Source organism: Variovorax guangxiensis, from assembly GCF_003952165.1.
Taxonomy (GTDB): domain Bacteria; phylum Pseudomonadota; class Gammaproteobacteria; order Burkholderiales; family Burkholderiaceae_C; genus Variovorax; species Variovorax guangxiensis.
On sequence record NZ_RXFT01000001.1, the window covers coordinates 443,260 to 554,221 of the forward strand.

At 66.5% G+C, this 110,962-nt stretch carries 108 protein-coding genes, 2 tRNA genes and 1 other RNA gene (2 of these 111 running past the window's edge); 71 read left to right on the forward strand and 40 right to left on the reverse strand.

Annotation, left to right across the window (positions count from 1 at the left end; genetic code table 11):
• A protein-coding gene (locus tag EJP67_RS02130; protein ID WP_126018922.1) for a hypothetical protein crosses the window boundary here: on the reverse strand, positions 1-234 show its 5' portion. It extends 72 nt beyond the left edge of the window; the window shows 234 of its 306 coding nt (coding positions 1-234); its start codon is at positions 232-234; its stop codon lies off the left edge, out of view.
• A gap of 142 nt (positions 235-376) precedes the next feature.
• Here EJP67_RS02130 and EJP67_RS02135 point away from each other — a divergent pair, with 142 nt between their 5' ends.
• The 7 genes from EJP67_RS02135 (at position 377) to EJP67_RS02165 (ending at position 6,155) form a co-directional block, all read left to right on the forward strand.
• A complete protein-coding gene (locus EJP67_RS02135; protein ID WP_126018924.1) occupies positions 377-646 on the forward strand; it encodes a hypothetical protein in 270 nt (89 codons plus the stop codon).
• A 184-nt stretch (positions 647-830) separates the two neighbouring features.
• Entirely contained in the window at positions 831-1,091 is a 261-nt protein-coding gene (locus EJP67_RS02140; RefSeq protein WP_126018927.1) for a hypothetical protein, read from the forward strand.
• 419 nt (positions 1,092-1,510) lie between these two features.
• Entirely contained in the window at positions 1,511-1,978 is a 468-nt protein-coding gene (locus tag EJP67_RS02145) for a hypothetical protein (RefSeq protein WP_126018929.1), read from the forward strand.
• A 120-nt stretch (positions 1,979-2,098) separates the two neighbouring features.
• On the forward strand, positions 2,099-3,634 hold the full coding sequence (locus EJP67_RS02150) for a sensor domain-containing diguanylate cyclase (protein ID WP_126018931.1): 1,536 nt from the start codon (positions 2,099-2,101) through the stop codon (positions 3,632-3,634).
• A 120-nt stretch (positions 3,635-3,754) separates the two neighbouring features.
• The gene (locus EJP67_RS02155) at positions 3,755-4,831 is read left to right on the forward strand and encodes a putative FMN-dependent luciferase-like monooxygenase (protein WP_126018934.1); all 1,077 of its coding nucleotides are present in this window, start codon (positions 3,755-3,757) and stop codon (positions 4,829-4,831) included.
• A 27-nt stretch (positions 4,832-4,858) separates the two neighbouring features.
• Positions 4,859-5,515 (forward strand): CMD domain protein, encoded by a 657-nt coding sequence (locus EJP67_RS02160; protein WP_126018936.1) that lies wholly within the window; start codon positions 4,859-4,861, stop codon positions 5,513-5,515.
• A 28-nt stretch (positions 5,516-5,543) separates the two neighbouring features.
• Positions 5,544-6,155, forward strand: coding sequence for an alkylhydroperoxidase domain protein (locus EJP67_RS02165; protein ID WP_126018939.1), 612 nt, complete (start codon positions 5,544-5,546; stop codon positions 6,153-6,155).
• Between the two features lie 374 nt (positions 6,156-6,529).
• Here the strand turns inward: EJP67_RS02165 and EJP67_RS02170 are convergent, their stop codons facing one another.
• Positions 6,530-8,740: a LamG-like jellyroll fold domain-containing protein gene (locus EJP67_RS02170; protein WP_240650470.1), complete on the reverse strand. Its 2,211-nt coding sequence runs from the start codon at positions 8,738-8,740 to the stop codon at positions 6,530-6,532.
• Positions 8,741-9,381: 641 nt separating this feature from the next.
• On the opposite strand from EJP67_RS02170, the gene EJP67_RS02175 reads away from it, so the two are divergent.
• The 6 genes from EJP67_RS02175 to EJP67_RS02200 all read left to right on the forward strand — a co-directional run bounded on the left by EJP67_RS02175 (position 9,382) and on the right by EJP67_RS02200 (position 19,330).
• Positions 9,382-11,841 carry an alkaline phosphatase family protein gene (locus tag EJP67_RS02175; protein ID WP_126018942.1) on the forward strand — a complete coding sequence of 820 codons (2,460 nt, stop codon included), beginning with the start codon at positions 9,382-9,384 and terminating at the stop codon, positions 11,839-11,841.
• A 141-nt stretch (positions 11,842-11,982) separates the two neighbouring features.
• Positions 11,983-13,380, forward strand: a complete 1,398-nt coding sequence (locus EJP67_RS02180; RefSeq protein WP_126018945.1) for a cytochrome-c peroxidase — start codon at positions 11,983-11,985, stop codon at positions 13,378-13,380.
• Entirely contained in the window at positions 13,377-14,024 is a 648-nt protein-coding gene (locus tag EJP67_RS02185) for a PadR family transcriptional regulator (protein WP_240650471.1), read from the forward strand. The genes EJP67_RS02180 and EJP67_RS02185 overlap by 4 nt, the downstream gene beginning before the upstream one ends.
• 46 nt (positions 14,025-14,070) lie before the next feature.
• Positions 14,071-14,742, forward strand: coding sequence for a hypothetical protein (locus EJP67_RS02190; protein WP_126018947.1), 672 nt, complete (start codon positions 14,071-14,073; stop codon positions 14,740-14,742).
• A 29-nt stretch (positions 14,743-14,771) separates the two neighbouring features.
• Positions 14,772-15,659 carry a 2OG-Fe(II) oxygenase gene (locus EJP67_RS02195; RefSeq protein ID WP_126018949.1) on the forward strand — a complete coding sequence of 296 codons (888 nt, stop codon included), beginning with the start codon at positions 14,772-14,774 and terminating at the stop codon, positions 15,657-15,659.
• Between the two features lie 665 nt (positions 15,660-16,324).
• Positions 16,325-19,330: an autotransporter family protein gene (locus EJP67_RS02200; RefSeq protein WP_126018952.1), complete on the forward strand. Its 3,006-nt coding sequence runs from the start codon at positions 16,325-16,327 to the stop codon at positions 19,328-19,330.
• A 721-nt stretch (positions 19,331-20,051) separates the two neighbouring features.
• Here EJP67_RS02200 and EJP67_RS02205 read toward each other — a convergent pair.
• Positions 20,052-20,276: a hypothetical protein gene (locus EJP67_RS02205; RefSeq protein WP_126018954.1), complete on the reverse strand. Its 225-nt coding sequence runs from the start codon at positions 20,274-20,276 to the stop codon at positions 20,052-20,054.
• 202 nt (positions 20,277-20,478) lie between these two features.
• On the opposite strand from EJP67_RS02205, the gene EJP67_RS02210 reads away from it, so the two are divergent.
• Positions 20,479-21,174 carry a hypothetical protein gene (locus tag EJP67_RS02210; RefSeq protein WP_126018956.1) on the forward strand — a complete coding sequence of 232 codons (696 nt, stop codon included), beginning with the start codon at positions 20,479-20,481 and terminating at the stop codon, positions 21,172-21,174.
• Between the two features lie 604 nt (positions 21,175-21,778).
• Complete coding sequence (locus EJP67_RS02215) at positions 21,779-22,126, forward strand: hypothetical protein (protein WP_126018958.1); 348 nt, start codon at positions 21,779-21,781, stop codon at positions 22,124-22,126.
• On the opposite strand, the gene EJP67_RS02220 is transcribed toward EJP67_RS02215, so the two are convergent.
• On the reverse strand, positions 22,123-22,389 hold the full coding sequence (locus tag EJP67_RS02220; RefSeq protein ID WP_165909532.1) for a helix-turn-helix transcriptional regulator: 267 nt from the start codon (positions 22,387-22,389) through the stop codon (positions 22,123-22,125). The genes EJP67_RS02215 and EJP67_RS02220 overlap by 4 nt on opposite strands.
• A gap of 86 nt (positions 22,390-22,475) precedes the next feature.
• On the opposite strand from EJP67_RS02220, the gene EJP67_RS34195 reads away from it, so the two are divergent.
• Both EJP67_RS34195 and EJP67_RS02230 read left to right on the forward strand, forming a co-directional pair.
• Positions 22,476-22,691 (forward strand): NrdR family transcriptional regulator, encoded by a 216-nt coding sequence (locus EJP67_RS34195; protein WP_126018963.1) that lies wholly within the window; start codon positions 22,476-22,478, stop codon positions 22,689-22,691.
• A gap of 59 nt (positions 22,692-22,750) precedes the next feature.
• Positions 22,751-23,038 (forward strand): DUF4224 domain-containing protein, encoded by a 288-nt coding sequence (locus EJP67_RS02230; protein ID WP_126018965.1) that lies wholly within the window; start codon positions 22,751-22,753, stop codon positions 23,036-23,038.
• Positions 23,039-23,433: 395 nt separating this feature from the next.
• On the opposite strand, the gene EJP67_RS02235 is transcribed toward EJP67_RS02230, so the two are convergent.
• Positions 23,434-23,802, reverse strand: coding sequence for a hypothetical protein (locus EJP67_RS02235; protein WP_126018967.1), 369 nt, complete (start codon positions 23,800-23,802; stop codon positions 23,434-23,436).
• Positions 23,803-23,873: 71 nt separating this feature from the next.
• Here EJP67_RS02235 and EJP67_RS02240 point away from each other — a divergent pair, with 71 nt between their 5' ends.
• The 13 genes from EJP67_RS02240 (at position 23,874) to EJP67_RS02300 (ending at position 34,514) form a co-directional block, all read left to right on the forward strand.
• Positions 23,874-24,083, forward strand: a complete 210-nt coding sequence (locus EJP67_RS02240) for an excisionase (RefSeq protein ID WP_126018970.1) — start codon at positions 23,874-23,876, stop codon at positions 24,081-24,083.
• Positions 24,084-24,666: 583 nt separating this feature from the next.
• On the forward strand, positions 24,667-25,020 hold the full coding sequence (locus tag EJP67_RS02245; RefSeq protein WP_126018972.1) for a hypothetical protein: 354 nt from the start codon (positions 24,667-24,669) through the stop codon (positions 25,018-25,020).
• Complete coding sequence (locus tag EJP67_RS02250) at positions 25,013-25,489, forward strand: hypothetical protein (RefSeq protein ID WP_126018974.1); 477 nt, start codon at positions 25,013-25,015, stop codon at positions 25,487-25,489. Before EJP67_RS02245 ends, EJP67_RS02250 begins: the two co-directional genes overlap by 8 nt.
• Complete coding sequence (locus EJP67_RS02255; RefSeq protein WP_126018976.1) at positions 25,482-25,829, forward strand: hypothetical protein; 348 nt, start codon at positions 25,482-25,484, stop codon at positions 25,827-25,829. The genes EJP67_RS02250 and EJP67_RS02255 overlap by 8 nt, the downstream gene beginning before the upstream one ends.
• Positions 25,822-26,370, forward strand: coding sequence for a hypothetical protein (locus tag EJP67_RS02260; RefSeq protein ID WP_126018978.1), 549 nt, complete (start codon positions 25,822-25,824; stop codon positions 26,368-26,370). The genes EJP67_RS02255 and EJP67_RS02260 overlap by 8 nt, the downstream gene beginning before the upstream one ends.
• 189 nt (positions 26,371-26,559) lie before the next feature.
• A complete protein-coding gene (locus EJP67_RS02265; protein WP_126018981.1) occupies positions 26,560-27,264 on the forward strand; it encodes a hypothetical protein in 705 nt (234 codons plus the stop codon).
• A gap of 161 nt (positions 27,265-27,425) precedes the next feature.
• Entirely contained in the window at positions 27,426-27,632 is a 207-nt protein-coding gene (locus EJP67_RS02270) for a helix-turn-helix transcriptional regulator (protein ID WP_126018984.1), read from the forward strand.
• Positions 27,629-27,952, forward strand: a complete 324-nt coding sequence (locus EJP67_RS02275; RefSeq protein WP_126018986.1) for a helix-turn-helix domain-containing protein — start codon at positions 27,629-27,631, stop codon at positions 27,950-27,952. The genes EJP67_RS02270 and EJP67_RS02275 overlap by 4 nt, the downstream gene beginning before the upstream one ends.
• A 3-nt stretch (positions 27,953-27,955) precedes the next feature.
• On the forward strand, positions 27,956-28,405 hold the full coding sequence (locus EJP67_RS02280) for a hypothetical protein (protein WP_126018988.1): 450 nt from the start codon (positions 27,956-27,958) through the stop codon (positions 28,403-28,405).
• A gap of 121 nt (positions 28,406-28,526) precedes the next feature.
• Entirely contained in the window at positions 28,527-29,036 is a 510-nt protein-coding gene (locus tag EJP67_RS02285; protein ID WP_126018990.1) for a hypothetical protein, read from the forward strand.
• Positions 29,037-29,483: 447 nt separating this feature from the next.
• A complete protein-coding gene (locus EJP67_RS02290; RefSeq protein ID WP_126018993.1) occupies positions 29,484-29,801 on the forward strand; it encodes a hypothetical protein in 318 nt (105 codons plus the stop codon).
• Between the two features lie 22 nt (positions 29,802-29,823).
• Positions 29,824-32,184, forward strand: a complete 2,361-nt coding sequence (locus EJP67_RS02295) for a hypothetical protein (protein WP_126018995.1) — start codon at positions 29,824-29,826, stop codon at positions 32,182-32,184.
• Positions 32,184-34,514: a hypothetical protein gene (locus EJP67_RS02300; protein ID WP_126018997.1), complete on the forward strand. Its 2,331-nt coding sequence runs from the start codon at positions 32,184-32,186 to the stop codon at positions 34,512-34,514. Before EJP67_RS02295 ends, EJP67_RS02300 begins: the two co-directional genes overlap by 1 nt.
• Before the next feature lie 9 nt (positions 34,515-34,523).
• On the opposite strand, the gene EJP67_RS02305 is transcribed toward EJP67_RS02300, so the two are convergent.
• From EJP67_RS02305 to EJP67_RS02315, 3 genes are read right to left on the reverse strand one after another with little or no spacing between them, the layout of a single operon-like run.
• Entirely contained in the window at positions 34,524-34,703 is a 180-nt protein-coding gene (locus EJP67_RS02305) for a hypothetical protein (protein ID WP_126018999.1), read from the reverse strand.
• A gap of 12 nt (positions 34,704-34,715) precedes the next feature.
• The gene (locus tag EJP67_RS02310; protein WP_126019001.1) at positions 34,716-35,222 is read right to left on the reverse strand and encodes a hypothetical protein; all 507 of its coding nucleotides are present in this window, start codon (positions 35,220-35,222) and stop codon (positions 34,716-34,718) included.
• A complete protein-coding gene (locus EJP67_RS02315; RefSeq protein WP_126019003.1) occupies positions 35,219-35,497 on the reverse strand; it encodes a hypothetical protein in 279 nt (92 codons plus the stop codon). The genes EJP67_RS02310 and EJP67_RS02315 overlap by 4 nt, the downstream gene beginning before the upstream one ends.
• Positions 35,498-35,659: 162 nt before the next feature.
• On the opposite strand from EJP67_RS02315, the gene EJP67_RS02320 reads away from it, so the two are divergent.
• From EJP67_RS02320 to EJP67_RS02340, 5 genes are all read left to right on the forward strand, one after another.
• Entirely contained in the window at positions 35,660-35,863 is a 204-nt protein-coding gene (locus EJP67_RS02320; protein WP_126019005.1) for a DNA-binding protein, read from the forward strand.
• 75 nt (positions 35,864-35,938) lie between these two features.
• Positions 35,939-36,202 (forward strand): hypothetical protein, encoded by a 264-nt coding sequence (locus EJP67_RS02325; RefSeq protein WP_126019007.1) that lies wholly within the window; start codon positions 35,939-35,941, stop codon positions 36,200-36,202.
• 193 nt (positions 36,203-36,395) lie between these two features.
• A complete protein-coding gene (locus tag EJP67_RS02330; protein WP_126019010.1) occupies positions 36,396-36,893 on the forward strand; it encodes a hypothetical protein in 498 nt (165 codons plus the stop codon).
• 281 nt (positions 36,894-37,174) lie between these two features.
• On the forward strand, positions 37,175-37,753 hold the full coding sequence (locus EJP67_RS02335) for a hypothetical protein (RefSeq protein WP_126019013.1): 579 nt from the start codon (positions 37,175-37,177) through the stop codon (positions 37,751-37,753).
• A 320-nt stretch (positions 37,754-38,073) separates the two neighbouring features.
• Entirely contained in the window at positions 38,074-38,280 is a 207-nt protein-coding gene (locus tag EJP67_RS02340; RefSeq protein ID WP_126019015.1) for a hypothetical protein, read from the forward strand.
• A 34-nt stretch (positions 38,281-38,314) separates the two neighbouring features.
• On the opposite strand, the gene EJP67_RS02345 is transcribed toward EJP67_RS02340, so the two are convergent.
• From EJP67_RS02345 to EJP67_RS02380, 7 genes are all read right to left on the reverse strand, one after another.
• Positions 38,315-38,815: a hypothetical protein gene (locus EJP67_RS02345; protein WP_126019017.1), complete on the reverse strand. Its 501-nt coding sequence runs from the start codon at positions 38,813-38,815 to the stop codon at positions 38,315-38,317.
• 218 nt (positions 38,816-39,033) lie between these two features.
• Positions 39,034-40,275, reverse strand: a complete 1,242-nt coding sequence (locus tag EJP67_RS02355) for a tyrosine-type recombinase/integrase (protein ID WP_126020376.1) — start codon at positions 40,273-40,275, stop codon at positions 39,034-39,036.
• Positions 40,276-40,452: 177 nt separating this feature from the next.
• Positions 40,453-40,529: transfer RNA gene (locus tag EJP67_RS02360), tRNA-Arg, on the reverse strand.
• A 183-nt stretch (positions 40,530-40,712) separates the two neighbouring features.
• Positions 40,713-40,789: transfer RNA gene (locus EJP67_RS02365), tRNA-Pro, on the reverse strand.
• Positions 40,790-40,823: 34 nt separating this feature from the next.
• Positions 40,824-41,528: a glutathione binding-like protein gene (locus tag EJP67_RS02370; RefSeq protein WP_126019020.1), complete on the reverse strand. Its 705-nt coding sequence runs from the start codon at positions 41,526-41,528 to the stop codon at positions 40,824-40,826.
• A gap of 119 nt (positions 41,529-41,647) precedes the next feature.
• Positions 41,648-41,917 carry a UBP-type zinc finger domain-containing protein gene (locus EJP67_RS02375; RefSeq protein ID WP_126019022.1) on the reverse strand — a complete coding sequence of 90 codons (270 nt, stop codon included), beginning with the start codon at positions 41,915-41,917 and terminating at the stop codon, positions 41,648-41,650.
• A gap of 35 nt (positions 41,918-41,952) precedes the next feature.
• On the reverse strand, positions 41,953-43,635 hold the full coding sequence (locus tag EJP67_RS02380; protein WP_206169438.1) for an FAD-dependent oxidoreductase: 1,683 nt from the start codon (positions 43,633-43,635) through the stop codon (positions 41,953-41,955).
• A 172-nt stretch (positions 43,636-43,807) separates the two neighbouring features.
• On the opposite strand from EJP67_RS02380, the gene EJP67_RS02385 reads away from it, so the two are divergent.
• From EJP67_RS02385 to EJP67_RS02395, 3 genes are read left to right on the forward strand one after another with little or no spacing between them, the layout of a single operon-like run.
• Positions 43,808-44,689, forward strand: coding sequence for a GNAT family N-acetyltransferase (locus tag EJP67_RS02385; RefSeq protein ID WP_126019026.1), 882 nt, complete (start codon positions 43,808-43,810; stop codon positions 44,687-44,689).
• Positions 44,686-47,007, forward strand: coding sequence for a polyphosphate kinase 1 (gene ppk1 / locus EJP67_RS02390; protein ID WP_126019028.1), 2,322 nt, complete (start codon positions 44,686-44,688; stop codon positions 47,005-47,007). The genes EJP67_RS02385 and ppk1 overlap by 4 nt, the downstream gene beginning before the upstream one ends.
• Positions 47,008-47,026: 19 nt before the next feature.
• Positions 47,027-47,488, forward strand: a complete 462-nt coding sequence (locus tag EJP67_RS02395; protein ID WP_171022539.1) for a SixA phosphatase family protein — start codon at positions 47,027-47,029, stop codon at positions 47,486-47,488.
• Positions 47,489-47,521: 33 nt separating this feature from the next.
• On the opposite strand, the gene EJP67_RS02400 is transcribed toward EJP67_RS02395, so the two are convergent.
• On the reverse strand, positions 47,522-49,042 hold the full coding sequence (locus EJP67_RS02400; protein ID WP_126019030.1) for a Ppx/GppA phosphatase family protein: 1,521 nt from the start codon (positions 49,040-49,042) through the stop codon (positions 47,522-47,524).
• Positions 49,043-49,302: 260 nt separating this feature from the next.
• On the opposite strand from EJP67_RS02400, the gene pstS reads away from it, so the two are divergent.
• The 7 genes from pstS to phoR are packed head-to-tail and all read left to right on the forward strand — an operon-like array spanning position 49,303 to position 55,954.
• Positions 49,303-50,337, forward strand: coding sequence for a phosphate ABC transporter substrate-binding protein PstS (pstS, locus tag EJP67_RS02405; protein WP_126019032.1), 1,035 nt, complete (start codon positions 49,303-49,305; stop codon positions 50,335-50,337).
• A 30-nt stretch (positions 50,338-50,367) separates the two neighbouring features.
• Entirely contained in the window at positions 50,368-51,450 is a 1,083-nt protein-coding gene (pstC, locus tag EJP67_RS02410) for a phosphate ABC transporter permease subunit PstC (RefSeq protein WP_126019034.1), read from the forward strand.
• On the forward strand, positions 51,447-52,331 hold the full coding sequence (gene pstA, locus EJP67_RS02415; RefSeq protein WP_126019036.1) for a phosphate ABC transporter permease PstA: 885 nt from the start codon (positions 51,447-51,449) through the stop codon (positions 52,329-52,331). Before pstC ends, pstA begins: the two co-directional genes overlap by 4 nt.
• A 20-nt stretch (positions 52,332-52,351) precedes the next feature.
• The gene (pstB, locus tag EJP67_RS02420) at positions 52,352-53,131 is read left to right on the forward strand and encodes a phosphate ABC transporter ATP-binding protein PstB (RefSeq protein ID WP_021007056.1); all 780 of its coding nucleotides are present in this window, start codon (positions 52,352-52,354) and stop codon (positions 53,129-53,131) included.
• A 19-nt stretch (positions 53,132-53,150) separates the two neighbouring features.
• Positions 53,151-53,852 carry a phosphate signaling complex protein PhoU gene (gene phoU, locus EJP67_RS02425; RefSeq protein ID WP_126019038.1) on the forward strand — a complete coding sequence of 234 codons (702 nt, stop codon included), beginning with the start codon at positions 53,151-53,153 and terminating at the stop codon, positions 53,850-53,852.
• Positions 53,853-53,879: 27 nt separating this feature from the next.
• Complete coding sequence (gene phoB, locus EJP67_RS02430) at positions 53,880-54,572, forward strand: phosphate regulon transcriptional regulator PhoB (protein ID WP_007836652.1); 693 nt, start codon at positions 53,880-53,882, stop codon at positions 54,570-54,572.
• Positions 54,573-54,616: 44 nt separating this feature from the next.
• Complete coding sequence (gene phoR / locus EJP67_RS02435; RefSeq protein ID WP_126019041.1) at positions 54,617-55,954, forward strand: phosphate regulon sensor histidine kinase PhoR; 1,338 nt, start codon at positions 54,617-54,619, stop codon at positions 55,952-55,954.
• 28 nt (positions 55,955-55,982) lie between these two features.
• Here phoR and EJP67_RS02440 read toward each other — a convergent pair whose 3' ends face one another.
• The 3 genes from EJP67_RS02440 to EJP67_RS02450 form a co-directional block, all read right to left on the reverse strand.
• Complete coding sequence (locus EJP67_RS02440; RefSeq protein WP_126019043.1) at positions 55,983-57,326, reverse strand: MATE family efflux transporter; 1,344 nt, start codon at positions 57,324-57,326, stop codon at positions 55,983-55,985.
• The gene (locus EJP67_RS02445) at positions 57,323-59,062 is read right to left on the reverse strand and encodes a hypothetical protein (protein ID WP_126019045.1); all 1,740 of its coding nucleotides are present in this window, start codon (positions 59,060-59,062) and stop codon (positions 57,323-57,325) included. Before EJP67_RS02445 ends, EJP67_RS02440 begins: the two co-directional genes overlap by 4 nt.
• A gap of 79 nt (positions 59,063-59,141) precedes the next feature.
• Positions 59,142-59,411: a type B 50S ribosomal protein L31 gene (locus EJP67_RS02450; RefSeq protein WP_126019047.1), complete on the reverse strand. Its 270-nt coding sequence runs from the start codon at positions 59,409-59,411 to the stop codon at positions 59,142-59,144.
• Between the two features lie 183 nt (positions 59,412-59,594).
• On the opposite strand from EJP67_RS02450, the gene EJP67_RS02455 reads away from it, so the two are divergent.
• Entirely contained in the window at positions 59,595-60,653 is a 1,059-nt protein-coding gene (locus EJP67_RS02455) for an oxidoreductase (RefSeq protein ID WP_126019049.1), read from the forward strand.
• Between the two features lie 132 nt (positions 60,654-60,785).
• On the opposite strand, the gene rho is transcribed toward EJP67_RS02455, so the two are convergent.
• A complete protein-coding gene (rho, locus tag EJP67_RS02460) occupies positions 60,786-62,051 on the reverse strand; it encodes a transcription termination factor Rho (RefSeq protein WP_126019051.1) in 1,266 nt (421 codons plus the stop codon).
• Between the two features lie 187 nt (positions 62,052-62,238).
• Positions 62,239-62,571 (reverse strand): thioredoxin TrxA, encoded by a 333-nt coding sequence (trxA, locus tag EJP67_RS02465; RefSeq protein WP_093431992.1) that lies wholly within the window; start codon positions 62,569-62,571, stop codon positions 62,239-62,241.
• A gap of 150 nt (positions 62,572-62,721) precedes the next feature.
• On the opposite strand from trxA, the gene EJP67_RS02470 reads away from it, so the two are divergent.
• Genes EJP67_RS02470 through EJP67_RS02480 form a run of 3 tightly spaced genes read left to right on the forward strand, consistent with a single transcriptional unit; the run spans position 62,722 to position 69,814 of the window.
• Positions 62,722-65,319, forward strand: coding sequence for a PD-(D/E)XK nuclease family protein (locus EJP67_RS02470; protein WP_126019053.1), 2,598 nt, complete (start codon positions 62,722-62,724; stop codon positions 65,317-65,319).
• Complete coding sequence (locus EJP67_RS02475; protein ID WP_126019055.1) at positions 65,316-68,579, forward strand: UvrD-helicase domain-containing protein; 3,264 nt, start codon at positions 65,316-65,318, stop codon at positions 68,577-68,579. The genes EJP67_RS02470 and EJP67_RS02475 overlap by 4 nt, the downstream gene beginning before the upstream one ends.
• The gene (locus EJP67_RS02480; protein WP_126019057.1) at positions 68,576-69,814 is read left to right on the forward strand and encodes a TIGR03862 family flavoprotein; all 1,239 of its coding nucleotides are present in this window, start codon (positions 68,576-68,578) and stop codon (positions 69,812-69,814) included. The genes EJP67_RS02475 and EJP67_RS02480 overlap by 4 nt, the downstream gene beginning before the upstream one ends.
• A gap of 90 nt (positions 69,815-69,904) precedes the next feature.
• On the opposite strand, the gene ffs is transcribed toward EJP67_RS02480, so the two are convergent.
• Positions 69,905-70,001: signal recognition particle sRNA small type (gene ffs, locus EJP67_RS02485), an RNA gene on the reverse strand.
• 162 nt (positions 70,002-70,163) lie between these two features.
• Here ffs and dnaX point away from each other — a divergent pair.
• The 8 genes from dnaX (at position 70,164) to EJP67_RS02525 (ending at position 77,622) form a co-directional block, all read left to right on the forward strand.
• Complete coding sequence (gene dnaX, locus EJP67_RS02490) at positions 70,164-72,035, forward strand: DNA polymerase III subunit gamma/tau (RefSeq protein ID WP_126019060.1); 1,872 nt, start codon at positions 70,164-70,166, stop codon at positions 72,033-72,035.
• Positions 72,036-72,091: 56 nt separating this feature from the next.
• Positions 72,092-72,424 carry a YbaB/EbfC family nucleoid-associated protein gene (locus tag EJP67_RS02495; RefSeq protein ID WP_012747441.1) on the forward strand — a complete coding sequence of 111 codons (333 nt, stop codon included), beginning with the start codon at positions 72,092-72,094 and terminating at the stop codon, positions 72,422-72,424.
• Positions 72,425-72,441: 17 nt separating this feature from the next.
• A complete protein-coding gene (recR, locus tag EJP67_RS02500) occupies positions 72,442-73,032 on the forward strand; it encodes a recombination mediator RecR (RefSeq protein WP_126019062.1) in 591 nt (196 codons plus the stop codon).
• 11 nt (positions 73,033-73,043) lie between these two features.
• The gene (locus EJP67_RS02505; RefSeq protein ID WP_126019064.1) at positions 73,044-73,436 is read left to right on the forward strand and encodes an MAPEG family protein; all 393 of its coding nucleotides are present in this window, start codon (positions 73,044-73,046) and stop codon (positions 73,434-73,436) included.
• A gap of 190 nt (positions 73,437-73,626) precedes the next feature.
• Positions 73,627-74,664, forward strand: coding sequence for an ABC transporter substrate-binding protein (locus tag EJP67_RS02510; protein ID WP_126019066.1), 1,038 nt, complete (start codon positions 73,627-73,629; stop codon positions 74,662-74,664).
• A 45-nt stretch (positions 74,665-74,709) separates the two neighbouring features.
• Complete coding sequence (locus EJP67_RS02515) at positions 74,710-75,525, forward strand: ABC transporter ATP-binding protein (RefSeq protein ID WP_126019068.1); 816 nt, start codon at positions 74,710-74,712, stop codon at positions 75,523-75,525.
• The gene (locus tag EJP67_RS02520) at positions 75,525-76,361 is read left to right on the forward strand and encodes an ABC transporter permease (protein WP_126019070.1); all 837 of its coding nucleotides are present in this window, start codon (positions 75,525-75,527) and stop codon (positions 76,359-76,361) included. The genes EJP67_RS02515 and EJP67_RS02520 overlap by 1 nt, the downstream gene beginning before the upstream one ends.
• A 70-nt stretch (positions 76,362-76,431) precedes the next feature.
• Positions 76,432-77,622, forward strand: a complete 1,191-nt coding sequence (locus tag EJP67_RS02525; RefSeq protein ID WP_126019072.1) for a low temperature requirement protein A — start codon at positions 76,432-76,434, stop codon at positions 77,620-77,622.
• A gap of 19 nt (positions 77,623-77,641) precedes the next feature.
• On the opposite strand, the gene EJP67_RS02530 is transcribed toward EJP67_RS02525, so the two are convergent.
• Positions 77,642-79,270 (reverse strand): transglycosylase SLT domain-containing protein, encoded by a 1,629-nt coding sequence (locus EJP67_RS02530; protein WP_126019075.1) that lies wholly within the window; start codon positions 79,268-79,270, stop codon positions 77,642-77,644.
• Positions 79,267-80,055, reverse strand: coding sequence for a hydroxyacylglutathione hydrolase (gene gloB, locus EJP67_RS02535; RefSeq protein ID WP_126019077.1), 789 nt, complete (start codon positions 80,053-80,055; stop codon positions 79,267-79,269). The genes EJP67_RS02530 and gloB overlap by 4 nt, the downstream gene beginning before the upstream one ends.
• A 19-nt stretch (positions 80,056-80,074) precedes the next feature.
• Between gloB and EJP67_RS02540 the strand changes: the two genes are divergently transcribed.
• Positions 80,075-80,833, forward strand: a complete 759-nt coding sequence (locus EJP67_RS02540; protein ID WP_126020378.1) for a class I SAM-dependent methyltransferase — start codon at positions 80,075-80,077, stop codon at positions 80,831-80,833.
• 40 nt (positions 80,834-80,873) lie between these two features.
• Complete coding sequence (gene rnhA, locus EJP67_RS02545; RefSeq protein ID WP_126019079.1) at positions 80,874-81,323, forward strand: ribonuclease HI; 450 nt, start codon at positions 80,874-80,876, stop codon at positions 81,321-81,323.
• Positions 81,324-81,345: 22 nt separating this feature from the next.
• Here the strand turns inward: rnhA and moeA are convergent, their stop codons facing one another.
• From moeA to EJP67_RS02570, 5 genes are all read right to left on the reverse strand, one after another.
• The gene (gene moeA / locus EJP67_RS02550; RefSeq protein WP_126019081.1) at positions 81,346-82,662 is read right to left on the reverse strand and encodes a molybdopterin molybdotransferase MoeA; all 1,317 of its coding nucleotides are present in this window, start codon (positions 82,660-82,662) and stop codon (positions 81,346-81,348) included.
• Between the two features lies 1 nt (position 82,663).
• A complete protein-coding gene (mobA, locus tag EJP67_RS02555; protein WP_126019083.1) occupies positions 82,664-83,305 on the reverse strand; it encodes a molybdenum cofactor guanylyltransferase MobA in 642 nt (213 codons plus the stop codon).
• A 14-nt stretch (positions 83,306-83,319) separates the two neighbouring features.
• A complete protein-coding gene (moaA, locus tag EJP67_RS02560) occupies positions 83,320-84,477 on the reverse strand; it encodes a GTP 3',8-cyclase MoaA (RefSeq protein WP_126019085.1) in 1,158 nt (385 codons plus the stop codon).
• Positions 84,478-84,535: 58 nt separating this feature from the next.
• Complete coding sequence (locus tag EJP67_RS02565; RefSeq protein ID WP_126019087.1) at positions 84,536-85,819, reverse strand: serine hydrolase domain-containing protein; 1,284 nt, start codon at positions 85,817-85,819, stop codon at positions 84,536-84,538.
• A gap of 88 nt (positions 85,820-85,907) precedes the next feature.
• A complete protein-coding gene (locus EJP67_RS02570; protein WP_126019089.1) occupies positions 85,908-86,606 on the reverse strand; it encodes a hypothetical protein in 699 nt (232 codons plus the stop codon).
• A gap of 195 nt (positions 86,607-86,801) precedes the next feature.
• Between EJP67_RS02570 and EJP67_RS02575 the strand changes: the two genes are divergently transcribed.
• Together EJP67_RS02575 and EJP67_RS02580 are read left to right on the forward strand one after the other, a co-directional pair.
• Positions 86,802-87,437, forward strand: coding sequence for a superoxide dismutase (locus EJP67_RS02575; protein ID WP_126019091.1), 636 nt, complete (start codon positions 86,802-86,804; stop codon positions 87,435-87,437).
• A gap of 70 nt (positions 87,438-87,507) precedes the next feature.
• Positions 87,508-88,371, forward strand: a complete 864-nt coding sequence (locus EJP67_RS02580) for a ZIP family metal transporter (protein WP_126020380.1) — start codon at positions 87,508-87,510, stop codon at positions 88,369-88,371.
• Positions 88,372-88,405: 34 nt separating this feature from the next.
• Here EJP67_RS02580 and EJP67_RS02585 read toward each other — a convergent pair whose 3' ends face one another.
• A complete protein-coding gene (locus EJP67_RS02585; RefSeq protein WP_126019093.1) occupies positions 88,406-89,839 on the reverse strand; it encodes an aldehyde dehydrogenase family protein in 1,434 nt (477 codons plus the stop codon).
• Between the two features lie 63 nt (positions 89,840-89,902).
• Complete coding sequence (locus tag EJP67_RS02590) at positions 89,903-90,457, reverse strand: peroxiredoxin (protein WP_126019095.1); 555 nt, start codon at positions 90,455-90,457, stop codon at positions 89,903-89,905.
• A 154-nt stretch (positions 90,458-90,611) separates the two neighbouring features.
• Here EJP67_RS02590 and EJP67_RS02595 point away from each other — a divergent pair, with 154 nt between their 5' ends.
• The 8 genes from EJP67_RS02595 (at position 90,612) to EJP67_RS02630 (ending at position 98,182) form a co-directional block, all read left to right on the forward strand.
• The gene (locus EJP67_RS02595) at positions 90,612-92,189 is read left to right on the forward strand and encodes a phospholipase D family protein (RefSeq protein ID WP_126019097.1); all 1,578 of its coding nucleotides are present in this window, start codon (positions 90,612-90,614) and stop codon (positions 92,187-92,189) included.
• Positions 92,190-92,198: 9 nt separating this feature from the next.
• Positions 92,199-92,972 carry a sterol desaturase family protein gene (locus tag EJP67_RS02600; RefSeq protein WP_126019099.1) on the forward strand — a complete coding sequence of 258 codons (774 nt, stop codon included), beginning with the start codon at positions 92,199-92,201 and terminating at the stop codon, positions 92,970-92,972.
• Positions 92,953-93,903, forward strand: a complete 951-nt coding sequence (locus EJP67_RS02605; protein ID WP_126019102.1) for a fatty acid desaturase family protein — start codon at positions 92,953-92,955, stop codon at positions 93,901-93,903. Before EJP67_RS02600 ends, EJP67_RS02605 begins: the two co-directional genes overlap by 20 nt.
• Before the next feature lie 3 nt (positions 93,904-93,906).
• Complete coding sequence (locus tag EJP67_RS02610) at positions 93,907-95,823, forward strand: iron-containing redox enzyme family protein (RefSeq protein ID WP_126019104.1); 1,917 nt, start codon at positions 93,907-93,909, stop codon at positions 95,821-95,823.
• Positions 95,807-96,739, forward strand: a complete 933-nt coding sequence (locus EJP67_RS02615; protein ID WP_126019106.1) for a DUF6999 family protein — start codon at positions 95,807-95,809, stop codon at positions 96,737-96,739. The genes EJP67_RS02610 and EJP67_RS02615 overlap by 17 nt, the downstream gene beginning before the upstream one ends.
• Before the next feature lie 17 nt (positions 96,740-96,756).
• Positions 96,757-97,128, forward strand: a complete 372-nt coding sequence (locus EJP67_RS02620; protein ID WP_126019109.1) for a hypothetical protein — start codon at positions 96,757-96,759, stop codon at positions 97,126-97,128.
• Positions 97,115-97,345, forward strand: coding sequence for a hypothetical protein (locus EJP67_RS02625; RefSeq protein ID WP_019653008.1), 231 nt, complete (start codon positions 97,115-97,117; stop codon positions 97,343-97,345). Before EJP67_RS02620 ends, EJP67_RS02625 begins: the two co-directional genes overlap by 14 nt.
• Before the next feature lie 249 nt (positions 97,346-97,594).
• The gene (locus tag EJP67_RS02630; RefSeq protein ID WP_126019112.1) at positions 97,595-98,182 is read left to right on the forward strand and encodes a hypothetical protein; all 588 of its coding nucleotides are present in this window, start codon (positions 97,595-97,597) and stop codon (positions 98,180-98,182) included.
• Positions 98,183-98,206: 24 nt separating this feature from the next.
• Here the strand turns inward: EJP67_RS02630 and EJP67_RS02635 are convergent, their stop codons facing one another.
• Positions 98,207-99,049 (reverse strand): metal-dependent hydrolase, encoded by an 843-nt coding sequence (locus tag EJP67_RS02635; protein ID WP_126019114.1) that lies wholly within the window; start codon positions 99,047-99,049, stop codon positions 98,207-98,209.
• A gap of 131 nt (positions 99,050-99,180) precedes the next feature.
• On the opposite strand from EJP67_RS02635, the gene EJP67_RS02640 reads away from it, so the two are divergent.
• Complete coding sequence (locus EJP67_RS02640) at positions 99,181-99,816, forward strand: TetR/AcrR family transcriptional regulator (RefSeq protein ID WP_126019116.1); 636 nt, start codon at positions 99,181-99,183, stop codon at positions 99,814-99,816.
• Here the strand turns inward: EJP67_RS02640 and EJP67_RS02645 are convergent.
• Genes EJP67_RS02645 through EJP67_RS02680 form a run of 8 tightly spaced genes read right to left on the reverse strand, consistent with a single transcriptional unit; the run spans position 99,813 to position 110,184 of the window.
• Positions 99,813-100,952, reverse strand: coding sequence for an ABC transporter permease (locus EJP67_RS02645; protein ID WP_126019118.1), 1,140 nt, complete (start codon positions 100,950-100,952; stop codon positions 99,813-99,815). The two genes, EJP67_RS02640 and EJP67_RS02645, sit on opposite strands and share 4 nt — an antisense overlap.
• Positions 100,952-102,136 (reverse strand): ABC transporter permease, encoded by a 1,185-nt coding sequence (locus EJP67_RS02650; protein ID WP_126019120.1) that lies wholly within the window; start codon positions 102,134-102,136, stop codon positions 100,952-100,954. Before EJP67_RS02650 ends, EJP67_RS02645 begins: the two co-directional genes overlap by 1 nt.
• Before the next feature lie 11 nt (positions 102,137-102,147).
• Positions 102,148-103,134: an HlyD family secretion protein gene (locus tag EJP67_RS02655; RefSeq protein ID WP_126019122.1), complete on the reverse strand. Its 987-nt coding sequence runs from the start codon at positions 103,132-103,134 to the stop codon at positions 102,148-102,150.
• Complete coding sequence (locus EJP67_RS02660; RefSeq protein ID WP_240650473.1) at positions 103,134-104,567, reverse strand: TolC family protein; 1,434 nt, start codon at positions 104,565-104,567, stop codon at positions 103,134-103,136. The genes EJP67_RS02655 and EJP67_RS02660 overlap by 1 nt, the downstream gene beginning before the upstream one ends.
• A gap of 4 nt (positions 104,568-104,571) precedes the next feature.
• Positions 104,572-105,294, reverse strand: coding sequence for a MerR family transcriptional regulator (locus tag EJP67_RS02665; RefSeq protein ID WP_126019124.1), 723 nt, complete (start codon positions 105,292-105,294; stop codon positions 104,572-104,574).
• A gap of 43 nt (positions 105,295-105,337) precedes the next feature.
• A complete protein-coding gene (locus EJP67_RS02670) occupies positions 105,338-107,239 on the reverse strand; it encodes a YhgE/Pip domain-containing protein (RefSeq protein WP_126019127.1) in 1,902 nt (633 codons plus the stop codon).
• 57 nt (positions 107,240-107,296) lie between these two features.
• Entirely contained in the window at positions 107,297-107,665 is a 369-nt protein-coding gene (locus EJP67_RS02675; RefSeq protein WP_126019129.1) for a nuclear transport factor 2 family protein, read from the reverse strand.
• Positions 107,666-107,667: 2 nt separating this feature from the next.
• Positions 107,668-110,184 (reverse strand): sodium-translocating pyrophosphatase, encoded by a 2,517-nt coding sequence (locus EJP67_RS02680; RefSeq protein ID WP_126019132.1) that lies wholly within the window; start codon positions 110,182-110,184, stop codon positions 107,668-107,670.
• Positions 110,185-110,440: 256 nt separating this feature from the next.
• On the opposite strand from EJP67_RS02680, the gene ppa reads away from it, so the two are divergent.
• Positions 110,441-110,962, forward strand: partial view of an inorganic diphosphatase gene (ppa, locus tag EJP67_RS02685; RefSeq protein ID WP_126019134.1) — the 5' portion only. The gene runs 6 nt beyond the window's last position; only the first 522 of its 528 coding nucleotides appear in the window; it begins with the start codon at positions 110,441-110,443; the stop codon falls past the right edge of the window.

Genomic DNA, 110,962 nt, shown 5'->3' on the forward strand with positions numbered 1-110,962 from the left:
CGACCAGCTCGCGGCGAGCATCAGCAGCGCCGTGTCGGCCACCCCGGGCGACAGGCCCAGCGTCAGCAGGCTCAGCGACCAAGGCAGCCCGCCCGCGATGGCGATCAAAAGGCTCACGTCGCTGTCGGGGGCGACGGCGCAGCCCAGAATGCAGACGACGCCGGCGACCGTGTAGATCAGCGCGGCGACGCGCCATCCGGAGCGCGCTGGTGAACGTGAATTTGCGATCGGCATGCCCTGAGCATCGCCGATCCCCCGCCGCCGCGTGAAGGCCTTCCGGACGAAAGGATGTAGTGTTTTCGAGCAGTCGAACACGAAGCCGAACGTTCATGTTTACTTCTTGGGCCTGTCATTCGAGCGCGCCACCATGCGCGGCATGGCTGGCCAACTTATCTCCATCGCCCTGACCGTCGACCAACACGACGAGGGCCACTACTTCTGGGTGCTGCTGGAGTCCTTCGACAACTCCATGGAGTTCGAGCCGCTGATGGAGGCGGCCAAGGGTTTCCACACCTACGCCGAGGCGCTGCAGGCGGGCTACGTCGTCCTGAAGGGGCTCTCGGAAGACCTGAATGTCGGACCTCGGGAGGAGGTCGACGACACCATCGCCGCGGAACAGGAAAACGCCTTCGGCGGCATCCGCTGAGCGGCGTCGGCACACCCGCCGAATGCCCGGCGGCTGTCAGCTGCGAGCGATTTCGACTGACACGCGACCGACACGCCTCCGACGAGATTGAGTCGAACGGTCAACGGCGTTGCGTCTTCCGCTCTTGTCGAGCGGGCTGCGGCGACCTTGATCGAACGATTACAAACAAAGTCAGGGATTTCGCATGGTCGAGTATTTCCGCGTGGGCCTCCCATACATCCGGATGCGCTTCAGGGTGCCCGCACGGCGTGGCGGCAGGGTCGAGCTTCGGGGACGGTTCGGAGCCATCACCGGTGCCAGCGGCGAATATCTGCTGGTGCGCTTCGACGGCGAGCCGGCGGCGTCAATCGTTCATCCGATCGAGCTCAACTATGTCGAGGCAGGGGAGGCGGCGGAGCCGCCCCGTGCATCGCGCAACGGGGCGAGACAGACTTCCGGCGAGTAGGGTGCCGGGCGCCGGGTGCCGGCGAGGGTAAATCCCCGCGATTTTTGTCTTCGGCAGGTCTATCTTGAATTGGTGACCAACTGCTGGAGACGATCATGTTGATGGTTACAAAAGTGGTGGCGGTCAGCGTGACTGCACTCGTCATCGGCGGCACTCCTACGCCGGGCAGCGATCCTGCCGATCTTTCCCTCCTCGCATCATCCGTCGTGGCCGCACAGGCGAACCCTGGCCCGGTGGCGCCCGCGTGTCCGAGCGGATGCAACATGTGGCGAATGATTCACGACCGCCGTTGAGTCGTCGGACGATCGGCAACGCCGAGCCTTCGCAGGCTGGTTAACAGTGGCCAAAGACTGTATATTCATCCAGTCTTTGGCCACGAGCCCGGATCGGCGCGTACCTGCGCGCCGGGGCGATGAACCATGAACCAGTTCGAGCTTTTCTTTCCGCGGGGTGCTGCCGCAGCAGCGGCCTCAGCCTTTCCGGTTGCCTTGTCGCAGCCACAGCCACAGCCGCATGCGCCGGTGCTGTTGCCGGAGCCCTCGTTTTCGCGCGCGCAGCCCGAGGAGCCGTTCCGCTTCGAGGACGTCGAAGTCGAGGAGCGGGTCGCGTACACCGTGAGGCTTGCCGACTATTCGCACCCGGCGGCCGATGCGGTGAAGGTGGCGCAGCAGCGCTTCAGGCGCGAGATCGACCGGCAGCTCGGCGGCGACGTGGTCGAGGCGCTGCGGGCGTTCCAGAACGCGAGCGAATCGAGCGAGAGCGATCTTTCGAAGGCGGAGATCGCCCTGGCCAAGCGATGGGCCAAGGCCTACGACGCGGCGCGCACGGCGGGCTTTCGCGACCTGGGCGACACGGACGAGGCGTTCTTCGACGTTCGGCCGGTCTGAGCCGGCCGGGCCCTCCTTCGGGGCCGGCAGCAGGCGGCCGCACCGGGTTGCTGCATATCCGGCCGCAGATGTGTCAAAGTCGGCGAGGCGCTTCAGACATCGTTGCCTCGAAAGCAGATCTTGTTTCGTCGACCTTCCATCATCTTCCGGACCACGGCCTTCGTCGCCGTCGTCTGTCTCGCCCTTGTCGCGCTCGACTGCTGGAACAGCTGGCAGTCGCGCACGGTCCAGCTCAAGCAGATGAGCGTTGCCACGGCGAACCTGGCTCGTGCAATGGCGCAGCAGGCGGACGACACGATCAAGGAGACCGACACCGCCCTGATCGGCGTCGTCGAGCGCGTCGAGTACGACGGCACCGGGCCCGCGGCCCTCGAGAGGCTCCACAAGGTGCTCGCGATGCGGGTGGCCGAGCTCCCGCAGCTCGACGCGATCCACGTCTACGACAAGGAGGGCAACTGGGTCGTGAACTCGCGGAAGGTGCAGCCGCAGAACCTGAACAACGCCGAGCGCGAATACTTCATCTTCCATCGCGACCACGAGGACCGCGGACCGCACATCGGCATACCGGTGAAGAGCCGCACCAACGGCAAGCTGCTCGTGCCCGTCTCACGGCGCATCGACAACCCCGACGGCAGCTTCGGCGGCGTGGCGCTCGCGACCATCGACGTCGAGTTCTTCACCAGGTTCTATGACAGCCTGGACATCGGCCAGGCCGGCGCCGTCGCGCTCATCCTCGACACCGGCACCATGATGACCCGCCGCCCGTTCAGCCCCGAGATGGTCGGACGAAACATGCTGGACACCTCGCTCTACCGCGCCTACAGGACCCTGGGGCCGGTCGGAACGGCCGAGATCAAGTCGGCGCAGGACGGCGTCACGCGGCTGAACAGCTTCAGGCGCCTTTCCAACTATCCGCTCTTCGTCGGGGCGGCTCTCTCCAAGGACGAGATCCTGGCCGAATGGTGGAGCGAAACGCTCTGGCACACAGGCGGTGTCGTCCTGCTGGTCTTGATCGTGGGCTTCGTGGGCTGGCGGCTGGTCAGGCAGATGGAGCTGCAGAACAAGACCGAGGCCGAGCTGCGGGGCGCGCGCGACGCGCTGGAAAAGCTCAACAAGACGCTGAACACGCTCGCCATGGAAGACGGCCTCACCGGCCTGGCGAACCGCCGGCAGTTCGACGTGACGCTCGACACCGAATTCAGCCGCGCCATGCGCGACGCGAGCACGCTGGCGCTGATCCTGCTCGATGTGGACTGCTTCAAGCAGTACAACGACATCTACGGCCACACGGCCGGAGACGAGTGCCTGCAGACGATCGGCCGCACCATCTCGAACCTCGCGGCCCGGCGCCCGGGTGACCTCGCCGCCCGCTACGGCGGGGAGGAACTCGCCGTGCTGCTGCCGAATACCGACGTGGCGGCCGCGGCGGTGCTCGCGGAAAAGATCCGCAGTGCGGTGCGCGACCTGGAGATCGTGCACGCCGGTGCGCCGGACGGCTTCGTCACGTTGAGCGCCGGGGTGGATGCGTTGAGCCCTGCCGGCACCCGGCAGCCGCCGAAGGAACTGATCCAGGCTGCGGACAGGGCGCTGTACGCGGCCAAGATGAATGGGCGCAACCGCGTCTGCACCGCCGCAGACCGGCCAACGACCGAATGAACGGCCGAATGAACGGGCGATACGCGCAAAGCGCATAAGCAAGCGCGATAACCGGATTTCCCTCGGGCGGCATCCCGCGCAAGACTCGAAGGCCAGTCACAACGCAGCCTTCTCTTCCGGATGTCCGGCCTTCCCCACAAACCACCGCGCCCGCTTCGTCTCGGCTTCTTCAGCCGCCTGCTCGACGACGTGCCAGCCGCGGAACGCTACCGCTTCGTCGCGGCGCAGATCGCCCACGCCGAGGCCGCGGGCTTCGATTCGGCCTGGGTGGCGCAGCATCACTTCCACGAGCACGAGGGCGGCCTGCCGTCGCCATTCGTCTTCCTGGCCTACGTGGCGTCGCGCACGCGGCGCATCCGCCTGGGCACCGGCATCGTCACGCTGCCGCTGGAGAACGCCGTGCGCGTCGCCGAAGACGCGATCGTGCTCGACCTTCTCTCGGGCGGCCGGCTCGAGGTGGGTGTGGGAACCGGCGGCACGCCAGAGTCCTTCGCTGCCTTCGGGCTGGACGGCAACGACCGCTCGGCCATCTTCGCGAAGCAGCTGGCCGCGGTGCGCTCGGCCTGGGCTGGCCGGCCGCTGGCGGGCGGCGACGCGCTGTACCCCTCGGGCGAGCAGCTGCTCGGGCGCATCTGGCAGGCCACGTTCTCGGTGAGCGGCGGTACGCGGGCAGGGGAGGCCGGCGACGGATTGATGCTTTCGCGCACGCAGCCTCGCCCGGAGCATGCGCCGCATGCATCGCTCGCCGAGATCCAGAACCCGATCGTCGATGCCTATCTGGCCGCATTGCCGGCGGGCCGCACGCCGCGCATCGTGGGTTCACGAAGCGTCTTCGTGGCGGATACGCGCAAGGAAGCGCTGCGCCTGGCCGACATCGGCCTGCGCCGCTCGGCCGCGCGCTTCGCCGCTTCAGGGCAGGCCGGCCTCGCCGGTCGGGCCGGGCCCGATGCGCCGCTCGAAGAGCTGATTGCCGCCTACGACGTGCACGTCGGCTCGCCCGACGACGTGATCGCCTCGCTGCGTGCCGACAGCACGCTCGCGCGCGTGACCGATCTCGTGTGCCAGGTGCACTCCGTCGATCCGCCGCACGAGGCGATCCTGCGCTCCATCGAACTGACCGCCACCGCAGTCGCGCCTGCCCTTGGCTGGACGAGCGGAGCGAGCGCGTCCGACCTGCGATCGCTTGCGCTTCTCTAGGTGCGCTCTTTTTTCCCCTTTTTTGTCATGAACGCCATCGTCGCTTCTCCCATCGCACCCGTGGTGCCCGATGTCATCGACCGACTCGTCGGCATCGAGCCCGGCAGCCATCTCGATCGCATCCGTGCGCATCGTGAACAGTCACGCACCCATGCGCAGCAGAGCTATCTCGCGCTGTTTGCGCCGGCGTCGCCCGTGTTCGGGAATTTCGGGACCGCGGACAGGTTCGCCGTCGCGGCCTTCGTCACGGGGCTGCACGGGCAGGCCGACGTGGCGCGCTTCTATGCCGATGCGCTGGCGGGACAAGGCGCTCGCGCCGGCGTGGCGGATGCGATCGCCATCGAAACGCGGCGAGGCGCCGCGCAAGGCCCCGATGGACCCTATGGCCGCTATCCCCCGGGGCCGCTCAGCGCGGAGGATGCAAGCGGGCCTTCATACGAGGTGAGCGAAGCCGGGCGCGCAGTGCTGGGCGAGAAGCTCTCCGCCGCGCTGGCGCATGCGCACCTGCTCGTCTTCCATCCGCGCGACGCGAGCGCCGCGGCGCTGCAATCGCTGCTTGATGCGGGATGGACCGGCACCGAGGCCGTGACGCTGTCGCAGCTCGTGGCTTTCCTTGCTTTCCAGATCCGCGTCGTCGCCGGCCTGCGGGCACTGGCACAGCGGCCCGTCACCCTTGTCGATTGAGCAGAGAAAGACAGCGAGAAACACAGCCATGAGCGCCGAATCCGTGCTGAGCCACCCCGAGAACCGCCATCCGAACGCCTTCACGCAGGCGCAGCTCGAGTGGCTGCCCTGGCTGGAGCCTTTGCCCGAGGCCGAACTGACAGCGCGGCATTTCGAAGGCCTGGTCGATGCAGCGCGCGCCAAGTCGCCGTACTTCCGCCTGCTGGCGCGCGACCCGGACATCCTCGGGGCGCGCACGCGCACCGACAAGGACATCTTCTACAACCCCGAAGCCGGCCTGCCGCGCGCCGAGCGCGAGCTCTCGGCCGCGGCGGCTTCGCGCTACAACGGCTGCATCTACTGCGCGTCGGTGCACGCGCGCTTCGCCTCGCATTTCTCGCAGCGCACGCAGGACGTGCAGAGGCTGCTCGACGAAGGCGTGAAGGCCGACCTGGGCGAGCGCTGGAACGCGATCGTGGCGGCTTCGGTCGCGCTGTCGTCCACGCCCTCGGCGTTCGGGGCGGAGCATGTGGCACAGCTGCGGGCACAGGGGCTGGACGACCTCGCGATTGCCGATGTCGTGCATGGCGCGGCGTTCTTCAACTGGGCGAATCGGCTGATGTTGTCGCTGGGGGAGCCGCAGCAGCCTTCGGGCGGCTGAGCCTCCACGCTCAGGACAGCAGCGTCAGCAGCCAGGCCAGCAAGTGGCCGATGGCAACCAGTGCGGCCCACAAGGCCCGTAGTGCGTCGAGCAAATTCGGTGTCCTGCCGGAAAGGCCGTTCGTTTTTTCGGGTCAGCGAAGGCCGAAGCCCGGCCCCGGCTCTCCATGGCCGCAGTGGCTGAAGAAGGCGCCGGGTACGCACGACAGGGCGACGAGGGTGGCAGTGGTGAGTTTCCGGGTGGGGTATCGCATTCGGGGCGGCTTCCCTCGACGTTGAAGAAGCCCAGCCTAAGGCGCGACCTGGGGAGAAATTGGGAGGGCGGGAAAGGACCGGCGGCGACGGGCCCGTCGTCGCCGGTCTCCTCGTTTCAGCTCAGCTCGCCCGGGCCGTCAGCCACTTGTCGGAAGTCAGGGGCACGCCGACGATGCGGATTTCGCCGATGCTTCCAAGGAAGCCCGTGGACATGTTCCCGGCCCATTGCCCGCAGCCGATGGCGAGTTGCTGCGTCGGGGCGACGTACTGGATGCCCTGCATGTTCGTGTTGTTGCGCAGCACGGGCGCTCCCTCCACGTACATGGTGGTCGCATACGAAGCCGCGGGATCGTTGACGATGGCAACGTGCAGCCATTGGCCGGCCGATACGCCGCCCGACCAGCAGGTGAGGTTGGTTGCCTGGTTCACGGGAGCGACCTCCCATTGGAATTCCATCAGGTTCGAGAAGGCGAACATCAGGGCGCAGTCGCCATCGTCCGAGGCGAAGCCGGGCAGGTTCGAGCGTGCCCCCAGGCGATACAGGATGCCCATCCATCCATTCTTCGTCGCGTCGAAGCCGGCGTCGATGTACACGAACGCTTCGATGGTGTAGCCCTTGGCGAAGGTCTCCACGTTCAGTGCCGAATTCGCGTCGGTCGTGAAGTAGGAGAACCTGGTCTTGGTGGCGTTCAGGAAGCGCAGGCTGCCGGGCGCGGCCGACAGCGGGTGATGGCTCTTCGACCAGACCAGGTCGCCGGACTGCCCCGCCCACGTGTTCACCGAGACGGGGTTCTTGCCTCCCGGGGAAACGTCCTGGATCTGCTGCCCAGGCTGATAGGGAAAGAGATCTCCCTCGGCCGCCGCCGCATTGAAGAAGCGCCAGTGGGCGAGCGTGTTGTCGACCTTCGGATAGTCGTCGGGGCCGGAAGGAAGCGCGGCCGCCTTCTGCGGGGGCTGGCTGTAGTTCGTCAGGATGAGCTTCTTCGCCACGTCCGTCAGGCTGCTGTCCGACGAACCGTCGGGCACCGAGAAATCCGGATTGAAGGAGGCGAATCTCTTGACGAAGTCCATGTCCAGCGCGAAGGACTGGTTCGAATCCGATAGCCATGCGGCGTCGAACTCGTTGAGCGTTGCGGCTGGCTTCAGGGGCACCCACGGGGAGAACGAGCTGGCGATGATCTTCCTGTTGGTCAGGTCGAACTCGAACATGCGCATGAGGCCGTTGCCGCCCATGTAGGCCATCTGGTAGTCCACCACCATCAGGTGCACGTCGTTGCCGCGGGAGTTCTTCTTCGTGCTGGTGCACGAGCCGTGGTAGTGGCCGCTGACGGCCATGAAGATCTGGTCGTTGTCCTTGATCAGCTTGTCCCACATGTAGTTCGAGTAGGCGGTGTCCGCGGCGGTCTTGCCGTCGCTGCCGATGCCGACCAGCTGGTGATTGACGAGGATGACCGGGGTCGTCTTGTTGGACTGGATGACCTGGTTGGCCCAGCCGATCGCGTCGTCCGACGCCCGCCACGACATCGACAGCACCAGGAACCTGTTTCCCTCGGCTTCGAAGACGTGGTACTCGTGAAAGCCCGATGAGTGCCTTCCTCCGAAGGTGGCCTGCCGCTTCGCGCGCTCCGGGGGAAACACCTGCAGGTAGGGCTCGAACAGGCCGACGCGGTGGCTGCCTCCGTCCTGGTAGCCGTCGTTGTTGGCGAAACCGGTGACCCCCACGCCCCAGTCGGGACCCCACTGCATGTCGGAATCGATGGCTCCCACGTCGTGGTTGCCCGCGCAGATGGAGTAAGGGCACCTGGCCGCCTCCAGCACCTGCATCGCCTGGCTCGCGAGTTCCCATTCCTTCGTGACCTGTCCGTTGCCGATCTGGCCGTTGCCCACGAGATCGGTGGAGGCGCTCCAGGGCGACGAGCCTTCCGATGTGTAGTACCACGACTGATCGACGATATCGCCCAGATGCATGGTGAACGGCATCTTCAGCAGCCTGGCGTTCTGGGCAATCCACTGCGTCTGGGTCTTGAAGGGGTTGTCGTATTTCGGGTCGATGCCCGAGTAAAGCTTCTGGTAGAGCTCGCCCATCTTTTCCGATGCATAGCGCGGATAGAACTGGGTATCGGGAAGCACCGAGATCGTGAAGCTCGAAATCTTTTGGGCAGTGACGCCCTGGCTCGCCGGCGGCGGCGCGCCGGTGGGCGATCCGGCTGTCGAAGGCCCGTTCGTCCCTGCCACCGGGAACGCCCCGGCACCGGCGCCACTGCCGCCGCCGCACCCGGGCAGCGCGACCGCGAGTCCCGTGACCGAGCCCGCCAGCATCAGCTTCAGCAATTCCCGGCGCCTGTTCTCCGGAACGGAAGCCAATTGAGCCAAGTCGATTTTTTCTTCATTGGAAAGAGTCTGCTTTTTCATGGTATTTAAATTCGTAGTGCATCAAATTCTTTTCTGAAATTGCCGGCAACTTCGGAAAGCGCAGACTCTATGCATTGAATATGATGTTCTCGTGAATTTATTGCCGCGAAAAATGCAGGTATTCCTTCCTCATTGCATCGATAAACAAGGCAATCAATTTTCCGGGTGGCCTGGAAATTTCAATGGGACGTCGATTTGCCGGAATTGCATCGATGTGTCCGGCCGCTGGGCGCCGTGCCTCGTCGACTTGGGCTCGCACGGAGCGCCGTCACGGACGCCCGGGCTGTTGTCGCCGGGGTTTGCTTTCAAAACTCTTTCAACGGGTATTGCTAATTTTCTTCTAATTCTGAAGTCAGTCTGTGGTCAGGTTTATTTGAGCGGGAATTCGATTGATCTGTTTTTCGAGGTATTGGCGGTGCACTGGCGGAAATTGACACATAAATGTCACCGGCCATTTCTACATTCCTCCCTGATCCGCGCTTTCTTAATGGGAAAGCAGCATCTCCCAAGTTTTCTCTCGCAGCTTGCTCAAAACCATCAATAACTCACTGCCCCACGATATGACGATATTCGACAAGAAAATCCTGCTTTCGTCCTTGACGACGGTCGCGGCCTGCGTGCTCGCCGCCTGCGGAGGAGGTGGCGGCGGAAGCAGCGGCTTCTTCCCGATCGCCACCCCGCCCACCAGCACGACGGGCGCCACTCCCACGACCTTCAGCGGCGTGGTCGCGGCCAGCGGCTATGTGCCGGGCAGCAGCACGGGCAATCCGACGCTCAAGGCCGGCTACTACCAGAAGGCAACGGTCTTCGTCGATGCCAACGGCAACGGCGTGCTCGACAGCGGCGAAGCCTCGACCGTCACCGACGCGAGCGGCAAGTTCACGCTGACGACCACCCAGACCGGGCAGCTGGTGGCCGACATCGGCGCCTCCGCGATCAACACCGCGACCGGCGCGGCCGCGGGCAGCCACCTGATCCTGCGCGCTTCGGCTGCCCAGGTCGCCGACCAGGGCACGGACAAGATCGTCATCAGCCCGATGTCGAGCGAGGCCCAGCGCCTCGTGGAAGCCAACGGCAGCAGCTACGCGGCCGAGAAGGCCAACCTCGTCGCCCGTCTCAACGGGCCGGCCTTCAACCTCGGTACGGCCGCTTTCACCGATCCGCTGGCGGACGTCAACACGCTGAGCGGCGCCACCCAGTACGCGGCGCTGTATGAGGACAACCAGCTGACCAACCGCTACACCTACGCGACGGCCAAGCTCGACCGCAAGGACCTGTTCCCCGACAACCTGGCCGTCGCGGGCGGCGACCCGCGCCTCGTCGGCCTGTCGGGCGTGACGCTCACCAACAGGGACGGCAGCCAGGCCACTCCCACGTTGCCCTCGCAGAAGCAGGCGCCCATCACCTTCGCGCAGGCGCAGCAGGCGGCCTTCAATGTGGAAGGCGTTCCGGCCTACGACAACATCTTCATCATCGTCGAGGAGAACAAGTCGACCGACGTGATCGTCGGCAATCCGCGCGCGGCGAACATCAACTACATCCTGAACAACTACAACCAGCTCAAGACGTACTACTCGACCGGCAATCCGTCCGAGCCCAACTACACCGCGCTGGGCGGCGGCGACGACTTCGGCATCCACGACGACAACTGGTTCGGCTGTGGCGCCGCCGCCCCCTACGACATCAAGGACGTTGCATTCGCCGGCGGAACGGCCTCCGACGGCCAGGTCATGCCCATGCAGGGCGCACTCCCGCCGGCGACCCCACAAGCTCGCTCCCAGTACGTCCCGGCGGACACGACCTGCGGCGACCACCCGACCGGGGGCACCGTGCACAACGTCCCGGGCAGCAATCTGTTCACGGCGATGTCCAAGGCGGGCCTCACCATCCGCACCTACAGCGAGTCGATGAACCCCGGCCAGGACGTGCGCGCCGACAGCATCCTGGACAACTCCGTCACCGCCACCTACGACTCCAGCAAGCTCAAGGGCGCCACCAACCTCGACGGCTCGGCACCGCCAACCCTGGTCGGCTCGCCCAGTTTCCCCGCGCAAGGCGGCCTCTACAAGGTCAAGCACGGTCCCTCGATCGCCTTCCAGGGCGCGCGCAGCCTGCCCGATTTCGTGGCCAACAACCGCACCATCTTCGGCACGCAGTACCAGGAAGCGGACTGGCTCAATTCGTCGATCTACCCGGTTCCGAAAGGCTGGATCTACGACCAGTTCGGCAAGGACCTGGACGTCGGTGACGTGGGCAACATCAACTTCATCGTTCCGGACCAGTGCGACGACATGCATGGCGTTGGCAAGGACACCAGCTGCGCGAACACCAACAACGACGGCCAGGCCGCCGGCACCACGCGCGCCGACATCTACCTGGGCATGGTGATCAACAAGATCCGGAGTTCGGCGCTGTGGAAGAACCCGCAGAAGCGCGTCGCGATCGTCGTGATGTACGACGAAGGCGAAGGCGGCAGCAATGGCTCCTGCTGCGGCTGGAACGCGGGTGGCCCGAACTCGGGCGCGGCGCCGGTGACCGTGGATGCAAGCGGCAAGGCGACGGCCACCACGCCGCCGCCCAACTATGCGGGGGGCAACTTCGGCCACGGCAACTCGATCTTCGGCATCATGACCAACCAGCAGGACGTCGGCACGGCGAAGAAGCAGGTGGCGGACAGCGACTCGTACAGCCACTTCTCGTTCCTGCGCACCCTGCAGGACATGTTCCAGATCGCCGACCCGGCCGTGGATGCGTCGTACCTGAACCGCACCAAATACACGGAAGCGTTCATCACGGCCAACATCCTTGCATTGCCGGAATACCAGGGCAGCGCGGACACGCACTTCGACTCGGTGCGGCCGATCAACCATGCCTACGTGATCCCGGCCAACTACACCCAGAAGCTGTACGCGAACGACATCGTAGGTGTGCAGGACCCCGTCACAGGCAAGCTGGAAGGCCAGATCACTCCTCAGGTCGGTCCTGATACGAGCCAGAACAACGTCTGGGCAACCAGGTAGCCGGATTGCGGCAGCAAGCCCGGGGGGACGGTTGGAAGAGGTTTCTTCCGCCGTCCCGCAGGCTCCTCGAATCCCGCAAGGTGAGCAGGTCCGGCGCGACTTGCCGCTCTTGGGGAACAACAGCGAATGATGAATCCGGCAATGGAAAAAGTGGTCCCGCTCGCCATGGCGCTCTCGGTTGCGCTGTGGTGTCTCGTGGCCTGTGATGACAAGGGCGCGGCGATGGCGGGCAACACCGTCCCGCGCGCGGCTGCACTGAGCCCGGCGGCCCAGGTGGGGCAACTGGCCTTTTTCGACAAGAACCTGTCGGGTGGCCGGAACATGTCGTGCGCAAGCTGCCACGACCCGCAATACGCCTATGGCCCGCCGAACAGCATTTCAGTGCAGCTGGGCTCCGACGTCACAAAAATCGGCGCACGTGCCGTGCCTTCGCTGCGCTACAGCTCGGCGACGCCGCCCTACAGCGACGACGCACCCAACCCCGACGGAGTGACATCCAGCTCGCCGGGCGGCGGCCTCATGTGGGACGGCCGTGCGGCAACACTGGCGATACAGGCCGGCATGCCGCTGCTCAACCCGGTCGAGATGAACAACACCTCGAAGGAAGCTGTCGTGAAGGTGGTTCAGGCCAGCACCTATGCGGGCTTGTTCAAGCAGGCTTTCGGTGCCGATGTGTTCAACGACACCGATGCAGCCTTCAACGCCCTGGGCGCCGCGATACAGGCGCTCGAGACGGAAGACCTGAGCTTCCACCCGTACAGCAGCAAGTACGACCTGTATGTCTTCAACAAGGCCGGCGGCACGCTGACGCCGGCCGAGCGGCGTGGCGAAGTGCTGTTCCACAGCAGCGCCGTCGCCAATTGTTCGGGCTGCCACTACACCGGCGCCAACTTCAACGGCAACACGGGCCTGATGACGGACTTCACCTACCAGGCCCTGGGTGCACCGCGCAACGACAGGTCGATTCCCAACAACCCGGATCCCATTCCGGCCAACGACGATCCGAAGTACTTCGACATGGGACTGTGCGGCCCCTTCCGCACCGACCACATGCCCGCCACGCCGGATACGGCGAACCCTTACTGCGGCATGTTCAAGGTGCCGGTACTGCGCAACGTGGCGTCGCGAGGCGTTTTCTTCCACAACGGCGTGTTCCACTCGCTGGAGCAGGTCGTCAATTTCTACAACACGCGGGACACAAACCCGGAGTACTGGTATCCCGCCATCAACGACGGCAGCGGCGCGCCGCAGGCCAACCCGGCCTGGGCGCTGCAGCCCACGCACGCGCCGGGTGCGACGCTCGACAAGTACAACGACCTGCCGCAATCGCAGCACGGCAGCCTCGACGAGGAAGTGCCGCTGGGCACCGGCGAGGGCGGCGAAAAGACCCTTGCCAGCGGCACGCGCCCGCGCCAGCCTGGCTCCGCCCCGGCGATGACGCAGCAGCAGATCGCCGACCTGGTCTGCTTCCTGGGCACGCTGAGCGATGGCTATCAGCCGTCCGCCAGGGCATCGGCCGCCGACAGGTGCACGAAATGAAGGCCGATCGTCGAGCGATGCGCCGCCTCGGCGGCATCCAGGTCCTGCTGGCGATGCTGCTCGCGGTCTTCCTGGCCGGTTGCGACAACGAAGAGGCGCGCTTTCCGAGCCGAGACAACTTCACCGCGACAGCCAACGACTACCTCGCGCAGCGCGGCCATGTGTGCCTGGCCAAGTACGCCTGGCCGATCACCGTGGCTGCCGGATCGCACGAGCCCGATGCGCAGCAGATGCCGGTGCTGGAGAAGCTGGGATTGGTAAGCGGCAAGGATGTCGTCGCCGCTCAGCCCCCGGCCCGCGAATACGCGCTGACCGAGGCGGGGCGCAAGTACTACCTGCAGGTGCCCGTGGTGATACGCACGACGACGCAGACGATCACGCACCCGGCCGACTTCTGCGTGGCCACCCTGAGCCTGGATCGTCTGATCGGCTGGGATCCGCCGCAAACGCGCGATGGCCGCACCGCGACCTCGCTGCTGTTCACCTACCGCATCGCGCCCGAGCCGTGGGCCTCGACGCCCGAAGTGCTGCAAGCCTTCCCGCTGCTGGCGCGTGCCATCCAGCGCGAGGGAACGATGCAGGTGCGCCTCGGCGTACACCTGACGCGCCACGGCTGGGTTGCCGACGAACTCGACGAGCACTGAGCCGGCGATTCGCCGCTGACATTCAAGAAAGCCAACCAGAAATCCCATGAATCTCCGTTTCATCGAACCGAGCCTGCGCATCCTGAATTCGCTCAAGACCCTGGCGGGCCTCGCCGTCATCTGTGCACTGGCCGCGTGCAGTGCCGGCCGTGACGCCAATGCGCCCACCGCCGAGAATCTCGCCGCCCCGCTGGATGACTACCTCGCCCGGCGCGGCGACATCTGCCTTGCCATGTTCGACTGGCCGATCGACCTGACCGAAGCCGAAGCCGGCTCCGGTGCGCGCCACGCGGTCCAGTTTCCGGTGATGGAACAACTGGGGCTGGTGCAGAGCACCATCGTCGCTGCACCGAAGAGCAAGGAAAATCCCGACGGTGCGATCAAGCGATTCGATCTGACCGAAGCCGGCCGCCAGTTCTACAAGCCGCATCCACACGCGAGCCATGGCACCGAACACGCCAGCGACTTCTGCGTGGCGCATCTCAGGCGCGAGAAGATCGTCGACGTCAAGGTCGACGCCTCCGACGCACGGCATCCACTGGCGGTGGTCAGCTACACCTACCAGGTCGATACGGCGCCGTGGATGCGCAACGCCGACGCGCAGCGCGTGTTTCCGATGATCACGCGCATCATGAACGGCGCGGGTGGCCCGCTGCAGCTGCGCCAGGGCTTCCGGCGCGACGACAGGGGCTGGGTCGCACAGATGGGGCCGGTCTGAGGCGCGGTACGGCGAACACACGGGTTCCCATGAGCACCATCGTCCGCTTCTCGCCCGATCTGGGCCGCTGGCTCACGCACAACCTGGATGCGGGTCTTGCGCCGCAGGCGGTGTTGGCCACGATGCTGAAGCAGGGAATGAGCGAGCGGGCCGCGCACGCCATCGTCGCGGCGTTTGTCGATGCGCGGCGGCAGGGCGGGGCGATGCCGGACGGCGCCGTCGAACTTCCGGACGAAGCGTCGTCCAGGCCGGTGGCGCGGCTCGCGCCGGGCACTCGGATACTGGCCGCCGATCGCGAGATCGTCGTGCATTCGCGCGGCGAAGATCCGGTCTTTGCCGTGCTGGGCAACGTGGTCGACGCCGAGGAGTGCAAGGCCGTCATCGAGATGGCGCGACCGCGGCTGAAGCCCTCCACCCTGGTCGACCCGATGAGCGGCCGCGACGTGGTGAGCGACAAGCGCGCAAGCTGGGGCATGTTCTTCCGTCCGGGCGAGAACGACCTGGTCGCCCGTCTCGACCGGCGGCTCTCGGCGCTGATGAACCTTCCGCTGGAAAACGGCGAGGGACTGCAGGTGCTGCACTATCCGACCGGCGCCGGCAGCGAGCCTCATTACGACTACCTGGCACCCACCAACGCCGCCAATCGCGAATCCGTCGCGCGAAGCGGCCAGCGCGTGAGCACGCTGGTGACCTATCTCGACGACGTGCCCGAAGGCGGCCAGACCGTCTTTCCGCAGCTCGGCCTCGCGGTATCGCCGATTCGCGGGAATGCCTGCTACTTCGAATATTGCGACGACCGCGGCCGCGTCGATGCGCGGTCTCTGCATGCGAGCGCGGCGGTGACCCGGGGGGACAAGTGGGTCATGACGAAATGGATGCGGGAGCGGCGGTTCGTGGCTGCAGGAGAGGGCGCTTGATGGCTCCGGGTGGGCTTCGGTCGACCAATAGCGCTCAGGGCGCTGGCGCCGCGAGCCCGTCGCATCAAAAAGAAAACCCGCCGAAGCGGGCTAAATGAGCAGCCATAGGAGGAGGGTAGAGGGAGAGATTGGCTGCCCGGGTGCAGTGTAGCCCTTTTGTTTTCATTATTGGGAGGCCAAAAAGTGACAGCATGTTGCGGCGCTGATGATCAACCCGCAACAGGCGCTGGCCAGGGCTCCGATCGCCTTGGGCTCGGCATCCTTTGCTCGACCGGGATCGAGTGCCGTTGCGCGAAAGCTGCGGGTTGTGCTCAGTCTTCAACATGCGGTCAGAGCCGTCTGCCTGGAAGCATCTGAAGTGCAAATGCCTTGAGTGGCGAGCCCGGACATGCAGGGTGGTGGCGTCGAGGCCAGCAAATCAGCTTGACGCATCCGTCGGATCTCGACTGCCTGATGGGTCCCTTCGTCCCCGAGGTGCGCTGTCGCAGCTTGGGCGCTCCCAGACGCTGCGTCCTTGTCAAGTGGAAAAACCAACCTGCCCTCCCGGAAACAGCAGTACCACCTCATTGCATTTTGTTTCATATGTAATATGAAAAGTAATACAAGAGAGCGGCAGCCGAGCACTCTTCATTGGGAGAAATTGGTTTTACAACGAGGATGATTGGATGAATTTTTGTTACAGAACGGTGTGGAACGCGGCGTTGGGCGCCTACGTGGCTGCAGCTGAAAACGTGCGAGCGTCACATGGCGGCGCGGGGAACTCGCGAAGCGCGGTACGCGTCGGCACCGTGCTTGCCAGCGCCGCGCTGTTCGTGAGCGCAGCGGCGCAGGCGGCAACCTTCACTGCAGGCAGCGAGGCCGAACTGGTCAGCGCCGTCGCGGGAGCCAACGCCAGTCCGGATGCGAGTTCCACGATCACCCTGACCGCCGACTTCGCATACACCCAGCCGCTTCTGACAATCACGAAGAACGTGACGGTTGTTCCTGACGGCCATGTGATCACGGCCAGTGGCCAGCCGTTCGACGTGGCGGCGGGCGCCTCACTTGTTTTTCAAGGCGCGGTCACCGGTACGGCGGGACTCGTCAAGAACGGTGACGGCGCGCTGGTTCTATCCGGGGTCACCTCGAATGGGGGCGGCAATGTCACGGTCAACGGGGGCGAACTGCGTATACAGGGTGGCGGGTCGCTCACGACCGGCGCCACGCGCCTTGTCAACGCGACAGGCGACAACTCGCGCATCGTGGTGACGGGAGCTGGCTCAAAGCTGACGCTCGGCGGCGGAACCGTCACGATCGGATCGAACGCGGGCTCGTCGCTGGATGTGCTGGATGGCGGCGTCATGGCGCCGCCGACTGGGATCGCCAATATCCTCTTGATAGGCGATGCAGCGGGAACGACCGGCAACCTCACGATTCAAGGCAGCGGCTCGCTGGTGACCGTCTCCGGTACCAATTCGGGCGCCGGACTGAGCAATATCCGCGTGCTGGATGGCGGCCGGCTCAATAGTTCCAGCGTGCAACTTGGCGGGTCGGGCGGGGCCTTCACGGGCGGCACCTCGCACGTGCTGGTCAATGGCAAGAATTCGATCGTTTTCGGGGCGAACCTCACCCACTACAACGGCACTGTCGAGGTGTCGGATGGCGGCATCATCCAGGGAGTCTCGGGACTTTTTCTGGGCAGAGGTGCCGGGGGTGTCACTACGGGCGTCGTGAAGGGCGCGGGCTCGTCGATGCTGACCACTGGGGGCAATATCTCCTTGGGATTGGAAGGCGAAGCGATCCTCACGGTTTCAGAGGGCGGCGCTGTCTCGGCGAGAAGCGGCGCCGGCAATATCGGCATGGGACAGAACGCTTCGGGCTCGGCCACGCTGAACATCGGTGCAGCCGTGGGCGACGCCCCCGCTGCGCCGGGGACGGTGCGCGCCGCGCGCATCCTCGGCGGCGCGGGCACGGCGGTGGTGAACTTCAACCACAACGCCAGCGCCTACGATTTCGCCACGCCGATCGAGGGCAGTACGAACGTCAACCACATCGGCAGCGGCACCACCACGCTCACGGGCGCCAACATCTACACCGGCGCCACCAACGTGGCAGCAGGCACTTTGCGTGCCGGGGCGGCGAGCGCGCTCAGCAGCGCCAGCAACTACACGGTGACCGCCGGCGGTACGCTGGATCTGAATGGCCACGACCAGACCATCGCCTCGATGGCCAACGGCGGCACCGTCTCGCTCGTCGGCTCCGCGCCGGGCACCACGCTGACCGTGACGGGCCCGTGGGCCGGCAACGGCGGCACCTTGCGCCTGGGCACCGCGCTGGGCGACAGCAGCAGCGCGAGCGACCGGCTGGTGCTCAGCGGCGCGACCGCCATCGCCAGCGGCACGACCAACGTGCAGATCACCAACCTCGGCGGACTCGGCGCGCTGACCACCGGCAATGGCATCGAGGTCGTCAGCGCGATCAACGGCGCCACCACCACCGCGCAGACCACGAAGAACGCCTTTGCGCTGGCGGGCGGCCACGTCGATGCCGGCGCCTACGAGTACCGGCTGTATGCCGCCGATGCGAGCGGCGCGGGCGAGAACTGGTACCTGCGCTCCAGCGCCGTGGTCACGCCTCCCGCCAACGGCGGCGGAGGCGGAAGCACCGGCGGCACCGGTAGCGGCGGCAGCACCGGCGGGGGCGTGAGCGTGCCCACCTACCGCACCGAAGTGCCGCTGTACGCCGCGCTGCCCGAGCAGTTCCGCCAGGCCAACCTGTCGATGCTCGGCAGCCTGCACATGCGCATGGGGGATAACGTCCGCCCCGCCGCCAACGACGCAGGCCCTGCCGTCGCCGGCCAGAGCTACCGCCAGGCGTGGGGCCGACTCATCAGCACCGACCGCACCACCAGCCAGACCGGTACCGTGAGCCCTACCAGCAGGGGCCGCCTCACCGGCGTCCAGGCCGGCACCGACCTCTGGGCCGATACCCACTGGCGCGCCGGCGTCTATGTCGGTCAGCTCGACGGTGACATGCGCGTCAACGGTTTCGCCAGCGGCCTGCTCGATCTCGGCGTCGGCATCAACGACCTCAAGAATCAATACTTCGGCGTCTACGGCACCTGGAAGAACGACAGCGGCCTCTACATCGACGGTGTGCTGCAGGGCGGCCGCCACCGCTACACGGCATCGCCGGTGCTGGGCCTGGGCAGCGGTGGCAAGGGCAGCAGCCTGCTGGCCTCCGTCGAAGTAGGCCAGTCCTTCGGCATCGCTGCCGGCTGGACCATCGAACCACAGCTGCAGTTGGTGCACCAGCGCGTGAACCTGGACGACACCGGCATCGTCGGTGCGCTGATTGGTCAGGACAGCCACGACGGCTGGCTTGTGCGCGCCGGCGTGCGGGTCAAGGGCGAGATCGACACCAGCGCGGGCCTGCTTCAGCCCTATGCGCGGCTGAACCTCTACCACTCGGGCGGCGGCACCGATGTGGCGCGCTTCATCGGTCCGGCTGGCTTCGCCGACATCGGCACGCGCACGGGTGGCAGCAGCGGCGAGCTGGCGCTGGGAACTTCCTGGCAACTGAGCCGCAGCACCAGCCTATACGGCGAGCTGGGCAAGCTGTGGGACATGAGTGGCGATGCGCGCAACAGCAGCGGCGTCAACGCCAGCGTAGGTGTGAAGGTGCTCTGGTAAGGCCCATCCGAGGCAGACGATCAGGCAGTGCCTGGTCGTCCGCATCAATTACCTTGTTTGGGGCCTCGCCGTTAGAGAAAAACGCAACAGTTAGAGACGCGATTGGCCCCCGGAGGGGATCGAAATTCAGGCTGAATGCCGTATGGATGCTCAGTTCTTCGAGTTTGATTTTTGAAGATACCGGCAAAAGTACCGACAAATCGCGAAGCGTCCTACCTGCTGCAGAGATCCTGTGCCCAATTCACCAGCATGGCCAGACGGTCACTGGCGTGCGCATGAGCATGGGCAACTACTGTACATCCATCAAGGCTGTATGTATTATCAGCATCGCCAGCGTACCGGCCAGTCGTCAGGCACCACTTTCAAAGAGCCCTTGCTCATGCGTTTCCTGCCCTTCGGGGCGCCCTGGCCGGTACGGGGAACGCAGCAGCAAGGGCTCTTTCGTTTCCAGACCGCACTCCGCGCGACAGCAGGGGCCGCACGTGGGGCCGCTCGGAAGGAAACCGCTCAATCAGACGCCGCCGCAAGGCACCGGGGCAGTTCCGCATGCGATCTGGTCGGCTGGTATGCACGTCGAAGCCGGGGGATGCTGGAGGGGAACAACGGCCAGCACATCGACGAACCCGCAAGGGTGGTGATGCCTACTTCTTCCGCTTCACAGCTGCTGTGGGGTAGGGGGAGGTATTCGGGTGATTTCCTGCATTTCTGCCCTCGGTGCTTTTCAGGCAAAAACAGGGGCAAAAAGAGAAAAAAAGAGCAGGCGGTCCAAAAAACGCGCCCAAAACCCCCGGTTTGGAAAATTTTTCGCGCTCCGCGCGAAAGGCCGCTGACGATTACGGGGGAGCGTCGTGTTTCTGTCGCTGTCGTGGTGGATCTTGCGTGCCGCTGGTAGACGATGCAGCACCAGAGGAACACGACGCGCCAGAAGCCGAGGCTTGGCAGACATGGCAAGCCTCAAAAGCCTGAGGCTTTCATGCCATCCCATGCGGTTAAAGCCTGGGCAATTCCGAGGCGACTGGCCGATGCAGACGTGCGCGGGTTGACGACGCTTCAGCAGCCGTCTTCGCGGCCAGGAGGCGGACGTGCACCGAGGCGGTGTTGTCGGTACCGGCCTCAGCGGCGACGACGGGCCCAGTTGGACCGTGCCCGTGGTCAGCGACCGGGACACCCATCGCGCCGACATCGCGCGCATCATCCGCACGCTGCAGGCGCAGTTCGACTTGGACGAGGGAGGCCAGCGATACTCCTGCTCCCAGGCTATGGAGGCGGGAATGGCATACGAGATTGGGCAAACCTGCATGCTCGTCAGCATGGGGCTAACGAGAGGCGAGTGCGCATCGTGGGTTCAAGCATGGGGCGCCGTCGTGGCGCTCGCGGTAGCAGGTGCGATCGCGGTGGGCCAAATCAGGGCGACACGGACTCACGCTGCGACTGTCGAGCGAAACAAGCGACGTGCGCTCATCGAGGTGATCGGTCACTTGGCTCGGCTTCTTGAGCTGGAGATCGAGTCCCGTAGTTCACTGCTGAAAGCCCAGATCGATGAGCATTCGCGACGCACGGGGTTTTCTTCTGGCCCTCCATTTGCAGACGTCTATGACGCAGCCAAAGCAATTCCGATTCATGAGTTGCCTGATGTCGAAGTAGTCCGGCTCGCCTTCGATCTTCGCAGGCTCACCGCCTTGGCAATAAGCAAGGCGCAGCGCCTAGTCGCAGAGTGGGACACCACAGCCGGAGTTTTCCTAAGGGCGCGAGCACCCCTAAGTGACGTCCTGATGGGGCTGCAGGAACTTCGGGAGCGATGTACTGTGGCAGCGTCCCATGCCGATCAGCACGCCCAGCACTGACGATTCATCGTGACAGGCGGGCGTGGATCTGGTGACCGAAACGCCCCGGATCGTCCGCAAACCCTCATGGATGCTGGATACGTGCTGCTGGCCGAGGCGGGCGGCGACGGAACCACCGGTCGGGCCGAAGGTGGCCTGCTATCGGACCTGAATCGTCTCGGAACCCGCATGGATACAGGGTCCTGGGCGGCCTGCTCGGCATGGCCGGTGGCAGTCACCTCGCTCGCGTGCCGCACCAGAGCGGCACTACCCTCGCGCTGGCGGTGCTGGGGAGCGAGGCGAATTTCCCGTGGTTTTTGCCCAAGTGGCTAATAGTTGCTAAGTATTCTGGTAACAACTTCCAGAATCTCCGTTTTCTGTCCGTGCGCCCAATTGCTAGTAGCCATGGCAAGCAGCAATCGCTCGGCAAAAATGGATGTTCTGCGCCCGCGTGCCCGTGCCTCACCGCTCCACAGCCGCGCTGCCGAGTGATTGCAAGTGATGTGCGCTCTACAGTAGCTGTCAAACGGCTGGACTATTGCACCGTTGCCACGTCGCTTACCTGGCTGACCAGGGGAGCGGCCCGCCACCCAATCCGGATACCTCTGCGCGAAGGAGCCTTCGAATGCCAAGAGCCAAGGGCAATGAGATCGAGCTGTTCGCCGCAGCCCTGCTGCGCTCCGTCGAGGAGATGAGGCGCGGCGACCAAGTGGCGATACGCGCGCCTGAGCGGCTTTCACGCAATAAGGCAGAGGTGCTGAATGTGGGCGAGTCAGGCTACCGTTGGGTCAAGCTGGCCAAGCACTGCGAAGTCACCGGCGACACGCCCAATGCCGTGCACGCCCGCCGACGCAAACGGATCTGGACAGACGGCGTGCAGTGCCGCAAAGGACCGGACGGCAATCTCTACATCAACCCGGAGGCCTACAACCGATGGATTGAAGGCGAGGATCCGGAGTCGACCCCGAACTAGGCATCGCCTTTGCCGCGACGGCCATATCCGCTGTTTACAGGCGGCAGCAGGTCGGACTCCGGCCGGTTGCGTCCCCAGGCTTCCAGATCTTCGACCAGCCATGCCACGCGCCCGGCACTGATCTTGCGCGGCTTTGGTGCCAGACCCCTGGCCACCAGCTCGTCGAGCGTGCTCTCGCCAATGGTCAGAAATGCCGCAGCGTCGGCGCGTGCCAAGAACATTGGCTTGAGGAAGACGATGGGGGAGCGTTCTTTCTTGGGCATAGTCCACTCGAGTATCCCTGAGGCCGCTGCGACGAGAGGCTGGCTGTCTGGTGATGCCGCTGCCGCGCTGACATGATCCTGGTGCCATGAAATGTCCATCCTGTAGCAGCTCTGAGCAACGTGTCTTGCACACGCGGACCGGTGACGCGAAGATCACGCGCCTTCGCGGCTGCGCCGTCTGCGCGCACCGGTGGACCACGGTCGAGATCGACGCGGGGATGCTGAGTCGCATGGAAAAGGCTGCTGCCGCGCTACACGCTTTCGCCGCGGCATGCCGAGATTTCGATGACCCCGCTACGTAGTGGCGAGGAGGAAGGGTAGGTCTGAAATCTGCCTCCTCATCGGCGTCATACTCCGGCGCATGACGTTGCCGCTATTCCTCACAGATGCCGAGATCGCGGAGATCTGTGATCCCTTGAAGTCGCCCGCTGCGCAAAAGCGTTTCCTGCGCGCCTTCGGCATGGTCGTGAACGAGAAGCCCAATGGAAAGCCACTGGTGGTGCGCTCGCACGCGGAATGGGTGCTGAGCGGACGGATCGGTCCGAGTGCTGGACCCGCCGCGTTCGACCCTCGCACGCAGCCCAACGTCGAAGGGCTGCTCGAGCACCTGAGCAAGCGAAAGCTGAGGCGGCCGAAAAAGGAGGATTGAGGTGACAACGGCATGCCGGGCAGCGCTGTAAGCTTTTGCGATGGCGATTCCCTCCCTCCGCTCCTCGTCTGTTGTCACGCATGAGCACCGCGGCTGGACGCTGCACGTTCGTTGGTACGCGTCGTTCTGGGGCGCTGCGGAAGGTTGGATATGCAAGGCCATTGCGCCGGGAGGCACAGTACGTGACGCGCTCAGCATTGGTCGACATCGAACAAGCGCGCAGGCAATCTCCGCCGGTAAGGCTTGGCTCGATCGCAGGCTTGACGCGCCGGCCAAGAAGGCGTCGCGATCACCTCTCAAATAGATGGGTACTCCGAGGGGTGCTTTCCAAAGGTGTCTCCGCTCTGGAGCCTTGCAAAGGTGCTTTTTCAAAAAGCACCTTCACTGCCCGCGCTTCAAACGCGACCGGTCTGGACACTGAGCCCCTTTGCCAGCGTAGCGGCGTAGTAGCTCAGCTCGTCGGCCAGTTCGTGGACAGAACTGCGCCAACTACTGTTCCAGGGGCTAGCGTTTGTGGGGGCACGCATGCCGATGTGTGCCGCCCTGAGTGCTGCGGCGAAGGTTGAGATCACCCAGTCTTCGGCGCCCGCTGGAGGTCTGCGCTCGAATTCCTTCAGCCTCGCTGCGATACCGTCCTTCAGCGCCTTGTATTCGGCTTTTCCGCGGTCTTCTTCAACCAGCTTGTTCTCCACGTCTACATCCAATGCGAGCAGGGCGTTCGCACGCTTCTCGAGCGTTCGTAGCTCATCGAGCAATGCCTCCATGTCAGTCCTTTCATTAGTGTCGCCTGCGTGCAGCACCGGCATCCCCGCGTCGAAACGGTGGGCTGTGGGGAATGAAGCCGAAGATTCGCCTCACCGCCTGGGCAGCGCTACATTTTGATCCTCCTCCAGCTGAGCGCACTTTACGACTTTGGGGCCGTGAGGGGCGGGTCATTCCGCCGCCGCTCAAGATCGGGCGCACCTACTACATCGACCAAGACGCGCAACACGTTGCAGAGATCGCAGCAGTCGGTCGGCTTGTGAATCGGCTCAGACGAACGTAGCCGTCAGCGTAAGCAAGGCAGGGGCCGTGCACCTCTCTTCGTTGGCGGCCCGCGGTCATTCGAGAGCGGGTCACATCCGACTGCTTATGAGCGGGTTTGTCCCAATAAAAGAGTTACCTTTATTCATTGCACTGAAGGAATAAAAGAGTCACACTTAATGCTATGACGAAGCAAGAGCGAGAAGAACTGGTACGAGGTCGTGGTCGGCCTGCATTGCCAGCCGATCAGAAAGCGGTGACCGGAACGATACGGCTAACCCCCGCGCGTTGGGAGAAGCTGCGCAGGCTCGGCGCTGCCTGGTTGAGCAAGACGATTGATCGCGCGAAGGAGCCATCGCCGAAGGACTAACCGCTGTGCCTCAGATCAGCCGACGAAGATTTTCGCTGGCTGATCTGAGGCACTGATGGCGGCAGCCGATGGTGGTGGAACACCGGAGGTTGTCGGACCGCCGCGTCTCGGGGCGCGCCAACTGCTTTTTCAAACTGCAGTTGGTGACCGAGGCAATCCAGGCGGCCGGAGAGGTGGTGGAACACCCGACCGGCCTAACCACAACGTGCATCACGTCTTGGAGGACACGCACATCATGGCTACCCAGAAGTCTACTCAAACGACAACCGTAGCGGGGCGAAACACCCCCACGTCGTCGACCCGCAACGCCACTCGGGAGGCGAATTCCAAACAATCCCTCAACGCCTCGCAGTTGCGATTGGTGTTGCAGACGGTCGCCCTTCGGGCAGATACTGCGAGGAAGGTCCTTGCATATTCGGGCAGTGAACGCGAGTCGCGCAACGCTGCCATCGATGCGGTGGACGCCATCCTCGCCGGCATTGGCGCGATCACGGATGGTCATTCGGGAACGAATGTCGTCGGCGACGCTGATCGCTGGAACTTCGGTCCCCACTTCGCTTGCGCTGGCAAGGAGGTCGACCATGAATGAGCGCACCCGTCTCTACGCCGGTGTTAGCTTCATGACGCATGCCACGGACTTTGCCGACGCAAACCTGTTTGATGTTCCGGATGAGGAGTACTTCGAAGGATCGCTGACGGGCATCAAAGCAGCGTGGGAACTGCTACACGCTGCCTCGAAGGGGGACTTTGACGAGGACGGTGCAACCGCCGTTGTTCGAAATGCCTTGCAAGAGGCTGCTGATGTGCTGGCCAACACCAACAAGGGCCGTGAACCGAACCGCTGCGGGGCTGCCGTAGGTTTCCTCGACGCAATGGCCGGTGTGCTGGCTGACGCGGTGAAGTCCTGGAATTTCAGACCAACTCTGACCCGTGACATCCGCGGATACGAGCAGTGCGCCGCTAGCCTGGTCGACGACATGAAGACTGCCAATGCAGCATTCATCGAGAGCATGGGCGGTAAGCCCACGGCAAAGCGGAAGGCGGTGGCACATGTCTAAGGCAGTACCGTCCGCGTCGGGCGCCACGCTGGCGCTTGTGACCTCGAAGACGCAATTTTCAAAGGGTGGTGAAAAAGCCGCCTGCATGGCGCGTGAATGCACCTTCAACATCGACCCGTTGGCCGACATGCTGATCCAGCTTGCGGACAATCAGCAGATGGCGCAGGACCTTCAGGCGGCTCCGTCGCCGGCCGTGCTGCGCATGCTGGGCTGTCGCATCAAGGAGCTGAATTCGGTCCTCATGAGCTACTTGTGCGACGACGGGATCTCGATGGACGATGCACACACGAAGATCTACAGCGACGCGATTCCGTTCGAAGGTGAGGCCGACCATGGCTAAAGCCCAGATCGCGCCATCAAGGACAGCGAGTGCAACGGTGGTGGCCCCTGCCAGCCTCGCGGCGCTGATGCGCCTCGTTGCCAACGCTGAGGCCGCCGATTGCCACGTCCGCGCGGGCAGCGAAGACACTCTCATCTCGGGCTCGGCCGCACAGCTCGCGGCCGCTGGGTACCGCGGCACCTTCCCCAAGGAACGCGGCGGCTGGCACCCGACGGGGTATGCCAGTACGCGGGGCGAGACGATCCGTCACGAGTGGCACAACCTCTTCAATTGGCGCATCCCGCTGCTTGAGCATGAGCGCGGGCCGCAGCTCGCTGCGATGCGTGCTGCCGAAGGGCCCGAGGATCCCAGCATGCTCATTCCAGGGTGGCTGCGTGAGGATCGCCGGCGGCTGGCATGCCAGATGGCTGCGAAGCTGGCCGAGCGACGCGGCGACAAGCTTGCGCGTGCCCTTTGGATGCTGCTTTCGACGCAAGACTACTCGGTCAGCGCTGGGCAGGTGGCGCTGGAGGAGAGCAAGCGCCGCAGCCGCGCGCATTGACCGATTGGCGTCACTTCCGGCTCGGAGCGCTATCCATCTGGTGGGGCAATTCGGCCGCGGCGTGGCACCATTCATTGCGGCGTCGACGGGCGCCACGGTTTTGCCTCGGCTAGGTCGACGGGCCGAAGAGTGGGATTCCTTCACCCGCCTGCCGAGGCTCCCCATGAAGGGCGCCTGAAGGGGTGTGCGATGACCGACCAATCGAACCGGAAAATTGTCCGGATGTCCACGTTGCTATCGAGTGGCGCTTGCGCGGAAGACGACCTTCGTGCGGCGATTTTGTGCGACAAGGTCCGGCCCATCCTCTTTATCGAAGAGTCGCACCGCCCCTTCAAGAAGTGGGCCGAGGACGGCAGCCATTCATATGACCCGATTGAAGACAGCGACGATGGAGACAGCTATGAGTTGTTCAATGGAGAAATCTACCTAGCCAAAGGCACCTGGACTGATCTGTTCGAGGCCGACTTCCATTTGTTCACCAAGGTACAAGACGAGGAAGCTGGCATCACGCCGCTGCCGATCTATTCCTTGGATGCACCTGTCTCGTTGAGTTATCTGCTCGGCAAGGGCGGCCTCATGGCATCGGATGTGCGCCTCATCGCCGCATGGGACAAGAAAGACGCGGTTGTGCCGGCAGTGAAACCGTTAGCGCCGGGCGATTCGGTGTCGTCTTACTGGCCCTGGGGCAGCCATACCACCGCTGCGCTCGGCCATCTCGATGCTGCCGCGCGGCGTTGGTGGGCTCTTTACGATAGGGATGATCCAACCACCGCCCCGACCAACGAAGAGGTATCGAACTGGCTTCAAACAGAGCGGAGCGTTTCGAAAGCCCGAGCAGATGCTATAGCCTCAATGCTGCGTCCAGACGACTTGCGGACCGGCCCACGTCGCTAGTTGTCTTACCCCTTCGGAACCTAGTGTTGACGCGGGTTTTGAGGGATTTTCGGGTTGCCCGTCCTCTAGTTCTCTCAGTGAATTGACCCTATTTTCAGGGCCTGAAGTTTCGGACATTCACCTCACGCCGTGCCGTGCCATGGCGGTTCAACGAGGTACGAATGTCACAGAGGATTATCCGAGTCGCGGATCTTGCGACGACCAAGGGCAAAGCCGGGATGCTGCCGGTCAGCCCTCAAACCATCTGGCGCTGGGTCCGCGAGGGCAAATTCCCGAAGCCGTTCAAGCTCGGTGATTCCGTCACCGTGTGGAACGCTTCCGAGGTCGAGGCCTTTATCGCGAAGCGTGCGGGAGGTGCCCCGCAATGACGTCCAAGAAGAAAACCCCGCCGGTTGCAGCCGTCGGGGTCCTCAAGAAAACGCAGTCGAGCCTGAAGTTTAGCGAGGAGAGCACGCGCACGGAAGCCCAACAGCGCCGGATCATCGCGGCCCTTCGCCGCGGCCCGAAGACAACGGATGACCTCCGCGCCCTGGGCTGCTACCAGGTCAGCGCCCGCATCCATGCGTTACGGCATCGCCTAGGCTACGAGATCACCACGGACCTGTTCGACGGCTACGCGGCCGACGGCTACTCGCATGCCCGCATGGCCCGCTACACGCTCATCAGCGAGCCGGAAGGGGCGGCGTGATGCATGGCCTCCAAGTACAAGAAGGACCGGCGCGACGCCGGGCGCTTCATCCTTGTGCCGGTCTCGGTGATGGAGAGCGCGGTCTACAAGGCCTTGGGCTCCTCTGCTCGAGCGCTGCTATGGGACGTCGCCAGTCAGTACAAGGGCGACAACAACGGCAAGCTGCTCGCGGGCTGGACGTTTATGTCCGAGGAGCGCGGATGGCGGGGGCCGCACACGCTGCAGCGCGCGAAGGCGGAACTGCTTTTGTCCGAGGCTCTGGTGGTCGAGACCCGCATGGGCCAACGGCCGAATCGGAGTGCTTGGTTCGCGTGCACCTGGTGGCCGCTGGACTGGGCGCCGGAGATGGAAATGGCCGAGCAAGCCTTTCCGCGGGGCTCGTACAAGAACGCGAAGCCTTGTACCGATTCGGCAAATTGCCCGCCCTCCATAGATACCGAAACGGCAAATTGAAGCGGGGCATTTTGCCGAAACGGTATCTATCTCGCGCCCTTTTTTGGGTTTCCCTTATGCCGAATCGGTACAGCTATCTAGAGAAGCCATGTACCCAAACTGTATTGACCGAGGTGCCAGCATGATGACCGGAATCACCACAGGCTGGGCCGAAGAGATGCCGGCGCTGAAGATCGAGTTGATGGCGAACGGTTCACTTCGGCTTGAGGCGACCGATCCATACGACAACGGCGACGACGTCGTAGAGGTGCACCCGCTGCAGTTGCGCCTCGCGGCCGAGAAGCTGGGGCTCGTGCCGCAGCTGTCCGCTTCGGAGGCGGAGAACCTGCGCACGATCAACAAGCTGGCCCGCCGGCTGCGCGTGCTGCACGAGCGCATCAAGCAAGTACATGAGTGGATGTGGGAGAACAAGAGCTTCGACCAGTGCGACATCAACATCGAGGCCTGGTACATCGACGCGACCCTAGACCTGTCGGCTGAGTTTCAGGCAGAGATCGAAGAGTCTCGAGTGGTGGTCACGCCGCGCAACGCTGAGTCGCGCCCTCCGCGTGCGGTTCGCGATCAGGTGGCGCCAGGTGCTCGCCTGGCCGCGCCGGCGGCGCAGCTCGACTTGGGAGTCGACCATGACTGAAGCACCAAAGCCCCACTTGGGTGAAGGCTTGAGTGAAGGGTTCGGTGAAGGCTTCCCGAAAGCCTTTGGGGAAGGTCAAGGGGGGTTCTTAACCCCCCCTTCGCTGACGCCAGAACCCCCTTTCAACCCGTGCGCCAGGACTACAAACCAGTCGCCCTGGGCTACTACTTCGTCGACCAGGGAGGGTGCGGCACTCAGACGAGGTAGCCGTTTTCTAACGGTTGTCGAACCGGTGTGCAACGGTTGTCTATCGGTTGGCCAGCCGCGCGGACACGTCGCATCAGCCCCGCATGTCAAGCCTCGTCGGCTATGGCGCCGGCGACCGGACGCATTGGCCGTCGGGCGCGACCTGTTGCGCGCGCTGCTCGGGCTGGACGGGTGTCGCGATTGCCGCCGCGCGCGCCTGGATCGCAAAGCAGCGGTCGAGCGAGACGCCAGGGAGCGCCTGTGACGCCGCGCGAGTCGATCGACATCACCACCGCCGCGCTGCGTTGGAGCACGGCCCACGCTCGCCGGCGCGCCCTCGGCGCCGAGAAACGCCTCGCGGAGCAGGCCTACAAGGCCGCCGTCATGCCCGTCACCTCCGGCGCGCTGACGCGGTCTGTCGAGGCCTCGCGCCGTGTCACCGAGGCCAAACGGCTGGAGCGGGCCGCGCTGCGCGCGTTGGCCAAGCTCTGTGCGACCACCCGCGATGGGCTCGCTGACGCCGAGGTCATCGAAGCCGAGCCTTTTTCCCAACACCGCCCGGCCATCGGCCAGGCCTGATTTCAACCAACCGAGGAAACTCATGAACGCAACGCGATCTCCCGCCGAGCAGCGCACGCCGCGCACCGGCGCCGCCCTGATCCTTGGCACCATGCCGCGATCGCATGCCAAGGCGAAGGCCATGGAGCACGGCGGTGCGATCCACGGGCCCGGCACGCCGACCAGCGACTCGGTGCCCATCTGGGCCTCGAAGGACGAATTCATGCTGCCGGCCGACACCACCGCCGCCGTCGGCAAACACAACTTGCAGGCGCTGGTCGACGCGACGCATACCCCGACCAACAAGGCCGCCCAGAAGATGGGGCGGCTGGCGCGTGCTGACGGCGGGCTGATCGATCAGCAGCCCGGCGCCGTGACGCGAGTCGGCAATTCGTACTCGGGCGGCAACGTGACCGGCGGCGTCACCATCAACGGCCTGGCGCCCGGCGGTACCGTCAGCACGGTGGACGCCTTTCGGGCACCTCCGCCGCCGGCGCAGGCACCAGTACTCGGGACACCTGCAGCAGTAACGCCGATCGCGCCGAAGCCGGTTGCACCGCCGATGTCTGCGCTGCCGGCTGCTGGTGCTGCCACGCCGCCGGCGGTGCCCGCTGTAGCGCCTCCTCCTCCTCCTCCGGCAGCAGCCCCGGCACCGCTGGACTATGCCAATCGCAACGCGGCCTTCAACGCTGGCGCGATGTCGCGTACTGCGGACCTGCAATCCGGGCGGGCGCGCATCTCTGGTTCGGCCAGTGCCGCGCCGCCTGCTGGGTCGGCCGCTGCCACCCTCGCGGCACGACCGGTACAGAGCATCGTGGGCTATGCGGATGGTGGCGAGATCGAGGACCCCCGCAAGCAAGTCCTCATGAACGACCCCGGTGTCCAGCTCGCGGCCCTGACGCCCCGGCAGACGATGGCCACGACGTCTGATGCTGCAGGGGGCGCGATGCCCGCGCCACCCGAGCCGGAAATGAAGCCTTTGCCGGCCGGGCCCAGGCCCTACGTCGCAGAGATTCCCTACCGACGCGACGAAAGACTTGCGCAAGTCGCTGCGCCGGCGCCTGCACCCGTGGCTGCTTCAGCTGAGCAAGCACAGGTTCGACGTGTCGACAACGCGATGGCAGTCGAAACGCCAGCTCCGGCCTCCGCACCGGCCCCGACGGCCGCTGTGCCCGAGTCCTACCAGCCTGCGGGCTCCGTGGGTGGGGTGTCTGGTGGGGTATCCGCTGCCGAACGACTCGCGCAGTTGAGCCGGGATGTTGCCTTCGAAAAGGACAAGCAGACTTGGCGCGATCCCAATGCACCGACGCCCGGGCTGGCCGTCATCGACAACGCCGCCTCGGAAGCCGATCGCCGCGCGCAATTCAACGAGCAGGCCAATCTCGGCAACGCTCTGGCGCGCACGACGTGGTCGCCGCGCCGTGGCACCCAGGTGAACGATGCAGCTGTGGCTGCTGCCATGGCACCGATCGATGCGCGCGCACGGATGGCGCAGTTGACGGTGAAGGAGGCCGGCGACACCCAGCGCGCGCAACTCGCCGAACGTGGTAACGATGCCCGAGCCCGCATGGTGGATCTGCGCCAGCAACAGGAGCTTGGCATCAACCAGCAGCGTCTCGCGCTCGAAAGCAAGAGGGTCATGCTCGATGCGAATCGCGACGACCGTGCGGCTGCCGCCGCCGTACCGAAGCTAGCCGCCGAAGCGCGTGAAGCCAGGCTGCAGGAGTTGCTGCTCACAGGCACGCCGGAAGAGCGCAAGGTTGCTGCGGCGTCTCTCGCCGCGGTGAAGGGCCGAGGGCTCAAGGGCGAGGAAGAGACCGGCAAGGCCCTGCCATCTAGCGCCGCGCAGGGCTTCATTACGAACCAGTCCAACCTTCGCACGGCTCAGAATGCCCTGGCCCTGCTCAATGGGCAGACGGCCGGCGGCTTGGCGGGGGACACGGCTGCAACTGGCGCCAAGGGGTACGCCCCCAATGGCCTTCTCAACCGGCTTGATCCCAAGGGCGTCGACACGCGCGCTGCCATTGCGAACATCGGCAGCATGCTGGTGCACGACCGCGCTGGCGCAGCAGTGACCGCATCGGAGACCCCACGCCTGATGCCGTTCATCCCTGCAGTGACCGACGATGCAGCAACAGCGAGGAAGAAGCTGGGGCAGTTCATCACGAACTACCAGGCCATGAACGACGACATGGCCACCGTCTACAAGGAGTCGGGCTACAAGATTCCGACGAGCCCGCTCAGGCAGGGCGGGGCAGATGTGCCGCAGGGAGCCGCTGCCGCCCCGCCAGGGGCGCAACCGATCCAACCCCCGGCGCAGATCGCATCTGACGCCGACTTTCATCGCCTTCCATCGGGGACCGTGTTCCTCGACCCGAACGGCAACAAGCGGAGGAAGCAGTAATGGCCGATTGGGAAAATGCACCGCTCGTCGAGGACGAGCACACCGCCGCGCCGGTCGTGCCCGCAGCACTCGCCGGCTCTGCGGCGCCTGCGATGACGGTAAATTCCGGCTCCGCCGCTGTCACGCCGCTGTCGCCCGTGCCAAATAGCGCTCTCGCCGCTCCCCCCGCGCCTGCCGGACAACCCGCATGGGCCTCGGCGCCGCTGGTCGACGATGAGCCGGTGGCTGCCGTCGAGCCTCCCAAGCCCGAGCGCACGGTGCTCGGCGAGTTGGGCCATCAAGCCGGCTTGGCGGGCCGGGCCGCGGTGCAAGGCGTGCTGTCGCTGCCCGGGATGGTGTCGGACGCCGCAACCGGGCTTGTGAACGCCGGCCTTGATGCCTACACCGACGCGCGAGCCCCGACGACTTCGGAGCTGGTGACCGGGCAGAAGGAAAAGGGATTTCGGTTCCAGCGGGTGGCCAGCGCTGCGGGCAATCTCATGAACCAGGCTGGTGTGGCCCAACCCGAGGGCAAGCTCGAGCGCGTGGTGCAGGATGCCGCGACCGGCGCGGCCACCGCGCTCACTGGCATCGGCGCTGGGCAGGCAGTGGCGAATGCCGCTGCGGGTCCCATCACGAAGGCGCTGGGGTCTGCGCTGGCCGCCGCCCCCGGTATGCAGGCCGTAAGCGGCGCCACCGGTGCCGGCGCGGCAGGGATCACGCGCGAAAGCGGCGGCGGCGCTGTGGCGCAGGGTGTTGCTGGCATCGCCGGGGCGCTTGCGCCTACGGCGGTACCTTTTGCTGCCCAGGCCGGTGTCCGCGGCGTGCTGCGTGGCGGCGAGGCCGGCCGGCAGCGCGTCGCCGACAACATTGCCACCTTCAAGGAGGCTGCGGGCACGACGCCAACCCTTGGCCAGGCCACCCAGAGCCGCGCGTTGCAAGGCGCGGAGACCGGCCTGACCAATGTCGTGGGCAGCCACGGAATCATGGTTGCCAAGGCCGAGCGGCAGGCCAAGGCCCTGCAGGAGAGCGTGCAGGACCTCAGCGCGCAGCTCGCGCCCGGCGCCAACCCCACCAACGCCGGTGAGGCCATCGCCCGTGGTGTGGCTACTTTTCGGGACAACGTGCGCGATACCCAGCAACGCCTGTACAACACACTGGACCGCTTCGTCGCCCCTGATGCACCAACCACGGTGGGCAACACACTGGCGGCGATGAAGCAACTGAATGCAGGCATTGACGGCGCGCCAGAGATCTCGAAGTGGTTCGTGAACGGCCAGCTGTCCGCGCTGGAAAAGTCTCTCGTGTCGGACCTTGAGACCGCACTGGCCAAGGCAGCGCCTCCTGGCTCGCGCAGCAGCTTGATGAACCCGGCACCGCCAAACCTCGATGCCGCCGCGCTGCCGTACCAGGCGGTCAAGCAACTGCGCAGCTTGGTCGGTCGCACGATGAGTGAGACGAACATGCTGTCACCCATCGGTCGAAACAAATGGGCGCCGGTCTACGCCGCGTTGAGCGAGGACCTGGGCAATGCCGCAAGGGCCGCAGGTCCGCAGGCAGAGCAGGCCTGGAATCGCGCGAACACCTTCACGCGACTGGCCAATGAGCGCATGGAGCAGATCTCCAGCATCATCAACAAGGACGCGCCGGAGCACATTTTCCAAGCGGCCACCAGCAACCTCGCCAGCGGCGGCACGCAGATTCGCCGGCTGATGAAGTCGATGCCGGCGGAAAACAGGCAGGAGGTAGCCGCGGCAGTGCTGCAGCGGCTCGGCCGGGCCAAGAACAGCGCCCAGGACGAATTGGGCAGCCAGTTCTCGAGTGAGACGTTTTTGACGAACCTGGCGGCGATAAGCCCCGCCGCGCGCAGCGCCTTGTTCAACACTAGCGGCTTCCCTGGCCTGCAGCAGCGCGTCAACCAAATGGGCCGCATGGCTGCCGTGCGGCGCGAAGGGGCCTCGGTGTTCGCCAACCCGAGCGGTACGGCGCGCCAGGTGGGGCTCGGTGCCTGGTGGTACGAGTTTGCCAAGGCCATCGGTACGGGCAACCCAGCCTCAATTGCCAAGGTCATTGCTGTGCCAACGGTTGGCAGGGCTGCGGCAAAGTTCGTGACTTCGCCGACGGTCGTCAATTTTGCTGCTGGTGAAACCCGTGCTTCTGCTGCAGCGGTTCCCAGTGCGCTCGCGGCGACCTCCCGGGTGGAACCTACAGACAACGGGCGCGGGGCGATCCTCGACGGCACTCAGCCTTTTCGCAACCGCATCAAGGCGGGCGACGTCGCGCGACAGATGGGTGGGAGAGTGGTCTCCCATCCGGCTGGAGGCTTTGCGGTGCTCCGGCCGGCCGGGTAGTCGCCTGATTCAGCGGAAGAGGTCCGCTAAGAGCGAAAGAATCAGGAAAGCCAGAATCACGAGGCAGAGCAAGCCCCACCAGGACAGAAGCATGCCCTTCCAATCCTCGATCTCTCGGCGACGGTCGTCCTCGCGCTTGAGCAGCGCTGGCACGTCCTCACCGGTGAAGTTCTTCGGGTCTTTGACCATGGCCGGACTGTATCAGGGGCGCCTGTTGGCCGGCGCAGCAGCTGGCGGCGGTGCTGGAGGGGCTGGTGCGGCCTGCACCTGATTCCCGTTGTCGCGGAGCTTCTCGAGGATGAGTGGCTTGGTCACGTCCCAGACCTCTTTCCCCAGCCAACCGAGGCCGCCGAGCACAGCTAGGGCAATTGCCCCAATTACATAGAGGACGGCCTTGGTCGAATGAATCGTGATCTTGACCTGCTGGGCTTGATCTTCGAGGCCTTTCAGCCGTCCTTCCAGGCGCGACTCCAGTTTCCCGAGGCTTTCATCGACTCGATCGCCAATCTTGCCGATGCGCTGTTCGATTGCAGTCAGCGTCGCTTGGTTGTTTCTGCCGGCTTCCTTCAGCTCGCCGACGGACTGCTTGAGGTCCATGACGGCCTGAAGGGTGAAGTCGTGGCCGCCCTGGGTGTGGCCACCACCCATCGGGGTCCCGTACCGATCGGGTTCCGTATTGGTCTGGGCTCGGCTGCGCGGCGCGGTCATTTCTGATTCAGGTCGATCCACTCCCAGGCATCCTTCGGGGCATGTCCCCAGTAGGTGCTGAAGTGCATCACTATGCCCATGGGCGCTGCAGGTGGGCGCGGCTCGACGGCGGTGGTGATCCCGACCTTCTCCGCCAGCTGGGCGCTAGTGCCCTCAAATTTGACCAGCCACTCTCCGCGCGGAAGGCGATAGGCAGGTATGCCAAGCCCGCGAACGGCTTGATCTACCGCGGCGACCGATGGGTCCGTGGTTGGGACAATGGCGAAAGTTGGCATGGGCGCAGTCTATTCGATGAATCAGACAACAGAGGTAGCAGGGCCGACGTGTGCTCCATGTAGGAGCATGGGGCAAAGATGCGTCGCCCCCAGTAGAGATTTGGGAAACGCTGGCAATTCGAAGAATGACAAGCCTTATTCAAGCATTCGAAGGCCCGCACCATGACTGCAAAGACCATCGTTCCCCTGGAGCAGGAGACCCGCTCGGCCATCCCGACTTCGGAGGCGGCCCACCACCTCAGCCGGTCCACTGCCACCCTGCAGCTCTGGGCGTGCAAGGGTGGCCCGGTAAAGCCGCTGCGCGTCGGTGGCCGGCTTGCCTGGCCTGTCTCCGACATCAAGCGGTTGCTGGGCGTCACTGCCTGAGTCGTTCTCACACAACGATGGCGGGATTTCACCCGGCCCGCCGTCCTCATTCCGGGTGCTTTCAAGGATCACACCATGACTAACGACCCTTCGCAGCCGACCAGCGACCAAGGCCTCCCGCTCTCTCTGAAGGGGGCAGCTTTCGAGCGTCACGACGCAATTCGCTCCGGCATCGCCAGGATGATCGCGGAACACCGCCGCGGCAACTTCTCGGAGGATGGCTCCATCAACGTCGGCCGGCTGATCGCGAACATCGGCTTTCAGGTCTACGACCGTGAGGTGAGGGCCATCCTGACGGAGATTCGCGCTGAAACGTCGAAGGTGTGTAGCCCTTCGTAAGGCCATCGACAGGCCTGGGGCTCGGTGAGCGCCCGCCGACGGTATGCAGGCGCTCGGGTATCCGCGCCGGTATCCATGGTTTCCAGGACTGAGGTTTCCAAGGCGGTTACCACCGTTTGAGGACTGGGGCTGCAAGGCGATCGGGAGTTGGCGATTTCACGCGCCATGCCAGCGCCAGGAAAGCCTGTATCCAATGAGCAGCATCCCAATGTCCTTTGACGGCACCGAGCAAATGGCGCATCGTCCTGCGCACCACCGCACTGAGCAATATCCAGGAATGATCGTGACCACCGTTGCACAGCCGCTTCAGATCACCGGGCCCGCGCAGGCCAGCAGCAAGCCTCTTGTTCGCCGCGGCAACGGAGCGCTGATCTATCGGACCATCCTCGACTTGGCCGAGGCCAACAAGGTGGCGACGCGCCAAGTCCTGATGGAAACGCTAGGCCTGCCCTATTCCATCGTCGACGACCACGTGAAACGGATGATCGAGGACGGCCGCTTGCGTCGGGTGATGCCTGGCGTGTTCGAGCCGGTGCTCGAGGCTGCGGAGGACCGTGCGATCTCGGTAACCCATCTGCCGGGAGGCGGTGCCAAGCTGGAGATCGGGGACCTCTGCGCCGATCTCACCCTCCGTGAACTGCGAATGCTGGCGATGGCCAGCGGTGGGGTCTTGTTCGCGTTCGGGCGGTAGGGCGGGCGCGGGTGATAGAGATGGTGGACGCCGCCGGTGGCCCATCGAGATAGAGATAGTGTCGTGCGCCTCCGCTCAGCAAGAGGTGAGCTGTCATTGGAAGCTTGATTGTTGCAAGTTGTAGACTTGTGGAATGGCCACTAAACCTCCTTCTCCACCACCGCCCCCTCCTTCACGCCCTCCGGGAAATCCTTCGCAGGAAAGCTATGGGGAGCGCAAGAGCGACACCACGATTCAGCGGACGCGACCGCCGCCGCCTCCTCCTCCTAGCAAGAAGTGAAGTGACTCAAGAAACACAAGGGTCCTCAGGCTACTCACCTGAGGCTTGGGCGCTGCATTGGGACATCATGGTGTCTGCGCTCTACCACCAGAAACGAGAGCGCTTTCTTGATGGAATCGACCGCTTCGCGCAGTGCGTCGGCGTGCTTGGTGGTGCGGCCGCTTTCTCGCAGATCCTGGGCAATGTCCGTTTCGGATGGATTCCGGCAGGGATCGTTGCGATCGTCAGTTCGCTGACGCTTTGCTATGGCCCAGGTGCAAAGGCCAGAAAGCACTCAGAACTTGCTAGGGACTTCAAGCGCCTGCATGCAGACATCACGTTGGCCGGTAAGTTGATTCCTGGCGACACGCTCAACAAGTTCAAAGCTGCTTACCTACATCTCGAGGCTCAAGAACCTGCGGCTCTTCGTTGTCTCGTTAGGCAATGCGAGAACGAATTGTCGGAAGCCTTCGGGCATCACGGGGATATCAAGCTCCTGAGCTTCTGGGACCGACTCTGGATGAACGTGGTGGACCTAGACCCATCTCGAAAGGGCAAGAAAAAAGCGGTGGCAGCCAAGACGGAGGAGGTTGCCGGCTGAGCTTCGTCGTTGTGGGCTGCTGCCCGCCTCCAAGAGCGATCCGCAGCCCAAGCGTGTCGCCAGCCCGAGCGATCTTGGGTACGTCAATCTCCTGAGGCTGATGTCCGCCGTAGGGCCTGCGGCGTGGGCTGCGGGCATTCCCATCGCTCTACACCGCTGTTGTTGAGGCATGTTGAGGTTTCCCGACCCCCGGGATGCTGAAACATGCTGAAGTTCGCGAGGTGGCGCAACGGTGGGCAAGCAACGTCGATTTGGGAAAAACGGGGTCCGTTGCCACTGAGCCGGTCGGAACAATGATCGCTCCACAACTAAGGAACATCATGGTTTCTGACCTGACCCCTGACCAGCGCGCCTGGTACGACCGCGTGGTGGCGAGCCACTATCAACCCAGCGCCTTCGCTGTTGCCGGGCCGCTCGGCAGTACCTGCTGGGCGCCGAGCGCGCCGCCGCATCCCGGTTTGGTCTTCTCCCAGTACCCGATGCCGGACGGGTGGAAGAAGCCCGTCGACGACGATCAGGTCGACTGACAGACCTGGAGTGCTGAGTCCGTGGGCTGGCGTTTCACCTACGCTGCGGCCGTGGGTAGCGGGTGACGACTTCCACGTCGCCTAGCTTGGTTGGGTCCAGCACGTACTCCTCCTCGCCGAGCCAGCGGCTGTGCGCATCGGGAGCGGCGAGGATGGCGTCGGGAGGGGCAAGGCACTGCAGCAGACACCCTCCGCCCGGATAGTCCGCTTGTAGCCCGGAAGCGAACATCTCTGCGGTCTCGCGATTGGGGGTCCAGCAGAAGCCGAGACGCCCGGCTTGATAGCGTTCGATGCTCTCGCCTCTGAGCAGCGTCATCTCGGGCCCGCGGTACATTGGCAGCCAAGCGCGCAGCGCGCGCACCAGCAGTGCATCGTCGCCGGTGTCAACGCGGATGCGACCACCGTACTCGGTCCAGCGACTGCGGAGCAGGTCCGCCAATTCCCTGGTCGGCGCTTCGCTGCACATCTGAGAGCAGATCGTGGGCCAGTGGGCGGCTCGCAACGTGTCGAACAGGTCGCGATCGCCTTGAAGCATGGCGCGTTTGAGTGTCTGGAGAGGCATCATTGGAAGATACCGGATGTGCTCGGCGTAGCCGCTCCCAAATTTTCGGGAACGGTGCAACGCCCACAGCCGACCGGCGGCTTCCGCGACTACCCCTGCTATCGCTTCCCCAAACGCGAAGCCTGCTTGATGGCCATGAGCTACAGCTACGACCTCCAAGTAGCAGCTTAGACAGCACCAAGTCTAGATCGTCATGCCGCCTTGAACTGGATGATCTCGGCGCCCGCGGCCAGCTTGTCGAGATAGTCGGCCCAGCGTTGCATCATGGCTTTGCGCTTGTCCATAAATTCGGCACGATCGTATGCAGCGCCAAGCGGGCCGCTCTTCCCGTGGGCCAGTTGGGCCTCGATCACATCCGCTTCGATGCCGTGCAACTGTTCCGCCATGACGGTACGAGCCATGGCTCGAAAGCCATGAGCGGTCATCTCGTCCGTGGTGAAGCCCAGCCGGCGCAGTGCTGCATTCACCGTGTTCTCGCTCATTGGGCGCTCGCCGGTGCGGATGCTCGGAAACACGTAGCGGCCGTGGCCAGTGAGGGGCCGCACCTGCCCTAAAGCTTCAAGCGCTTGCGCGGCGAGCGGCACGAAATGCGGCCGGCCGTTCAACTTTTCTTGCAGCTTGCGCTTCATGTCCCGCGCGGGGATTGTGAGCATCGAATGGTCCAAGTCGACCCATGCCCATTCCATCGCGCGAATGTTGCCTGGGCGCTGGAAGAGCAGAGCGGAGAGGAGGAGGGCGGCGCGCGTGATCGGCTGCCCGGCGTACCCGTTGATGGCACGCATCAGCTCGCCCACCTTCTTGGGCTCCAACACGGCGGCCATGCTCTGGGTGACGACCGGCCGCAGCGCGCCGTGCAGATCGGGTGCTGGGTTGCTCTCGCATCGACTGGTCTGGACTGCGAACCGAAACACCTGGCCGGCGCACTGGCGCAGGGTGTGGGCCGTCTCAATGACACCGCGATCCTCTACCCGCTTGAGCGCATGCAGCAGGTCCCTGGCCTTGATCGATGCAATCGGATGCTTCCCAAGGTAGGGGAACAGATCCTTTTCCATGATGCGCAGCCAACGCTCGGCATAGCTGGCGCTCCAGCCGCTGGCCTTGTTGGCATGAAATTCTCGCGCCACCGCCTCGAAGGTATTCGCCGCCTCGGCTGCATTCGTGAGTTTTTCCGTGCGCTTGGCGACACTGGGGTCTGTGCCTTCCGCCAGCAGCTCTCGCGCCTTGTCGCGTCGCTGCCGTGCCTTCGCAAGGGACACCGCCGGGTAGACGCCCAGGGCCAATGTTTTGGCTTTCCCGTTGAAGCGGTAATCCATCCGCCAGTACTTGCCGGGCGCCTTGACTCGCAGGTACATGCCGCCGCCATCAGCGTAGCGCTCGCCGATCGCCGCGCCTTTGTGCTTCACCTGTTTCACGAACGTATCTGTCAGCGGCATTTCCATCCTCGGGTGTAGGTATCTCAGTCAGGGCTCTCCGCAGGTACCTCCAAAAGTACCGGCAAAGTACCGACATGGGATGCTATGCGGTGACACAGCTTAAGGCAAAGAAAAACCCGCTACGCTGGGGAAACGTGCGGGTTCTGATGCTTGGTAAGACGCTGTGATGTGAGATTTTGGCCTGCCCGGAGGGGATCGAACCCCCGACAACCTGCTTAGAAGGCAGGTGCTCTATCCAACTGAGCTACGGGCAGATTCCAGGCTGAAGAGATGCCTGGAAAATCAATGACTTGAGTGCGATTGCTCTCAAGCGGCAGCGGCGGATTCTACCGAGTTCCGCGTCCTGATCGCGGCGCGGGGCGGCTACATGGCGAGTCCTCGATGCCAAACGAAAAAAGCACACAGCCGGTGAACGACTGTGTGCTTTTCGATTTCTGTGGTCGGGGCGAAAGGATTCGAACCTTCGACCCTCTGGTCCCAAACCAGATGCGCTACCAGGCTGCGCTACACCCCGACAAGCCTTCTATTCTAGCCCGGATAAAAGGGCCTCAGCGTTTCTCGTACTGGGTCTTGCCGAAAAGAATCTCCCGCTCCTTGTCGCCAGTGATCGGCTGGCGCAGATCGGCAAGCACTTTCACGCCGCGCTGTACGGCCGGGCGGGCGGCGATGCCGTCGAACCAGTCCTTCAGATGGGGGAAGTCGGTGAGGGTGATGCCCTGATTTTCCCAGCTGCGCAGCCACGGGAAGATGGCGATGTCGGCGATCGAATAGCTCTTGCCTGCGATGAACCTGTTCTTCGACAGCTGCTTGTCGATCACGCCGTAGAGGCGCTTGGCTTCGTTGCTGTAGCGGTCGATGGCGTAGGCGATCTTCTCGGGCGCGTACAGGCGGAAGTGGTGCGCCTGGCCGAGCATGGGGCCGACGCCACCCATCTGGAACATCAGCCACTGCAGCACGTCGTAGCGCTCGCGGTCGCCGGTGGGCAGGAACTTGCCTGTCTTGCCCGCGAGGTACACGAGGATGGCGCCCGATTCGAAGAGCGAAATCGGCTTGCCGTCCGGACCATCGGGGTCGGTGATGGCCGGGATCTTGTTGTTGGGGCTGATCTGAAGGAAGTCGGGCGCGAACTGGTCACCCTTGCCGATGTTCACGGGGTGCGCGTGGTAGGGCAGCCCGCACTCCTCCAGCATGATGTGAATCTTGTGGCCGTTCGGCGTTGGCCATGAATAGACCTCGATGGGCGATGCGGGCATGTTGTCTGGCACTCCGTTGATGGGATGTGTTTGATGCGAGCCCGGCAGCATATACGTGCGAATTCAAACGCGTGCCGGCGCGGGAATTCGCAGTCTGGTTGGTGAAATTCGGGGAAATATCAACCGACTTGCTTCTCGTGCACGTTGCACCACATCCAGCTTTCACCGGGCTCGAGCGACCGGATGACGGGGTGACCTTCGGCGTGCGAGTGCCGCGTCGCATGACGGTTCTTCGACGAATCGCAGCAGCCGATGTGCCCGCAATGCACGCACAAGCGCAAGTGAACCCAGGTGTCCCCGGTCTTCAGGCAGTCTTCGCAGCCGCGCTGTTGCTGGGCGTGGGGCTGTGCGATCTCGGCGGGCACGTGGTCACAAGGTTTGATTGGCAACTTCGGACTCCTTCTGGTTTGAGCTGATGCGCTGTTCAGGCCACGGCCGAGGCCTGCGACAGGTGCTGGTGAATCAGCGCGACGGCAGCCGCGCCTTCGCCGATGGCGCCGCCCACGCGCTTGACCGAGCCCGAGCGCACGTCGCCCACGGCGAACACACCCGGCACGCTCGATTCGAGCGCCGCGGACGGCCGGGCCGGAAAGCCGCGGCTGGCGGCATCGCCGGTGAGCACGAAGCCATGCTTGTCGACTGCCACGCCACAGCCTTCGAGCCATGAGGTTTCCGGCTCCGCGCCGACGAAGAGGAAGATGTTGCGCGCCGCGCAGTCGTGTTCGTTGCCGGAGGTATGACAGCGCCATGTCGCGCCGGTGAGGCCTTCGTTGGAGCCGCCATGAAGGCGAACGAGCTCGGTGTGCGGCTGCAGCGAGATATTGGGCGTGGCCTCGATGCGGTCGATCAGGTAGCGCGACATGCTGGCGGCGAGCGATGGCCCGCGCACCAGCACGTTCACCTTGGCCGCATGGCGCGACAGGAACACCGCGGCCTGTCCGGCCGAGTTGCCGCCGCCGACCAGCGCCACTTCTTGCTGCGCGCAGATCTTTGCTTCGATGGCAGAGGCCCAGTACCAGACGCCGCGGCCCTCGAATTCTGCAAGCCGCGGAACGTCGGGCCGGCGGTAGCGCGCGCCGCTGGCGATGACCACCGTGCGCGCATGGATCGTGCGGCCGTCCGCCAGCGTGACTGCCAGGCTCTCGAGCGCGTTTTCTCGCGAGCAGTCCAGCGACGCCACCTTGGCCGGAATCAGCATCTCGACGCCGAATTTCTGTGCCTGGACGAACGCTCGGCCCGCCAGCGCCTGCCCCGAGATACCGGTGGGAAAGCCGAGGTAGTTCTCGATGCGCGCACTGGCACCGGCCTGGCCGCCGAATGCCCGGCAGTCGAGCACGATCACGCGCAGGCCTTCGGAAGCCGCGTATACCGCGGTCGCCAGCCCGGCAGGGCCGGCGCCGACGACGGCCACGTCGTACAGCTCGTTGCGCTCCGCCGTATCGACCATGCCGAGGCAGCGCGCCAGCGCATCGTCGCTCGGGTTGACCAGCACCGAGCCGTCCGGGCATACCGCCAGCAGCCTGCAGGTTCCGTACTGGGCGAGCAGGGCGGCGGCGTCGGGGTCCTGGGCAGCGTCGACCAGGTGATATGGATAGCCGTTGCGGCGCAGGAAGTTCTCGAGCCGGGCCATGTCGGGCGACTGCGGCTGGCCGATCAGGACGGGCCCGCTGGCGCCCGATTCGATCAGCGCCACGCGCCGAAGAATCAGCGCGCGGGTGATGCGCTCGCCAAGGTCGGCTTCGGCGACCAGCAGCGCGCGCAGCTGCGCGGGGGACACCAGCAGCGCCTCCACATCCTCGTCGACATGGCCATCGACGAGGGCAGGACGGCCGCTCAACTGGCCGACTTCGGCCAGGAACTCTCCCGGTCCTTGCCGCACGATCGGCACCACATGACCGAGCCCGTCGCGTTGCGTGACAGCCACGACGCCTTTCAGCAGCACGAACATGCCGGGGCCTGTTTCGCCTGCGGTGAACAGCCTGGCGCCGCGGGCGAACTGCTGCACGGTGCCGAAGCGCGCGATGCGCGCAATCTCCGTGTCACTGAGGACGGGGAAGGTTTGATGGAGGCGGCTGCTGTCGGTGCCGTTGGCGGCGGTTGTGGCCATGTGTGGAACTCCGTTTCGCGAATCCATCGCATTAGACGACGAAGCTGGCCCTGTGGGTTGCAGTCGTTCTGCAGGCGGCGTTGGGCTGTAACAGCGTCACGCGCCTGCAATTTTCCTGACATGCCCGCTTCATCGCAGGTGCGGAGACTCCCTCGGCAGAAAGGGTCTCCCCATGAAAGAACTGCCCAACCCGACGTTTCCGCTTTCGCAGATCGGGCTTCGCGCGGCCTTGTGGCCCGCCCCTGCGGCTGGTGCTCCTGCCGCTGCGGCCCGTACGTCGGTGCCTCAGGCCCCCGCAGTCATCCTGCCGCAGGCCGTCGAATCCAAACAAGGTATCACCGTTGGCTGGGCCCGCCATGTCGACGACGTGCGTGCTGCCCAGCGCCTGCGCTACGACGTGTTCGTCGGTGAAATGGGCGCCAGGGTTTCCTCTCCGGTCGCCGGTCACGACATCGACCTGTTCGATGACTTCTGCGAACACCTTCTGGTGCGCGACGAACTGACCCAGCAAGTCATCGGCACCTACCGCGTGCTCACGCCCGCCCAGGCCCGCCGGGTCGGCAGCACCTACAGCGATACTGAATTCGACCTCACCCGCCTGCGCGACCTGCGCGAGCGCATGGTGGAACTGGGCCGCAGCTGCGTGCACCCCGACCATCGCCAGGGCGGCGTGATCCTCGCGCTCTGGGGTGCCCTGGCCGGCTTCATGCACCGCAACAAGCTCGACACGATGATCGGCTGTGCGAGCATCCCGATGTCACATAACGGTGTCACGAACGGTGACGCCGCTGCCAGCATCTGGCGCCAGGTTTCGGCCAAGCACATGGCGCCGATCCAATATCAGGTGCAGCCCCGTCTGCCGCTGCCGGTCGAACGCCTCGACAGCACGCTCGACGTGGAGCCCCCGGCGCTCATCAAGGGCTACCTGCGCCTGGGCGCGAAGGTCCTCGGCGCGCCGGCCTGGGATCCCGATTTCAACGCGGCCGACCTGCCGATGCTGATGCGCATCGACGACCTGCCGGCGCGTTACCGCAAGCACTTCCTGGGCGCATGAAGCCGGCGGCCGACCGGCCCGGAACCGGGCCGCTCGCTTCTCCCCCTGGTGCCCTCGGCCAGCAAACCGCTGGCCTCGACGCGTCACGGAATAGTCATGGAACTGTCACAAGAGAGGCTGACACTGTCATATTTCAGCCTGTGTTCCCTCCTGTGTCGCCTGCCTCAGAATCAGTGTCCATGTCTCCCGCTCCCGCAAACCCGTCCCCTGACGTTGCGGCGCCCGCGTTCACGTTGCTGGACCGCGACCACAGCATTCTTTCGTTCAACGAGCGCGTGCTCGACTGGGCGCATCGCAAGGAAGTGCCGCTGATCGAGCGGCTGCGATATCTGTGCATCGTGTCGTCGAATCTCGACGAGTTCTTCGAAGTCCGTGCCGCGCCTCACCTGATTGCAGGCAGCGCCGGCGACCACAAGGGCACTTACACGGTCGAGTCGTTCCAGCGTCTGGCCGAAGCGGCCCACAAGCTGGTGGCGCGCCAGTACGCGCTTTACAACGACGAGTTGATGCCGACCTTCGCGACGCACGGCATCCGCATCATTTCCCACGGTGAGCGCAATCCGGCGCAGCGCAAATGGGTCAGCGAGTATTTCGAGCGCGAGGTGCGCCCTCTGCTGATTCCGGTCGGCCTCGATCCGGCCCACCCGTTCCCGCAGGTGGCGAACAAGTCGCTCAACTTCATCGTCAGGCTGGGTGGCAAGGATGCTTTCGGGCGTGAAAACCCGATCCAGATCGTCAAGCTGCCTCGCGTGCTGCCGCGGCTGATCAGGATGCCGGCCAAGGTTTCGGAGGGCAAGACGCTTTTCGTGGCGCTTTCCAGCGTGGTGCGTGCACATCTGAGCGGCATGTTCCCGGGGCGCGAGGTGGGCGACTTCTCGCAGTTCCGTGTCACGCGGCATTCCGACCTTGCCGTGGACGAGGAAGACGTCAAGAACCTGCGTACCGCGCTGCGCCAGGGGCTGCAGCACCGGCACTACGGGCAGGCCGTTCGCCTCGAAGTTTCGGCAAGCTGTGCCGAATCGCTCGCGAGCTTCCTTCTGGCGCAGTTCAATCTGCCGCCAGAGGCGCTGTACCGGGTACACGGCCCTGTGAACCTGGCCCGGCTCACGCAGCTGGCTGACCTGCTCGACGAACCGCAACTGCGGTTTCCGCCGTATCGCGCCTCGTACCCCGTCACCTTGTCGTCCGGCCAGTCGTTCTTCGAGCAGTTGCAGCGAGGCGATGTCCTGATCCATCAACCTTTCGAGAGCTTCGACGGGGTGCTGGCATTCCTGCGCGAGGCAGTGCAAGACCCGCAGGTGCTGGCGATCAAGCAGACCATCTACCGCACGGGCGCCGACTCGGAAATGATGGACCTGCTGCGTGAGGCCGTTCGTCGCGGCAAGGAAGTCACGGTGGTCGTGGAGTTGAAGGCCCGCTTCGATGAGGAGGCCAACATCAACTGGGCCGAGATGCTCGAGTCGATCGGTGCGCAGGTGGTGTATGGCGTGGTCGGCCTCAAGACCCACGCCAAGATGCTGCTGGTGACGCGGCGCGAGGGCAAGCAGATGCGCCGCTACGGCCATCTTTCGACGGGCAACTACAACCCGCGCACGGCCAGGCTCTACACCGACATCAGCCACCTCACGGCCGATCCGCTGCTGACGGCCGACATGGAAGCCGTCTTCGTGCATCTGGCGAGCCAGAGCCGCTTGCCGAAGCTCAACCGCATGTGGCTGGCGCCATTCGACCTGCACAAGAACGTCATCGCCCAGATCGATGCGTTGGGCCTGGCAGCCGCAGCTGGCCAGCCGACCCGCATCGTCGCCAAGATGAATGCGCTGACCGACGACGAAATCATCGCCTCGCTGGTTCGCACCGGCCAGAAGGGGGTGAAGATCGACCTGATCGTGCGCGGAGCGTGCACGCTGCCGGCGCAGGTGCCGGGCGTCACCGACAACATCCGGGTGCGCTCGGTCATCGGCCGCTTCCTGGAGCATTCGCGGGTCTTCTACTTCCGCAACGGGGAGGACGAGTCGCTGTACCTGTCGAGTGCCGACTGGATGAACCGCAACATGATGCGGCGCGTCGAGCTCGCATGGCCCGTGACGGACCCCGGGCTGCGCCAGCGGCTGATCGACGAATGCCTGGTGGCCTATCTGCACGACGGCCGCGACGCCTGGGACCTGGGCGCCGACGGCACGTACACGCGCGTCGACCACGATACGCATTCGGGCGAAGCAGGCTCGTCGCCCGTCGTCGAAGCCCATGGCGCGCAGGCGGCGCTCATGAACCGCTACGCATCACGAGGGCATCTCAGAGATGCATCCAGCAACTGAAGATCGAAAGACGATGACCATGGACTTGATCTTCTGGCGTCATGCCGAAGCCGAGGACTGGACCGAGGGTTGCGACGACATGCAGCGCTCGCTCACCGCGCGCGGCGAAAAGCAGGCCAAGCGGATGGCGGCATGGCTGGACCGCCAGTTGCCCGACGGTACGCGCATCATCTGCAGCCCGGCGCGGCGCTGCGAACAGACCGCGCTGGCGCTGGGCCGCAAATACAAGCTGCGCTCGGAACTCGCTCCGGACACCACCGCCGAGGCGCTGCTCGGCGCGGCCGGCTGGCCCAATGGCAAATCTGTGGTGCTGATGATCGGCCACCAGCCATCGGTGGGGCAGGCGATCTCGCTGTTGCTGGGGCTGAAGCAGGACAGCTGCCCGGTGCGCAAGGGCGCGCTGTGGTGGATTCGCACGCGCGAGCGCGACGGCGACGTGCAGACCGTCGTGGTGACGGTGCAATCGCCCGAGTTGCTCTGATCGGGAGCGAGAAAGCCCGGCAGTCGGGAGTGCTCAGCAGCCGCTGAGCTCGACCCGCCAGTTGCTGGTCTTCTGCCAGGCCAGCACTTCCTCGCGCAGCAGGTGCGCCGATTGCGGATAGGCCTCGGCCCAGTCCGGAGCGCAGGCGATGGCGAAGGCCCGTGCGCCCAGTGCTGCCAGGTGGAGCGCCTGCGGGTCGGGATCGCGCCGTGCGTGGCACAGGATCACCGCGAGCCGCAGCGACAGCAACTGCATCACGAAGGTTTCATCGTCCAGCGACGCCTCGAGCTTGCGAAGCTTGCCTCGCTGGCCCAGCACCAGCTGGCCCAGCGCATGCAGTTCGTTGACCGCAAAGCCGGGTGCGTCGGTGTTGTCGAGGATGTAGGCGCCATGCTTGTGGTAATCGCTGTGGGACACCAGCGTGCCGATCTCGTGCAGATGTGCGGCCCACCCGAGCTTGCGAAGCGCGCGGCCAGCCCGGTTGGTGGTGCTGCCGCCGCGCGCGGCGGGCGAGAGCTGCACGAAGAGGGCCGCGGCGGTGTCGCCGACACGGCGAGCCTGCTCCGGATCGACCGCGAACCGGCTGGCCAGCCGCGCGACGGTGGTGGTGCGCATGTCGGCGACGCTCTCGTCGCGCTCGAGCAGCTCATAGAGCACGCCGTGGCGCAGCGCACCCTGGGCGACCTTCATTTCGTCGATGGACAGGAGATCGAACACGGCACGCAGCACGCTCAGGCCGCCGCCGATCACGGCCTTGCGGTCTTCGCGCATGCCATCGATGCGCAGCTTGTCGGCGCTGCCGGCCTTGAGCAGGCGATCGAGCAGCCAGTCGAGGCCCTCGCGAGTGACCAGGCCAGGCTCGCCGCCCGCCGCGGCCAGCACATCGCCGACCGCACCGATGGTGCCCGAGGCGCCATAGGCCACGTCCCACTGGTCACGCGTGTAGCTGCCGAGCGCGTCGTCGAGCACGGCCTTGGCCGCGACTTCGGCGGCGCGGAAGGCGGCCTGGGTGAAAAGACCTTCACCGAAGTGCTTCATCGACCAGGCGACGCTGCCGACGCGGTACGACTCCATGCGGTCGGCCTCCAGGGCGCGGCCGATGATCATTTCGGTGGAGCGCCCCCCGATGTCGACCACCAGCCGACGCTCGCGGTCGGATGCATCGTTGTGCGGCAGCATGTGCGCCACGCCCTGATAGATGAGGCGGGCTTCTTCCCGTCCAGGGATCACGTCGATGCCGAACCCCAGAATGGTGCGCGCGCGCAGCAGGAATTCTTCGCGGTTGCGCGCCTCCCGCAGCGTTTGCGTGGCCACGGCCCGGACCTGCGAGCGCTTGAAGCCTGCCAGGCGCTCGCCGAAGCGGGCGAGGGCGTCCCAGCCGCGCTGCATGGCTTCGGTCGTGAGATTGCGGGCACTGTCCAGGCCGTTGCCCTGGCGCACCGTCTCCTTGAGATATTCGGTGCGGTGGATCTGGCCGTGGTCGACCTGTCCGATTTCGAGCCGGAAACTGTTCGACCCCAGGTCGACTGCTGCGAGGCGGGTGCCGTTTTGCATGTGATTCTGAAAAGGAGGGCGGTGTCTTTGTGTTTGATCGTAGCGCCGTGACAGGGCGTGCCGCCTTCTGATCGCGCGATGGCGAGTTCCGGAAGGCTAGGGGGCTCGCATGACGGTTATGTGACAGCGTCACATGCAAGACCGGCGAAACAAAGGCATTTTCCCTCGGTAGAGGGGTGTCATATTGATGTCACAGAAGCTTTCTAGAGTCCGTCCCAAGCCCGGAAAGGGACTACTTCTTACTTCTAAAAGGAAGCTTCATGAAAACGACGTTCAAATTTGCAACAGCCGGTCTCGTGGCCGCGGTGTTCTCCATTCCCGCCCTCGCGCAAGACGTGACCGGTGCCGGCGCCAGCTTCCCGGCGCCGCTGTACGCCAAGTGGGCTTCCGACTTCAACAAGGCCACCGGCGTCAAGATCAACTACCAGTCGGTCGGCTCGGGTGCCGGCATCAAGCAGATCGAAGCCAAGACCGTCGATTTCGGCGCTTCGGATGCTCCCCTGAAGGACGACGAACTCCAGGCCAAGGGCCTGATGCAGTTCCCCACCGTCATCGGCGGCGTGATTCCCGTGGTCAACATCCAGGGCGTGAAGCCCGGCGAGCTGAAGCTCAACGGCCAGGTCCTGGGCGACATTTACCTGGGCAAGATCACCAAGTGGAACGACCCCGCCATCAAGGCGCTGAACGGTTCGCTGAACCTCCCCGACGCCGCCATCGCCCCGGTTCGCCGCGCCGACGGTTCGGGTACCAGCTTCCTGTTCACCAACTACCTGAGCAAGGTCAACGCCGAGTGGAAGACCAAGGTCGGCGAAGGCACGGCCGTGAACTGGCCTACCGGCGCGGGTGGCAAGGGCAATGAAGGCGTCGCCGCTTTCGTGAACCGCCTGCCGAACTCGATCGGCTACGTCGAATATGCCTACGTCAAGCAGAACAAGATGACGTACGCCCAGATGCAGAACGCCGCCGGCACCTTCGTGTCGCCCGACGACTCGGCATTCAAGGCCGCCGCCGCCGGCGCTGAATGGAACAAGAGCTTCTACCAGGTGCTGACCAACCAGGCTGGCAAGGACGCATGGCCCATCACCGGTGCCACCTTCATCCTGATGCACAAGGTGCAGGACAAGCCCGCCAACGCGACCACTGTGCTCAAGTTCTTCGACTGGGCCTACAAGAGCGGCGACAAGACGGCCGACGAGCTCGACTACGTGCCGATGCCCGAAGCCGTGAAGGCCACCATCGCCAAGGCATGGGGTGAGGTGAAGGACTCGTCGGGCAAGGCCGTCGCGTTCAAGTAAACCCACCCAACAGTCCAGGACGGCGCGCCCATGAGCAACTCTTCGCTCGAGGACGCGCCGCTTTCGTCTTTGCCGGAGCGACCCGTGTCATCCACCTTTCCCGCCGCCACCACCTCTCTCGACCTCGCGGCCGAGCGCGGTCGTGCCACCGCACCTCCGCCGCCTGTGAAGGCGCCGCGTTCCGGCCCCATGGCCGACCGGCTGTTCGGCTGGGCCGCCAAGGGCGCCGCCTTGCTGACGCTGGCGATGCTCATCGGCATCCTGCTGTCCCTGGTTGCCGGCGCCTGGCCCGCCATCTCGAAGTACGGCCTCGGCTTCCTCACGAGCAGCGTGTGGGACCCGGTCAAGGACGAGTACGGCGGCCTGGTCATGATCTACGGCACGCTGGCCACCTCGATCATCGCGCTGGTGATCGCAGTGCCGGTGAGCTTCGGCATCGCGCTCTTCCTCACCGAACTTTCGCCCAGCTGGCTCAAGCGCCCGCTGGGTACGGCCATCGAGCTGCTGGCTGCGGTGCCCTCCATCGTGTACGGCATGTGGGGCCTGCTGGTGTTCGGGCCGATCCTGTCGACCTGGGTGCAGCAGCCGCTGCAGAAGCTGCTCTCCGACGTGCCGTATCTCGGCGCGCTGGTGTCGGGCCCGCCCGTGGGCATCGGCATCCTGTCGGCCGGCATCATCCTCGCGATCATGATCATCCCGTTCATCGCCTCGGTGATGCGCGACGTGTTCGAGGTGACGCCGCCGCTGCTGAAGGAGTCGGCCTACGGCCTCGGCTCCACCACGTGGGAAGTCGTCTCCAAGGTGGTGCTGCCCTATACCAAGGCCGGCGTCATCGGCGGCATCATGCTCGGCCTCGGCCGGGCGCTGGGTGAAACGATGGCGGTCACGTTCGTGATCGGCAACATGAACCAGCTCAACTCCCTTTCCGTGTTCGAGGCTGCGAACAGCATCACCTCGGCACTCGCCAACGAATTCGCCGAAGCCGGCGCGGGCCTGCACCAGGCTGCGCTGATGTACCTCGGCCTCGTGCTGTTCTTCATCACCTTCGTCGTGCTGTCGCTCTCCAAGATGCTGCTGGCCAAGATGAAGAAGAGCGAAGGAACCAAGTCGTGAGCACCGCCCAGAACCTTCTCGTGGCCAAGGCGCTGGCCGAAACGCGCCAGGCCAGGTTTGCCGCGCGCAACCGCGTCAACAAGATCGCGCTCACGCTGTCGCTCGCCGCGATGGCCTTCGGCGTGTTCTGGCTGATCTGGATCCTCTGGGAGACGCTGCGCCAGGGCGTGGGCGGCCTGGCCATCGCCACGTTCACGCAGATGACGCCGCCGCCGAACGAGGCGGGCGGTATCGCGAACGCGATCTTCGGCTCCTTCGTGATGGTGATGCTGGCCACCTTCGTGGGCACGCCGATCGGCATCATGGCCGGCATCTATTTGGCCGAGTACAACCCCAAGGGACTGCTCTCTTCGGTCACGCGCTTCGTCAACGACATCCTGCTGTCCGCGCCGTCGATCGTGATCGGCCTGTTCGTCTATGCCGTGGTGGTGGCCTACTTCAAGACCTTCTCGGGTCTGGCCGGGGCCATCGCGCTGGCGCTGATCGTGATCCCGGTGGTGATTCGCACCACCGAGAACATGCTGCAGCTGGTGCCGCCGGGCCTGCGCGAAGCTGCCTATGCGCTGGGCACGCCGAAGTGGCGCGTCATCACCAACATCACGCTGCGCGCCGCCCGCGCCGGTGTGGTCACCGGTGTGCTGCTGGCCGTGGCGCGTATCGCCGGTGAAACCGCGCCGCTGCTCTTCACCGCGCTGAACAACCAGTTCTGGACCGCCGACGTGAGCCAGCCGATGGCCAGCCTGCCGGTCACGATCTTCAAGTTCGCGATGAGCCCCTACGAGAACTGGCAACAGCTGGCATGGGCCGGCGTGTTCCTGATCACGATTGCCGTGCTCGCCCTCAACATCCTGGCGCGGGTACTGACGCGCAACAAACATTGAATCCGGAAGAAGTCAACAACATGCCAAACACCGTCGCACAACCGTCGCGCTCGAAGATCTCGGTCAAGGACCTGAACTTCTACTACGGCAAGTTCCACGCGCTCAAGGGCATCAATCTCGAAATCCCCGAGAACAAGGTCACGGCCTTCATCGGCCCGTCGGGCTGCGGCAAGTCGACCCTGCTGCGTACCTTCAACCGCATGTTCGAGCTCTATCCGGAGCAGCGCGCCGAAGGCACCATCGCCCTCGACGGCGAGAACCTGCTGACCTCGAAGCAGGACGTGGCGCTGATCCGCGCCAAGGTCGGCATGGTGTTCCAGAAGCCCACGCCGTTCCCGATGTCGATCTACGACAACATCGCTTTCGGCGTGAAGCTGTTCGAGAACCTTTCGGCCAGCGAGATGGACGACCGCGTCGAATGGGCGCTGAAGAAGGCCGCGCTGTGGACCGAAGTGCGCGACAAGCTGCAGCAAAGCGGCTCGGGCCTCTCCGGCGGCCAGCAGCAGCGCCTGTGCATCGCACGCGGCATCGCGATCAAGCCCGAAGTGCTGCTGCTCGACGAGCCCTGCTCGGCGCTCGACCCGATCTCGACCGCGAAGATCGAGGAGCTGATCGCCGAGCTCAAGAACGAATACACGGTGGTCATCGTGACGCACAACATGCAGCAGGCCGCCCGCTGCAGCGACTACACCGCCTACATGTACCTCGGCGACCTGATCGAGTTCGGCGCTACCGAACAGATGTTCTTCAAGCCGCAGCGCAAGGAGACCGAGGACTACATCACCGGCCGTTTCGGTTGAAGTCAAAGGAGACAACAACATGACCGAGAAACACCTCTCCAGCCAGTTCGACAGCGAGCTCAACGGCGTTTCGTCGCGCGTGATGGAACTCGGCGGCATGGTCGAGTCGCAGATCAACCAGGCCGTGTACGCGCTGTTGCAGTTCGACTCCGAAGCGGCCAACCGTGTGATGGAAACCGAGCACCGCGTCAATGCGATGGAGATCGACATCGACCGCGAGCTGTCGTCCATCATCGCGCGCCGCCAGCCGACCGCACGCGACCTGCGCCTGCTGATCGCCATCAGCAAGACCACCGCCAACCTCGAGCGCGTGGGCGACGAAGCCAACAAGATCGCGCGCATGGTCAAGTCGATCATCGAGAGCGGCGCCGCCCGCCAGCTGCCCACGACCGAGCTGCGCATCGCCGCCGACCTCGCCGCGGGCCTGCTGCGCAAGGCGCTCGACGCCTTCGCCCGTCTCGACACCGCCGCGGCGCTGTCGATCTTGAAGGACGACGACCTGATCGACAAGGAGTTCGACGGTTTCGTGCGCAAGCTGGTCACCTACATGATGGAAGACCCGCGCACCATCTCGGCCAGCCTGGACCTGCTGTTCCTGGCCAAGGCCATCGAACGCATCGGCGACCACGCGAAGAACATCGCCGAATTCATCATCTACATCGTCAAGGGTGCCGATGTGCGGCACACTTCGATGCAGGAAATCGAGTCCGCGCTGCAGTAACGGCTGCGGCAAGACTCCCAAGAAAGCATGAAGAAACCCCGAGTCCTGATCGTCGAAGACGAGTCCTCGATCGCCGAGCTGATCGCCGTCAACCTGCGCCACAACGGCTTCGAGCCGATCTGGTCGGAAGATGGCGCCGCGGCCCAGCGAGAGATCGACGCCTTCCTGCCGGATCTGATCCTGCTCGACTGGATGCTGCCCGGCCAGAGCGGCCTGCAGCTCGCGCGCCAGTGGCGCAAGGACCCGCGCACCAAGGCCATCCCGATCCTGATGCTGACCGCGCGCGGCGACGAACCCGACAAGGTCGCCGGCCTCGATGCCGGTGCCGACGACTACATCACCAAGCCGTTCTCCACCCAGGAGATGCTGGCCCGCATCCGCGCCGTGCTGCGCCGCCGGGCGCCGGAAGTGGTCACGGAGCGCGTCGAGATCGGTGAGCTGGCCCTCGACACCTCCACCCATCGCGTGACCTGGCAGGGTGGCGCGCTGAAGGTCGGCCCGACCGAGTTCAAGCTGCTGGCCTACCTGATGCAGCATGCCGAGCGCGTGCACAGCCGCGCGCAGCTGCTCGACAAGGTGTGGGGCGACCACGTCTACATCGAGGAGCGCACGGTCGACGTGCACGTCAAGCGCCTGCGTGAATCGCTGGGCGCGGCGGCGCCGATGGTCGAGACCGTCCGCGGAGCGGGCTATCGCCTGACCGCCCAAGTCACGGTTTGAGCGCCGTGGCTTCCTTTGGCCGCGGGCGCGGATAATCGCCCGCCATGCCTTTCCGCATTGCTACTTTTTTAATAGCGTCCCTTGCAGTAGGAGCGGGCGCTGTTGCCATTTTTGGCTGGAAGTTCGGCTGGCTGGGGGCGTGGCTTGGTTCCGTGCTCTGGCTGGCGCTGGATGCATGGCGCGCCGATCGGCTGCTGCGCATCCTGCGCAACGACGCCGCCGGCCTGCCGTCTCGCTGGCCGGGTGTCTGGGGCGAACTCGCCGAGCGCATCCGCAAGCTGCTGCGCGACCGCGAGCAGCAGACCCGGCAGGCCGAAGACCGCCTGCAGGAGTTCCTCGCAGCCATCCAGGCATCGCCCAACGGCGTGGTGCTGCTCGACGAGCAGGGCCGCATCGAATGGTGCAACCAGACGGCGGCCAGCCAGTTCGGAATCGATGCCGAGCGCGACCTGGCGCAGCATCTGGCGAATCTGGTGCGCGATCCCGCTTTCGTCGCATACCTCGCGTCCTGGAACTACAGCCGCGACGTCGTCATCGACGGCCCGGGGCTGGGGCATGGGCACCAGCGCAGCCATCCGGTCAGGCTCTCCGTGCAGGTGCACCCCTATGCCGGCAATCGCCGCATGCTGCTCACGCGCGACATCACCGCGCTCGAGCAGGCCGAGGCGATGCGCCGCGATTTCGTGGCGAACGTGTCGCACGAGATCCGCACGCCGCTGACGGTGCTGGCGGGCTTCGTCGAGACCCTGCAGAACCTGCCACTCGATGCGGACGAGCGCGCGCGCTATCTGTCGCTGATGGGGCAGCAGTCGCATCGCATGGAGACGCTGGTGAACGACCTGCTGACGCTGTCGCGCCTCGAAGGCAGCGCGCCGCCGTCCGGCAGCCAGTGGATCCGCATCCGCGCGCTGTTCGCGCAGTGCGAGGACGAGGGGCGCGGACTGTCGGAACGGCTGACGCCCAAGGGGCACCAGTTGTCGTTCGTCGTGGATGCCGAGTCGGAAGTGTCGGGCGCGCCGACCGAACTGCAGAGCGCGATGTCGAACCTGCTGAGCAACGCCATCCGCTACACGCCCGGCGGCGGCGAGGTGGCTGTGAGCTGGAAGGTGCTGCCCGACGGGCGCGGCGAATACGCCGTGAAAGACACCGGCCCAGGCATTGCCGCGGAGCACATCCCGCGGCTGACCGAGCGCTTCTATCGCATCGACCGCAGCCGCTCCCGCGAAACCGGCGGCACCGGGCTGGGGCTGGCGATCGTCAAGCACATCGCCCAGCGGCACGGCGCGGAGCTGCGCATCGAAAGTACGGTGGGCAAGGGCTCCCGCTTTGCGCTGGTGTTCCCGGCGGCACGTGTGCGGGAAGCACGCGTGATGGCGAAGTAGGCCTTCGGGCCTCGTCTCCTTAGTCTCTTTATCTTGCGCGCTGACCCATCGTCCAGCGCAGCAGCACGCCGAACAGCAGGGCGGTCAGGGCCAGAGCCGCGGCGCTCATGATCCAGAACGCCAGGGGCGACTGCATGGCTGCCCAAGGCCCAAGGCCGCGGTATGCGAGCAGATAGCTGCCACCCAGGCCCACTCCCCACAGCATCGTGCAGTAGATGACCAGCGGCGCCAGCGTGACCCGGTAGCAGCGCAGCACGAACACGCAGAAGGTCTGTACCGCGTCGGCGACGTGGTATGCAGCCACCGCCAGCAGCAGCGCGCCCGCCATCGCGATCACGGCGGGGTTGTCGGAGTACACATTGGCGAGCTGGTCGCGCAGCAAGGCCATGGCCGCGGCATAGAAGAGCGCGCACAGGGCCGTCAGCTCGAAGCCCAGGCGACAGGCGTGCCGCGCCTTGGCTGCGTCACCGGCACCGAGCCAGAAACTCACGCGGGCGCTGGTCGCGATGCCCAGGGACAGCGGCGTCATGTAGGCCACGGCCAGCAGGTTCGATGCGATCTGGTGCGAGGCCGCAGCGGCGGTGCCGAGGCGGGCGATGAAGAGGGCCATCAGCGTGAACGACGTGACTTCGACCAGCACCGCCAGCCCGCCCGGCACGCCGAGCCGGGCGAACTTGCGGATCTGCTGCCAGTCGGGCGCCTCGATGCGCTTCCAGAGTCCGTAGTCGGCATAGAAAGGCTGCTTGCGCAGCAGCCAGATGGCGCAGCCGAGCATGGTCCAGTTCACGCACAGCGTGGCCCAGCCGCAGCCCACGAGGCCCATGGCCGGCAGGCCCGCGCCGCCGAAGGTGAACCAGATCGACAGGGGCAGCTTCACCAGCAGCGAGCCCAGTTGCAGCCACGTCACGAGCTGGGGCCTGCCCAGGCTCTGGTTCAGCGTGCTGAACAGGCGGAAGAGCAGGGCGGGCGCCAAGGCGAAAGCCAGCACGGCAAGGTAGGCCTCGACCTCGCCGCGCATCTCCGCGGGCACCTGGGTCCACTGCAGGACCGAGCCCGGCAGCAGCAGGATCGTCATGCCGACCACGATGGCGATGGCCGCAAGGTACAGCGATTGCCGCACAGAACGCCCCATCTCGCTGCCGCGCCCGCCGCCGTGCAGCTCGGCCCAGACCGGCAAAAGCGCCTGCAGAACGCCCATCAGCGACACGTAGACGCTCACGAAGACCGCGGCGCCGACCGACAGCGCAGCCAACGCGTGCTCGGAGTAGCGGCCCGCGATGATGGTGTCGGTCACGCCGAAGGCCATCACGGCCAATTGGCCGACGAGTACCGTGCCCGCGTGCCGCGCGATCAGAGCCCGCTCGCTCCTCACTGCGGCGTGATCTTCTGGTAGAGCAGGAGGTCGTCAGCGGCGCTGCTCGGTCGGCGCAGCGTGCCGGCGAAGCGCCACTGGTCGAACGGAATGATGGTGTGCAGGCGCTCGATCGTGTCAGGGCTGACCAGCAGCCACGGGCAGTCGGTGCCCAGCAGCAGCGGCTGCACGTTGAAGTTGCCGTGATGGCGCAGTGCCGCAATGTGCGGACGGCTCAGTGCCAGTTCCGCGATGCAGCGCGGCTGGCCCACGCGTTCGGCTACGGCGCGGATCTGCGGGACGTAGCTGCGCGCATAGTCGATCGGCGGCAGCCACAGGGTCATCAGCAGCATCCAGCACAGGGCCGTGCCGCCGGCCGGCAGCACCAGCGTCTTCCAGAGGGCGGCGCGGTGCCGTCCCGTGCGCCAGCGCACCAGCCAGCACCAGGCAATGGTCGCTGCCACGGCGAGGACCACGGCAATGGGCGAGAACTCGGGCACGAAGCCAGGCACCAGTCGCGCGACGCTGGCTGCGGGCTTGGGCGGCACGCCCGTCTGCATGGCGATCCAGTAGATCCAGCCCAGTACGGCGAGACCGCTGAAGAACAGCACGTTGAACCAGTCGATCAGCGCCGAGGCGCTGCGCCGGAAGGTGGGCAGGGCGAATGCCGCGAGCGTGGCGAAGGCGGGCAGGGCCAGCAGCAGCGAACGGTCGGAGTAGTCGGTGCTCCAGGTGGCGGCCAGCGGCACCAGCGCGAACCAGAAAGGCAGGGCGACATGGCGCGCCGTGAGCTGTCGCCGCCAGCGCCAGAGCGTCCAGATGGCCAGCGGCCAGACCGGCCAGGTGAACCAGACCAGCAGCTTGGCCTGGCTGCGCACGTCGCCCAGCAGGGTGTTGCCGATCACGGTGATCTTCCAGGTCGGCAGCTTCAGGCTGAACACCAGCACCGCCGCCAGCGCGGTGATGCCGATCATCGTGAACAGCGCAGCCCGCGTGTAGCCGGGGCCGCTGCTTTCGTCGTCGACGAAGTCTTCGCTGGCGGATTGCGCGGCGAGCCGGCGTTCGTAGGCGACGTAGAGCACGCTGCCGATGGCCAGTGCGAGCCCGACCGTGGGTGCACCGCTCAACGTGATGCCGATGGTGCCGACCGCCAATGCGATCACCGGGCCGTTGCGGCGATAGGGCAGCGCGGCCACGCCATAGAAAAGATGCGAGGCGAAGAAGAGTTGGGCCAGCGCGGGCGTGGTTTCGTGGCCGAGTTGGGCGAGGCCGAGGCAGGCGATCAGTGCCAGCAGGCCGCCGTCGGCGATGGCGCGCGCGTAATCGGTAGGCCGGGCCTCGCCGCCGAAGGCAAAGGCCACGGGCTGGGCGCGCGCGGTGCGGGCCAGGTAATAGACGGCGTACCAGGTGGCCGTGAAGGTGCCCCAGAGCAGGAATGCGAACGCGACGCGAACGGCCAGGTCCGGGTTGATCCATGCGGGGGCGATCTTGATGGCCAGGGCGCCGATCCAGTACGGAATCAGCGCTGGTGTTTCCGGTCGCAGGCCCAGCAGCATCGGATCGAACCAGCGCGCGATGCCCTCGGTGCTGCGGGCCAGCTCGGCCATGTAGCCGAAGGCCGTGATGTCCGCGCTCTTCCAGGGGCCCCGGCCGACCAGCCCCGGCAGCAAGTAAGCCGCACAGAGCAGCAGCAATGCGATGCGCGGCAGCCGGCGCACGGCGCTCTGGGCAACGATCGCGGGGGTGGGCTGGTTCAAGTGGCGGGAAGAGGCAGGATTGGGAAAGAAAAAGGGCAGCGCGGTAAACCGGGCTGCCCTCGACGCAAAAGCGCGTACCTTACTTCGAGGCGGCGCCGGTGGTCTTGCCGAAGCGGTTGCGGAACTTCTCGACGCGGCCGCCCATGTTGTCGACCGACTTCTGCGTGCCGGTGTAGAACGGGTGCGATTCGCTCGTGGTGTCGAGCTTGAACAGCGGCAGTTCGCGACCGTCGTCGGTCGTGCCCATTTCCTTGGTGTTCGCGCACGAACGGGTCACGAACTTGAAGCCGTTCGACATGTCGACGAACAGGACTTCGCGGTAATTCGGGTGGATGCCTTCTTTTGCCATGGTGTTTCCTTTTGCGCTTTTGGAATCAATGCGCGGTCGATGCGAGAGCCACCAGCGTGCCTAGAGTGGCGCGCTGCCTCGGAGGAAACCCGAGGAGCCAGGCGAAGCTGCCTGACCGCACTTTTCGCGAAGCCAGCGATTATCGCATACTGCCCCATTTTCGAGCAAACCGAAGGCTCCCCAATGACTTCCACACCCTTGCGCGCGGGCCTCGTCGGCTACGGATTTGCCGGCCAGGCCTTCCACGCGCCCGTTCTTTCGGCCGTTCCGGGGCTGGAACTGGCAGCCGTGGCCAGTTCGCAGCCCCACAAGGTACATGCCGACTGGCCCGGCGTGGCGGTGGTGCCGGACGTGGCCGCCCTCGTGGCCCGTTCGGACATCGACCTGATCGTGGTCGCCACGCCCAACGCCCAGCACCATCCGGTCGCCAAGGCGGCGCTGGAGGCCGGCAAGCACGTGGTGGTCGACAAGCCCTTCACACTCGACGTGGTCGAGGCGAGGGAGCTCGAGCTGTTGTCAAAGCGCAACGATCGGCTTCTCGCGGTCTACCAGAACCGTCGCTTCGACTCCGATTACCTGACTCTCAAGGATGTCCTTGCGTCCGGCGAACTGGGCCGCCCCGTGTACCTGGAGTCCCATTTCGACCGCTTCCGTCCCGAAGTGAAGGAGCGCTGGCGCGAACAGGCAGTGCCCGGCTCCGGCCTCTGGGTCGACCTGGGCTCCCATCTGGTCGATCAGGCGGTGCAGCTTTTCGGCCGTCCCGACACGATCCAGCTCGACACTGCCGTGCTGCGCGACGGCGCCGTGGTCGAGGACTACTTCCATGCCGTGCTGCGATACGAGTCCGGGCCGCACGCACCGCTGCGCGTGGTGCTTCATTCGACGTCGCTGGCGGCTCATGCGGCGCCGCGCTACATCGTCCACGGCACGCTCGGAAGCTACGTCAAGCATGGCGTCGATACCCAGGAAGACGCGCTGCGCGCCGGACAGCGGCCGCCCGCCGTAGGGTGGGGCGACGATCCGCTGGACGGACAGCTTTCGCTGGCCGGACCCGGTGGGATCTTCACCAAGCGGAGCATTCCCACGCGGGCCGGCAACTACGTCGACTACTACGCCGCGGTTCGCGATGCCATCCTGGGTCACGGACCCAATCCGGTACCACCCGATCAGGCTGTCGCACTGATGGAGCTGCTCGACCTCGGCCGCCAAAGCGCCTTGGAGGGCCGAGCGATTCGCACATGAAAAATGCCCGCACAAGGCGGGCATTCATTCGTGGGGTGCCACTGATCCGGCTTTGCCGGTCAGTAGGCACCGCCCCCGGTAGGGGGTAGGCGTAGCGACACGAAGTGCGCGCAGCCTGGGGGCAAGCAACAGCTACCCGCCGCGACGCATCATGTCGAAGAACTCGACATTGGTCTTCGTCGCCTTCATGTTCTTGAGCATCAGCTCCATCGACTCGATCTCGTCCATGTTGTACATGAGCTGGCGCAGGATGCGGGTCTTCTGCAGGATCTCAGGGGCCAGCAGCAGTTCTTCGCGACGGGTGCCGCTGCGGTTGAGCTGGATCGAGGGGAACACGCGCTTTTCGTACAGGCGGCGGTCGAGGTGGATTTCGGAGTTGCCGGTGCCCTTGAACTCTTCGAAGATCACTTCGTCCATGCGGCTGCCGGTGTCGATCAGCGCGGTGCCGATGATGGTCAGCGAGCCGCCTTCCTCGACGTTGCGCGCGGCGCCCAGGAAGCGCTTGGGGCGCTGCAGCGCGTTGGAGTCGACACCGCCGGTCAGCACCTTGCCCGACGAGGGCACGACGTTGTTGTAGGCGCGGGCGAGGCGGGTGATGGAGTCGAGCAGGATCACCACGTCCTTCTTGAGCTCGACCAGGCGCTTGGCGCGCTCGATCACCATTTCAGCCACATGCACGTGGCGCGCGGCAGGCTCGTCGAAGGTCGAGGCAATGACCTCGCCCTTCACCGTGCGCTGCATTTCGGTCACTTCTTCAGGGCGCTCGTCGACGAGCAGCACCATCATGTGGACGTCGGGGTAGTTGGCGCTGATGGCGTGGGCGATGTGCTGCATCATCACCGTCTTGCCGCTCTTGGGCGGCGCCACGAGCAGGGCGCGCTGGCCTTTGCCGATGGGGGCGATGATGTCGATGATGCGGCCCGTGATGTTCTCGTCGCCCTTGATGCCGTCGCGCTCGAGCTTCATCTGCTCCTTGGGGAACAGCGGCGTCAGGTTTTCGAACATCACCTTGTGCTTGTTCTGCTCCGGCGGGCCGTTGTTGACCTTGTCGAGCTTGGTCAGCGCGAAATAGCGCTCGCCGTCCTTGGGCGTGCGCACCTCGCCTTCGATCATGTCGCCGGTGTGCAGGTTGAAGCGGCGCACCTGGCTGGGCGAGATGTAGATGTCGTCCGTGCTGGCCGTGAAGCTGGTGTCGGGGCTGCGCAGGAAGCCGAAGCCGTCGGGCAGTATTTCGAGCACGCCATCGGCGAAGACCTGTTCGCCGGCCTTGGCGCGCTTCTTGATGATCGCGAACATCAGCTCCTGCTTGCGCATGCGGCCGACGTTTTCGATCTCAAGCGCTTCAGCCTGCTTGAGGACTTCAGACACGTGGAGTGCCTTGAGTTCGTTTAAGTGCATGGAATGACCCCTCGCGGGGTAATCGAACTGGAAACGGGGGGAGGTTGAACGTGAAGCGAGAAGTGCTTCACCAACCGGGGAACTCGAACCGGTTGCCTCTATGCAGAAGGACCGGTGAACTGAAGGAGATTATGACAGGAAAAACGAGCCGGCCAACGCATTGCGCGCTGGCCGGTTGAAATGTCGCTCAGGCGAGTTGCTGGTCGATGAAGGCCGTGAGTTGAGCCTTGCTCATCGCGCCGACCTTGGTGGCGGCCAACTGGCCGTCCTTGAACAGCATCAGGGTGGGGATGCCGCGGATGCCGAACTTGGCGGGGATGTCGCGGTTCTCGTCCACGTTCAGCTTGGCGATCTGCAGCTTGCCTTCATATGCAGCCGACACTTCGTCCAGGATGGGGGCGATCATCTTGCAGGGGCCGCACCATTCGGCCCAGTAGTCGACCAGAACGGGCTGGCTGGACTTGAGCACGTCGGCCTCGAAGGAGGAATCGGAGATGTGTTTGATGAGTTCGCTGGCCATGTGTGAATCCTTGTGCGCAGAGAGTTTCGGTGCAGCTAAAGTGCTGGTCATTGTGACAGAAACCAAGGGGTGGCGTTCCGCGCGGAGACGCTATGGCGGCGATAGCCAAAGCCCTTGCGCGATGCGCTCTCCAACCCCTCGATGGAACCAATGAACGAAGGCCACCCCGTGCAGGCCCTGTGGTGCGATCCAGCCGACGGCATCGTCGCGCGGATCGTCCGCGCGCTCGCTGAACGCCAGTTGCACGCCGCCCGCACCGTGGTGCTGGTGCCCTATGCGCAGCTGATGGGCGTGGCGCGCGCCATGTGGGCGCGCTGCGGCAGCCCCGGCTTCGTGCCGCGCTTCGAAACCACCCACAACTGGGCCCGAAGCGCTGGCGGCTTCGTGCCCACGGGCTACGACATCGCCCACGACATGGCGCGCGATCTGGTCACTGCCCAGGCGCTGCTGTCGCAGGCGGGCTTCCATGCCGAGCGCTTCGCCCTGGCCGGCCGCGTCGTCGAGCTCGCCTATCAACTCGGTCCTCTTGCGGCTGCAGTGACGCCCGAAGAGCGGGGAGGCGAGTGGGCGCAGCGTGCCGCGAGCGTGGCCGATGCAGGCAGCGAGTCGGAGTGGTTCCGCATCGAAAGCGCGCTGATCCGCATCGCCGTCGCGTGGACCTCCACTTCTGGCTACGCCACCGACGTACTGCAGCGCGAATCCACGCGCGCCCAGGTCGATGCGCTGATCGTTCTGGAAGGCTTCCAGTCCGATCCGCTCACGCAGTCGCTGTGCAAGCTCTGGGGCGACCGCGCCCTTCATCTTTCGCTCGTGCCTTCGGGCGAAGCCACCCGGATCTGCGCCTCCCACGTCGCTCTCGACCCCGAGGATGAGGCCGAGCTTGCCGCCGCCTGCGTGCTGCGCCATCTCGCCGAAGGCCGCGCTCCCGTCGCGCTGGTGGCGACCGACCGCGCGCTCACCCGCCGCATCAGCGCCCAGCTGAGCGCGCAGGGCGTCATCACGCACGACGAAACCGGCTGGAAGCTCTCGACCACCCGCGCCGCCGCCACGCTGATGAGCGCGTTGCGCGCCTGCGCCCACGACGCCACCAGCGACCAGGTGCTCGAATGGCTCAAGAGCAGTGTCGATGGAGATTCGCCGATCGTCCATTCGCTCGAGGCCCGCCTGCGCAAGGAGGCCATGCGCGACTGGTCGACCTGGTGCGCCTTGATGGCCCGCAGCGAGAAGTCGAAAGACACCGCGCTGCTCGTCTTCACCGAGGCCATCGAGGCCCGCCGTGCGCCCATGGCCCGCGCGCGCCCGCTGGCCGAATGGCTGCGCGCGCTGCGCGAGCTGCTGGAAGCCAGCGGCCAATGGAGCCTGCTCGAGGAAGACCTGGCCGGCGGCAAGGTGATCGGCGCGCTGTGGCTCGACGCGGGCGCCCATGGCGACGACGAGGACGAATTCCCCGGCGGCCGCCACACCCTGGCCGAGTTCACCGCCTGGGTCCGCGACGTTCTGGAGGACGCGAGCTTCGTACCACCCGCAGGCGACCAGGCCCCGCGAGTCGTCGTGCTGCCGCTCTACCAGCTGCTGGGCCGCTCTTTCGGCGCCGTGGTCGTGCCGGGCTGCGACGACCGCCGCCTGCCCGCATCGCCCGAGCCTCCCGGCAACTGGAGCGCCGCCCAGCGCCTCGAACTGGGCCTGCCTTCGCGCGAAGCGCTCGAAGCCGCCCAGCGCGCGGCCTGGGCCGCGGCCCTGCACAACCCCTCGTGCGAGCTGATCTGGCGCCATTCCGACGCCAGCGGCGAGCCCGTGCGGCCCAGCCCGCTGGTGCAGGCCCTGCAGCTCGACCACGCGCTGCAGCCCTCGGCCGACCCGCGTACGCCACGCGAGGTGGCCCTCAGGCCGACCGGATACCCGACGCCCTCCGGCGCGCTCCTGCCGCTGCAGAACATCTCCACCAGCGTGTACGAGGACCTGCGCCGCTGTCCCTATCGCTTCTTCGCATTGCGCCAGCTGGGCCTGCGCAGCGCCGACGAGCTCGATGCAGAAGTTGACAAACGCGACTTCGGCAACTGGCTGCATGCCGTGCTCGGCCACTTTCACGAGGCGCTGGCCGAGGCGCCGACGCAGGATTCGCGGGAGCGCATCGACCTCATCGAAGAGGCGGCCCGCCGCTCGACGCAGGAACTCGGGCTCTCGGATTCGGAGTTCCTGCCTTTCGCCGCCGCATGGCCCGCCGTGCGCGACGGCTACCTGGCCTGGCTCACGGGGCATGAGGCGGCCGGCGCCGTCTTCGCCGAATCCGAGCCCTGGAAGGAGCAGGCGCTGGGCGACCTGCGCCTGATCGGCCGGCTCGACCGCATCGACCGCATGCCCGACGGCCAGGCCTTCGTGATCGACTACAAGACCGAGTCCGCCACCGTCAGCAAGGAGCGCGTGAAGGACCCCACCGAAGATACCCAGCTGGCCTTCTACGCCGCGCTGGTGGCCGACGACACGCTGCGCGCGGCCTACGTGAACGTGGGCGAGAAGGCCGCCGGCACGCAGACCGTCGAGCAGCCTGCCGTGGTCGAGGCGCGCGATGCGCTGGTGGCCGGCATCATCGAGGACTTCAGGCGCATCGGGCAGGGCGCGGCACTGCCGCCGCTGGGCGAGGGCGCCGTCTGCGACTACTGCGCCGCGCGCGGCCTGTGCCGCAAGGACTTCTGGGACGAGGCCGCACCGCCGCCGGGCGTCGAAGCCACCGGAGGCGACACGCAATGAACGGCGCAGCCTACGAACACAACGGCCGGCACGTCGCGCGCGAGGCCTTCTACACGGTCGCCTGCGATCCGCGCCGATCGGTGGCGGTGGAGGCATGCGCCGGCGCGGGCAAGACCTGGATGCTGGTTTCGCGCATCCTGCGCGCGCTGCTCGAGGAGGGCGATGCCGCCTGCGAGCCGCACGAGATTCTGGCCATCACCTTCACGAAGAAGGCGGCCGGCGAGATGCGCGAGCGCCTCGACCAGTGGCTGGAGGACTTCGCCGAACGCCCGCAGGAAGAGCTGGTCGCCCAGCTGGTGATGCGCGGCATGGCGCCGGCGGCGGCATCGGCTGCGGTGCCGCGCCTCAAGGGCCTCTACCGGCGCCTGCTCGAAGGCGGCCGGCCGGTGCAGTTCCGCACCTTCCACGCCTGGTTCGCGGGCCTTCTGCGCAATGCGCCGCTCGCGGTGCTGCGCGAGCTGGGCCTGCCGTCGAACTACGAGCTGCTCGAAGACGACGCCGAGGCACGCAGCCGAACGTGGCGTCCCTTCTTCGAGGCCGTGACCGCCGACAGGCAGGCGCTGGCCGACTATTACGCCGTCGTCGCCACGCACGGCCGCTCGCAGACGGCCAAGGCGCTGGGCGAGGCATTGTCGAAGCGCGTCGAGTTCTCGCTGGCCGATGCGGAGAACGCCGTACAGCACTTCAGCGCGATGTACCCGGCGCTCGAAGGATTGGACGAGCCGACCGAGGCCCTGCGCGGCGAACAGGTCCGCCGCCGCTGGCTCGACCGCGCCGCGGCGCTGGGCCGCGAGAGCAACAAGACGCCGCAGAAGGCCGCCGAAGCCATCATCGACGTGTTCGGCACTGGCGAGCCGGCCGGCGATGCGCTGGTGGCCGCCCTTGCCCATCTGCGCAAGAACTTCTTCGTGGCGACGGAAGACCGTCTCAACAAGAACCTGCAGAAATTCCCCGCCGCGCAGGAGGCCGAGGCCGAGCTGCAGGTGCTGTGCGCCGCGCAGGCCCAGCACGCCGCCTGGCTCTACCAGCAGCGCATGACGCGCCTCACGCGCCTGCTGATAGCCGCCTTCGCCGACGTGAAGCGAGCCCACGGCTGGGTCGACATGAACGACGTCGAGCAGGCTGCCCAGCTGCTGCTCGGCCAGTCGGCCCTCTCGGGCTGGGTGCAGGAGCGGCTCGACGCGCGCATCGCGCACCTGCTGATCGACGAATTCCAGGACACCAACCCGCTGCAGTGGCAGGCGCTCTACGGCTGGCTCAGCGCCTACACCGGCGCGCAGGGCCGCGCGCCGCGGGTGTTCATCGTGGGCGATCCGAAGCAGAGCATCTACCGCTTCCGCCGCGCCGAGCCGCAGGTGTTCATCGCCGCGAAGAAGTTCGTGCGCGAGGGGCTCGACGGCGAGCTGCTGAACTGCGACCACACGCACCGCAACGCGCAGTCGGTGGTCGGGCTGGTCAACGCGGCAATGCTGGCGGCGCAGGAGGCCGGCGAGTTCGACGGTTATCGCGCCCACACCACCGAGCGCCGCGACGACGGCGAGCTGCTGTGCCTTCCGGCCATCGACCGCGACGCGGTCGGCGGCGACGCATCCGAAGCCGCTCCCGCCGACGACGGCATGCTGCATTGGCGCGACAGCCTCATCACCCCGCGCGTGCTGCCCGAGGAGCAGCTGCTGCAGAAGGAATGCGAGCAGGCCGCACGCTGGGTGGCGCAGCGCATCGCCGATGGCACGCAGCCCAGCCGCATCATGGTGCTGGCGCGCAGGCGCAGCCGGCTCTCGGCCATGCAGGAGGCGCTGCGCCAGCGCCACATTCCCGTGCAGCAGCCCGAGAAGAACGATCTGTACGACGCACCCGAGGTGCAGGACGTGGTCGCGCTGATCGACGCGCTGGTATCGCCCGCGCACGATCTGTCTCTGGCCAGGGCGCTCAAGTCGCCGGTGTTCGGCATCGGCGACGAGGCCCTGGTGCAGCTCGCGCTGCGCCAGCGCGAGCGCGGCCCCGTGAGCTGGTTCTCGCTGATCCAGAAGGACGAGAGCCTGCCGCCGGTGCTCGTCGAGGCGGGCCTCCAGCTCAAGCGGTGGCAGCGCTGGCTGATGACGCTGCCTCCCCACGACGCACTCGACGCGATCTTCCACGATGGCGACCTGCTCGCGAAGTTCGGCGCCGCCGTGCCGGCCGCGATGCGGCAGGGCGCGCTGGCCAACCTGCGCGGCGTGCTGTCGGCCTCGCTGGACATCGATGGCGCACGTTTCGCAACGCCCTATGCGCTGGTGCGTGCGTTGCGCGCAGGCGGCGTGCGGGCGCCGACCGTGACCGCGCCCGAGGCCGTGCAGCTGCTGACCGTGCACGGCGCCAAGGGCCTGGAGGCCGACACCGTGCTCATGCTCGACTGCGACGCTCCGCCGCCGCGCGCCCAGACCATGGGCGTGCTGGTCGAGTGGAAGGGCAGCGACAGCGCACCGACGCGCTTCATCTTTCTCGCGAGCGAGAAGACGCCGCCGGCGTGCGCCGTCACGCTGCTCGAGGAAGAGCAGCGCGCGCGCCATCGCGAGGAGCTCAACGGCCTCTACGTCGCCGTCACGCGGGCGCGCGAGCGGCTGGTGCTCTCGTCGGTGAAGCCGGCACGCGCCAACGAAGGCAGCTGGTGGTCGCGCCTGCAGCCGCTGTGCGAGCCCACCGAGGCCGACGAGCCGCTGGTCGCGCTGCCGACCGAAACCGGGTCGGGCAGCTTTGCAATGAAGCGCATGCCGCAGGCGCCGGAGCCTGCCGAGCAGCCGTCCGCGAAAAAGGCTGTCACCACCACGGTCGACGCGCGCGCCGCCGCCTTCGGGCAGGCCATGCACCGGCTGCTCGAATGGGCCGTGCCGGGCGAGCCACTGGCGGCCGCCCATGTACGAGCCGCCGCCCGCGAATTCCTGCTCGATGCGCAGCAGGCGCGCGGCGCCGCGGCGCTCGCCCACCGCATCCGCGCGGGCGAGGGTGCCTGGGTGTGGGACGATCGCAAGGTCGACTGGCATGGCAATGAGGTCACGCTGGTGCACGAAGGCGAGACCCTGCGCATCGACCGGCTGGTGCGCGAGCGCGGCAGCGGTGTCTGGTGGGTGCTCGACTACAAATCCGCGGCACGCCCCGAACGGGACGCCGCGCTGATCGCACAGATGCAGCGCTATCGCGCGGCAGTGCAACATGCCTATCCCGGTGCCACCGTGCGTGTCGCGTTCCTCACCGGGCAGGGCGAACTGGTGAATCTCGAATGACTGTTTCCCCGACCGTCGCCGTCATCGGCGGCGGACCCGCCGGCCTGATGGCGGCTGAAATACTGAGCGCGTCCGGCGCGCAAGTGCACGTCTACGACGCGATGCCCTCGGTGGGCCGCAAGTTTTTGCTGGCCGGCCGTGGTGGACTGAACCTCACGCACTCCGAGCCTTTCGACGCGTTCGTGAGCCGATTCGGCGAGCGCCGTGCGCAACTGGAGCCGATGCTCGCGCAGTTCGGGCCGCAGCAGGTGCGTGAATGGGCGAGCGGCCTGGGCATCGAGACTTTCGTAGGCACTTCGGGGCGCGTGTTTCCGACCGACATGAAGGCCGCGCCGCTGCTGCGTGCGTGGCTGCATCGGCTGCGCGCGGCTGGCGTGCAGTTCCACATGCGGCATCGGTGGGTGGGAGAGGGGGCTTTCGATCCGGCGTCGCTGCGATTCACCACACCGGCCGGCGAAGTCATTGCCAGCGCCGATGCCGTCGTGCTGGCGCTGGGTGGAGCGAGCTGGGCGCGGCTCGGGTCTGACGGTGCATGGGTGCCATGGTTGCAGGCGAAGGGCGTGGACGTGGCTCCGCTCGAGCCGGCCAACTGCGGCTTCGATGGCTCGGGCTGGAGCGAGCATTTCTCCAGCCGCTTCGCAGGCCAGCCATTCAAGTCGGTCGCGATCTCGTTCACCGACAGCCACGGCCGGCAGTTCGCGCGCAAGGGCGAATTCGTCGCGACTGCCACCGGCATCGAGGGCAGCCTGATCTATGCGGCCTCGGCCCTGCTGCGCGACGAGATCGCCGAAAAAGGGAGCGCCACGCTGCTGCTCGACCTGTTGCCCGATCGCAGTGCCGAGCAGGTGCTGGCTGCCGTCAAGCATCCGCGCGGTGCGCGTTCGCTCAGCAGCCACCTCAAGAGCAGGCTCGGTCTGGAGGGCATCAAGGCCGGCGTGCTGCACGAGGCGCTGAGCCGCGAGGCGATGCACGACCCGCAGCAGCTTGCGGCGACCATCAAGGCAGTGCCGCTGAAGCTCGTGGCGGCGCGGCCGATCGACGAGGCCATCAGCACGGCAGGTGGCGTGCGCTTCGACGCGCTGGATGCCCAGCTCATGTCGAAGGCGCTGCCGGGCGTGTTCGCGGCTGGGGAAATGCTCGATTGGGAAGCGCCTACCGGTGGCTATCTGCTGACGGCATCGATGGCCAGCGGCGCGATGGCGGCGCGCGGCGCGATCCAGCGGCTCGGCCTTTGAGGGCCTGGCATCGCTGAAACTTTTTCGCTGGAGATTGTTTGTGCGGGCCTCGTTTCATTTCGCATGGAATGAAACGAAACCGCTGAAGAGGTTGACGAGCCTTACCCCTGGCACTGACTACGCAGTTAGGGCTGCTTGGTTCCCCACCTGACCCGGTTGGCCACTTCACCATGCAGGGAGGCCCGTCAGGGCGTATTGTAACCCCCCAGGCTGCGCGCACTTCGTGTCGCTTCGCCAACCCCCTGCTGGGGGCGACACAGGAGGCCCGGCAAAGCCGGTTCCTCGGTGTCCCACGAAAGCCCTGCCCCAGTATCGGGATGGGGGCTCCGCGCCTTTTAGAATGCCCGCAATGTCTTATCTCGTGCTCGCCCGCAAGTTCCGTCCGAAAACCTTCGGTGAGATGGTCGGCCAGGGGCATGTGGTTCAGGCGCTCGAGAACGCGCTGACGACGCAGCGCCTGCACCACGCCTATCTCTTCACCGGCACCCGGGGTGTCGGCAAGACCACGGTTTCGCGGATTCTGGCGAAGTCGTTGAACTGCCAGGGGCCGGACGGGCAGGGCGGCATCACGGCCACGCCGTGCGGCGTCTGCCAGGCCTGCCGCGACATCGATGCGGGGCGCTTCGTCGACTACACCGAGCTCGACGCGGCCTCCAACCGGGGCGTGGACGAGGTGCAGTCGCTGCTCGAACAGGCGGTCTACAAGCCGGTGCAGGGGCGCTTCAAGGTCTTCATGATCGACGAAGTGCACATGCTCACGAACACCGCGTTCAACGCGATGCTCAAGACGCTCGAGGAGCCGCCCGAGTACCTCAAGTTCGTGCTGGCCACGACCGATCCGCAGAAGGTGCCGGTGACGGTGCTTTCGCGCTGCCTGCAGTTCAACCTGCGGCCGATGGCGCCCGAGACGGTGCTCGAGCACCTCACCGCCGTGCTGCAGACCGAAAGCGTGCCGGCCGAGCCGCAGGCGCTGCGCCTGCTGGCGCGCGCGGCGCGCGGCTCGATGCGAGATGCGCTCTCGCTCACCGACCAGGCCATCGCGTTCGGCAACGGCGAGCTGGTGGAAGCCGGCGTGCGCCAGATGCTCGGCAGCGTCGATCGCGGCCACGTGTTCCGCCTGATCGAGGCGTTGGCTCAGGGCGACGGCAAGACGGTGGTCGAAACTTCCGAGGCATTGCGCGTCGACGGCATGTCCGCCGCCTCCACGCTGGAAGAAATGACGGCCGTGCTGCAGGCCATGGCGGTGCTGCAGGCCGTGCCCTCGCGCGCTGAAGCGGCCGACGCCGCCACCGACCCCGACGCGGCCGACACTGCGCGCCTCGCCGCGCTGATGCCCGCAGACGAAACCCAGCTGCTCTACAGCCTGTGCCTGCACGGGCGTGGCGAGCTGGGGCTGGCTCCCGACGAGTACGCCGCGCTGACCATGGTGCTGCTGCGGCTGCTGGCCTTCAAGCCTTCCAGCGCGGCCGCATCGACGGCTACCCCGGAAAAAAAAACTCTGAATGAAGCCGAGGCCGCGGCGACGCAGGCTCCGGTGCGTGCGGTTCCGCCTGCTCAGGCTCCCGCCCCAGTGGCTCGCCCGCCAGTCGAAGCGCCCGCGGCGGCCGTGCAGGCCCCGGTCCCGGCACCTGCGGTCCAGGCCGCCACTCCGGTTCCCGCAGGCCACCGCCTCGCAGTGGTCGACGAGCCCCGGCAGGCCGAGCCTCGTTCCGGCGGCGCCAACGGCGATGCTCCCGCCAAGGTCGTCGGCGTGCCTATCCGAGTGCAGCCGCCTCCGAGCGCCCGCGACACCCCGCGCCCCGACGAACCGCGCAGCGCTTTCACGCCGATTCCAACCAGCGAGGACGGCGACTTCTGGTACGCCACTGTCACCCAGCTGGTCGCTGCCGAGGCCATCACCGCGCTGGCGCGAGAGCTCGCCCTGCAGTCGCAGCTTGTCGGCCGCGACACCGACCAGTGGCTGCTGCGCATCGAGCGCGAAACGCTCAACCAGCCGTCCGCCCGCGAGAAGCTCACCGCGGCGCTGAACGGCGCCGGCCACAACGTCAAGCTCGCCATCGAGGTCGGCGGCGTGATCGACAGCCCCGCGCGCCGCAACAAGCAGGCGGCCGACGAGCGCCAGCGCCTGGCCGAGGAAGCCATCATGAGCGACCCCGAGGTCCAGGCGCTGATGCGCGATTTCGACGCGAAGATCGTCCCCGGCACGCTCAAGCCGGCCTGAACTCGCGTCTCCCGTATCCTTCACCCACTTTCCAACCCGACAGATCAGGACCAACGATGTTCAACAAAGGACAACTGGCCGGCCTCATGAAGCAGGCGCAGGCAATGCAGGACAACCTCAAGAAGGCACAGGAAGAACTGGCCACCATCGAGGTCGAAGGCGAATCCGGCGCAGGCCTCGTCAAGGTCGTCATGACCTGCAAGCACGACGTCAAGCGCATCACCATCGACCCCAGCCTGCTGGCGGACGACAAGGACATGCTCGAAGACCTCGTGGCCGCCGCCTTCAACGCCGCCGTGCGCAAGGCGGAGGAAACCAGCGAGCAGAAGATGGGCAAGCTCACGGCCGGCATGCCCGGTCTTCCCCCCGGCATGAAGCTGCCGTTCTGAGCCGGCGGCCGGAATAGATGGCAGACGCCAGTTCGCTCGACGCCTTGGTCGAAGCGCTGCGCCGCCTGCCCGGTGTCGGCGTCAAGTCGGCCTCGCGCATGGCGTTCCACCTGCTGCAGCACGACCGCGACGGAGCGCAACTGCTCGCGCGCGCCCTGCAGCAGGCAGCGGGACAGGTGCGGCATTGCGAGCGCTGCAACACCTTCACGGAAGCGCCGATCTGCAGTGTCTGCCTCGACACGCGGCGCGACCCGACGAAGCTCTGCGTGGTCGAGACGCCGGCCGACCAGGCCGCGCTCGAACGCACCGGCGCCTTCCGCGGCTATTACTTCGTGCTGATGGGCAAGCTCAGTCCGCTCGACGGCGTCGGGCCGAAGGACATCGGGCTGCAGAAACTCTTCGACCGCGCGCGCGACGGCACGGTGAGCGAGGTCATCCTCGCCACCAACTTCACGGCCGAAGGCGAGGCCACCGCGCATGTGATCGGTGAAGGGCTGAAGCAGCGCGGCCTGAAGGTGACGCGCCTCGCGCGCGGCGTGCCGGCCGGCAGCGAGCTCGAGTACGTCGATCTCGGCACCATCGCGCACGCGCTGGTGGATCGCAGGTAGGGCAACCGCACATGACTTTCTCGCTGCTCACGGTCGCCTACTGGTGCGTGCTCGTCGCTTGCGTGTTGCCGTATGTCGCGGCATGGATCGCCAAGGCCGGCAGCTTTGCACCGCGCGACAACCAGCATCCGCGCGAATGGGCCGCGAAGCAGAGCGGCTGGCGCGCTCGCGCCAACAGCGCGCAGGCCAACAGCTTCGAGGGCCTGCCGTTCTTCATCGGCGCGGTGATCATCGCGCACCAGCTCGGCGCGGCGCAGGCGCGCCTCGACATGCTCGCGATGGCCTACGTGGTGCTGCGCGTGATCTATCTCGCGCTCTACATCAGGGGCATCGGAAGCCTGCGCAGCGCTGTCTGGGCGCTCGCGTTTCTGGTCAATATCGCGATACTTTTTTTGGCTCGCTGAAGCCTCGGCGAAGGCTTCTCTGCGAGGCCTTCATGCTTACGTGGAAACCCGCACGGGATGACCCCGATGCAGTTGCCTGTTGCGGCCCCTAAGCTCGATTCAGTTTCTTACGAATCACAGAGCCCAGAAGCAACAGTTCAGGCAACAGCTTCAGGCAACAGCTTCAGGCAACAGTTCCAGGCCAGTTTTCATGCTTCATCGCCGTACCCTCATTTCTGCTTCCGCCATCGCCGCCGCAACCATCGCGTTGCCGCGTGTCTTTGCGCAGCAGGCCAAACTGGAGAAGACGAAGATCTCCATCGCGGTGGGTGGCAAGGCGGCGTTCTACTATCTGCCGCTCACCATCTCCGAGCAGCTCGGCTACTTCAAGGCCGAAGGGCTCGACGTTGAGATTTCCGATTTCGCCGGCGGCGCGCGCGCGCTGCAGGCAGTGGTGGGCGGATCGGCCGACGTGTGCTCGGGCGCCTACGAGCACACCATCAACCTGCAGGCCAAGAACCAGTTCTTCCAGGCCTTCGTGCTGCAGGGGCGCGCACCGCAGATCGCGGTGGGCGTGTCGACCAAGAACATGGCCGGCTACACCGGCATCCAGGATCTCAAGGGGAAGAAGATCGGCGTCTCGGCACCGGGCTCGTCGACCAACATGGTGGCCAACCTCGTGCTGTCGCGCGGCGGGCTCAAGGCCAGCGACGTGAGCTACATCGGCGTGGGCGTGGCGGCCGGCGCGCTCACCGCGCTGCGCTCGGGCCAGATCGACGCCATCAGCAACACCGACCCGGTGATGACCATGCTCGAGCAGAAGGGCGACGTGAAGATCATCAGCGACACGCGCACGCTCAAGGGCACGCAGCAGGTGTTCGGCGGCACGATGCCGGCGGCCTGCCTCTATGCGTCGTCCGACTTCGTCCAGAAGAATCCCAACACCTGCCAGGCGCTGGCGAACGCGATCGTGCATGGGCTCAAGTGGCTGCAGACGGCAGGGCCGGGCGACATCATCAAGACGGTGCCCGAGACCTACCTGCTCGGTGATCGCGCGCTGTACCTGGCTTCTTTCGACAAGGTGCGCGAGTCGATCGCCACCGACGGCCTCGTGCCCACCGACGGCCCCAAGACCGCGCTGAACGCGATCGCCAGCTTCGACACCACCGTGAAGGCCGACAAGATCGACCTCGCCAGGACCTACACCAACGATTTTGCAAGGCGCGCCAAGGACAGGTTCAAAGCCTGACCCCCGCATGTCCCGCGACCCGGCTCAGGCCGGGTTTTTTCTGCCATGTCCGAACACGCACTCGAACTCCTCTCCATCAGCTGCACCTTTCTGTCGAAGGACGATCCTGACCAGCGCTACACGGCGGTAGCCGACACCACGCTGCGCGTGAAGGCCGGGGAGTTCGTCTCGGTGGTCGGTCCCACGGGCTGCGGCAAGTCGACGCTGCTGAACGTGGGCGCCGGGCTGCTGCAGCCTTCCTCGGGCACGGTGAAAGTCTTCGGCCAGACGCTCTCGGGCATCAACGCGCGCGCGGGCTACATGTTCCAGTCGGAGGCGCTGATGCCATGGCGCAGCGCCATCGACAACGTGATGGTGGGCCTGCAATACCGCGGCGTGCCCGAGGCGCAGGCGCGCGAGCAGGCCGGGGCATGGCTCTCGCGCGTGGGCCTCTCGGGCTTCGGCGACCGATACCCGCACCAGCTCTCCGGCGGCATGCGCAAGCGCGTGGCGCTGGCGCAGACGCTGGTGCTCGACCCCGACATCATCCTCATGGACGAGCCCTTCAGCGCGCTCGACATCCAGACGCGCCAACTCATGGAGAACGAGGTGCTCGAGCTCTGGAGCGCGAAGAAGAAGGCGGTGCTCTTCATCACACACGACCTCGACGAGGCCATCGCGATGAGCGATCGCGTGGTGGTGCTGTCGGCCGGCCCGGCCACGCATCCCATCGGCGAATTCGCCATCGATCTTCCGCGTCCGCGCGACGTGGCGGAGGTGCGAACGCAGCCGCGCTTCGTCGAGCTGCACACCCAGATCTGGGAGGTGCTGCGCGACGAGGTGCTCAAGGGCTATGCGCAGCAGCTCAGGAAGGCCGCGTGATGGCACGGCCCGGTCTGAACGAACGCAATGCGCGCTTCTGGCAGCTGGCGTTGCTGGCGCTGATCCTGGTGGCGTGGCATGTCGCCTCGCGCAATCAGCAGATCGCCTTCTTCCTCGGCGAGCCTATCCAGGTTGCGGGGCGCATCTGGAGCTGGTTCCTGCCGTTCGAGGTTCCGGCCAACGCACTCTTTCCCGAAGGACTGAAGGGCAACGCCGACATCTACCAGCACCTGGGCACCACGCTGCTGGAGACGGTGCTGGCCTTCGGCATCGGCACCGTGCTCGGGCTGGCCTGCGGGCTGTGGCTGGCGCTCGCGCCCACGGCGAGCCTGATTCTCGATCCGTACATCAAGGCCGCCAACTCGATGCCGCGCTTGATCCTCGCGCCCATCTTCGCGCTGTGGTTCGGCCTTGGCATCTGGAGCAAGGTGGCGCTGGCGGTGACGCTGGTGTTCTTCATCGTGTTCTTCAACGTCTACCAGGGCGTGCGCGAGGTGAGCCCGGTGGTGCTGGCCAACGCGAAGATGCTGGGCGCCAACCAGCGGCAACTGCTGCGCACCGTGTACCTGCCGAGCGCGACCAGCTGGGTGTTCTCCAGCCTGCACACCTCGGTGGGGCTGGCCTTCGTGGGCGCGGTAGTGGGCGAGTACCTGGGCTCGGCGCGCGGCGTGGGCTACCTGATCCTGCAGGCCGAGGGCACCTTCGACGTCAACACCGTGTTCGCCGGCATCGTGGTGCTCACGGCCTTCGCGCTGGCGCTGGACGGGATCGTCGGGGTCATCGAAAGGCGCCTGATGAAGTGGCAGCCGAAGACGGGCGAGACCGAGAAGCTCTAGTTCGGCCCCGTGCGATGATCGCGCGCGGCAGCCTCAGGGCGCCGCAACGATTCATGGGGGTAAACGAACAATGAGCCACGACAACAACCACAAGCGGGCCACGACCCTGCGCTCGCGCAGCGAGGCGGCACGGGTCTCCAACGAAGAGCTGTTCTTCGACCTGGTCTACGCCTTCTCCGTCACGCAGCTTTCCCACTACCTGCTCGACCACCTCACGCTGATGGGGGCGCTGCAGACGCTGGTCATGTGGTTCGCCGTCTGGCTGGGCTGGCAGTACACGGCCTGGACCACCAACTGGTTCAACCCTGGCACGCTGCGCATCCGCGGCGTGCTCTTCGCGATCATGCTGCTGGCGATGGTGATGGCCTCGGCGCTGCCAGGCGCCTTCTCCGAGCGCGGACTGGTGTTCGCGCTGTGCTTCGTGGGCATCCAGGCGGGGCGCACCTTCTGCATGCTGATCGCCATCGGCCCGAACGATCCGCTCACGCCCAACTTCCGCCGCCTGCTGGCCTGGAACTGCGTGGCCGGCGTGTTCTGGATCGCCGGCGGCTTCGCCGAAGGGCAGGCGCGCCTTGCGTTGTGGTTCGGCGGAGTGCTGTGCGAGTACATCGCTCCGATGATCGGCCTGCGCTTTCCGGGCCTGGGCCGTTCGCTGACCAGCGACTGGACCATCGACGGCGGCCACCTCGCCGAGCGCTGCCAGCTCTTCGTGATCGTCGCGCTGGGCGAGTCGGTGCTGGCCACCGGCATCGCCTTCGGGCACCACGTCGAATGGCATGGCGTCGACCTGTTCGCGCTGCTCGTGGGCTTCGCGGGCAGCCTGGCGATGTGGTGGATGTACTTCGACACCAGCGCCAGGGAAGCCACGCACGTCATCGAGCATGCGCAGGACCCGGGCGCCATCGGCGCGAAGTTCCACTACACGCACGTGATCCTGGTGGCCGGCATCATCGTGTGCGCCGTGGCGGACGAGCTGACGATCGGCGAGGGCTCGCACCACGCCGAGCTCAAGTACCTGGGCGCGCTGATCGGCGGCCCGGCGATCTACCTGTTCGGCAATGCGCTCTTCAAGCGCGTGGTGCGCGGCTTCCTGCCGCAGTCGCATCTCTTCGGGCTGGGCTTCCTGGCGGTGCTCGCGGTGTTCGCCTCGCACCTGACGGTGCTGGTGGTGGGAACGCTCACCACCGCCATCATGATCGGGGTCGCCGCGATGGAGGCTATCGTGCGACGCAGGGCACAGCAGGCCGCAAAGGCCCACTGAGCCTCCGTCAGCCTGCTTCTCAGCGCTTCTTCTTGGAGGGCGTGCCGCCGCGCTTCTCGCGCACGACCTGCTGCTTGCTGCTCGCAGGCACCTTGACCACGCTGCCGGCGCCACGCGGGGCTGCAGACTTGGAAGGCGCGCCGCCGCGGCGGGCCGGGGCGGGCGCTGCTGCATGCGAGGTTGCGCGGATGCCGGTGCCGGCGCGGGCAGCCACCGTTGCGCGAACGGGCAGGTACACCACCACGCTGTAGCCGCGCTTGAACGCGTGGTTCGGCTTCACGTCGTTCCACTCGGCCACGCTGGCGGGCTTGAGGTTGTAGCGGCGCGCGATGCTCGCGACGTTGTCGGCGCGTCCGGCCTTTACCGTCGTGCGGCGCGTGACGATCTCGGGCTGGAAGCTCAGGTGGCCGCCATCGGCGACCACCGCCGCCACGTCTTCCTTCACACGGGCGCCGCGCGGCACGATCAGCGTCGAGCCGGCCTTGATGAGCATCCGCGGCGGGATGTTGTTGATGGAGCGCAGGTCGTTCTCGCTCATGCCCGAGCGCTGGGCGGCGTCGGCCACCGTCATGGTGTTGGGCACGACCCAGGCGGTCCAGCTGGCGTACTGGCCTTGCGAGTAGGCGTCGAAGTTGCGCTGGAACACGGCGGCGTTGTCCCAGGGCAGCAGGATCTGCGGCGTGCCGGCGGCGATCAGCACCGGCTTGTGGGCTGCGGGGTTCAACGCGCGGAAGTCTTCGAGCCGCACGTCGGCCAGCTTGGCGGCGAGCTCGACGTCGAGGTCGCGCGTGAGCGTGACGGTCTGGAAGTAGGGGTGGTTGGCGATCAGCGGCAGCTCGGTGTTGAAGGCCTGCGGATTCGCCACGATGTTCTTCACCGCCTGCAGCTTGGGCACGTACATGCGCGTCTCGGCGGGCATGGTGAGGTCGCTGTAGGTGGTGGGCAGGCCCAGGCGCTGGTTCTTGGCGATGGCGCGGCTCACGCTGCCTTCACCCCAGTTGTAGGCGGCCAGCGCGAGCTGCCAGTCGCCGAACATGCCGTAGAGCTTCTGCAGGTAGTCGAGCGCTGCGCGGGTGGAGGCCACCACGTCGCGGCGGTCGTCGCGGAAGATGTTCTGCTTCAGGTCGAAGTCGTTGCCGGTGGCCGGCATGAACTGCCACATGCCCGCGGCGCGGGCGCTGGAGATGGCCTGCGGGTTGAACGCGCTCTCGATATAGGGCAGCAGCGCCAGCTCGGTCGGCATGTTGCGGCGCTCGAGCTCCTCGACGATGTGGAAGATGTACTTGTTCGAGCGCTCCGTCATGCGCTGGATGTAGTCGGGCCTGCTGGCATACCACTGCTCGCGGTCGCGCACGAGGTCGTTGTCGAGGTCCGGCATCTTGAAGCCGCGGCGGATGCGGTCCCACATGTCGACCGGCGGTGCGAGCGTGACGACGCTCTGTGAATGGGCCTGGCCGCTGGTCAGCGGGGAGAGCGCGTCGCGCGGATAGACGGGGGCCGCGCTGCCGGCGACCTTGGAGCCGGTGCCGCCGGCACGCGCCGACGAGGAGGGGGAAGAGGAGGAGGAAGAGGTGCTGTTGTCGTTCGTGTTCGCGCAGCCGGCGAGCACCAGTGAACCTGCAAGGCAGGTGGCAGCGATCAGTTTCATCGGAAGTCGTTTTTCCATTGGCGCAGTGCCGCGAACACGTCGGCCTCGGCTGCATCGGCAGCCAGCTCGGCGTGGGCACGCACCGCTCTAAGGACAGTGGCTTCGCGGCTGCGAAGAAAGGGGTTGACCTGGCGTTCGACCGCCAGTTGCGACGGCAGCGTGGGCTGCCCCTTCGCGCGCAGGCTCTCGCAGCGCGCGTTGTAGTGAGTCAGCTCGGCGTTGGCCGGTTCCACCGCCTGCGCGAAACGCAGGTTAGAAAGTGTGTACTCGTGGGCGCAGCACACGCGCGTGTCGCCGGGCAAGGCGGCGAGCGCGTCGAGCGAGGCCAGCATCTGCGAGGGCGTGCCCTCGAAGAGGCGCCCGCAGCCGCCGGAGAAGAGCGTGTCGCCGCAGAAGAGCAGCGGCGCGTCTTCGCGCGAGGCCTGCCCGGCGGGCAGGAAGTAGGCGATGTGCCCGGCTGTATGGCCCGGCACGTCGATGACCTCGAAGCGCAGCCCGAGGGCATCGGCAATGTCGCCTTGCGCCAGCGGCGCGAAGGGCTCGGGAATGCGCTCGCGCGCGGGGCCCCATACCTTTGCCCCGGTGGCTGCATGCAATGCGGCCACGCCGCCCGTGTGATCGGGATGGTGGTGCGTGACTAGAATCGCGGCCAGCCGCAGCTTGTCGCGCGCCAGCGCGTCGAACACCGGTTGGGCATCGCCCGGATCCACCACGATGGCGTGGGACCCGTCGTGCAGCATCCAGATGTAGTTGTCGGCGAAAGCGGGCAGCGGAACAAGGGTCATGAGCGGTCAAATTATAGGTTTGCAGGATTGGTTCGCGACCCCCCCGGGGCGGTACCTGCTGGCTTGGGAGCAGGCCCAGTTCGATCAGGCGGTGGCCGATGTATTCGGCTATCACGCGCTCCAGCTGGGCGCCGCCGAGGTCGATGGCCTGCGCGCCAACCGCATGCCGCACCGCTGGCTGGCTCTCGACGACCCGGCCCGCGGCGGCAAGGCGACGCTGCTCACGGACTTCGCTGCCTTGCCTTTCGCGGCCAACAGCCTCGACCTGGTGGTGCTGCCGCACGCGCTCGAGCTGAGCCCCGACCCGCACGCCACGCTGCGCGAGGTCGAGCGGGTGCTGGTGCCCGAGGGCCGCGTGGTCATCTGCGGGCTCAATCCGACCAGCCTCTGGGGCATGCGGCAGCGCCGCGCACATGTCTACCGCAGGCTGGGCATCGGCGATCTCTACCTGCCCGAGGGCGGCGAGTTCATCGGCTACTGGCGCATGCGCGACTGGCTGCGCCTGCTGAGCTTCGAGGTGGAGTCGGGTCGCTTCGGCATCTACCGGCCGGCGGTGCGCAGCGAGGCGTGGCTGGAGCGCCTGCGCTGGGTGGACTCCGTCGGCGAGCGCTGGTGGCCGATCTTCGGCGCGGCCTACTTCCTGGTCGCGGTGAAGCGGGTGCGCGGCATGCGCCTGCTGAGCGCCGACTGGCGCCGCGCCGGTGCCCGCGCCACGGCGCCGGTGCCCATCGCCGGCAAGGTGCATCGCGACGGGCCAGGCAAGAATTGGAAGAAATGAAGATCGATTGGAATCGAATGAAGAAGAAGGAAACGTCAGCTTGAACGAAGTCGTGATCTATACCGATGGCGCATGCAAGGGTAATCCCGGGCCCGGCGGCTGGGGCGCGTGGCTCAAGTCCGGCACCAGCGAGAAGGACCTGTTCGGCGGCGAACTCAACACCACCAACAACCGCATGGAGCTGACCGCCGTCATCGAAGGCCTGGCCGCGCTCAAGCGGCCCTGCAAGGTGCTGCTCTACCTCGACAGCCAATACGTGCGCAAGGGCATCACCGAATGGATCCGCGGCTGGAAGGCCAAGGGCTGGGTCACCGCGAGCAAGGAGCCGGTGAAGAACGTCGAGCTCTGGAAGCGGCTCGACGCGCTGGTGAACGAAGGCGGCCACCAGATCGAGTGGCGCTGGGTCAAGGGCCACTCGGGCGATCCGGGCAACGAGCGCGCGGACATGCTGGCCAACAAGGGCGTGGACAAGGCGCTGGGGCGGATCTGACCCCGGGCCCGCTCTCCGGCGGTTAGATCACTCCGTCGAACATCATCACGTCGACTTCCTCGCCGGGCGCTACGCTGCCTTGGTCGTGGCGCAGCACCACGAGCCCGTTGGCCTCCAGCATCGAACTCAGCACGCCCGAACCCTGGTTGGCCGCCACGCACACCTCGGGCAGCGCGCCGGGCACGGCCTTCACGAAACCGCGTTGATATTCGGTGCGGCCCGGCTTCTTTCGGATCGAGCCCGTGCTGCGCGCGCGCAGCAGCGGCGGCGGCGCGGCTGCCGCTTCGTGGCAGCCCATCATGCGCAGCAGCGCAGGCCGCACGAAGGCCAGGAAGGTCACCATCACTGCCACCGGATTGCCCGGCAGCCCGAACAGCACGGCCGGCGGCTTCGATGCGCTTTCCTCCGTGGGAATCAGTCCCACCGCCAGCGGCCGGCCCGGCCGCATCGCCACGCGCCAGAATGCCATGTCGCCCAGCTGCTGCATCACGGCGCGCGTGTGGTCGGCCGCGCCCGCGCTCACGCCGCCGCTGGTGACGATGGCGTCGGCCTCGCGCGCTGCGCGCCGCAGCGTGGCGGCGAGCGTGGCCGGGTCGTCGCGCACGAGGCCGAGGTCGAGCACCTCGCAGCCCAGCCGCGTGAGCAGGCCGATCACGGTGTAGCGGTTGCTGTCGTACACGGCGCCCTCGCGCGGCGCGTCGCCCAGGCTCAGGATTTCGTCGCCGGTCGAGAAGCAGGCCACCCGCAGCCGCCGCAGCGCGGGTACGCCCGGCAGGCCCAGGCTCGCGACCATGCCCAGCGCGGCGGGCGAAAGGCGCTCGCCCTTGCGCAGCGCGGGCTGGCCCTTCATGAGGTCTTCTCCGGCGAACCGGCGGTTGTCGCCGCGGCGCAGCACCCGGGCGGGGAAGCAGACGCGATCGCCATCGACCTTGCAGAACTCCTGCGGAATGACGGTGTCGAGGCCCGTCGGCATCATCGCGCCGGTCATGATGCGCACCGCATCGCCGGGCCCCAGCGCGCCGCGCCATGCGGCTCCGGCGAGCGCCGTGCCCACCACGCGCAGCGTGATGGATGCGTCGCTGGGCGCCTTGTCGGGCAGCACGGCGCCGTCGAAGGCGTAGCCGTCCATGGCGGAGTTGTCGTGCGGAGGCACGCTGACGGGCGAGACGATGTCCTCGGCCAGCACGCGGCCGAGCGCTTCAGAGAGCGAGACGCTCTCGCGCCCGGTGACGACGGCCGTGGCCATCAGCTGGGAAAGAAAGGCGTGGACGGCCTCGACGCTCAGGTCGGCGTCGTCATGGCCCGCGAGGGCGGAAGCGAGTTCTGCGATGCGGCTCATCTCATCGGTTTTCGAGGGCGTGCAGTTCGGCCAGGGTGTTGGCGTTGAAGAACGCGTCGGGCGCGTCACCGGGCCGGTCGAAGGGCACTTGCACGGCGCGGTGCTGCGCGATCCAGGCGTGGACCTTGCGGCCGCCGGCGGCGGTGTAGCGAAGCAGGCTTTCGCGAAGGCTGGCGCGCAGCAGGCAGAAGACGGGCTGGGGGCGCAGTTCCACCGTGCCGCCGCCATCGGCGGGCTCGGGCGCCACCACCAGGGCGATGTCGGCCTGGCTGGCCGCCGCCGCTTCGGCGAGGCGGGCGGCGAGGTCCGGCGGGAAGAGGGGCGTGTCGCAGGGCACCGTCAGCAGCCAGGGCGTGGCGCAGTGCTCCAGCCCGGTCAGGAAGCCCGCCAGCGGGCCAGGGTAGTCCGCGAGGCTGTCGGGCCAAACCGGCGCGCCGAAGGCTTCGTACTCGGCGAGATTGCGGTTGGCATTGACCATGAGCGTGCCGACCTGCGGCGCCAGCCGCCGCATCGCATGCAGCGCCAGCGGCTCGCCGTTGAAAGGCTGCAGCCCCTTGTCGACGCCGCCCATGCGCGAGCCGCGGCCGCCGGCCAGCAGCAGACCCGTGATGTCGGCGGACGCGATGCTGGCGTGCGCGGGCATGGCGGGCGCCTGCCTCATCCGCCGATGTAGCTCATCTCGACGCGGCGCGGGCCCTTGGAGCCGGCGTCGCCGTTGCCGTTGTCGCCATCGGGGCCGCGCAGGGCGCGCAGCTCGGAGTAGCGGTCGGCGCGGCCCTGCCAGATGTGGCCGATGGCCGAAGCGATGTCTTCGTCGCTGGCGTTGCCGCGCAGCAGCGGGCGCAGGTCGTGGCCGGCGCTCGCGAAGAGGCACAGGTACAGCTTGCCTTCGGTGGAGAGACGCGCGCGGCTGCAGTCGTGACAGAAGGCCTGGGTGACGCTGCTGATGACGCCGATCTCGCCGCCGCCGTCGGCATAGGCCCAGCGCTTGGCGGTCTCGCCGGGCGTGGTGGCGCCCAGCGGTACGAGCGGGAATTCGGAATGGATGCGCGTGACGACGTCGGCCGACGGCAGTACCTCGTCCATGCGCCAGCCATTGGTGGCGCCAACGTCCATGTACTCGATGAAGCGCAGCACCACCTTGCCGGCGTGATGAGTACGGAAGTAGCGCGCCATCGGCAGGATCTCCTGCTCGTTGGTGCCGCGCTTGACCACCATGTTGACCTTGACCGGGCCCAGGCCCGCGGCCAGCGCCGCGTCGATGCCCGCGAGCACGTCGGCCACCGGGAAGTCGACATCGTTCATCTGGCGGAACACCGCGTCGTCGAGGCTGTCCAGGCTCACGGTCACGCGCTGCAGGCCGGCGGCGCGCAGGCCGGCGGCCTTGCGCGCGAGCAGAGAGCCGTTGGTGGTCAGGGTCAGCGCCAGCGGCTCGCCCGCGGGCGTGCGGATCTCGGCGAGCTGCTCCACCAGGCCCTCGATGTTCTTTCGCAGCAGCGGCTCGCCGCCGGTCAGCCGGATCTTGCGCGTGCCGTGCGCGGCAAAGAGGCGGGCCAGCCGGGTGATTTCCTCGAAGCTCAGCAGGGCGCTGTGCGGCAGGTACTTGTAGTCCTTGTCGAACACGTCCTTGGGCATGCAGTAGCTGCAACGGAAATTGCAGCGGTCGGTCACGCTGATGCGCAGGTCGGTCAGGGGCCGGCCCAGCCGGTCGAGCAGCATGCCGGTGGCGGGCACGGCGACCTCCGGCACGGCCACCGCAGGGCGTGCTCGGCCGATGCTGGAGATCGGAATGACGGTGCTGCTGCTGTTCTTCATGGCTTCGTGAGGTGGGGCCCGATTTTGCGCCAGGCCCCAAGGGCCTGCGGAACACAGGCTACTTGATCACGGCCGCATAAATCATGTCCCGGGTCAATGTTCTGTAATGTGTCCTGAATTTCGGCGACTGCAGCATCAGCACCACGAACATCTCGTTCTTCGGGTCGACCCACATGTAGGTGCCGCCCGCGCCGCCCCAGTTGTATTCACCGCCCGCCGAGGGGTAGGGCGCCTCGCCGTCGTTGCGGCGCACCGCGAAGCCCAGGCCGAAGCCGTAGCCAGGACCCGGCAGGTAGAGCGGGCCGGGCACGATGCCGGATCCCGCGTTGGAGTGGTCGGCGGTCATCAGGGCGATGGTGCGCGGGCCAAGATAGTGCCTGCCGTCGAGCGAGCCGCCATTGATCAGCATCTGCAGGAAGCGGGCGTAGTCGTTCGCGGTCGACACCAACCCGCCGCCGCCCGATTCGTACTTGCGCACGATACGCGGGTCGTTGAATTCGGCGCCCACGCCGAAGCTGCGGTCGTTGGGCAGCGGCTCGGCGATGCGTGACTGGCGGGCCGGCTCGGGCACGTAATAGGTGGTGTCCTTCATGCCCAGCGGATCGAATAGCCGGGCCTTCTCGAACTGGTAGAGCGACTGGCCCGAGACCACCTCGATCACCCGGCCGAGGATGTCGGTCGACTGGCTGTAGTCCCAGGTCGTGCCCGGCTGGTAGGCCAGCGGCAGCTTCGCCAGGCGCTGGGAGAACTCGGCCAGCGTGGGGTCGCCAGCGCCCAGGTTGGCGGCGTTGTAGGCCTGCTTCACGAGGCCAGGGCCGAAGAAACCGTAGGTCAGGCCCGAGGTGTGGCGCATCAGGTCGTGCACGGTGATCGGTCGGCGCGCGGGCACGGTCTCGAGCACCGGCTTGCCGTCGGCGCCGGGCTTCTCGACGCCCACCGTCATGCTCGCGAATTCGGGCAGGTAGGTTGAGATCGGGTCGTCGAGCTTCAGGCGGCCGTCCTCCACCAGCATCATCGCGGCCACCGTGGTGATGGGCTTGCTCATCGAATAGATGCGGAAGATGCCGTCGCGCGGCATCGGCGTGCCGGCGGCGCTGTCGAGCTTGCCGACCGGCTCGAACCACGCCACCTTGCCCTGGCGGGCCACCAGCAGCACCGCGCCCGGGATCTTGCCGGCCGCCACGTCGGCCTTGAGGACCTTGCCGAGCATCTGCAGGCGCTCGCTGGAGAGGCCGACCTGCTCGGGCGTGGCCGTGGGCAGTTGCTGCGCCGCCGCAAGCAGGGGAATGGCCAGGCCCAGGCCGAGCACTGCGGCGCGCAGCTTGCGCTTCAGGAATCTCATGGTGTCGTCTCCGTCTTGTTGTGGTGGATGAAAAAACGAAAACCGTGCGCGGCGGTCCCGGAGCCGCCCTCGCCTGACCAGCCCGGCGCTATCCGCGGCAGAGCTTCAGGTTCGTGCGCGTGGCGCGGACCACGGGCAGGTAGATGTCGGCGTCGGCCGGTGGGTAGTTTTCCTTGATGCCGTCGTCGGTGCGGGCGGCGTCCTCGGCCAGCGGCTGCAGCGTCTTGAGGCAGGCGGCGCGGTCGTCGAGCTTGTACTGCGTGAGCGCGAGGTCGTTGCGCAGCCAGGCCTTGGTGATCCAGTCGAGTGTCCTGTCGCAGTCCGAGAGAACGGGCGCGAGGGTGGTCTGCGCGGCGGCGTAGTCCTTGGCGTCGTACTGCCGCTTGAAGGTTTTGCGCGTGCTGCTCACGGCCTTGTCGGTGCAGTAGGGGGCAGGGCGGATGTAGGTGCCTTCGAAGACGGCGCGCATGCCGCAGTAGCCGCGGCACTCGTCCGAGCCATTGGTTGTGACCTGCAGCTTGTCGGCATTGGCCGCGAAGTTCACCACGCACCCCGTGTCGTCGAGCTTGGCCTTGCCCCGCGCGATGGTGCCGTCGAGCGCGCAGGTGTGGACGTTGGCGCCGATGGTGGTGATGTCGAAGTGGCCGTTGGGCTTGATGCGCAGCGAGCCGCTGCCGCCCTCGTAGATGTAGTCGCCGGTGGGCGGCGTGGCGCCGTTCTGCGCGGCGGCGAGGGCGCAGCCAAGGAGCAATGCGAGGGGAAGAAAGATGGATCGTGCGAGCTTCATCGTTGGAGATCTCCCGGAAAACATGCCGTAGGGCAGTGTATCGATCGTTGCCGAAAGCTTCCGGGATTGGCGGGTTTGCGTCATTCGATATCTCTATGTCTTGACGTAGACAATGAGAATTCCTATCATTTGGGCGCCTGAGTACGCACATGTCGACAACGCAAAGGGCTCTTTCAACCAAGGAGCTTCCCGACCGTGCCGTACACCCTGCCAGCCTTGTCCTATGCCTTCGACGCGCTCGAACCCCACATCGACGCGCTGACGATGGAAATCCACCACGGCAAGCACCACCAGACCTATGTGAACAACCTCAACGCGGCGTTGAAAGACACGCCGCACGAGGGAACGCCGGTCGAAGAGCTCATCGCCGGTGTCGAGCAATTGCCCGAAGCGCTGCGCGCGCCGGTGCGCAACAACGGCGGCGGGCACGCCAACCACACCCTGTTCTGGACCGTGATGGCGCCCGTCGGCCAGGGCGGCGGCGGGGTACCCACCGGAGCGCTTGCCAAGGCCATCGACGCCGACCTGGGCGGCTTCGATGCCTTCAAGGACGCATTCACCAAGGCCGCCCTCACGCGCTTCGGCAGCGGCTGGGCGTGGCTCTGCGTCGGTGTCGGCGGCAAGCTCGCGGTGGAAAGCAGCGGCAACCAGGACAGCCCGCTGATGCGCGGCATCGGTTCGGGCAACACGCCGATCCTCGGGCTCGACGTGTGGGAGCACGCCTACTACCTCAAGTACCAGAACCGCCGCCCCGAGTACATCGCGGCCTTCTACAACGTCGTGAACTGGGCCGAAGTGGCCCGGCGCCACGCTGCCGCTACCGGCGGTTGAGGAGCAACCCATGAACGAGCCGCGACAGGGCGCCATCGCGCAAGGCAGGCAGTCGAGGCCCGCCAGGCCGATGCGCGAACGGATCGGCTTCGCCATCGTCGCGGCCGGCGTGCTGATCGGCGCCTTGCAGTTCTGGCAGTTCGTGCGATCCGACCCGCTGGTGTGGAACGCCTTGCTTGGCGGCTCGGTCGCGGCGCTGGCGACCGCGCTCGGCACGCTGCCGGTGCTGTTCTCGCAGAAGCTGCCCGAGCGGCTGCAGGACACCCTCTTCGGTTTCGGCGCCGGCGTGATGCTGGCGGCCAGCGCCTTCTCGCTGATCATCCCGGGCCTGGAGGCCGCGAAGAACGCGGGCACCTTCGGCGGCGGAAGCTGGGCGGCGGGCGGGGTGATCGGCTGCGCCATCCTGCTGGGCGGCATCGCGCTGATGCTGATGGACCGCGTGCTGCCGCACGAGCATTTCATCAAGGGCCGCGAAGGCAATGCCGCCAAGCAGCTGCGCCGCACCTGGCTCTTCGTCTTCGCGATCGCGCTGCACAACGTGCCCGAGGGCCTGGCCATCGGCGTGGGATATGCCGCCAACAACGGGCTGCGCGCCGATGCGCTGGCCACCGGTATCGCGATCCAGGACGTGCCCGAGGGGCTGGTCGTCGCGGTGGCGTTGCTGGCCGCGGGCTACAGCCGTGGGTTCGCCGTGCTGATCGGCATGCTCTCCGGGATGGTCGAGCCGCTGGGTGCCGTGCTGGGCGCGGCCGTGGTCGGCCACTCGGCGATGCTTCTGCCCTGGGGGCTGGGCTTCGCGGCGGGCGCGATGCTCTTCGTGATCAGCCACGAGATCATTCCCGAGTCGCACCGCAAGGGGCACGAAGCCTTCGCCACCAGCGGGCTGATGATCGGCTTCGTGCTCATGATGCTGCTCGACACAGCGCTGGGCTGACGCACCCGCCCGCGCGGCGCGCCAACCAAGGCCCTTAGCCGTGCTTGACGGCGACGGTCTTCAGAGTGGTGAATCCGTACAGCGCCTCGAAGCCCTTCTCGCGGCCATAGCCCGACGACTTCACGCCGCCAAAGGGCAGTTCGACGCCGCCGCCGGCGCCGTAGTTGTTGATGAACACCTGGCCGCTCTTCACGCGCTTGGCCATGCGGAACTGGCGCGCGCCGTCGGTCGTCCATACGCCGGCGACCAGGCCGAAATGCGTTGCGTTGGCCAGTGCGACAGCCTCGTCCTCGTCGGCGAACTGCATCGCGGCCAGCACCGGGCCGAACACTTCTTCCTGTGCGAGACGGTGGTTCACCGGCACGTCGCGCAGCAGGGTGGGGGCCTGGTAGAAGCCGGTTTCGGGCGCTTCCTCGACCACGATGCCCTGCGCCACCATCGGGATGCCGGCGTGCTGCGCGTCGCTCAAAAAGTCCCACACGCGCTGCTGCTGCGTCTGGCGGATCAGCGGGCCCACGTCGAGGTCCATGGCCGCCGGGCCGACGCGCAGCGCCTCGAAGGCGTGGCCCAGGCGCTCCAGGAGCGGCTCGTAGATGTCGCGCTGGATCAGCACCCGCGAGCCGGCCGAGCAGGTCTGGCCGGCGTTCTGCACGATGGCGTTGATGACCACCGGAATGGCCGCGTCCAGGTCGGCGTCCGCGAAGATGATCTGCGGGCTCTTGCCGCCCAGTTCCAGCGTCACGGGGCAATGCCGCTCCGCCGCCACCTGCTGGATCAGCGTGCCGATCTTCGGGCTGCCGGTGAAGCTGATGTGGTCGATGCCCGCGTGCCGCGCGAGCGCGTCGCCCACCTCGTGGCCGTAGCCCGTCACGATGTTGAGCGCGCCGGCCGGGAACCCGACCTCGGCCGCCAGCTGCGCCACGCGGATCAGCGAGAGGCAGGCGTCTTCCGCCGGCTTCACCACGCACACGTTGCCCGCCGCCAGTGCGCCGCCCACGCTGCGCCCGAAGATCTGCATCGGGTAGTTCCAGGGAATGATGTGGCCCGTTACGCCGTGCGGCTCGCGCCAGGTGAAGACGCTGTAGCCGTCCTGGTAGGGGATGGTCTCGCCGTGCAGCTTGTCGCAGGCGCCGGCATAGAACTCGAAGTAGCGCACCAGCGCCACCGCGTCGGCGCGTGCCTGCTTGACGGGCTTGCCGCAGTCGCGCTGCTCGATCAGCGCGAGCTCGTCGACGTGCTCGGCGATCTTCTGCGAGAGCTTGAAGAGCAGGCGGCCGCGGTCGGCGGCGCTGACCTTGTGCCAAACGCCATCGAAGCAGTCGCGCGCGGCGCGTACGGCGGAGTCGATGTCGGCAGCATTGCTGCGCTGGATTTCGTCGAAGGGCTGGCCGTCGGAGGGGTCGATGACCGGCAGGGTGCGGCCGGAGGAGGACGGGACGTCCGCGTTGGCGATGTAGTTGAGCTGCATGGGGCTGGATTTTGCGCGAAGCACTCCAAACCCCGTGGCCCGGCGGGGCTCAGACCCCGGGCGCTACTTGGCCGCGCTCGTCCTCGGCAGCGCCTTCACCGCATTCAGCATCCGCTCCACATGCTTGTCCGGATTCAGGTTCTGGTAGTAGTAGGCGACCTTGCCGTTCGGCGCGATCACGTACGACAGGCGGTTGGCGAAGTCGGGGCGGGTCTGCATCAGGGCGTCGAAGCCCTGGATCACGGTCTTTCCTTCGTCGGAGGCGACCGGGAAGCGGCTCTGGCATGACTTGACCGAAAACTTCGACAGGGTACCTATGTCGTCGGCCGAAACGCCGATGACGCTGGCGCCCAGCGCGGTGAACTGGTCGATGGCCTCGGCGAAGGCGTGGGCTTCGATGGAGCAGTCGCTGGAGTCGGCCGCAGGGAAGAAATACACCACCACCGGGCCCTTGGCCAGCGCTTCGGCCAGCGAGTAGCGGAAGGTCTTGCCGCCGAGGGCGGCGTTGGCGGTGAACTTGGGAACCGGGTCGCCGATGTCGAGGGCGGCCCAGGTGGTATTCGTAAGAGCCGCAAAAAAGGCGAGGCAGGCGATGCGGTGGGGGAGTGAACGGGCCATGATGTAACTCCGCAGCGGTGTGGATCGAATTCTAGGCCGGAGCCTTCCCGGAATGGAGGCGAAAAGCGCCTTGAAACCGGTGCGGACCGGCCGGCGTACTGCAGGAACACAAGGACAGAAAACCACAAGAACACGAACTCATGGAAAGACGATCATGAACGCCTGGCTCCCATCATTTCTGCGCATGGCGCTCGCGGGTGTCCTGATTGCGGCGCTCGGCGCCTGCGGCTCGCTGCCCCCCGCGCGCGAACGGCCCGCCGAATTCGCCGCGTCCGCCGACCCCTCGACCACGCTCGCCAGGATTGCTGCTGCTTCCACGCCCCCCGACGAGCATTCCGGCTTCCGGCTGATGCCGCTGGGCGTGTATTCGCTCGACGCGCGCATCCAGCTTGCCCAGCGGGCCCAGCGTTCGCTGGTGGTGCAGTACTACCAGCTCGAGAACGATCCGGTCGGCCGCCTGCTGCTGCGCACGCTGCGCGAGGCGGCGATGCGCGGCGTGAAGGTGCGGGTGCTGGTGGACGACCTGTACACCGTGAAGAGCCAGCAGCTGCTGCTGGCGCTGTCGGAGACGCCCAACGTGGACGTGCGCCTGTTCAACCCGTTCTGCTGCGGGCGCAACGGCTTCCTGTCGCGCTTCGCGGCCTCGCCGTGGGAGATTTCGCGGCTCAACCACCGCATGCACAACAAGCTCTTCATCGCCGACGGCGTGATGGCGGTGGTGGGCGGGCGCAATATCTCCGAGGAGTATTTCGTGCTGAACGAGGCGCAGAACTTCATCGACATGGACGCGCTGGTGGTCGGCAAGGTGGTGCCGCAGCTCGAGTCGATCTTCGACGCCTACTGGAACAGCGAGCAGGTCTGGCCCATCGCCGACATCGTGACGGGCGAGGGCGGCCGCAAGCCCACCGGCGCCGATTTCGACAGCTGGGTGGGCATGGCCGCGCCGCCGCCGAAGGTGGTGCTGCCGCCGTCGGACATCCTCGGCTACGGCCCTATTTCCGAGGAGCTCGACGCCGGGCGCATGGGGCTGCTGTGGGGCGAGGCCCGCGCGGTCGCCGATCCGCCCACCAAGCCGAAGACGATGACCGCCGAGGAGGCCATCTCCACCAGCGTCACGATGCAGGTCTGGGGCCTGTTGATGGATGCCAGGACGGAGGTCGACCTGACCTCGCCCTACCTCGTACCGGGCGAGCGCGGCATGGAGGCATTCCAGGATCTGGCCCGGCGCAAGGTCAAGCTCACGCTGCTGACCAACTCGCTGGCTGCCAACGACGAGCCGCTGGTGCACACCGGCTACGCGCGCTACCGCGAGAAGCTGTTGAAAAGCGGCGCCGACCTGTACGAACTGAGCCCGCAGCGCACCACCGCGGGCGAGCGTTTCGGCATGTTCGGCAAGTCGCTCGGACGGCTGCATGCGAAGACCGCCGCCATAGACAAGAGGCGCATCTTCATCGGCTCGATGAACCTCGACCCGCGCTCGGCCAGCCAGAACACCGAGATGGGCGTGGTGGTCGACAGCCCGCAACTGGCGCGCGAGATGCTGCGCGTGATCAACATCAGCAAGCTGCAGAACTCCTACCGGCTGCGGCTGGCCAAGGACACCGGCACGCTGGAGTGGCTCACCAATGACGGCGAGAAGGAGATGATCCTGACCACGGAGCCGGAGTCCGGCTTCTTCAAGCGCTTCTACAACATGCTCATCGCGCCGATCGTTCCCGAAATGCTGTTGTAGCCTCGGGGGATGGCGCAGACCTTCACCTCGTTGTCCGCCCCGCAGGTCATGCTGTGGGGCCTGCTTTTCTTCGGCGGCATCTATCTCTGCTTCGGCGCCGCCACCTGGCTGCTGACGACGCGCGTGCTGCCGGCGCTGGGCATCGGGCGGGTGCTCGATCCGCGGCCGCTGCAGCCGGGACAGCTGCGGCGCGAGCTGACGCAGTCGGGCCTGTCGGTGCTGATCTTCGGGCTGGGCATGGTGTTTCCGTGGGGGCTGCTGCAGCTGGGCTGGGCGCGGCTCGATCCCGATGCGGGATGGCGGCAGATCGCGGTGGAAATCGTCGTGCTCGCGATCTGGAACGACGTGCATTTCTGGATCAACCACAGGCTGCTGCACACGCGCTGGCTGCGGCGCTTCCATGGGCCGCACCACCGCTCGTTCGTGACCACGCCCTGGTCGACCTACAGCTTCCACCCGGTCGAGGCGCTGATGCTGGGCAACGTGATCCTGCTGCCGATGGTGGTGCACGACTTCAGCTTCTGGTCGCTGGCGGCGGTGCCGGTGTTCAGCCTGTTCTTCAACTGCGTCGGGCATTCGAACTACGACTTCTTCACCGGCGTCTCGTACAGCCACTGGTTCGCGGCGAGCCGCCGGCACCACCTGCACCACGCGGTGCACAACGGCAACTACGGCTTCCAGTTCACCTTCATGGACCGGCTGTTCGGCACGCGCGTGGCGGCCGATGCGGCCGAACCGGTTCTGCAGGCTTTCCGCAAGAAGCATGGCGCGACCACGGCCTGAGGTGAGCCGCCGCGTGCCGAGATTGCGCCACTGGCGCGACTGGCAGAGCCTCGCCTATCTCGCCGCCTTGCCCGCGCTGGCGGTGTGGCAGTGGGTCCGTGGCTTCGACGTGGTGCTGTACGGGCTGATGCTCTTCCTGACGCTGGGTGTGGGCGTGATCCACCACAACCACGTGCACCTGCGCATGTGGCGCAGCCGGCGCATGAACCGGTTGATGGATTTCTGGATCACGCTGCTGCAGGGCCATCCGACCTTCGTGTTCTGGCCCGCGCATGTGGCCAACCACCACCGCCATCGCCATGGCCCGAAGGACGTGGCGCGCACCTACCGCTTCGGCGGCGACACCAATCACCTGTGGGGCTACCTGCTGCACCCGTTCCAGGCCGTCTGGGTGCTGATGCCGCTTTTCTTCGCATGGCTGGCCCGGCTGCGGCGCCACCGGCGTGGCGCCTGGCGCTACTGCATGGCGCAGTACGCGGTGTGGCTGGCGAGCTGGGCGGTGCTGCTGGCGATCGACTGGCGCAAGGCGCTGCTCTTCGTCATCGTGCCGCAGCTGCACGGCCTGCATTGGCTCTTGGCCACCAACTACCTGCAGCACGCGCACGCCGACGGCCGCAAACCCGTGCGGAGGGAGACGTCGGGGGCACCGCGCGATACCGCGGGTAGCCGCCTGAACTACGCGCGCAATTTCGAAGGGCTGGTGAACCCGTTGCTGTTCAACATCGGCCTGCACACCGCACACCACGAGAACCCGCATGCCCACTGGTCCGAGCTCACCCGCCTGCATCGCACGCGCTACCGCGCGCAGGTGGACCCCGTGCTCAACGAGGGCGGGCTGGTGCCGTACATGGTGCGCGTTTTCGTGCTGGGGGCCGTGTGGCCGCGTTTTCGCAGCCGCCCGCTGATGCCCCGCGATTCATCAACTCTCTGAACCATGCCTGTCTCATTCCAACGCGTGTACCTCGAAAGCGCCGGCTATTTCATGCCGGGCGAGCCCGTTTCCAACGATCACATGGACGCGTACATCGCGCCGCTCAACCGCATGTCGGAGCGCATCAAGCGGCGCATCCTGGCGGAGAACGGCATCCTCACGCGGCACTACGCCATCGACGCCGAGGGCATGACCCGGCATACCAACGCGCAGATGGCGGCCGGCGCGATCCGCGACTGCCTGCAGCGCGGCGGCGCGGAGCTCTCGCGGGTGTCGCTGCTGGCCAGCGGCTCCTCGGGCGGCGATGCGCTGATGCCGGGCTTCGCCAACATGATCCAGGGCGAACTGGCGGCGCAGCCGATGGAGACGCATTCGGTGCACGGCATCTGCGCCGCTGGCGTGTCGGCGATCCAGACGGCCGCGCAGGGCATCGAGCTGGGCGCGCACCGCTCGGCGATGGCGGTGGCCAGCGAGATGCCGTCGCGCCTTTTCAAGCGTTCGCGCTTCGCGGCGCGCGGCTACGAGACCGACTTCGACTCGCACTTCCTGCGCTGGATGCTGTCCGATGGAGCAGGAGCCCTGCTCCTGTCCGACAGCGCATCGGCCCTGGCCGGCTCGCCGGGCCTGCGGCTTAAGCTGAAGTGGGTGCACCAGCGCGCCTTTTCGGGCGATTACCCGGTCTGCATGCAGCTGGGGCTGACCGAGGATCGGGCGCGCGGCCATCTGGACTTCGGCTCCTGGGCCGAGGCCGAGGCGGCGGGTGCGCTGTCGCTGAGGCAGGACATCCGGCTGCTGCCGCACCTGTTCGACATCGGCATCCACGAGTACGCGGGGCTGGTACGCGACGGCTGGGTCGATCCGAAGCGGGTCGACCACTTCCTGTGCCATTACTCGTCGGAGAAGTTCATCCCGGTGGTCGAGGACCTGATGGCCAAGGCCGACCTGTCGATCCCGCGCGAACGCTGGTGGAGCAACCTCGCGTGGCGCGGCAACACAGGGGCGGCGTCGATCCTCGTGATGCTGGCCGAATTCCTGCACACCAAGGCGCTGAAACCGGGCGAGCAGATCTTCTGCTACGTGCCGGAGTCCGGGCGCTTCATGGCGGCGTACATGCTGTGGGAAGTAGAGGCCGTCGATGCGGCGCCCGCCGCGGTGGCGCCACGCGCCGCGGCCGTGCCGGATGACGACCTCCTGATCGCGCCCCCGCACGACCCCGCCGCCGCGCCCGAAGGGCTGGGCGCACTGCTGACCGAGCTGGCCGCCATCTGGCACGACTACCGTTCGCGCGTGTGGCGCACGCCGCTCATCCGCCAGATCCGCGAGCGCCGCTTTGCCGTGCCCGACTACCTGAACTGGATGGAGCAGTGGGTGCCCCAGGTGCGCGAGGGCAGCAAGTGGATGCGCGAAGGCGCAGCCTCTCTGAGCGAGCCCTACCAGATGCTGGCCTCGCTGATCGGCGTGCATGCGGGCGAGGAGCAGAACGACTTCAACATCCTCTTCAGCGACTACCGAAAGGCCGGTGGTACGGTCGAGAACATCGAGGAGCTGCGCCGCAACCCCGGCGGCGAGGCGCTCAACGCCTACCTGCACAGCCTGGCCGCCACGCGCGACCCGATCGGGCTGCTGGGCGCGATCTACATCATCGAGGGCACGGGCCAGCGCATCGTGCCGGCGCTGCTGCCGCTGCTCAAGGCGAGCCTGAAGCTGCCGCCGGATGCCTTCCGCTTCCTGGAGTACCACGGCCACAACGACGAGAACCACCTCAGCCGCTGGCTCACGGCGGTGGAGATGGTGATGGCGGTGGAAGGGCAGCCGCGCGCCGCCAGCCAGATCGTCGAGACGGCGCGCCACACGGCCGCGCTGTACCTGATGCAGTTCCAACACATCACGCAGCGGATGCCCCATGGATCGAACGCCTGAATTCCTGAAACAAGCCCACGACGAGCGCGACCCCAGCCCATGGCTGGCGCTGTACCTCGACCAGAGCACGCCGCTGCCGGACGACGTCAAGTCGGCCTGGCTGGCCGATTCGAGTTCGGGCTCGCGGCAGTACCTGCTGCCGTTCCTGCGGCCGATCGCGCGGCTGACGATCATCCTGATCCAGATCGCGAAGGTGTTCGTGCCGCGCAACTGGTCGCATTCGATCCTGCTGCACCGGCTGCTGGCCTGGGGGCTGAAGCGCTTCGTGTCGCCGGAAGCCAACTGGCTGATCCTGCGGCACTTTCACCTGGGCTCGCAGATCCTGGCCTTCATCGGGCGCAATTCGCCGGCGCCCGTGGCCACCAATCCGCTGGAGCCGGCCGACATCGACGCGCTGAAGGACGAGATGTTCCTGAAGCACGACCTGAACCTCTTCAACTTCGTGATCAGGCTGAACACAGCGCTGCGCGAGAGGGGGCTGGCGCTGTGCAAGGCGGAAAAGGTCGATTTCTCGATGATCAGGGAGCCAGGGCTGCGGCTGGAGGACATGCCGCAGGGCAGGCTCAACTTTCTGGACCTGCAAAGCGCCATCGAGCTTTTCACGCCGCTGTATCAGCTGATGCTCACGGACAACGATTTCTGGCGCGCGGCCAATTCCCTGCAACTGGACGAGACCATCGGCATCTACGCGGCGACGATCCTGAACGCTCCGGAGCACCTGATCCTGGTCAACAACAAGCACCCGCTGGTGCCGCTGTCGACCCTGCGGGCGGGGCACCGGCTGGTGATCCACGGGCTGTCCACCGAAATGCTTCACAGCCTGCTTCAGCGGATGCAGGCGGCTCAGCAGAAGGCCGCAAAGGACGAAACTGCCGGCCAGCCGGAGACAACCCTGTACGAGCAGCCACTTGCATAGGCGTATGCTGCCCCCAGATGCCGATCATGAACACGACCGATAATCCGTCTTCCAAGGCCGATCTGGCGGTGACCCATGTTTTGGCGCAACTGCTGGAAAAGCTCGAGCACAGCCCTGTACCCGTGGGTGCAGAGCAGTACCGCTCCGTGGTCGAACACCTCGTGCACGAGTTCGAGGACATAGGGCAGGGCGCCGAACTCGGTCGCCTGCTCGATGCGTATCCGGCCGCGGCAGAGGTGTACGAGAACCTCAACTACCAGCACGCCGGGCTTTGCCGCTCGGCGTTGGACGCTTCCCTGGCGGCCGAAATCAGCGCCCGGGAAGCCATTGCACGCGCGATGCGCCGTGCAGAACCGAACAGCAAGGATCAAATGCATGGCGAAGGGTGAAGTGAAGACGGCAGTGGTGGCGGATGGCCTGCGCTACAAGTCGAAGGCGCCGGGGTCGCCGTTTCGCGCCTCGGCCTCCTTCAGCGGGGCGACCATGTCGTGCTTCATGTGCGGCAAGCACCGCGTGCGCTCGCAACTGCGCACCCGTCAGGTGCTGGGCAAGTCGCAGACCGTCTGCGCGCCTTCCTGCAAAGCGCTCGACGAAGCCCTGGAGTAAGGGCGTCCTGCCTCTGGGGCGGGCTGGCTGCTACCACATCGGAGAGGCATTTTGGAGACATTTCCTCGTGCATAAGTCACGGATTGGCCTTCCACATTCCCGGTAATCGCTATACAGTTGGACACAAATGATGCATGTAATTGCATGTAATCAAAGGTTCTACTAGTAGCTGATTTCCAATGAATTGCTGCCACGCTGTCCACACCCAATGCGGGACATGGAATTCGACCTTTCCAGAAGGGTTCCGCCATGGCTAAGTCGCGTCACGTGATCATGCAGGTGGTCAAGCGCTCCTCCGGCAGCGCCACGCACCACGTCGAATTCCTGATGGACGACACCTTCGCCGAGCGCCTGCGCCAGCTGCGCTCGCTGGTGCCCCCCCTGGGCAGCCTCAACAAGCAGCGCGACCTGGTCATAGACAAGGTGCGCGTGCGCCTGCCCAACGCCATCTGGCGCTCGGGCAACGAGATCGAGATGGACGGCGGCGTGGACGGCTCCTGCATCGTCATCGCCGCCGAAGGCTCGTTCAACTGCGGCGGCAAGGACCGCAAGACGCGCGAGAAGCTCGTGACGTACAACTTCTCGATCGCCCGCCTGGTCGAACTGCACGCCGAGCGCCCGGAAGGCGAGACCCTCTACATCCGCGACGGCGTGTTCGCCAACGACGAGCCGGCCGACTCCCCGGCCGGCCGCTGGGTCGCGTCGATGCACGAACTGGAAGTGGTGATGCGCGTGCCGGATGCCCCGTCCGACTTCGACACCCTGCACGACCTGCAGATGCGCCCCGAGCACCAGCAGGCCGCTGGCAACACGACGACCCGCGCCACCTTCTTCTGAGCGATTGGGCGCGGTCCGGCGCCGTCAGCGCGCCGCCGCCGCCTCGGGTGCCGCGCCCACCGGCGTGTACTGCGCCCGGTTGTCCGCGAGCCAGCGCGTCGAAAGGCTGCTGTCCTGCTGCATCGGATGGAAATCCGGGCGCAGGTAGCTGCGCCAGCCGGCGAGATTGCCGCGCAGCAGGCCATCACGGCTCAGCAGGATGCGCGCGGCGCTTTTCCAGGTCGACCATTTCCACAGCTGCTTTTCCTGGCGCAGGTTGTCGATGGTCTGGCGCATCAGGTCGCCCAAAAACATCATCGTGACGCGGCGGAACCAGCGCGTGCGCCATTCGTCGGAGCCGCCCGCGGCCCTGTAGATGTCGAAGGCCACGCTCTTGTGTTCGAGTTCCTCGGCGCTGTGCCACAGCCACATGGTGCGCAGCCGGGGTTCGGCACCGTCGAGGACGGCGGGGTGCGCCAGCAGCCACTCGGCGAACATGGCCGTGAAATGCTCGGTGGCCGCAGTCACAGCCAGCGCGTGGCGCGGATCGGCGCCTTCCATCAGCTCCATGCGCTTGCTGGCGCGGGCGGTCCAGCGGTCGACCAGCCCCTGCTTCTCGAGATGGTTGTTGAAGAGCGAATGGATGCGCCGATGCGTGGCTTCCTGCCCGATGAAGCCGCGCACGTCGGCTTTGTGCTGCTCCTGGACCTCGGGCGGCAGCGTGGCGACGGCATCGCGCACCGCGTCGATGAAGAACTGCTCGCCGAAGGGAAAGCTCATCGACAGGGCGTTGAAGAAGGCGGTCGAGAATGCGTCGCCACCGCACCAGTCGCGGGCGAAGGGCGGTTGCAGGTCGATCAGAAGGCGGCGTACGACAAGATCGGTCATGAGAACAAGCCTCGGAAAAAGCACTGATTGCGTGGAGCTGGAATGCTGGTACATCTGCGTACCGCATGCTGCCATGTTGCAATTGTGAATTGGTACTGTCAAGTACCCGTGCGTAGGAAAATGTGTCGTCCATGAGCGAAACCATCGAAAAAGCATCGCCCTCCAAGTCTGGCGACGGCCCCGGAAGCGAGCACTACGCGCGCCTGTTGCAGGGCATGGCCCATGCCGTGGCGGCCAAGGGCTATGCCGAGACCACCATCGCCGACATCGTGCGCGAGGCCGCGGTGTCGCGCCGCACTTTCTACGAGCACTTCAGCACCAAGACCGAATGCCTGATCGCGCTCTATGAAGCCGCCAGCCGGCTCGCGCTGCAGGCAGTGAGCGAGGCCTTCGATCCGGCGCAGCCCTGGCATGCGCAGGTCGAGCACGCCATGACGGCGTATTTCGACTATCTCGCCCAGGACCCGGTACTGCTGCGCACGCTCTTCGTCGAGATCCTCGGGCTCGGTCTTCCCGGTCTCGCGGTGCGCCGCAGGGTGAACGATGAAATCGCCAATTTCATCCAGGCCGCCATCAACAGCAGCGGCAACGGCGATGCGGAAGGCCCCGCCGTGCATCTCACGAACCAGATGGCGATGACGGTGGTGGGGGGCATCAACGAACTGGTGCTGCAGGCCATCGAGCAGAACCGCGCAGGCGACCTGCGCGAGCTGGTGGAGCCCGCCACGCGGCTGGTGCGCGCCGTGGCCGCAGAGAGCCGGCGCTAGGTCGGCTTCGCCGGCACCGTGGCCACGAGGCGGAGCACCAGCAGCCCCGCCAGCGTCAGCGACAGCAGCGCGCCCAGATAGGGCAGCACGTCATGCGGCGGCGCGCCCATCTGGTTGAGCCGCAGCGAGGCCTGGATGCCCGCCGTGCTCGGAAAGAGCCAGCGCAGAGCCTGCAGCGGCTCCGGCAGAGCCTCCACGGTCCACGAGAACCCCGAGAGAAATGCCATCGGCAGCGCGGTGAACAGCAGCACTTGCAGGGCCCGCTCGCGATCACGGAACCAGCAGCCCAGCAGCAGCCCCACCGTGCAGATCGCCGGCACATAGAACGCCAGCAGCACCAGCGCCCCCAGGGGATTGCCGCCGCGCGGGTAGTCCTGGAGGAAGAACACCCAGCCGAAGTAGAAGATCCCGCTCAGGAAGCCGAAGCCCGAGAGCGCCCCCAGCCGCCCCAGCCAGGCGCCCATCGACGCGCGCAGCCGCCCGGCCTCGGCCCAGGTGCCGGCCAGCATCGCCACGCCCATGAGCAGCGTCTGCTGCAATATCAGCAAGGCGACCGCCGGCACCACGTAGCTGCCGTAGCCTTCGGTGGGGTTGAACAGCGCGACCAGCTGTGTGTTGAGCGGACTGCGGCTGCGTGCCGCCTGCACCGCGCTCTGGCCGCCGGCCTGCAGCTTGCGGATCTCCACCCCGGCCGAGACCGTTCCCACGGCCTCCGAGAAGCCGTACAGCACCGCCTTGTTCAGCAGCGCATAGGCGCCGTTGCCCTCGATGGTGACCACCGCCGAGGTCCCGCGCAGCACGTTGCGCTTGAGGTCGGCCGGCAGCAGCGCATAGCCCTCGATCTCGCCGCGCCACAGCGCCTGCTGCGCCTCGCCCACGTCGCCCGTGACCATGCGCACGTCCAGCCTCGGATTGGCCAGCGCAAAGCGCGCGATCTGCCGCGAGAGGCCGGTGTGGTCCTGGTCGACCACCGCCACCGGCACACGCGTCACCGCCTGCGTGCCGTAGGGCCACGGATAGAAGAAACCGTAGATGACGGGCGCGAGCAGCATGATCAGCAGCACACCTTTGTCGCGCAGCACCGCGAGCGCGGTCTCGCGCCATGCGGAGCCGAAGCGGAGGGCTTCGTCAGCCATCAGCGTCCTCCCCAGCTTGCGGGCGCCTTGGCCGCCTTCACCAGCGCTCCGGCGCATGCGGCCATCAGCACGCCCGTGCCCACCACCATCCACAGCGGCGTGGCCACCGAGTACGCCACCGGCGCGCCCATCTGCAGTTGCTCCATCTGCACGCGGATGTAGTGCGTGTAGGGCAGCAGCTTGGCCCAGGCCTGCGCCAGCAGCGGCATCGCGACCAGCGGAAAGCCGACACCGCCGAACGCGAAGGCCGGCGCCGTGATGAAACCCGTGGCCGACAGGGCGGTGCGCAGCGAGCGCGTGAGTGCCGCCACGAAAGCTCCCAGTGCGATCGACAGCGCCAGGAAAACCAGCAGCGCAAAGAGTGTCCACCCGAGCGAGCCGGCCGGATGCCAGCCCCGGCCCGCGGTGATCCACAGCATCGCCGCCAGCGCCACCACCGACAGGCTCGCGAACGCCAGCGCCAGCTTGCCCGCCAGCGCGGCCAGCGCCTCGTGCCAGCGGGGAGAGGCGCCCAGCCATTCGCCGATGCTGCGGTCGCGCAGCTCGCGGCCCACCGCCCAGGCTCCGGCCGTCATCGCGAGGATGTGCAGCAGCGCCGGAATCAGCGCGGCCCCGAGGAACTGCTCGTAGTCGGTCGACGTGTTGAAGAGCGCCACCATGCTCGCCTTGATCGGCTCCATGCTCACGCGCGCCGCCTTCATCGACTCGCCGCGCTTGCTGCGCACCGTGAGCTCGACCCCGCCCGAGACGGTGCCCACAGCGGTGCGCACGTCGCGCTGGATCAGGCTCGAATGCGTGCCGAGCTGCGCGTTGTGCAGCAGCACGATCTGCCCGACGCGGCCCTGCTTCACGTCGCGGCTCAGCTCGCGCGGCAGTTGCACCGCCGCGTCGACGTCGCCGCTTGTGAGCGCGCGCGCCATCTCGGCTTCGTCGCTGTAGCGCTGCGCCACGCGCAGGCCGGGCGTGGCATCGAGAAAGCGCACCACCTGCCGCGAGAACGAGGAGTGGTCCTGGTCGAGCACGCCGATCGGCAGCCGCTCGGGCAGGCCGGCCGAGAAGATCCACCAGATCAGGAACACCGCCAGCAGCGGCACCCACGAGATCATCGCGAGGTCCCACGGTCGCGTGCGCAGCAGCGCGAATTCGCGCCTTGCGCTGGCGGTGGAGAAGCCGCGGAGGCTCATCGCGAACGGACTCAGTCCACCAGCACGCTCATGCCGGGCCGCGCGCCTTCGATTGGCTTGAGCGGACGTGCCCGGACCTCGAATGTGCGCACGTCGAAGCCGGTGCCGCCGCGCGTGGCTCGCCACGTCGCGAAGTCGGGCAGCACGGCGCTGTAGTAGACCTTGAAGCGGGCGGTGCGCTTGCCTTCGGGCAGCGCGGGCAGGTGGGCGTCGAACTCGTTGCCGAGCGCGAAGCGGGAGAGCCGGTCCTCGCGCACGTTCAGCACCACCCACTGGTCGCTCAGGTCGACCACCGTGACCACCGCCACGCCCTGCGGCGAGAGCTCTCCGACCTTCGCCAGCACCTTGGCCACTTCGCCGCCGACCGGGCTGCGCAGCTCGGTCTCGGCCTTGGCGGCTTCGGCCTCGGCCACCACGCCCGCGACCTGGCGGGCCTGTGCGCTGGCCGCGGCCTTGTCCTCGGGGCGGGCGCCCGTGCGGGCCATGTCGTATTGCGCCTTGGCCGCGATGGCGGCGTCGCGCGAGGCCTTCCAGTTGGCTTCTGCTTCGTCGCGCTTCTGGTCGGCCACCAGGCCCTCGCGCGCCAGTCCGTCGACGCGGCGGAACGAGGTCTGCGCGAGCTGGGCCGCGGTTTCGGCGCGCTGCCACTGCATGCGCGCCATTTCCACCTCCTGCGGGCGGGCGCCGTTCTGCGCCTTCTCGGCGACGGCCTGCGCGGCCTGCTCGGCGGCGGTGGCCTGTGCGAGCTTGGCGCGCACCTCGGGGCTGTCCATGCGCACCAGCACCGTGCCGGCCTGGATGCGGTCGCCTTCCTTCACTGGCACCTCGGCGATGCGCGCCGTCACCTTGCCGGCGACGTCGGTCTCGCGCGCCTCCATCTGGCCCTGGAATACCTCGGGCGCCGGGCGCGAGGCGCGCCAGAAGCCCCAGGCGAGCAGCACCAGCACGAGCAGGGCGGCGAATATCGCGATCAGTTTTCGGGTCTTGGCGCTCATCATCAATTCACCTTTACGTCTGCACGCGCGATGTAGTCGGAAAACTTCTCGGAAAGCCCCGCGCTCTCGAGCAGTTGCGCGAGCGCCTGCACGTAGTCGTTGGCGGCCTGCGCGCGTTCGGTCAGCACCTTGGCCTGGTTGGTCTCTGCGTCGATCAGGTCGAGCGTGGTGCTCGTGCCTTCGCGCAGGCCAGCGGTGCGCAGCTTCACGACCTCCTGGGCCAACTCGACCGAGGCCTTCATCTCCAGGTACTGGCGCCGCGCGTTCTCCAGCGCGCGCCAGTTGCGCTCGACCAGCAGCGAGATGTCGCTGCGCGCCTGCGCATCGGTGCGCTCGGCCTGCTCGACCTGCTTGAGCGAGGCGGCCGAGAGCTTGTCGCGGTCGACCGAGTCGTAAAGCGTCCAGCGCACGCCGACGCCGGCCACCCAGTCGGCATTTCCGCTCTTGAGCTCGCGCGTGCCGAAGGCGATCACCTGCGGGCGGCGCAGCGCCTCTTCGCCTTCGTGCAGCTGCTCGGCCTGCGATTTCCTGGCCGCGACCTTGTCCAGGCCCGGGTGCCGCGTGAGCGCCGAATCGATGAAGTAGTTCAGCGGCTCGATCGGCGTGCTGATGAGAAAGAGCGGCGTCTGCGGCGCCACGCTGCCGTCGGCGCGCACCGTGCGCGCCAGCGCCACCGAGGCGAGCGCCGCGTCGTTCTCGGCCTTGCGTGCGTTGCGGCGGGCTTCTTCGTACGCGGCGCTGGCCTGCAGCCGCTCGACGCGCGAGATCACGCCGGCCGCCAGCATCTTCTGCGCCGCCGAGTCGTGCTGCGCGATGGTGCGCTCGGCCTGCAGGCGCAGGGCGGCAGCGCGACGGGCGAGCTGCGCGCCGAAGTAGCGCTGCACGAGCAGGGTGTCGACCTCGTGGCCGGCTTGTTCGGCGTCGGCCTGCGCCTCGCGCGTCTGGGCCGAGACGAAGCCGCGCACCGCGTCGGTCGCGCCGCCCACGTAGAGCGGCCACACGGCCGAGATCGACGCGTTGGCGCCGGTGTCGTGGCGGTTGAGCGTGTAGCTGTTGGGCAGCTGCGGAATCGGCACGCGCGCGATCACGCTCTGGATGGAAGTCGGCAGCGAGGAGCCGAGTTGCCCAAGCCGCTGGTTGAGCGGATCGAGGTCGAGGTTCAGGTTCGCGTTGTAGGCATAGGCCAGCCCGGAGACGCTGATCGACGGGCCGCCCAGTCTCTTGAGGCCCTGGCTCTGCAGTTCCTTGGCGTCGACGGCCGCGCGCGCCGCGGCCAGCTTGTCGGAGCGGTCGAGCATGCGGGCGCGGGCTGCGTCGAAGCTCAGGGAAAGGGTGTCTTCGCCGGTCTGTGCGAAAGCGGCGCCGCACAGCACGAGCAATGCCGGAAACAGGCTCAGCTTGATGGGGCTTGCGGCGTGGCAGGTTCGTGTCGTCATCGTTTCAGGTGGTCTTGCGCAGCAGGACGTCGAGTTCCTGCTGAAGGATCACGGGGAACGCGGCCTGCACCGCGCCGGTGGCGAGCCCTCGGGCCTGTTCGAGCAACTGGGCAGTTCGCCCGGCCTCGATGGCGTCGTCGCTCAGCAGGTTGTCCGCCAGCGCGCGCAGCCAGTGGCGCGCCACGGTGCGCAGCGTGCGGACCATGGTTTCCTGCATGCTGATCGCAGCCTCCAGCGGCAGGCCGAGTGCGGCGAGCTGCTCGGCGATCTGGCCGAGCGCGGGGCTGAGCATCTGCACCTGGCCGTCGGGCAGCTCGCGCATGAGGCCGGCCTTGGTGGCGCGGGCGAGCAGGGCGGGTGTCATCTGGCCCTTCCATTTGGCGGCCAGCGCATCGGCCGAGACCACCACCGGCGTTTCCTCCGCGAAGAGGCTGCCCGAGACGGAGCGGGCCACGGCCACCAGGTCGCGCCAGGCCGAGGCCGGCGCGCGGCCGAAGATGCGGCGGATGGCTTCTATGCCGAAGCCCTGGTCGCGCAGTTCGCGGATCACCGCGAGGCGTTGCGCATGCTCGTCGCCGTACAGGCCGAGGCGGCCGCGCAGCCTGGGCGGCGGCAGCAGGCCGGCGGTGGTGTAGGCGCGGATGTTGCGCACCGTCACGCCGGTGCGCGCTGCCAGCTCCTCGACGGAGAGTTCCCGGGCGGCATCGGTGACGGTTGAGGTGCTCATGTGACGGGCTGAATGTTACATCATTGATGTCACATAGCCCTGCCTAGACCTGGATCGTCGGCTTGTAGTCCGCCGGCAGCACTTCGTTCCACTTGCCGAAGATGGCCATCAGCCCGACGGCCACCGCGCCCGACAGCAGCACCGCGCCGCAGGCATGCGCCCAGCCGTTGTCGAAGGCACCGAACATCACGGCGCGGAAGGCCTGCACCACCCAGCTGAAGGGCAGCCAGCCGTGCACGTCGCGGAAGAAGCCGGCCGAAAGCTCCACCGGCAGCACGCCGCCGCCGGCCGACAGCTGCAGCGTCAGCAGCAGCACGGTGAGGATGCGGCCGAAGTCGCCGAACACGTGCAGGATCGCGAACAGCACCACCAGGAACACCAGCGAGGCCAGCGCCATCGTCAACGCCAGGGCCGGAACGTCGGGGGCCTGCACCCGCAGCACGCCCACCAGCGTGGCCAGCACCAGCGCCACCTGCAGCAGCACGACCAGCGCCGGCATGGTGATCTTGCCAAGCGTCTTCGCGAGCTTCGGGTAGTGGCTGTGCTCCGACAGCACGATGCGGATGTTGAACAGGTAGCCCGCCATCACCGCGCCGATCCACAGCGCCACCGACACCATGTTGGGCACGAAGGCGCTGCCGTTGTTGGCCACCGGCGCCACCACTTCGACCTTGGGCTCGACCGAGTCGGCCAGCCCCGAGGCGCTGCCCTGGATGCGGGTGATCGAGGCGGGCAGGGCGGCCTCGATGGTGCGCACGCCGGTCGACAGGCGCTCCGCGCCCTGGGCGAGCTGCGCGCCGCCCTGCACGAATTCGTCGAGCTTCCGGTCGGGCGGCAGCTTGCCGGACATGGTGTGGATGCCGGCCGCAAGCGCCGTCATGCCGTCTGTGAGCTTGACCACGCCGCCGTCGAGGGCCGTTGCGCCGGTTGCGAGCTTGTGGTTGCCGTCCTGCGCCTTGGTCATGGCCGCCTGCGCCTGTTCGATGCCGCCGCGCAGCTTGTCGGCGCCGGTGGCGAGCTCGCCCGCGCCCTTGGCGATGCGATCGCCCACGAAGGGGATGTCGGCCGTGTCCTTCTGCAGTTTGCGCGCGCCGTCGCCGAGCTGGCCGGCGCCGCCTTCCAGCTGCTCCAGCCCGTCGCCGATCTGCGCGAGCCCGCTGCCGAGTTCGCGCTGGCCCGACGCAAGCTGCTGCGAGCCGGCCTTGAGCGCGCGCAGGTCGGCGTCGGCCGGCAGCTTCGACTCGATGGTGCGGATGCCGCCGTTGACCTGCTTGAACCCGCTGCTCAGCTGCTGAGCCGCCGCGCTGTACTGGGCCGCGCCGCTGGCCAGCGTCTGGCTGCCGTCGCGCAGCTCCAGCAGGGCCTGCTTGAGCTTGTCGAGCCGCGCCTGCGAGCCGGAGGCCGCGCTCAGCACCAGCCCCCAGCGCTGCTCGTTGAGCATCTCGTTGACCTGGTGACCCAGCTCGCCCGCGAAGCGCCGCGCCAGGCCGGCCGAGCTGTAGTTGTTGCCCTCGGAGGTGTAGACCACGATCTGCCCCGCGCCACGCTGCGTGCCGGGCACCGCGTTGGCGCTGAAGTCGGGCGGGATCAGCAGCGCGAAGGCCAGCGTGCCGCGCCGTACCTCGGCGCGCGCGGCTTCGGTGTCGGTCATCGTGCGAAAGCCGAAGGCGCGCTTGTCGAGCAGGGTCTGCGTGAGCTCGTCGCCGACGTTGACCGTGCGCGACATGTAGGTCACGCCCTGGTCCTGGTTGACGATGGCGGCGGGCAGGTCGGCCGTATGGCCGGCCGGGTCCCACACGCTCGACAGATAGATCAGCGCATAGATCGCCGGCACCACGCCGACCGCCACCACGGCCAGCAGGATGCGTGGAAAGCGCCGCACGATCGCCAGCTCGGCCCGGGCAATGGCCCAGGTGCCGGCGAACAGGGCGTGGAGGTATCGCATGGGGCTAGGAGGCTACCAGCAGCGCCATGGCGGTGGGGCGCGCGAGAAAGGCGCTGGTCAGCCCGGCTTTCGTTGCGCGGGGTCGTAGAAGAACTGCTCCTCTGCGATGCGGTCGCCCTCCCAGCGCTGCCAGGCGATCTCTTCCATGCGCATCCTGCCGCCGCCCTTGAACGTGAACTCGAAGATCCAGTGGATCGCCACGTGGTCGCCGTTCACCAGCACCGGCCGCACGCAGGTGGAGGCCACCGACTCGGTGCGATCGAGCACGGCGGTTTCCTGCGCCACCAGCGTGCTGCGCCCGCGCCGGGGCTCGGCCTGGTTCTCTCGCATGGTGGCATCTTCGGTGTAGTAGTCCTCGATGGCCTTGGCATGCGCGCCGCCTTCGACGGCGGCGATGAATGATTCGAGTCGTTCGGGCGTGGGCATTCTCAGGACTTTACTTTGACTTCGACGCGGCGGGCCTCGGCAGGCGGGCCGTCGGCCTGCGACTGCACCGGCTTCGCCAGCTCGATCTTGTCTTCGGGCGCGCCAGCGGCCTTGAGCGCATCGCTCACCGCCATCGCGCGCTGCTTGGCCAGCTCGGCGTTCTTGGCCGGGTCGCCGCTGGCGTCGTGGTAGCCGCTCACGAGCACGGTGCTGCCGCTCTGCACGGCCTTGATGACGTCGGCCAGGGCCTCCTTGGCGTTCGGCGCCACTTCGGAGCTGGCGCTCGCGAAGTAGAACTTCACGACACCGTTCTCCACCTTCACAGCGGCGGCTTCGGCGGCCGATACAGCGCCCGATGCGACCACCGCTGCAGGCGTCGACGGTGCCATGGCTGCCGGTGCCGTGGCGGCGGGCGGAGTCTCCACCTTCGCCGGAGCTGCCGCAGCCGCATCGCCCGCATGGAACTTCACCACCAGCGGCACGATGAGCAGCGCCACGATGTTGATGATCTTGATCAGCGGGTTCACGGCCGGGCCGGCGGTGTCCTTGTAGGGGTCGCCCACGGTGTCGCCGGTGACGGCGGCCTTGTGCGTCTCGCTGCCCTTGCCGCCGAAGTGGCCGTCCTCGATGTACTTCTTGGCGTTGTCCCAGGCGCCGCCGCCCGTGCACATGCTGATGGCGACGAACAGGCCGGTGACGATGGTGCCCATCAGCAGGCCGCCCAGCGCCTTCGGCCCGAGCACCAGGCCGACGATGATCGGCACCAGCACCGGCAGCAGCGACGGGATCATCATTTCCTTGATGGCCGCGCCGGTCAGCATGCCCACGGCCTTGCCGTACTCGGGCTTGCCGGTGCCTTCCATGATGCCGGCGATGTCGCGGAACTGGCGCCGCACTTCCTCCACCACCGCGCCGGCCGCGCGGCCCACGGCCTCCATGGCCATCGCGCCGAACAGGTAGGGAATCAGGCCGCCGATGAAGAGGCCGACGATCACCATCGGGTCGCTCAGATTGAAGCTGATCGCCTGGCCGAAGCTTTCCAGCTTGTGCGTGTAGTCGGCGAAGAGCACCAGCGAGGCCAGGCCCGCCGAGCCGATGGCGTAGCCCTTTGTCACCGCCTTGGTGGTGTTGCCGACCGCGTCGAGCGGGTCGGTCACGGCGCGCACGCTGTCGGGCAGTTCGCTCATCTCGGCGATGCCGCCGGCGTTGTCGGTGATGGGGCCGTAGGCGTCGAGTGCCACCACGATGCCGGCCATGCTCAGCATCGACGTTGCGGCCACCGCGATGCCGTAGAGGCCCGCCAGCGAGTACGCGGCCAGGATCGCGATGCACACGAAGATCACCGGCCAGGCGGTGGAGCGCATCGACACGCCCAGGCCCGCGATGATGTTGGTGCCATGGCCGGTGGTCGAAGCCTGTGCGATGTGCTGCACGGGCTTGTACTGCGTGCCGGTGTAGAACTCAGTGATCCACACCAGCGCGGCCGTGAGTGCCAGGCCGACGAAGCAGGCGCCGAACAGCTTGAGCTGGCTGCCGCTGGCGGCGATGGCGTTGTCGGGAATAAGCCAGCTGGTGACGAACCAGAACGCGATCAGCGACAGGATGCCCGACACGGCCAGCCCCTTGTAGAGCGCCGGCATCACGTTGACCATGCCCGGCGAGGCCTTCACGAAGAAGCAGCCGATGATCGACGCGATGATCGACACCCCGCCCAGCGCGAGCGGGTACAGCACTGCGTTGGTGGGCGCCGCCGCGACCATCAGCGCGCCCAGCACCATGGTGGCGATGAGCGTTACGGCGTAGGTCTCGAACAGGTCGGCCGCCATGCCGGCGCAGTCGCCGACGTTGTCGCCCACGTTGTCGGCGATCACGGCCGGGTTGCGCGGATCGTCCTCGGGAATGCCGGCTTCCACCTTGCCCACCAGGTCGGCGCCGACGTCGGCACCCTTGGTGAAGATGCCGCCGCCCAGCCGCGCGAAGATCGAGATCAGCGAGGAGCCGAACGCGAAGCCGATCAGCGGATTGAGCACCGCCGAGAGGCTGTGCCCCGCGGCCGGCGTGCCGCTGCCGATCAGCACCCAGTAGAAGGCCGACACGCCCAGCAGGCCCAGCCCCACCACCAGCATGCCGGTGATGGCGCCTCCGCGGAAGGCGACGTCGAGCGCCGGGCCGATGCCGTGCGTGGCCGCCTGCGCGGTGCGCACGTTGGCGCGCACCGACACGTTCATGCCGATGAAGCCGCAGGCACCGGAGAGCACCGCGCCCACGATGAAGCCGACGGCGGTGGTGAGGTCGAGGAAGACGGCAATCAGGATCGCGAGCACGATGCCGACGATGGCGATGGTGCTGTACTGCTTGGCGAGATAGGCGGAGGCGCCGGCCTGGATGGCCGCCGCGATCTCCTGCATACGGGCGTTGCCCGCGTCCTTCGAGAGAATCCAACTTCGGGCCCAGAAACCGTAGGCCACGGCGACGAGACCGCAGACGATGGCCAGTATCAGGGGGGTGTTGCCGATCATGCTTTGCTTCTCCATTCGTTCGTTGTGACTAGTGGAGACGGACAGCACGGGCCCTCTGCGTGCAACGCGTACGGGACCGTGATTTCCGCCGCGTTGCTTCCTCGAAGCTCGCTGCACCGGGGGTGCGGAGCCGATTGGCCAACGGTTGCAATTTACAGGCAAAAACAGATGCGTGTGCGACCGGCCGGTGACACGGAAAGTAAACTCAGGGTTTGTCCCCGTCTCTCTCATACTTTTCAACTACTCGAAAAACGTCATGTCCTTCGACAAAGTTTCCCCCGGCAAGAACCTGCCCGATGCCTTCAACGTCGTGATCGAAATCCCGATGAACGCCGATCCGATCAAGTACGAAGTGGACAAGGAATCGGGCGCCATCTTCGTCGACCGCTTCATGACGACGGCCATGTACTACCCCGCCAACTACGGCTACGTGCCGCAGACCCTGTCGGGCGACGGCGACCCGGTCGACGTGCTGGTGATCGCCCCGTACCCGCTGCTGCCGGGCGTGGTGGTGCCCTGCCGCCCCCTGGGCATCCTGATGATGGAAGACGAAGCCGGCGTAGACGGCAAGGTACTGGCCGTGCCCACCGACAAGGTGCTGCCCATCTACAGCCACTGGAAGTCGGTGGACGACGTGAATCCGATGCGCCTGAAGGCCATCAGCCACTTCTTCGAGCACTACAAGGACCTGGAAGCAGGCAAGTGGGTCAAGGTGCTGGGCTGGGAAGGCATCGACTCGGCCAGGAAGGAAATCCTGGACGGCGTGGCCAACTACAAG

Excerpts from the sequence above, each read along its gene's own strand:
- EJP67_RS02135 (WP_126018924.1), top strand. The coding sequence starts at position 377 with ATGGCTGGCCAACTTATCTCCATCGCCCTGACCGTCGACCAACACGAC.
- EJP67_RS02140 (WP_126018927.1), top strand. The coding sequence starts at position 831 with ATGGTCGAGTATTTCCGCGTGGGCCTCCCATACATCCGGATGCGCTTC.
- EJP67_RS02145 (WP_126018929.1), top strand. The coding sequence starts at position 1,511 with ATGAACCAGTTCGAGCTTTTCTTTCCGCGGGGTGCTGCCGCAGCAGCG.
- EJP67_RS02155 (WP_126018934.1), top strand. The coding sequence starts at position 3,755 with ATGTCCGGCCTTCCCCACAAACCACCGCGCCCGCTTCGTCTCGGCTTC.
- EJP67_RS02160 (WP_126018936.1), top strand. The coding sequence starts at position 4,859 with ATGAACGCCATCGTCGCTTCTCCCATCGCACCCGTGGTGCCCGATGTC.
- EJP67_RS02165 (WP_126018939.1), top strand. The coding sequence starts at position 5,544 with ATGAGCGCCGAATCCGTGCTGAGCCACCCCGAGAACCGCCATCCGAAC.
- EJP67_RS02175 (WP_126018942.1), top strand. The coding sequence starts at position 9,382 with ATGACGATATTCGACAAGAAAATCCTGCTTTCGTCCTTGACGACGGTC.
- EJP67_RS02180 (WP_126018945.1), top strand. The coding sequence starts at position 11,983 with ATGGAAAAAGTGGTCCCGCTCGCCATGGCGCTCTCGGTTGCGCTGTGG.
- EJP67_RS02185 (WP_240650471.1), top strand. The coding sequence starts at position 13,377 with ATGAAGGCCGATCGTCGAGCGATGCGCCGCCTCGGCGGCATCCAGGTC.
- EJP67_RS02190 (WP_126018947.1), top strand. The coding sequence starts at position 14,071 with ATGAATCTCCGTTTCATCGAACCGAGCCTGCGCATCCTGAATTCGCTC.
- EJP67_RS02195 (WP_126018949.1), top strand. The coding sequence starts at position 14,772 with ATGAGCACCATCGTCCGCTTCTCGCCCGATCTGGGCCGCTGGCTCACG.
- EJP67_RS02200 (WP_126018952.1), top strand. The coding sequence starts at position 16,325 with ATGAATTTTTGTTACAGAACGGTGTGGAACGCGGCGTTGGGCGCCTAC.
- EJP67_RS02205 (WP_126018954.1), bottom strand. The coding sequence starts at position 20,276 with ATGTCTGCCAAGCCTCGGCTTCTGGCGCGTCGTGTTCCTCTGGTGCTG.
- EJP67_RS02215 (WP_126018958.1), top strand. The coding sequence starts at position 21,779 with ATGCCAAGAGCCAAGGGCAATGAGATCGAGCTGTTCGCCGCAGCCCTG.
- EJP67_RS02220 (WP_165909532.1), bottom strand. The coding sequence starts at position 22,389 with ATGCCCAAGAAAGAACGCTCCCCCATCGTCTTCCTCAAGCCAATGTTC.
- EJP67_RS34195 (WP_126018963.1), top strand. The coding sequence starts at position 22,476 with ATGAAATGTCCATCCTGTAGCAGCTCTGAGCAACGTGTCTTGCACACG.
- EJP67_RS02230 (WP_126018965.1), top strand. The coding sequence starts at position 22,751 with ATGACGTTGCCGCTATTCCTCACAGATGCCGAGATCGCGGAGATCTGT.
- EJP67_RS02235 (WP_126018967.1), bottom strand. The coding sequence starts at position 23,802 with ATGGAGGCATTGCTCGATGAGCTACGAACGCTCGAGAAGCGTGCGAAC.
- EJP67_RS02240 (WP_126018970.1), top strand. The coding sequence starts at position 23,874 with ATGAAGCCGAAGATTCGCCTCACCGCCTGGGCAGCGCTACATTTTGAT.
- EJP67_RS02245 (WP_126018972.1), top strand. The coding sequence starts at position 24,667 with ATGGCTACCCAGAAGTCTACTCAAACGACAACCGTAGCGGGGCGAAAC.
- EJP67_RS02250 (WP_126018974.1), top strand. The coding sequence starts at position 25,013 with ATGAATGAGCGCACCCGTCTCTACGCCGGTGTTAGCTTCATGACGCAT.
- EJP67_RS02255 (WP_126018976.1), top strand. The coding sequence starts at position 25,482 with ATGTCTAAGGCAGTACCGTCCGCGTCGGGCGCCACGCTGGCGCTTGTG.
- EJP67_RS02260 (WP_126018978.1), top strand. The coding sequence starts at position 25,822 with ATGGCTAAAGCCCAGATCGCGCCATCAAGGACAGCGAGTGCAACGGTG.
- EJP67_RS02265 (WP_126018981.1), top strand. The coding sequence starts at position 26,560 with ATGACCGACCAATCGAACCGGAAAATTGTCCGGATGTCCACGTTGCTA.
- EJP67_RS02270 (WP_126018984.1), top strand. The coding sequence starts at position 27,426 with ATGTCACAGAGGATTATCCGAGTCGCGGATCTTGCGACGACCAAGGGC.
- EJP67_RS02275 (WP_126018986.1), top strand. The coding sequence starts at position 27,629 with ATGACGTCCAAGAAGAAAACCCCGCCGGTTGCAGCCGTCGGGGTCCTC.
- EJP67_RS02280 (WP_126018988.1), top strand. The coding sequence starts at position 27,956 with ATGGCCTCCAAGTACAAGAAGGACCGGCGCGACGCCGGGCGCTTCATC.
- EJP67_RS02285 (WP_126018990.1), top strand. The coding sequence starts at position 28,527 with ATGATGACCGGAATCACCACAGGCTGGGCCGAAGAGATGCCGGCGCTG.
- EJP67_RS02295 (WP_126018995.1), top strand. The coding sequence starts at position 29,824 with ATGAACGCAACGCGATCTCCCGCCGAGCAGCGCACGCCGCGCACCGGC.
- EJP67_RS02300 (WP_126018997.1), top strand. The coding sequence starts at position 32,184 with ATGGCCGATTGGGAAAATGCACCGCTCGTCGAGGACGAGCACACCGCC.
- EJP67_RS02305 (WP_126018999.1), bottom strand. The coding sequence starts at position 34,703 with ATGGTCAAAGACCCGAAGAACTTCACCGGTGAGGACGTGCCAGCGCTG.
- EJP67_RS02310 (WP_126019001.1), bottom strand. The coding sequence starts at position 35,222 with ATGACCGCGCCGCGCAGCCGAGCCCAGACCAATACGGAACCCGATCGG.
- EJP67_RS02315 (WP_126019003.1), bottom strand. The coding sequence starts at position 35,497 with ATGCCAACTTTCGCCATTGTCCCAACCACGGACCCATCGGTCGCCGCG.
- EJP67_RS02320 (WP_126019005.1), top strand. The coding sequence starts at position 35,660 with ATGACTGCAAAGACCATCGTTCCCCTGGAGCAGGAGACCCGCTCGGCC.
- EJP67_RS02325 (WP_126019007.1), top strand. The coding sequence starts at position 35,939 with ATGACTAACGACCCTTCGCAGCCGACCAGCGACCAAGGCCTCCCGCTC.
- EJP67_RS02330 (WP_126019010.1), top strand. The coding sequence starts at position 36,396 with ATGAGCAGCATCCCAATGTCCTTTGACGGCACCGAGCAAATGGCGCAT.
- EJP67_RS02340 (WP_126019015.1), top strand. The coding sequence starts at position 38,074 with ATGGTTTCTGACCTGACCCCTGACCAGCGCGCCTGGTACGACCGCGTG.
- EJP67_RS02345 (WP_126019017.1), bottom strand. The coding sequence starts at position 38,815 with ATGCTTCAAGGCGATCGCGACCTGTTCGACACGTTGCGAGCCGCCCAC.
- EJP67_RS02355 (WP_126020376.1), bottom strand. The coding sequence starts at position 40,275 with ATGCCGCTGACAGATACGTTCGTGAAACAGGTGAAGCACAAAGGCGCG.
- EJP67_RS02370 (WP_126019020.1), bottom strand. The coding sequence starts at position 41,528 with ATGCCCGCATCGCCCATCGAGGTCTATTCATGGCCAACGCCGAACGGC.
- EJP67_RS02380 (WP_206169438.1), bottom strand. The coding sequence starts at position 43,635 with ATGGCCACAACCGCCGCCAACGGCACCGACAGCAGCCGCCTCCATCAA.
- EJP67_RS02385 (WP_126019026.1), top strand. The coding sequence starts at position 43,808 with ATGAAAGAACTGCCCAACCCGACGTTTCCGCTTTCGCAGATCGGGCTT.
- ppk1 (WP_126019028.1), top strand. The coding sequence starts at position 44,686 with ATGAAGCCGGCGGCCGACCGGCCCGGAACCGGGCCGCTCGCTTCTCCC.
- EJP67_RS02395 (WP_171022539.1), top strand. The coding sequence starts at position 47,027 with ATGGACTTGATCTTCTGGCGTCATGCCGAAGCCGAGGACTGGACCGAG.
- EJP67_RS02400 (WP_126019030.1), bottom strand. The coding sequence starts at position 49,042 with ATGCAAAACGGCACCCGCCTCGCAGCAGTCGACCTGGGGTCGAACAGT.
- pstS (WP_126019032.1), top strand. The coding sequence starts at position 49,303 with ATGAAAACGACGTTCAAATTTGCAACAGCCGGTCTCGTGGCCGCGGTG.
- pstC (WP_126019034.1), top strand. The coding sequence starts at position 50,368 with ATGAGCAACTCTTCGCTCGAGGACGCGCCGCTTTCGTCTTTGCCGGAG.
- pstB (WP_021007056.1), top strand. The coding sequence starts at position 52,352 with ATGCCAAACACCGTCGCACAACCGTCGCGCTCGAAGATCTCGGTCAAG.
- phoU (WP_126019038.1), top strand. The coding sequence starts at position 53,151 with ATGACCGAGAAACACCTCTCCAGCCAGTTCGACAGCGAGCTCAACGGC.
- phoB (WP_007836652.1), top strand. The coding sequence starts at position 53,880 with ATGAAGAAACCCCGAGTCCTGATCGTCGAAGACGAGTCCTCGATCGCC.
- phoR (WP_126019041.1), top strand. The coding sequence starts at position 54,617 with ATGCCTTTCCGCATTGCTACTTTTTTAATAGCGTCCCTTGCAGTAGGA.
- EJP67_RS02450 (WP_126019047.1), bottom strand. The coding sequence starts at position 59,411 with ATGGCAAAAGAAGGCATCCACCCGAATTACCGCGAAGTCCTGTTCGTC.
- EJP67_RS02455 (WP_126019049.1), top strand. The coding sequence starts at position 59,595 with ATGACTTCCACACCCTTGCGCGCGGGCCTCGTCGGCTACGGATTTGCC.
- rho (WP_126019051.1), bottom strand. The coding sequence starts at position 62,051 with ATGCACTTAAACGAACTCAAGGCACTCCACGTGTCTGAAGTCCTCAAG.
- trxA (WP_093431992.1), bottom strand. The coding sequence starts at position 62,571 with ATGGCCAGCGAACTCATCAAACACATCTCCGATTCCTCCTTCGAGGCC.
- EJP67_RS02470 (WP_126019053.1), top strand. The coding sequence starts at position 62,722 with ATGAACGAAGGCCACCCCGTGCAGGCCCTGTGGTGCGATCCAGCCGAC.
- EJP67_RS02475 (WP_126019055.1), top strand. The coding sequence starts at position 65,316 with ATGAACGGCGCAGCCTACGAACACAACGGCCGGCACGTCGCGCGCGAG.
- EJP67_RS02480 (WP_126019057.1), top strand. The coding sequence starts at position 68,576 with ATGACTGTTTCCCCGACCGTCGCCGTCATCGGCGGCGGACCCGCCGGC.
- dnaX (WP_126019060.1), top strand. The coding sequence starts at position 70,164 with ATGTCTTATCTCGTGCTCGCCCGCAAGTTCCGTCCGAAAACCTTCGGT.
- EJP67_RS02495 (WP_012747441.1), top strand. The coding sequence starts at position 72,092 with ATGTTCAACAAAGGACAACTGGCCGGCCTCATGAAGCAGGCGCAGGCA.
- recR (WP_126019062.1), top strand. The coding sequence starts at position 72,442 with ATGGCAGACGCCAGTTCGCTCGACGCCTTGGTCGAAGCGCTGCGCCGC.
- EJP67_RS02505 (WP_126019064.1), top strand. The coding sequence starts at position 73,044 with ATGACTTTCTCGCTGCTCACGGTCGCCTACTGGTGCGTGCTCGTCGCT.
- EJP67_RS02510 (WP_126019066.1), top strand. The coding sequence starts at position 73,627 with ATGCTTCATCGCCGTACCCTCATTTCTGCTTCCGCCATCGCCGCCGCA.
- EJP67_RS02515 (WP_126019068.1), top strand. The coding sequence starts at position 74,710 with ATGTCCGAACACGCACTCGAACTCCTCTCCATCAGCTGCACCTTTCTG.
- EJP67_RS02520 (WP_126019070.1), top strand. The coding sequence starts at position 75,525 with ATGGCACGGCCCGGTCTGAACGAACGCAATGCGCGCTTCTGGCAGCTG.
- EJP67_RS02525 (WP_126019072.1), top strand. The coding sequence starts at position 76,432 with ATGAGCCACGACAACAACCACAAGCGGGCCACGACCCTGCGCTCGCGC.
- EJP67_RS02530 (WP_126019075.1), bottom strand. The coding sequence starts at position 79,270 with ATGAAACTGATCGCTGCCACCTGCCTTGCAGGTTCACTGGTGCTCGCC.
- gloB (WP_126019077.1), bottom strand. The coding sequence starts at position 80,055 with ATGACCCTTGTTCCGCTGCCCGCTTTCGCCGACAACTACATCTGGATG.
- moeA (WP_126019081.1), bottom strand. The coding sequence starts at position 82,662 with ATGAGCCGCATCGCAGAACTCGCTTCCGCCCTCGCGGGCCATGACGAC.
- mobA (WP_126019083.1), bottom strand. The coding sequence starts at position 83,305 with ATGCCCGCGCACGCCAGCATCGCGTCCGCCGACATCACGGGTCTGCTG.
- moaA (WP_126019085.1), bottom strand. The coding sequence starts at position 84,477 with ATGAAGAACAGCAGCAGCACCGTCATTCCGATCTCCAGCATCGGCCGA.
- EJP67_RS02565 (WP_126019087.1), bottom strand. The coding sequence starts at position 85,819 with ATGAGATTCCTGAAGCGCAAGCTGCGCGCCGCAGTGCTCGGCCTGGGC.
- EJP67_RS02570 (WP_126019089.1), bottom strand. The coding sequence starts at position 86,606 with ATGAAGCTCGCACGATCCATCTTTCTTCCCCTCGCATTGCTCCTTGGC.
- EJP67_RS02580 (WP_126020380.1), top strand. The coding sequence starts at position 87,508 with ATGCGCGAACGGATCGGCTTCGCCATCGTCGCGGCCGGCGTGCTGATC.
- EJP67_RS02585 (WP_126019093.1), bottom strand. The coding sequence starts at position 89,839 with ATGCAGCTCAACTACATCGCCAACGCGGACGTCCCGTCCTCCTCCGGC.
- EJP67_RS02590 (WP_126019095.1), bottom strand. The coding sequence starts at position 90,457 with ATGGCCCGTTCACTCCCCCACCGCATCGCCTGCCTCGCCTTTTTTGCG.
- EJP67_RS02595 (WP_126019097.1), top strand. The coding sequence starts at position 90,612 with ATGAACGCCTGGCTCCCATCATTTCTGCGCATGGCGCTCGCGGGTGTC.
- EJP67_RS02600 (WP_126019099.1), top strand. The coding sequence starts at position 92,199 with ATGGCGCAGACCTTCACCTCGTTGTCCGCCCCGCAGGTCATGCTGTGG.
- EJP67_RS02605 (WP_126019102.1), top strand. The coding sequence starts at position 92,953 with ATGGCGCGACCACGGCCTGAGGTGAGCCGCCGCGTGCCGAGATTGCGC.
- EJP67_RS02610 (WP_126019104.1), top strand. The coding sequence starts at position 93,907 with ATGCCTGTCTCATTCCAACGCGTGTACCTCGAAAGCGCCGGCTATTTC.
- EJP67_RS02615 (WP_126019106.1), top strand. The coding sequence starts at position 95,807 with ATGGATCGAACGCCTGAATTCCTGAAACAAGCCCACGACGAGCGCGAC.
- EJP67_RS02620 (WP_126019109.1), top strand. The coding sequence starts at position 96,757 with ATGCCGATCATGAACACGACCGATAATCCGTCTTCCAAGGCCGATCTG.
- EJP67_RS02625 (WP_019653008.1), top strand. The coding sequence starts at position 97,115 with ATGGCGAAGGGTGAAGTGAAGACGGCAGTGGTGGCGGATGGCCTGCGC.
- EJP67_RS02630 (WP_126019112.1), top strand. The coding sequence starts at position 97,595 with ATGGCTAAGTCGCGTCACGTGATCATGCAGGTGGTCAAGCGCTCCTCC.
- EJP67_RS02635 (WP_126019114.1), bottom strand. The coding sequence starts at position 99,049 with ATGACCGATCTTGTCGTACGCCGCCTTCTGATCGACCTGCAACCGCCC.
- EJP67_RS02640 (WP_126019116.1), top strand. The coding sequence starts at position 99,181 with ATGAGCGAAACCATCGAAAAAGCATCGCCCTCCAAGTCTGGCGACGGC.
- EJP67_RS02645 (WP_126019118.1), bottom strand. The coding sequence starts at position 100,952 with ATGGCTGACGAAGCCCTCCGCTTCGGCTCCGCATGGCGCGAGACCGCG.
- EJP67_RS02650 (WP_126019120.1), bottom strand. The coding sequence starts at position 102,136 with ATGAGCCTCCGCGGCTTCTCCACCGCCAGCGCAAGGCGCGAATTCGCG.
- EJP67_RS02655 (WP_126019122.1), bottom strand. The coding sequence starts at position 103,134 with ATGATGAGCGCCAAGACCCGAAAACTGATCGCGATATTCGCCGCCCTG.
- EJP67_RS02660 (WP_240650473.1), bottom strand. The coding sequence starts at position 104,567 with ATGACGACACGAACCTGCCACGCCGCAAGCCCCATCAAGCTGAGCCTG.
- EJP67_RS02665 (WP_126019124.1), bottom strand. The coding sequence starts at position 105,294 with ATGAGCACCTCAACCGTCACCGATGCCGCCCGGGAACTCTCCGTCGAG.
- EJP67_RS02670 (WP_126019127.1), bottom strand. The coding sequence starts at position 107,239 with ATGCGATACCTCCACGCCCTGTTCGCCGGCACCTGGGCCATTGCCCGG.
- EJP67_RS02675 (WP_126019129.1), bottom strand. The coding sequence starts at position 107,665 with ATGCCCACGCCCGAACGACTCGAATCATTCATCGCCGCCGTCGAAGGC.
- EJP67_RS02680 (WP_126019132.1), bottom strand. The coding sequence starts at position 110,184 with ATGATCGGCAACACCCCCCTGATACTGGCCATCGTCTGCGGTCTCGTC.